We start from the raw sequence: 115,343 nt of genomic DNA, 5'->3' as shown, positions 1-115,343 counted from the left end.
TTGAAACCTAGCCGATATATCGGATCAGAATGGAATGTCATAAAAAAAGATTGGGATAAAACCGAAGTGCAGATGGTTTTTGCCTTTCCGGATGTGTACGAAGTGGGAATGTCCCATCTAGGAACCCGTATCCTTTACCACCTGGTCAATTCTTTCCCGGAATTTCTCTGTGAAAGAGTTTTTGCCCCTTGGGTGGATATGGAAAAGGAAATGCGCGCTCGGGAAATCCCCCTCTACGCCCTGGAGTCCTTTAAACCACTCAAAGCCTTTGATGTAGTCGGATTTACTCTTCAGTATGAAATGAGTTTTACCAATATCCTCAACATGCTGGACTTAGCCGGAATCCCCATGCGGACAGAGGAACGCGGACCAGAGGACCCTTGGATTATCGCCGGAGGTCCCTGCGCCTATAACCCTGAACCTCTGGTTGAATTTATTGACTTTTTCCTCATCGGAGAAAGTGAAGAGCAATTGCCGGAAGTGCTTCGCTTAGTGGCGGAGCAGAAGAAAAACCCTGTTTCCCGGCAGGACTTTTTACGGAAAGTCGCCCAGGTCCAAGGGGTTTACGTCCCCGGCTTCTACCAGGTAACCTATAAACCGGACGGCCGAATTGAAAGAATTGAGGCTGAAGCGGGTGTTCCGGCGGTAGTAGAGAAGGCCATCGTTGCAGACTTGGATCAAGCCTTTTACCCCACCCATCCGGTAGTCCCCTACTTAGAGATTGTCCATGACCGAATGATGCTGGAAGTCATGCGGGGCTGCTCGCGGGGTTGCCGTTTCTGCCAAGCGGGTATGATTTACCGGCCGGTTCGAGAACGTTCGCCGGAAACCCTTCTCAAGCAAACGGAGGAATTGGTGCGGTCTACAGGCTACGATCAAATAGCCCTCACCTCCCTGTCCACTGGAGATTACACCTGTATTCAGCCCGTGATTCATAACATCCTGGAAAAGCATAGCACTGAAGGAGTTGGAGTTTCCCTCCCGTCACTGCGAGTCGACTCCTTTGATGTGGATTTAGCCGAGACAGTGCAAAAGGCTCGTAAATCCGGCATAACCTTTGCTCCGGAAGCAGGAACCCAGCGCTTGCGTGACGTTATTAACAAAGGTGTCAATGAAGAAAATCTCTTAAATGCGGCAGAAGCAGCCTTCAAAAAGGGATGGTCGACCATTAAGCTCTACTTTATGGTTGGCTTGCCGACGGAGACTCAGGAAGACATCGATGGAATTGTTGATTTAGCCAAGAAAGTTGCTAATCTGGGAACCAAGCTGGGACGCCGAAATATCACAGTGACGATCTCGACCAGTGTTTTTGTTCCGAAAAGCCATACCCCCTTTCAATGGGAACCTCAGGAAGCAGGCTCTTCCGTGGAACTAAAGCAAAAATACTTGAGAGAGAAATTGAGAGATCGACGCTTAAAATATAACTATCACGATGTTACCACAAGTTATCTGGAAGCCGTCTTTGCCAAAGGGGACCGCAGGCTGGCCCCACTCCTGGAATGGGCGGTCAAACGCGGATGTCGTTTTGATGGATGGTCTGAGCAATTCCAATACGATGTGTGGATGGAAGGTTTCAAAGAACTGGGAATCGACCCTCGTTTTTACGCTAACCGAGCCATGGATTATGATGACATCTTACCTTGGGAGCATATAGGAAGCGGTGTGTCGAAACGGTTTTTAGTCGAAGAACACCATCGGGCGCTGCAGGAAGCAAAGACCATCGACTGTCGATATGAGGATTGTACCGGGTGCGGAGTTTGCCCGGGCAGAGGGGTTCAGATTGAGTTGAAAGGGTGAGTGCCATGCGGCTGAGAATCGCCTATACAAAAATTGAAGATGCCAGGTATATCGCACACCTTGACCTGACAAGGGTGTTTGAACGTGCGATCCGACGGGCTGGAATCCATATGAGTTATTCAGAAGGGTTTAACCCCCGTCCCAAAATTTCCTTCGGCTTTGCCCTAGCGGTCGGAACGGAAGGAGAACGGGAATACGTAGACGTCGATCTCCAACAAGAGATGGATCTGGGAGAAGTTCTGGCGCGGGTTCAGGAACAATTGCCTCCAGGAATCCGGCTCTTGCAAGGGCGTGCCTTGGATCAAGGCGCTAAATCTTTAATGGCAGTCCTCAATGCCGCCAGTTATCGGATACGCGTGCCCATGGCTTTGCCCATTCAAGCAGAACGGCTGCAGGAAGCAGTGAAGGCCTGGCTGGGCCGGGAACATGTCACCTATTCCCGCTATTCCAAAAAAGGGCCGACAGATAAGGATATCCGCCCGTGGATCAAGCAGTTGGAAGCTAAAATCCAAGGGGATGAGGTTATTTTCGAACTGGAAGTTGAAATGGGGAATTCCGGAAGCGTCCGGCCGGAGGAAGTCCTGGCCAGTCTCAGAGAACTTGAAAATTTGCCCATTGAGTTAGATGAGCTGCAGGTTATTCGGACGGGGGTTCATGTGAGCTATGAGGGCGGGAAGAAGTCGCCGCTTGGGGAGCTGTGAGGTGATTCGATTGAAAAATGAACGGGTGCGTAAAGAAATCGTTTTTCAAACCCAACCCCAAGGCCAAGGCCCCCAATCCGGATCCCAAACTATACGGGCGGCTGTCTTTGAGCATGGCGAACTTATGGAAGTGTTCGAGGAAGAGGGCGGGTCGTCCCATATGGTGGGGAATATTTATCGGGGACGGGTAGAGAATATCCTTCCCGGCATGCAGGCTGCTTTTGTGGATGTTGGTTTAGATAAGAACGCCTTTCTGTATGTGGGAGATGCTGTTCCGTCCCGCTTTGAAGAAGATGAAAAGGTTTCTCCAAGTGTTCACGAGCGGATCGAGAATGTCCTTAAGCCCCGCCAGGAGCTTTTAGTTCAAATTACGAAAGAACCCGTGGGGACAAAAGGGGCCCGGATTAGTGTTAATCTTACCCTTCCCGGGCGGTATGTTGTTTTGTTGCCCCAGGTGAGTTATATTGCGGTATCTCGTAAGCTTGTCGATAATACTGAACGGACGCGTCTGAGGGATCTGGCGGCTGCCTCCAAGCCTGAGGGGATGGGGGTCATCGTCCGAACTCTGGCTGAAGGGATTGATGGGGAGGAGATAGCGGAGGATATTGCCCGACTCGTGGCTTTCTGGCAAGCCTTACAACCAAAAATCCCCCATGTTTCCGTACCCGGTCTTGTACATAAAGATGTCGATCTTATTAGTCGTTTGATCCGTGACTGGGTTGATCATGATGTGGAAAAGATCACTGTCGACAACACTGAAGTCGCTAAAACACTGCGTAAAGCTTTGGCAGAAATTGAACATCCGGCCGCCAGGCAGATCTATGTTATCACCGGAGAGGATCTGTTTGCCAAGTATGGTGTTGATGATGAAATCCGTAAAACCTTACGGAGTAAGGTCTGGCTAAAAAGCGGAGGTTATCTGGTAATCCAACAGACGGAAGCCTTGATCGTCATCGATGTGAATACCGGAAAATATGTAGGGCAGCGTTCTTTAGAGGAAACTGTCGTCCATACGAACCTTGAAGCCGCCCATGAGATTGCCCGCCAATTACGGCTGAGAAATCTAGGTGGAATCATCATTATTGATTTTATTGATATGGCGACGGAAGAAGCACAGAAACAGGTCATTGAGGCGCTGGAGACTGCCTGTGCCCGGGATAAGACAAAGTCCCAGGTGTTGGGGCTGACTCAGCTCGGACTCGTAGAAATGACCCGGAAGAAAGTGGGTCAGACCTTGGCGGTTCGATATACCTCGCCTTGTCCGAACTGTGATGGAAGCGGAAGAGTATAAATACAATCCAACAGAAGCTGAAAAATCCTTCAAATCTTACTAAGATTTTGGAGGGTTTTTTTGTACTATCGGTTACCAAAGGCTAGGGCTTAATGGTAAATTTAAGCATTTGAGAGAAAAAATATAATAATTAAAAGGAACTATTGCAGGAATCTCAATTGCAATGGCGAATTAGAATACCCATGTTATCCATATCTGAACTTGAAGGTCATAATATTTACATATTCCCTAAGTTTAAGGGTAAAAGTTGAAGAGGAGGCCAAATCATGAAAAAGAAAAAGCAAAAACTGCTAAACAGTTGTTTGGCAGTGGCTGTCGCTTTGTCGGCAACCCTAGCTCCCGGTGTTGCAAACGCAGCGACGCCGGACGCAGTGACCAGGATTGGCGGGTATGACCAGTACGCCACAGCTGCCTTAATGGCACAAAAAGGTTGGACGGGAACCAGCGATAGTGTCGTTCTTTCAGCAGGAATGACCTACTCCCTTGTGGATGCTCTCGCAGCAGGACCGTTAGCCGCTAAATTAAAAGCGCCGATCCTTTTGACTGATAACGGGACAACCTTAAATGCATCGGCTAAAGCACAATTGCTTCGTCTTAAGCCCACTAAGGTTTATATCACAAGCGGTACAGCAGTCATTAGGCAATCCGTTCTTGATGAAATCCGCGCCATGGGCATCACTCCGGTTGAGCTCGGCGGGTATGATCAATATGAAACATCCGTCAACATTGCCAAGGAAATGGCAAATCAGGGGGTCAACATCTCTAAGGTAGTCGTTGCGGCCGGCTGGTTAAGTCCGGCAGATGCCCTTTCTATTGCCCCTATTGCTGCAGCCCAGGGAATGCCGATCTTAACCACGACCCAGGGACAACTTCCTGCTTCTGTGAAAACTTATCTTGACGGCATTGATGATAACGTCAAAAACTCCTATGTCGTTGGTGGAGCAGCAGTCGTTTCCGATGCGGTCAAGGGAGCATTGCCGGGTAAGGTCAGCCGGCATGCAGGCCAAACCAAGTATGACACGAACGTCGAAATTCTAAAGAGCTTTGCTAAACATTATAAAAATGACAAAGTATATGTCGCTAATGGGGAAACCTTAGTTGATGCCTTATCTGTTGTACCACTGGCTGCGGCAAGTGGATCCCCTGTTGTATTGGTCAATCAAGAATTGGGTAATGCGACCAGGGACTTTGTCAAGTTGAACATGTCAACTGACGATATGGTCGCAGTGGGCGGAGAGGTGGTTGTTCCTTCAGCAGGAATGAGCGCCTTGACCTCAGCTGTTGCCTATTCAATAGATAGCGAAACAGTCGGATCAACGGACAAGACCACTCCAATGGTACTTACGGATAATGTTCAGCTTACAGGAGACAACATAACACTGCAAAATGCTCAGGCCAATTACAGCGTTTATGTTAAGGGAGATAATATTACCCTGAATAACCTAACAGTCAAAGGGACTGTCTTTGTAGATCCCGGCGAGACAGGATCCGCCACCTTAGACGGTGTAACTGCTGCCAATATTGTGGTCCTCTCGGGTGCATCTGACAGTATCCACATCAAAAATACAACCGCAGGCGTCCTTACGGTTGACAGCAGCAGCAATGTTCGTGTTGAAGCAACAGGAACCACCTCAATCGGTGACACCGTGGTTCGAACCTTTGCAATTATCGACGCCAACGGCGGCTCTATGGGGACAGTGACTATTACAAGTACACCAGGACAGGATCCCGTGGTCGAGTTAAGAGGGACCTTTACTGAGCCGGTCGTGGTTGAAGGTCAGGTTTCTTTGCAAGCTGCGGCAGGCGCTGTTGTACCATCCGTTATTATTAAAACAGAGAATGCTGATCAAAAAGTAACCTTATCCGGAAGCTTTAAAGCGGTGGAAGTCCAATCTCAAGGGAAACTGGCTTTAGCAGACAATACTGTTGTTGAAACTATGAAAACCACTGCCAAAGTTGATATTACGATTCCGAGCGGTTCCAGTATCGGCAGCCTGGACTCGGGTTCCACAGGTACACTTGTTAGCGGCGGCGGAAAAGTTAACGGAAAGAATACAAGTTCAACCCCTAGTGCTCCTCCATCGACAGGAACTGGCGGCAGCAGTGGCGGCGGTAGTGGCGGTGGTAATAGTGGCGGCGGAGATACTCCAGCTGCAAAAGCTAAAGTGACTTCCCTCACAGGCGCTACCATCAGTGGAACTCAGATTTCAATTTCTCCTAGCGCTGACGTATTTAAACAACCAAACATAAAGGTTGATCAAAATGCTACTATGAAACTGAGTGTAGTAAGGTCTGGGTCGGAATATAATTTAGGTTCTTGGGCTTTAACTAATTCTTCTTCTGGTAATGACATTTTTTCAGTGAGTAATGCCAGTAACTTAAATGTCCTATCAACCCTAACTATTCTTAGGGATACTGGAATCCAAAGCTCGGAGATTTTCGATGCTATAGACTTTCATGCAGTATTGACAGCGGCGCAAGGGATGACTGAGGCTAATAAGAATAAAGTATACGATAGCATTGCCGCTATATTTAGCCAAGCAAGTGGTACTTCTTCAAGCACTGCATTTTACCAAGCTCTCAATCTACCGGGTATTTACGCTGCTGCCGATACATCTACAAAAAACGCCATTGAGGATATCGTTGATGCAGCCATACCCGCTGGGGTAACTGTATCTGCTAGTCATTTGTTAGGAAGTTCATCAGCGCAAGCAGTTGCGAATATAACTCAGGCTGGTAAGATGAATTTATTCGTTAGCGGTATTGACTTCCAAGAGCTATTTGATGAGTTATCCACTTCACCTCAAAAAGAGGCTATTTTCACTGCGATCAACTTCACTGCAATGTACAATGCGATTGAAGCATTACCATCCGGGAATAAACTTCAAGTGTATATTAACATGGCCAATATTTATCAAGCTGCTTTAACGGTCGATACAACCGATGGTATCAATTTTGGTGCCTTAATCCAGTTAATGATCACAGATCAAAATGTTGTCAAATTGACCTTGACTAACTCAAATGGAACCACGACTTATACAGTCGTTAAAGGTTCGTAATAACAACTAAGGGCGATTTTCATCGTTTCGGAACATGTTTAAGATCCTGTGTATTTTGAAAAGATGCATAGGGTCTTATGTTTTGAGGAATCACCCCTAATATGTCGAAATATTATCAGGTGCTTAAAACATTAGTTGGCGGTTAATTAAACATGTTTCAAAAGTAAGGATATTAAGTAAAACTTATGCAGAATTGGAGAGGAACTATGAGCAAAAACATAAAGCAAAAGCTATTTCAAGGCTGTCTCGCAGCCCTTGTGGCATTATCCACAACCCTAATCCCTATCGTCGCGAGCGCAGACACTACCACTGCCCCAAATACTTATACGAGGATCGGTGGTGCGGACCAGTATGCCACAGCTGCTCTGATGGCTCAAAAAGGTTGGCCTGAGACAGCAGATAATGTCGTACTCTCAGCCGGGATGAACTATGCCTTAGTGGATGCCTTGGCAGCGGGTCCGTTAGCTGCTAAACTCCAGGCTCCTATTCTCCTAACCGATGGTGGGGATAGCTTAAACTCCTTCGCTAAAGCGGAGCTGCAGCGCCTGAAACCCCAAAAGGTCTACATAACAAGTGGTACTGCCGTTATTAAGCCCCCGGTTATCAATGAACTCATCGCAATGAACATAACCCCGGTTCCGCTCGGTGGGTATGATCAATATGAAACTTCTGTTAATATTGCTAAAGAGCTAGCCGCTCAGGGAGCAGATATTTCCAGAGTCATCCTCGCGGCTGGCTGGTTAAGTCCGGCCGATGCCCTCTCGGTTGCTCCCATCGCCGCGGCCCAGGAAATGCCGATTTTGACCACGACTCAGGGTCAGCTCCCTGCTTCGGTGAAAACCTATCTGGAGAGTATCAAGGCCCAGGTCAGAGATTCCTATGTAGTCGGCGGCTCAGCTGTGGTGTCAGATACCGTCATGGGGCAATTGCCAGGTAAGGTCAGCCGCTGCTCAGGTCTTAACAAATATGATACAAACGTCCAGATACTAAAGAATTTTGCGCAAGACTATAGGAATGATCAGGTGTATGTAGCCAACGGAGAGACCTTGGTCGACGCCTTAGCAGGAGTACCTCTTGCTGCAGCCTCCGGAGCGCCCTTCGTACTCGTCAATCAACAGTTGGAAAATGCCACAAAGAACTTCGTGAAGTTGTCTTTATCGACGGCTAAAATGGTTGCCCTAGGCGGGGAGGCTGTTGTTCCTTCCGCCGGGATAAATACCTTGGCTTCTAATGTCTCATATTCCATGGATAACGCCAAAGTAGGCTCACCGGACGCAGCTAAGCCGCTTAAAATAATGAATACCGTGCAAATATCTGGTGATAACATTATCCTGGAAAACGCAGACCTGGAATACAGTGTTTATGTCAAAGGAAATAACGTCACGCTCAGTAATCTGAATGCCTTGGGAACCGTGTTTGTGGATCCCGGCGACAATGGATCGGCAACCTTAAACGGTGTAACCGCTGCCAAGATAGTGATTCTCTCTGGGGCAAAAGACAGTATCCACCTAAATAATACAATCGCAGATATTCTCACCATAGACAGTGGCAGCGAAGTACGGGTAGAGTCCACAGGGACGACATCCATTGGCAGCACAGTAGCACGTTCGTTCTCTATCATTGACGTAATAGGTGGCTCCGTGGGTGAAGTAACCATCTTGAGCGCGCCCGGCCGGAGCCCGATTGTCGAGCTGAGAGGGACCTTTACTCAGCCGGTTGTGCTAAACAACCATGCCCAAGTTCATTTAAGTGCATCGGCAGTAATCACAGATCTGATTGCCAATGGTAAAGCGTCTCTGACTGTCGATCTGGGAGCAAAAGTAACCAATTTTGATAATCAAGGAAATACTGTGGTGATTACCGGAAGCGGAAAAGAAGCAATTCCAGCCGGCAGCACTTCAGGTGGGTCGACCCAGACTCCGCCCGTTCAGTCGCCTACAACCCCGACTACTCCTACAACTCCTTCAGTACCGACTTCCGTAACCCTTAGCAAACTTCGAGTGATCACGGACCCCGCTAATTCCTTGGGGACGTTTAAAAATGGTGCAAAAATTGACATGTCTGGACTCCAGGATTCGGTTAATGTTCTTGGGTTTGCCATGACGGTAGATCAGGATTGCACTCTGCAATTTAAAGTGCTGAATGATACCCAGAATATCTCATTAAGGGCTGACCGGGAGAAAGTTGTAACCATAGGAGATTTAGTCATTGGGGCAGAAATCCCAGAAGGAATAAATATGGGGAATCTAAGATCAATCTACTCAACCAAAAAAGTGCAAGGGAAGCTGATCATCGATGGAAAGACCGTTGGAAATCTAACGGTTACCTTGGAGCTTTAACTAACTTCTCCTCAAATTCCTTTAACACCGCCTCAGCAAAAACCTCATATCCCTTATCGCTGGGATTCACACCATCGGCCAATAACCCGTTCAGTGGAGTGGGGTCGCTAATAAAGGCGGACCACTCGTCAATCACAGGAAGTTGGTGCTTTTGGCCTAAACCGAGAATGATCTGGCGATAAGGGAATGACTTATTATTCCGGTCAATGCTTTTGACGGGAGGCTCGGCTATTAAAAAGAGGTCGCCTTGAGGGCTTTGAGCTTTAAGGTCTATGATTAATTGTTCATACTTCTCTTGGAAATCATGAGTAGTATGAATCGTCCAATCGTTTCGGCCTAAGCAAAGGATTATAAGATCAGTGTTTGGTGCCACTTCCGGAACGTAGGTTAAAACATCCTGGATCGTGGCTTCTGGAGTAGTCTTAAATTGCCACTGGAGATTACCAGGGTACTTATCCTCTAATTTCTTGGAGATCAAAGCATGCCAGCTCAATTCATTCGCGTTGGAAGCCACTTGGCCTCCTGCCACTGCATCCCCGAAGACCAGAGCCTTGACAGTTGTCGGCTCAATTAGTTTAGCTAGTCCTTGCTGAGTAATGGTGTTTTGCGCCACAATAAGGGGATCTGGCGCTGCTGCTTCTGCGTCAGATACTATAGAATCTGTTGTACTGTCCATGCTTACCGTGTTTGGCGGCGAGGGCTGTTTTAAGGAATAAGAGGGAGTTTCTCCTCGATTAAAGACCCAAAATATGCCTATAACCAGAAGTGCTAAGCTAAAAGCAGCTAAAATGATGTATAATTCAAGTTTGGTTATTTTCATCATCCACTAGTTCCTCCCCAATATGTACTGGTGATTATTCCGCAGATAAACAAGATTCGACATTCGACCAGGCATTATCCTCCCTTTACAATAAAAATTATTAAATTTTTCTAACTCAAGGGATATTTCCCAAAAAAGTAAACTGATAAATCATTATTTAGCAAAGTATGAAGGAAATATGAAAACCATCGCGAATATTACAATGTCTAACGAGTTTTACCGACACTGGTTTGTAGGTACTCATGTTTGGAGGTACTCATGGAAGAAGAAATCGATTTACGACAGTATTGGGAAATGCTCCGAAAACGATGGATTATTGTGATAGTGCTGCCGCTCATCGCAGCTCTGACCAGCGGAGTTGTAAGTTTTTTTATCTTAAAACCGGTTTATCAAGCTTCGACGACCTTGATCGTAGGAAAAAAAGCGACAGAATCGGGACAGGCGGCAATGCAGATGCTGGACAACAGCGTGCTCCTGGCCAACCAGCAGCTGGCCAAAACCTATGCGGCCATTGCTCAAAGCCGTACCGTGGAACAGAATGTGATCAACAACTTGGACTTGCCTTTAACTGTCGCCGAGTTTGACAAGATGATTACCATTAATCCGGTGAAAACAACGGAAATCCTGGAAATTCAAGTTCTGAATAAAGACCCGGAATTGGCAGCCGACATTGCCAACTCCATGGCCAATGAATTCTCTAAAGCCGTGATCGAGATCAAAAAAGTTGATAGTGTCAGCATCGTGGATACGGCGGTGATTCCGGACCAGCCGGTGAAGCCGAATAAGAAGTTGAATGTCCTGATCGCTTTTGTCGTCGGTCTAATGGCCGCGATGGGTTTGGTCTTCCTCATCGAATTCATGGATAATACGGTGAAGACCTCAGAAGATGTGGAGAATATCTTAGGGATTCCGGTACTTGGGGTTATCCCTAATTATGAAATCGGAAAACAAGGGTAAGAGGGTGTGAAGCTAATTTGTCGCATTCATTAATTACGCATGAACAAACAAAATCCCCTATTTCGGAAGCTTACCGGACATTGCGTACCAATGTTCAGTTTACGAGTGTGGATTCTAAAACGAAAAAGATTATGATCACCAGTTCGGGACCCAGAGAAGGAAAATCCACCACTGCGGCTAATTTAGCCGTGAGTATTGCCCAGTCCGGTAAGTCGGTCTTACTCATCGATGCAGATATGCGCAACCCAACTCAGCATAAACTTTTTGGACTGAGTAATATGGAAGGTTTATCCGTTTCTCTGGTTCAGGATCAAGGCAGCCATGCCTTTATCAAGGAAACGGAAGTTCCGGGTGTCAGTGTTCTGCCCGGCGGACCTATTCCCCCAAACCCTGCGGAGCTGGTAGGGTCGAAACGGATGAAGCATTTGATTGAAGAGCTCAGTGGGCAGTTTGATGTAGTGATCATCGATACTCCACCGATCATTGCCGTGACAGATGCCGCCATCATTGCCCAGAAAGTGGATGGCGTTATCTTAGTGTTGGCCTCGGGAGAGGTCAACAAAGATTTTGCTCTGCGCGCTAAAGATCAGCTGGACAAAGTGGGTGCTAAGATTCTGGGGGCTGTTCTCAATAAAGCAGATATTAAAACCAGCGAATATTATTATTACTACTACTATCACGGTTCTGATGATCCCGGGAAGAAACGCAAAAGCCGCGGGAATCCCTAAAAGTAAAAGCAGTCTCTATCCGATTTTCGGGAGAACTGCTTTTTTGTTTTCACTTCTAAATATTAGAATTCAATCTGTAAGTTTTCCTCCGGGATAAATATTTTGTATAATTTAATAGAGTCTTCATGATTTTAGAACAAGTCTTAAGTGCTGCTACTTTGATTTTGAAATGATTACCAACTAAAGCCTATAATAATACTATGATCTTACTGAAAACTTGTATATAAAATTATGAAGGAAATATGAAGATAATTGACGAATGTATCATATAATTCATAATATTTGAGTTGTAGGAGCGTTTAAATGATAGATATACATAGTCACATTCTTCCTGACCTGGATGATGGATCCAAAAATATAGAAGACACGCTGGAAATTATAGGTCAGTTGAGAGGTGCCGGGTTTAAAACTCTGATCGCCACCCCTCATGTCCTGGAAGGCAGGGAGTACTTAAGTCCGGAGGAGATCCTGGCTGCTGTCGATCAAGTCCGGAAGCGTGTAACCGAAGCAAGTATCCCCATAGAGATTTTGCCAGGAGCCGAGAACTATATCTTTCCAGATATGGGCAAATGGGCGGGAGGGGGAAAACTGCTGACGTTAGGAAATACCGGCAAGTATCTCCTCTTAGAATTACCTATGCTCGAGATTCCCCAGTATACAGAGAAAGTCTTTTTTGATCTCCAGGTTGAGGGTCTGATTCCGGTTCTAGCTCATCCGGAACGGAACAAGGGCCTGATAGATCAGCCGGAGCTTCTGTTAGAGTGGGCTAAAAAGGGGATTTTCTTTCAGTTGAATCTGAGAAGCCTTAGGGGGCGGTATGGTCCTCAAGCTCAGGAACTGGCCGAAATCATGCTGAGTGGGAATTTAGTTCACTTTATAGGTTCGGATGCCCACCGACCTTCGCAAAAGGAATCTGTTTATCTGGAAACTCTGAAAAACCTCAAAGAGGTCGCAGGGGAGGAGAAGTTTCAAGAAGTGACTCTGAAAAATCCTCAAGCTATTTTGATAGGGGAAGAATTAGTGGCTGAAAAAGAATATACTCTTCATCGGAGAGTAAGGAATAAGAGAAAAAATGGGCTTCTAGGATTTTTACGAAGATAAATGCCTGAAGAAAAATGTCGGTTTTACCCAAAACATAGAGAAGATTTAAATAAATAGAGCAATAATGTAAAAATTCTTTGTGTTGTTGTATGGAGGACATTACTATTTTATGACGAATTCTATTAAGTGTGTTTGTCTCAGGACAAAAGTCCTGTTAACAAATTGGATAGGGATAAGAGGATTGTTAATGAATGTAATGTTAATGTGAAGCAATCATGGGTTTCTTCTTCACTTTTGATGGATGAATTTATGTTTAATCAACTGTCAGGAAGAGAAAAGATATTCACTTTAGGAGTTGTTCAAAATGAAAGGAATTATTCTAGCTGGGGGTTCAGGAACAAGATTATATCCGTTGACAACAGTTATAAGCAAACAGCTATTGCCAATCTATGACAAACCGATGATCTTTTACCCACTGTCAACGCTGATGCTTGCAGGAATTAAAGATATTCTTCTGATTTCAACAAAGGAAGATATACCCAATTTCAAGAAATTGCTGAGCGATGGTCATCAGTATGGAATACATATATCGTACAAAGAGCAACCCTCTCCGGACGGGATTACCCAAGCATTTATATTGGGGGAGGACTTTCTAGAGGGTGACTGCTGCTCTCTTATTCTAGGCGATAACATTTTTTATGGTACCCGGTTCAGCGACCTTTTGGGGAAAGCCGTCAGGGATGCGGAAAATGGAGTCGCCTCAATTTTCGGATATTATGTAAATGATCCGGAAAGATTTGGTGTTGTGGAATTTGACGAGAATCATAAAGTGATTTCTATTGAGGAAAAGCCAAAGAAACCGAAAAGCAATTACTGCGTTACGGGATTATATTTTTATGATAACCAGGTAGTGGAGTTTGCCAAACAGGTAAAACCTTCAGAAAGAGGGGAGGTTGAAATCACTGATTTGAACAATCTCTATCTGAAAGCGAATGCTTTGAATGTTCACCTACTGGGCAGAGGGTTTTCATGGATTGATATGGGAACGATGGACAGTCTTATAGAAGCATCGTCTTTTGTGCATATGATGCAGAAACGACAGAATGTGGAGATTTCGGCACCTGAGGAGATAGCATACCGGATGGGCTGGATTGATAGAAAGCAATTACTCCAATTGGCTGCACGTTTTGGAAAATCTTCTTACGGCCAGTATCTGAGCTCTATAGCAATGGGAGAGAGAGCATAGTGGACGTAAATAATGGACAGACGATTATTGTTACAGGCGGGGCAGGGTTTATCGGAAGTAATTTTATTAATCTGCAACTTGCTGAGTATCCGAATGACCGGATCATTTGTATGGATAAGCTGACCTATGCGGGAAATTTATCAACTTTGGAAGAAGCAATGAAAAGTCCTAATATTCACTTTGTGAAAGTAGATATTGCTGACAGAGATGCGGTTTATAGAGTATTTGAGGAAGAAAAACCGGACATCGTGGTTAACTTTGCGGCAGAAAGCCATGTGGATCGCAGTATTGAAGATCCGGAGGTTTTCCTACGGACAAATGTAATAGGCACAGGGGTGCTGTTGGATGCCTGTCGTAAATATGGTATTAGACGGTATCACCAGATTTCTACGGATGAAGTCTATGGAGATTTGCCGTTAGACCGGCCGGATTTGCTTTTCACAGAAGAGACGCCTTTGCATACATCTAGTCCTTATTCAGCTTCTAAAGCCTCGGCTGACTTACTAGTGCAGGCCTACCACAGAACATATGGGTTGCCGGTGAGCATTTCCCGATGTAGTAACAACTACGGACCGAACCATTTCCCAGAAAAGCTTATCCCGTTAACGATTATTCGGGCTTTGGCGGACCAACCCATTCCGGTCTACGGGAACGGGGTTAATGTACGAGATTGGATTTATGTGGAAGATCACTGCCGGGCAATCGATCTCGTGATGCGCAAGGGGCGCAAAGGGGAAGTCTACAATATTGGGGGGCATAACGAGTGCAGCAATCTTGAGGTTGTCAAAACCATTCTGCATGAGCTGGGGAAGCCGGAAAGTTTGATTATTTATGTAGAAGACCGGCCGGGTCATGATATGCGCTATGCCATCAATCCCTCAAAAATCTATGACGAACTGGGCTGGCTGCCGGAAACGAAGTTCGAGGACGGCATCCGGCGGACAATCAGCTGGTACCTGGAACATCGGAAGTGGTGGGAGGATATCCTGTCCGGTGACTACAGGAATTATTTTGAACAGTTGTATGAAAGCCGACTGAAGAAATACTGAGTGAGGCAGAAATTATGGGAAAACTGATCGTGATGGAGGGATTGGACGGAAGCGGGAAAGGGACACAGAGCAAATTACTGGCGCAGTTTCTAAAAATAATTGTCCAGTTTGTTGTTGACAATCCACTAAAGGAGAAATAGAAATGTATGAAGTTGAGAAAACAGAAATACCTGGGGTTTTGATTTTAGCGCCAAAGGTCTTTGAAGATCAGCGAGGTTTTTTTTATGAAGCCTACAGTGAGAAGGCTTTACATGAAGTAGGGATAGAATTCATAGCAAAACAGGAAAACCACATCAGGAATGAGTATGTAGGGGTGATCCGCGGTCTACATTTTCAAAATGCGCCATATGCACAGGCTAAAATTGTTCGCTGTACGAAAGGTCACGTGGCTGATGTAGCTGTGGATCTTCGGAAAGATTCCCCTACATACCTTAAATGGGTTATGGTGGAGCTTTCCGCACGAAACCGAAAGCAACTATATATACCCAAGGGATTTGCGCATGGTGTAATTTCACGTGAGCCATACAGTGAAATACAGTATTACGTTGATGAGACATATTGCCCGAGAGCTGATCGGACGGTTAGGTTTGATGACCCGTTGATAGGTGTCAAGTGGGACATTGAAACGCCTATATTGTCCGCTAAAGATCAGAGCGCACCTTTATATAAGGAAAGCGACTGTAATTTTTAATTACAAAAGGGTGAAAAATCATGAATGCACATAGAATTAATGTTACAAAATCATCCATGCCCGAGTTTGAGGAGTACATTCAGGCGTTGAAGCCTGTTTGGGATAGCAGATGGTTGTCTAACCGCGGGGCTGCATCAGTTGAGCTTGAAAATAAACTTAAGGAATATTTAGGGACGGAGCATCTTTATCTGTTTGCAAATGGTCATGTTGCACTTGAAGTTGCACTTAATGCACTATATCTCGAGGGCGAAGTCATTACGACTCCGTATACACATTGTTCTACTACTCACGCTATTGTTCGTAACGGATTGACACCAGTTTTCGTGGATGTGGAAGAGTATACCTACACAATTAATCCAGAACTGATTGAGCAGGCTATCACTGAAAAGACGGTTGCCATCGTGGCAACTCATGTTTATGGATTCGTATGCGATGTAGAGAAAATTGAAAGAATTGCAAGAAAACATAATATTAAGGTTATCTATGATGCTGCACATGCCTTTGGTGTTACTTATAAAGGTGTTGGGATTGCTAACTTTGGCGATGCAGCAATGTTCAGTACACATGCAACAAAGGCATTCCACACAATTGAGGGTGGAATTGTTGCTTACAAAGATTCAGTTTTATTTAAGGCAATGAGCTACTTGGTCAACTTTGGATTTACTAGTCATGAGGATATTGATTACATCGGCACGAATGCCAGGATGAACGAATTTGAGGCAGTGATGGGCATTTGCAACTTGCGACACTTCGATGAGGAAACTGCAAAACGCAAAGCCGCTGGTGATAGGTATATGGAACGACTGGATGGGGTTAAGGGCATTAAATTGATTAAGCCTGATGCAAATCTCAAGTGGAATTATGCATATTTTCCCGTCGTCTTCGATGGCTATAAAGAGACAAGAGATGAAATCAAAGCGAAATTGGAAGCGGACAATATTTTTGCGAGAAAATACTTTTACCCCATTGTTAATAAAGCCGCCTGCTATGCAGATACATATGGTGATGCTAATGTACTTGTAGCATCACATGCGGCGGAATGTGTACTGACACTTCCGATGTATGCGGATTTGGCTGTGGAAGACGTGGATAGAATCTGCGATATTATTTTACGGTGAAAAGGACTGTTGTAGATAATACAATTTTTCATTACATAATGCACTGATGATATTAGTTATCAAGGAGTTCATTGAAAATAAGTAACCTTATTGGGTCGGTGGTGAGAACTTTCCGTCAGGCGTTAATGTTACCTTGTGGGGTTTGATGAATTGCCACAGAGATGGAAAAATTAACCCCCTGTTTCAGTTGAGAAAAACTATTCGCTGGAATTATGCCGTTTGTACAACATGACAAATTCACTTTGTAGAATGGTTGATAAGCTATGCATTAATAGTAACTCATTGAATGTGGAACAGGTGGTGGATAAGAATGACCATCATCTCATTTAGGTTGGACAGAGAAATGGCGGTCACGATTCTGGATCTTGTCGGATATATATTTCAATTTTTATTTTAACATGAAAGGAAATAAGAGATGAAAAAAGTTCTAATGCTAGGCGGATCAAGATATGTAATTCCAGTTATTAAAGCTGCCCATGAATTGGGTTACTATGTCATAACGTGTGACTATCTGCCGGACAATATTGGACATCAGTATGCGGACGAATATCATTATGTCAGCATTATTGATAAAGAAGCTGTACTAGAATTGGCAAGAAATTTGCGAGTTAATGGCGTAATGTCTTTTGCCACCGACCCCGGTGTGGTTGTCGCTGCGTATGTTGCAGAACAGTTAGGATTACCGACAAGTCCATATAACTCAGTTTCCATCTTGCAGGATAAGTTCCTGTTTCGTTCTTTTTTACGAGACAATGGTTTTAACGTTCCCTTTTTTAAGGAGTATACAGATGTAGATGAGGCGTGTGTAGATAGTGAACTTTTTACCGGGCCAGTCATTGTCAAACCTGTTGATTCTGCAGGGAGTAAAGGAGTTACAAAGGTGGAGGATCGTGTAGATTTAAGAGAGAGTATTATGAATGCATTGAAATATTCGCATTCAGGTAGATTTATCATTGAGCAATTCATTAAACAGAGCGGCTATTCATCTGATTCCGATTGCTTTTCTGTTGAGGGAGAACTCGTATTTACTTCTTTTAATAGCCAGCGATTTGATGCAGATGCCAGCAATCCATATACCCCTGCTGCATATAGCTGGCCGTCATCAATGCCGATGGAGCATCAGGGAGAATTAACCTGTGAATTACAAAGGCTTACTAAATTGTTAAATATGGGTACAACCATCTATAACATAGAAACTAGAGTTGGTGAAGATGGTAAAGTATACATCATGGAAGTGTCACCTAGGGGTGGTGGCAATAGACTGGCAGAGATGATAAGGTTTTCTACAGGTATTGATTTGATAAAAAATGCGGTTAGAGCTGCTGTTGGTGAGCCTATCTCTGGCATAGCTCCAGCTGTATATAAAGGTTGTTGTGCTGAGTACATCTTACATAGTAATAAGGAGGGTGTTTTTGAAATAGTTGAGATTGAACCGGAATTTCGTAAGAAATTTGTAGTAGAATGTGATGTCTGGGTCAAAAAAGGTGAGAAGGTTAAGGCGTTCACTGGGGCAAACGAAACTATAGGTACCCTTGTTTTGAAGTTTGACACACAGGAACAAACAGAAGAGATGCTAAGCAATCCTGATAGCTGGTTAAAGGTCATTGTGCATTAAAATGGATGGAAATAGAGTAAATATGATGAAATATACAATCCAAAAGGACATGGCCCTATGACTCTATAAGTTCCGATAAAACCTCAGGTACTGTTAGATAAAACAGCATCGATCAGGAGTAATTACTATTAATCATTCATCAGAGAAGTTACTAAAAGTATAATATGAGAAGGAGTATGTGGTGCTAAGAATTTGCGCCACACAAAATAAGGTATGAAAAGTAATAGATTTTCTGGTAAGAAGTTGTTGATTTTAGGTTCTAACGTAGGTGCTACAGACATAGTAACATATGCCCGTGCGAATGGAGCCTACACTATCGTAGCGGATTATTATTCACCAGAGAATTCTGCCGCAAAGCGGGTGGCGGACGAGCATATTTTAATCAGCACCGGAGATTTGGGGGCACTGAGCACGCTGATTCAAGAACGTAAAGTGGATGGAGTTCTTGCAGGTATCAGTGAATTTAATCTTCTCAACGCTATGACACTTAGCGATAAATTCGGACTTTCTTTTTACTGCACAAAAGAACAATGGGATATGGTCGAGAGCAAAGATCAATTTCGTGCTTTATGCGATAGATGTGGGGTTCCAAGTCCACGCACCTATTATACTGGAGAGAGGATACCAGATGATATTTGGGCCAGGCTACATTATCCGGTGGTGATAAAGCCGGTAGATGGTAGTACATCGGCAGGTGTTTCTATTTGCCAGACCGAGAAAGAACTTCGCGATGCAGAGCCAGTAGCCATAAAGAACTCTATTGCTGGGAAATTGATTTTAGAGGAGTATATAAAAGGGCATGAGTTTACAGCTCATTATACTATTTGCAATGGCATACCATATTTGGCGTGTATCGACAATAGATATCCAGTAGCTATAAATAAAGGTTTGGTAACAACGATTCCTATTGCGAGAATTTATCCATCACTTTTTCTTGAAAAATATATGATACAGGTTAATGAGTCCATGCTTAACCTATGCAGAGAGATTGGTATCCAGAATGGAGTGTTGTTCATTCAGGGGTTGCACGGTAATGATGGATTCTCGATTTTTGAGGCAGGTTTGCGTTGCGCGGGAGAGGCCCCCTATCGTTTTATAGAGAAATTAAATGGTATTAATTTTATGGATATACTAGTTGATCAAGCGTTGTTGGGGAAAGTGGAATCCTATGACTCTGCGAAAGAAGATCCCTTACTTAAAGGAAAGTGCTGTGGTATAGTATCTTTTGCTACGAAAGGTGGCAAGGTTGGCGCAATTCGTGGACTAAAAGAAGCCGTGGTGAGCACGCCTAGTGTTATTGAATATGAGTGTCGTTATCCAGAGGGCGCAGACACCCCTTATGGCAATACTCTTAGACAACTACATATTCGCTTCGTTATGATTTGCGAAAGCCGAGAACAGATGGCGAAGGATGTGCAATATCTCAATGAAACAATTACGGTATTAAATGATAAGGGTGAAAATATGTGCCTGCGGTTTGAGCCGAATAGACTATTTGAAGTATTGTAGAAATTCTAACTAAAAAACGAAAAAAAAATGTTTTGAAACTGGAGATGTGAGATGATTGCGGAGGAATTAACAAAAGAAATGCGGTGGAAACTCGCAGATCAGTTGGCGGAAGAACGTCTAGAGGCTGTGAATATGCTTTGCGAGGAAGTAATACCCCATGAAAACATATATTCAAAATATGTGAAGCGAATTATAGATATTATTGTTTCCGGGTTAGCGCTGATTGTGACGTTACCTATTAACCTTGTAATAGGGATTGTTACATATTTTGATGTGGGGCGGCCCATCTTTTTTAAACAAGAGCGAGTTGGAAAAGAAGGAAAGATATTTGTGCTCATAAAATTTCGGAATATGCGAAACACAGTCGATGAGCGTGGAGAGTTATTGCCACCAGATCAAAGAGTTACGGAATTTGGTAAGTTCGTCAGAAAAACATCACTAGATGAGTTGTTGAACTTTTGGAGCATTTTTAAAGGTGATATGAGCCTATTAGGCCCAAGACCGCTAGTTCCTGAATATACACACAGGTATAACAAAAGGCATAAAATGCGCCTGGCTGTTAGACCGGGGTTAGAATGTCCTCCGAGAAAAGTTTCGGATCATCCGGTGACCTGGCAGGAGCAGTTTGAGAATGATGTATGGTATGTGGAGAATGTAGGAGCAAAGACAGATATTTATATGATGATTCAACTGGTAAAGTATGTATTCAACAGAAAAAATGCAAAGGTGCGTTCAATTGGAAGGGGCACTTTCATGGGGTACTCATGGGACGGAAGAGCCATAAATCTTGTTGAGTTGACTAAAGAAGGCATCAATTATGAAAAAATTACAAATAGAGCTTATGCGCTTGAAGCAATTGCAGCTGTGACAGTTGAATCGGTTGGAAGTATGAGGTTGTCAGGATAAGGATGTAAGGTCGGTTACTTTTGGTAGTAGTATTTATTTGAAAAATTGAATGAATTACTCATTTGAAGATAATAGTAACCGAGGTAGGTGGTTTCCACGGCAGAAAGTTTATGAAACTATCGAGTGCATGTATTGAAGGGAGTGTGGCATGATGGAAGGAAAGAAAACGATTCTAGTTACCGGTGCCAATGGTTTTTTGGCATGGGAATTACTGCACCAGCTTTGTAAGTGCGGAGAGTACAACATTATTGCTATGACTTCTGATTCGGCAAAAGCAAAAGAGAATTATGCTGACTTGGATGTTACTTGTGTTTCGAATGATGATGTATTCAATAAGACGGAATACTTAGAAGCAACTGATATCATAGTACATGCAGCTTTCTGCAGAAAATCAAGAGGAAACCACTTAGTGGAAAGTTTGTACTTCTCAAAAGAAATATTTGTATTAGCTCGAAAGCTTGGTGTAAAAGGTATCATTAATATTTCAACACAAGCTGTTTATGGGCAGGATGAAGGTGTACTGCCTGATGAAACAATTTCGATGAACCCGGGGTATTTATATGCCTTGGCAAAATCCGCGTCCGAAATTCTGTTAGAGACGATTATGGAATCTGAAGAAGACAGTCCCAGTATGATGTGTCGTTGCACTAATATCCGGTTGGCTTCTCTCATAGGACCTAGTAATACTATACCGGATAATGTATTGAAGAAATTCGTTGACAATGCACTAGAGGGTAAGAGTATCCGGATAGTGGGTGGTGAGCAAAAGTTTTCCTTCTTAGATGTGAGAGATGCTGCTTCTGCAATATGTCGCCTGATTGATGTGGATGTTTTTAGTTGGAAGAAAGAATATAATCTTGGCAACAATTATCAGATGAACATTGTAGATATGGCAAGGGAAATTAATAGCTGTATGGCTGCAATGAACAAGCCAGAAGTCGACATCATAATAGAACCTTCCGACATTCAACTCAATGCTGGGATGAACTGTGCGATGATTTATCAAGATTTAAACTGGAAGCCCGGACACTCATTCCGGAATACTATAGAAGATTGCATTAAGTATGAAATAAGTAGTGTAAAATAAGGATAATTTATCGTAAAACTGCCTTGAGAACAGCCAAATGGCCGAGCAAAAATAGAAGGAGATTGTTATGCCAAAGATTAGCGTTGTTGTACCTGTATATAATGTTGAGAAATATATCGCTGAATGCTTGGAAAGTCTGGTGAACCAGACTTTCAAGGACATTGAGATTATCATCGTTGATGATGGCTCTCCTGATAACAGTGCCAAAATTTATAAAGAGTATGCTGCCCTCGATAGCCGCGTCAAAGTAATCGAGAAGAAAAATGCTGGTGTTTCCGAAGCACGAAATACTGGAATCGATAATGCCATCGGCGACTTCCTCATGTTTGTTGATTCGGATGATTGGATGGAGCTGAATGGTTGTGAGATATTATACAATGAATATCTGAGAAGCGGCGCTGATATGATCGTGGCTGATGCCTACTCAATTACAAACGGAAATAAGAGAACAAATCGAATCTTCAAAGAGGATTTTGTTACTGAGGAAAGGAATTTTATCCAGCAATATCAGGCAGCGTGTATCGGCTACGGCTACAATCCGGCACCAGCCGTAAGATCAAATGTGTCAGGATTGGGCAGCCCGTGGAATAAGCTCTATAGCAGAAAGATTATCGTAGAGAATAACTTGCGGTACGATTCATATGTGAAGGGAATCTATGATGATAATCTTTTCACATTATACTATCTTGATAAAGTAAAGAAAATCAGTTATATTGCCAAGCCAGTTTATAATTACCGGATATTGGAGCAATCACTTACTCAGTCATATAAGTCTAACACGTTGGATATCAGCAGGAGGATTTTTGAACGCATTAGTGGTTTTATTGCTCAGCAGGACGACAAAAAGAAGTTTGAGAAGCCTTTTTATTTGTATGTTATTCGTAGATTGAGTGCGGAGTTAAGTGCTTATTACTTCTCAAAGAATAGTGATAAATCATTTAGGGAAAGTCTAAAAGAATTGAAAAAGATGATTCACACAGATCCGTACTGGTCTGCAATCAAAAATGTCGAAAGTAGCAAGCTAATGGCGCCTCATTTGCTTACATACTGGCCGGCAAGGCTTAACTGGCCGCTTGGAATATGGCTGACATTCAGGGTGAGAAGAATGGTCAAGAGTTTATTAAAACGTTAAATCATTAATATGGCTGTAGAGGGAAAACGGATGAGGACCATGCATTTTTTAAAAGGCTAATATTAGAGTCAAGCTTAGGCAAGGCTATAATTTTTTTAGCTTCTAGAGATGCATGCAGGAATAAGAAAGGGTAATATAAAAATATGTTAACAATACGCTTGAAAAAACGAACTACGGCTTTGGATTAATAGATTTTTTAGAATATCTGCTTCTTTTTTTGATTATCATCATGACTGGAAGTGTTTTTTGCTATGCCGGCAGCCAAAGGGCAAACCACAAGCGGGGAGTTCCGCGCTGGTATGACGGCATCAAAGGATTATGCGGCTAAGGAAGCGCTATAAGAGCAACCTACAATATCCACCGTGATGGATACAAGAACCATTCTTCATGATGTGAAGGGCTTGCTGTATGAAGCTAAAATTGTGATTGGGAACCAATTTGAGTTGGAGCTTTCCCATCATTATGGATTGCAGCATTTTCGCCATTACGGTGCGACCATCATTAATATAGCCAACAGAGAATATGCAAGAAGATAATTGTGATATTGCCCGGACAGGTGCACCCTATGCACTTCCATAAGGTCAAGGAGGAAACCTTCCAAGTGTTTACGGAAACCTTTCTCTCATAGCGGACAGAAAGGAAATCCAGCTAAAAGCCGGTGAGATATTCACGGTAGAGCGTGGAACCGCACATTCATTCAGAGCGGATGACGGCTGCATTTTCGAAGAAATCTCTACGACACATGTCAAGAACGATTCCTACTACGAGGACGAAAGAATTGCAGCATTAGATCTGATTGAGAGAAAAACCTTGATGGAGGATTGGTAATGCAAAGGGTTTTTGAAGTATCCGGATTTCCTTGGGTTAGCGTAATTGTGCCTATTTACAATGTTGAAAAGTATCTGCCGGAATGTCTGGATAGCATTGTCAACCAGACATTGAAAAACATGGAGATTATACTTGTAGATGATGGAACTCCTGACAAGTGCGGAATAATCTGCGATGAATATGCTGAAAGAGACAGCCGGATTATTGTTATACATCAGCCGAACAGCGGGGTGTCTGCCGCCAGGAACAAAGGACTTGTGAAAGCGAGGGGAGACTATGTAATCTTCTTTGATTCTGACGATATTGTGCCGAAGGAAGCGTGCGAAGCTTTATATAAGGAAGCTATACAAACATCCGCAGATGTGGTATTGGGGGATTGCACGTATATGTTTGCAGGTACGGAACATAGGCATAGAACTTTCAAATCGCCATTTGTAACGGAAGAGCGCCGCTTCATCGACGATATTGTGAGAATGATAATGTACCGTACATATAACCCCGCTAAACCTGATAATAGTACCCTAATAGGGCTTGGTGCGCCGTGGCAGAAATTAGTGGGCAGGGAGCTGTTGGTTAACCGCGCCATTTGTTTTGAATCCAGGGTAAAGGGTGTACGAGATGTCGATAGTCGTATGTTAACACCTTACCATCAGGCGATTTATTATGCCGGTAAAACGCAGTCCGCTTTTGTGGTGTGGGTGGTATTTGAAACGATAGCGGCAGTCAAAGCGATTCGTGCGAAGAAAAGACGAACACAATATTTTGAGTAATCTGGAAGTGGTTGGAGCTATGAATAGAAGCAAAGAAAAAATAAAGTTTGGTAATCCCAAAGGATTATTCAAAATAAGGAAATCCTCACTTAAGGAGTTGTTCTATGTACTTTTGCTTATAGTGCAGCTCAAGCCGGCTTTTTTTAATCAGGTGGAAACTTTAGATACGATTTTCAACGTCGCCAGAATCATATCTGGATTAGTAATCTTATTTTTGTATATAGGGCACGGTTCAAAACCAAAGTTTCCTTTAGTTGTTTTGGGTCTAAGCTTTACTATAATGATTTTTTCAACTTTATTGAATGGAATTGATATCAAAGCTCCAGTAATCAGTATGGCTTCGCTCTTTTGCATGTTATTATTGGTGGATTTTTTACTAGCAAAGAATCCGGATACCGGGATTAATGTGTTAGCAAAAACATTTGAAATACTGTTGATTGCAAACCTTGTTAGTATATTTTTGTTTCCATCTGGTATGTATGATACTGCTGTTGCTATGGTTGACGGTGTAAGAAAAAATTTTCTATTGGGGCACCAAAATTCTATTGTATATTATTTTCTTTCAGGGTTACCTTTTGTTTATATTCGTTATCAGCTTTCAAAAAGACTTGTTAACAAAGTAAAGTTGTTGTTGTATTGTTTCATCAGCATATTTCAAACTTTTTATTTATGGTCTGCCACTGGTTTGATTGTAAGTGTATTTGCACTGACAGTTATTCTAATTTATCCTTACATCCAACATAATTGGTTATACAAAATTGTTTGTGCAAAAACGGGAGTCATATTATTTTTCTTACTCTCATTTTCATTTGTTTTCTGGGAATTAAGTGAAAGGTTGAAGTGGCTAATTTCTGACATTTTAAATCGCGATGTTACGTTGTCAAATCGCACATTAATATGGTCGATTGTTTTCGAATACGTCGAGAAAAAACCGATTATGGGTTATGGCATGTGGAATTCCGAGGGGTTTTCGGACTTAATTGGCATCAAGGAAGCAATTCACGCACATAATCAGATGTTAGTGTACTTGTTTACTGGTGGAATGGTTTTGCTACTACTATTTTCAATATTAATGATTATTTTCGCGATTCGAGTTGACGCTGTCAAAGATTCTTATTCTGCCTGTTTGATTGCCATATTTATTGCACTAGCTGTGGCAAGCATAACTGAGCCACCTTTTACGGTTGTATTATCTACTAATATTATTTTTATCCTTGGATTTAGACTTGATGATATCCGGAATTATCGTTCGTCTTTTAAAAATTAGGCAATAAGCAAGGAAGGGTTATTTAACAATGTTAAATAAATACTTAAGCAAGTTAAGCAAATTGTTAAGAATGTCAAGGCGCATTCCTGCTTCCGAGTATCTCCGTGCGTTAATCGGCATACGGATTTATACTAGCTCCGATATAACGGGGAACATATGCAAAATTCTCCGTGCCTCCCGAATTTATATTAATCAAGATAGTAGGTTTGTTTACTCTATTGATCCATGGAAAATTGTATGGGCGCGAGGGAAAAAGACAGTAAGCAACAATACACCGGCCTATGAGAGAATTCTGAAATATGGGCTGGAAGAACTGCGTCCAAGCGATATCAACTCATCAGTAGAAAAACGCCGCCGGGTACTCGATGGGGTGATAGCTTACGCAACGAAACTGCAAAAAGCTGTTGAGCATAGTAACCACTCGGACAAAGAAATTATTGCTGCGCAATTGGCCAATATGCAAACAAAGCCGGCTTCGGATTTCCGTGAGGCTCTGCAACGGATTCTTTTTGCCAATAGCCTTATTTGGCAAGCTGGACACCGGCTTAACGGACTTGGTCATCTGGATAGTATACTTGAACCGTATTACACGGAGGGCGTTTCAGATGGGACACTGACTCGAGCGGCAGCAAAGGATTTGCTGCGGGATTTCCTTAAAGCGTTGCATGAATATTATTTGTACAAAAGCCAGGTGTTAATGGGGGATACAGGGCAGATTATCATTCTCGGAGGAGATGATGGTAAGGGCGGCTATGTCCATAATGATCTAACAGAGCTTTTCTTAGAACTTTCCAAAGAACTTGTGTTGCCTGACCCCAAAATTCTACTGCGGGTGAACAAAAATACGCCGCGGCGATTATATGAACTTTCGCTGGATAGCATAGCTACCGGTTGCGGCGCGCCACTTTTTACCAATGACGATGTGGTTATTCCCCAGCTTATTGCGTTTGGATACGACAAAGAAGACGCCTATAAATATGGGACAAGCGCTTGTTGGGAGCCGCTGATAGTTGGTAAAAGTTCTGATGCGAACAACGCGGCCTCACTGAATTTGCTTAAGCCACTACTTGTTGTTTTCGATAAGGAAAAACTGAGCGATATGACATCGTTTAATGATTTGTTTTCCGCCTATGCTAAAAGCTTAAGCAACGAAGTTCAGAATGTATTTGCGCTTTCTCAGGCCAAACCCTTTGTGGAAGCACCGCTGTTGTCATTGTTCATGGATTTAGACGATCCGTCCAAAGACATCTCTGAAGGGGGATGTAAGTACAACGGGATGGGTATTACGACTGTTGGTATGGCGAATGCGGTTAATTCATTGCAAAACATCAAAAATCTTGTGTTTGACAGTAAAGAATTAAGCTTGTCTGAATTAAATTCAAAAAGGGTAGAAGGCTTTTCTGCTGAATGGGCTAAGGGGTTAAAAGAAAATGCTATTTTCGGACATGATCTAGAAAGGGCAACTGAACTTACGGAAAAAATCAAAGCGGTTGTAAGTACTGAAATCACTGATTTTCACACGAACTTGGGTGGTAAAGTAAAATTTGGTCTTTCTTCGCCTTCTTATATTGATTCAGGAAAAACAACGGGCGCATCCTTCGACGGGCGAGATGTTGGAGAGCCGCTGGCTGTCCATATTTCCGGCGCATCGGGGTTGGCGCCTACTGAACTTGTTTCTTTCGCCTCCGGGCTGGATTACAGCGGTAATAAATTTAACGGCAATGTGGTAGACTTCTTTGTTTCTCCGGATTTCATAAAAAATAACTACGATAAATTTGTGGATTTTCTAATGCTCAGTCAAAAGCGAGGTTATTTCCAAATGCAAATGAATGTCGTATCAGCAAAGACACTTACTGAAGCCAGGAAGAATCCAAAAGCTTTCCCGGATTTGGTTGTCCGTGTATGGGGCTTTTCCGCATATTTCAAGGATTTGCCGGATAGCTATAAAGATGTCTTGATAGAACGTGCTCTTGCAGCGGAAAGCAGGTAAAGAATTTTGCCCTCCATAAAAAAAAATTATCTTTATAATCTGACATATCAGGTTGTTGCAATACTGGTTCCGCTTGTAACGACCCCATACGTATCCCGCGTCCTTGGAGCCGAAAGTGTTGGGGTTTATAGCTTTACCAACTCCATTGTCACCTATTTCGCATTATTTGCTGCATTTGGCACGGCCTTGTATGGCCAGCGTCAAATTGCATACGTGCGAGAAGATAAAACACAGCGAAGCCAGGTTTTCTTTGAAGTTCTGTTATTCCGGGTGATTTTTACATCAGTCTGTACAATAGTCTATTTTGGTTTTCTCATTATTTTTACCCCTCAAAATATGATGGTATATTGTATGCAAGGTATTTTGCTGATTGCCGTGGCGTTTGACATTTCGTGGTTCTTTATGGGATTGGAGCAGTTCAAGAGAACCGTCTTAAGAAATGTCGCCGTAAAGCTGGTGGGAATGGTACTCATTTTTATACTTGTAAAATCTCCGAGAGATATGGCTTTATACGCAGGAATACTAGCGGGGTCCCAGCTTGTCGGCAACATATCCTTGTTTCCATATCTGCGCGGATTAATTAGCTTTTCAGGAATAGGAAAGATCAACCCTTTTAGGGACACAAAGACAATCGCCACCTTGTTTTTCCCAACTATTGCCGTCAGCATTTATACCGTTCTTGACAAAACAATGATTGGTGTCTTTACTGAATCAGCAGTTCAAAATGGATATTACGAGCAGTCTGAAAAAATTGTAAAAACAGCGCTTACCTTAGTTACATCCCTTGGAGTGGTCTGTATCCCACGTATTGCGGCCGCTCATGCGGCAAAAGATATTGACACTATTAAAAGAATCATATTTCGAAGTTACCGCTTTGTTTGGCTGCTTGCGTTGCCTTTGATTGGTGGGATAATTGCGCTGGCGAGCCAGTTTTCCGGATGGTTTTATGGCCCGGGGTGGGACGAGATCCCGGTCTTGATATCCGTCTTTTCCTTTTTGCTGATTGGCATCGGAATCAACAATGTTACAGGCGTCCAGTATCTAATACCTGTGGGCTTGCAAAATGTTTTTACCGCCACAGTCATTGCGGGAGCCGTAATCAACGTTGTTTTGAACCTATTGCTGATTCCGCATATGGCTGCTTTGGGCGCGGCACTTGCCTCCGTGGTCGCTGAGATAGCGATTGCGGTTATACAATTGATTTATGTGAGAAAAACATTCCCCGTCAAGGATGTTGTTGCGCCTATGCCAAAGTACCTTGCTGGTGCTGTCTTGATGACGGCGCTGTTATGGTGGGCAAGGGGGTTTTTCTCATCGACAATATTGGCGACGGGTGTTCTCTTTGTCGCTGGAAGCGCAGTATACGCAGTAAGTCTTTTGATATTACGGGATTCATTCTTTTTAGAGATTTGTAAGCAAATGCTGCGAAAAGCGAGGAGACACACGTGAGTGATAGAGTATTGGTTACAGATATTCAGAGGTTCTGCCTTCATGACGGCCCCGGTATACGCACAACCGTATTTTTGAAAGGTTGTTCGTTGCATTGCCCCTGGTGTGCGAATCCTGAGACAATTTCGTCCGCGATTCAGGAAGCCACGGTTGACAATGGTAATATCATGGCTTTTGGGGAATATAAGGGACTTGGTGAAATTGAGAAGACAATCCTCAAAGATTCACCATATTATGAATGCGGAGGTGGCGTAACATATTCCGGCGGGGAGCCGCTTCTTCGCACTAAAGAAATTGAGCCATTATTATCAAGTTTGAAGGTTAAAGGTATTAATCAATGTGTGGAGACTTCTCTTTTCGTTCCCCCTGCATTGTTGGAAATCGCCATGAGATATGTCGACGAGTGGATGGTAGATTGCAAAATTATTTCTGATGCCGAAAAATGCAAGGCGGTTTTGGGTGGAAATCTGCAACGATATTTCGATAACTTGAAAACTCTTTTCACACAAATTGATCCAGCGCATGTCACAATACGCATTCCGTTCATTCCTGGGTTTACAGACGACGAAGACAATTTGGGTGAAATTACGTCATTGATGGCTATATACAAACCAGGCACAGTAGAGATATTAGAAGCACATAACCTAGGGAAAGCAAAGTACGAGAAATTGGGCCAACAACCTCCGGAATACAAAAAGCCCTTGGTGGAGACTATGGAGGCATTTGTTGGAAGTTTAAAAACGAATGGACTGAACGGAAAGGTACTCAAAATATAACAATTGTGATCTGAAAGGGTTGTGAAAATATGTATAACTTCTTAATCATTGGTGCTGGTCTGTACGGCGCGGTAATAGCGCATGAAGCAATAAAGCGCGGTAAGTCGGTCCTTGTCGTAGACAAGCGAGACCATATCGGCGGAAACATCTATACCCACGCTGTTGAAGGCATCAACGTCCACCAATATGGCGCACATATTTTCCACACCTCGGACAAATCCATCTGGGATTACATAAACAGCTTTGCCGAGTTCAACAACTATGTAAACAGCCCGATAGCCGATTACCATGGTGAGATTTACAATCTGCCGTTTAACATGAATACTTTCAGCAAAATGTGGGGGATAAAGACCCCGGACGAAGCGAAAGCAATAATAGAAAAGCAAAGGGCGGAAATCACCGGTGAGCCGCAAAATCTCGAAGAGCAGGCTATTTCACTTGTTGGTTGGGACATCTACGAGAAGCTGATTAAGGGCTATACAGAAAAACAATGGGGGCGTTCCTGCACAGAGCTCCCGGCCTTTATCATCCGTCGTTTGCCAGTACGGTTCACTTACGATAACAATTACTTTAATGATCGTTATCAGGGTATTCCCCTTGGAGGATATACCGCAATCATTGAGAGAATGCTTAAAGGCGCGGAAATCAGGCTTAATACCGACTATCTTGGGAAGAAAGTTGAGATAGATGCGTTAGCGGAAAAGGTGGTTTACACCGGACAGATCGATGCCTATTTTGGATATAAACTGGGTGAGCTGGAATACCGTAGTGTTCGCTTTGAAACGGAAGTGCTGGATACGGATAACTACCAGGGCAACGCTGTGGTCAATTACACGGACAGGGAAACACCCTTTACAAGGATTATTGAACACAAGCACTTTGAGTTTGGCACGCAGCCAAAGACGGTAATCAGCCGCGAATACAGTGCCTCTTGGAAGTGCGGTGACGAACCTTATTATCCGGTAAATGATGAGAAGAATAACGCTTTATATGAAGAGTATCGCAAGTTGGCGGCTCAAGTGTCAAAAGTATTTTTCGGCGGACGTCTTGGTGAGTATAAGTATTATGATATGGATGTTACTATTAAATCAGCCTTAGCCCTGGCTTCAAAAGTGTTACGATTAGGAGAATTTTAAACAGGGTTGTTTTACTGACTGGTGGGGCCGGATACATTGGTTCCCACACAGCGATGGAATTGCTTGCTCGGGTCGGAAAAGGCCGAAAAGGCCATCGAAGATCGTCTTCGAGGGTCAACTTTTCCTCCCAAAGGGGACTGGTACTTCTCAGAATTTGTCGAATGAATTTTTTAGGTAATTATCATGATGGTTATAGAGACCTGTACTGCTAACATAGTGGTTCTTTCGTAATTGTCAAAAAGTCTGCACATAGCAATAGCCAATGGGAACTAATGCTCGGGTCGGAAAAGGCCTTCGAAGATCGTCTTCGAGGGTCAACTTTTCCTCCCGAAGGGGACTGGTACTTCCCGGAATTTGTCGAACAACGAAAAGTGTACTGGAACCTTTCATTTTTCGAGTGATCATAACTCACATTATAGGACCCAACTCAATATCCGGGCTCGGGTTACTTATCGCAATTACAAAGAAATCCTTAATGATGACCTTTAATACAGGAATTCCATGGATGTTACTTGACTCTAGTAAGTTACATTCGTAGTCAAGAATTACAGTTCATTTGTCAAGGTAATAATGGTATAATAAGGCTAAAGTGCGTGTCTGTGTCTTATCGATGTTTTTGTCCCTTGAAATTAAAGAAAAAAGGTTGTTGTGTATGAGCTGGAAGCGTACATTAGACAGAGCGGCCATAATTGAAAAGTTGTTTATTGTAGACGCTTTACTGCTTGAAGTATTGAGCATAGGAGAACGGGTTGAATTAATTGTTTTTGGGTCCAGTGCCTTCTCTCTGAAAGGATTTATTACACGACACACTGCAGATATAGATACGTATACTATTAAAAATAATAGAGTAAGAATGATTCTTGAAAATTACGATTTTAATGATAGAGGTTCAAATATCGTCAATCTTTGTGAAGACTTTGAGGACCGCTTAGAACGATTGAATATTGATCTTAGCAGTTTGGATGTATATGTTCTTGGGAATTATGACTTGATCATATCAAAAATTGGAACAAACAGACCTCAAGACATTGAAGATATTAAAGAATCTGGGCTTATCAATGTAATTGACTTTGATTATTTGGAAATACTATTAGCAACAAAACTTAGTACACCTGTAAACGAAGAGAGAATTTGGAATGATTTTCGTTATATCAAAAGTCTAAGAGTAGAGAAGTAGGTGGTATTATGACTTTTCAAGAATTTGTCGAACGATATAAAAATGAATTAGGAGTTAATGTATCTTCTCTTGAAGAGTTGCTTGAATATGCTCAAAAAAGCCATCGTTTTAAGAACTTACTATTTCTATATATGTTGAAAGACAAGGGCACGTTTAATCGAATGGTAGAGTTAAGTCACCGTAATCGTTTTGCCAAAAAGATGGTTACAGACTCAAAACAGACGCTGAAGCGATTAAACAATGGTGAATTGTACGACAACCAAGATATGAAAAAGCTTGTGAGTTATTTAAATAAAACTGTGATAAGGAATTTACAACCTCTGGATGGGCATATGGAGGATTGGGAGTTTAATGGTTATTCAAAGATATTAAATAGCTATTTAGTTGAAGAAAGAAAAAGAAAGTTAGACGTAAATTTGAGGAATAATGTTCATGCTAAAATGAAATCAGTAGATTGGAATAATTTGTTTGTCAGTAAAAATTGAGGATCTCATTAAATGAGGTCCTTTATTTACGGGTCGGAAAAGGCCTTCGAAGATCGTCTTCGAGGGTCAACTTTTCCTCCCAAAGGGGACTGGTACTTCCCGGAATTTGTCGAACAACGAAAAGCAACGAAAAGTGTACTGGACCCTTTCATTTTTCGATTGATCATAACAATCATTATAGGACACAGATATCAATGGCTTACCAACTATTCTCCACTGATTAGTGACATTAAGTTGTTTACATTTGTATGGAAAGAATTCAGTTAGCCTGCCACGGTAATAATGGCATAATAGGGGAAAAGTTTGACTAAAGGGATCGTACCGTGCGCCGAGCTGGTTTCGTTACATGACAGTGAAGGTGGGGACAGGTGGATATACCTCCAACTGCTTGGTCAGGTTCTTCATCATCTCATAGGCCGCCTCGCGACGTTGTTCCTTTACCTCGGGGTCTTTGTCGTTTAATACTTTAAGGGCCATCAAGACATTTTCAAAAGCTCTGAGCAATTGATCCCGATAAAAGATGTATTTCGCTTCTGCGGTCATGATAGGGATTAGGCCTTCCGTTGTTTTAATCTGATTTTCCAGTTGGGTGATTTTTTCGGCATATTCACTGTTGTCACGATCTTCTTTGGGCATAACTTCTTTTTCGCGCAGGCTTTTCTGCTCATTGCCGGATTGAGGCCGGCAATCTTTTACCTGCTGATCCAGAGATTGGTTTACAGTGGTTAACCGGCTGAGTTCGCTGTCTTTTTCGTTCACCTGTTTTTTGAGATCTTTATGGTCCTGTGTAAGTTGCTCCAATTTTTGGGTAATGGGAAATTATGGAAATACGAGCCGGGTATTAAAGAAAGGTTTGCCTATGCAAATCGGATTCGTATCCGATTTTGCATAGGCAAACCAAGGGTGGAAGACTTTGAGGGAATAGAAATCGTTAACAGTGAGACTCTATTGCTTGAAGCACTGCATTAATCAACTAAAGTGGAAAAGAACCTATTTACCGCTTACGTATTTTAAGTGACCAAGCGAGAACAGCAGGCTGATCTCGCAGTAGAATGCAGGAGGAATTCATGCCTTGGTCTCAGAGCTTGCCTGACCACTGTCGCAACACTAGGACTGAAGCTTAATAATTGATGACACCCCAGAATGGTAATCATTCCGAGGTTTTTGCTTACCAGCGGCACCTGATTATTAAGCACTTACCTTGTATTAGCAATGCATAACTGATAAAATGTAACTACAATGTAGTTACTTGATAAGGATAAGGAGGGATTGTAATGGAAATGGACATTATTAAAATTGGTAATTCTAAAGGAATCCGGATTCCTCATGCAGTTTTAAGGCAATGTGGTATAGATTCAAAAGTGGAATTGGTAGTTGAAGACAATTTTATCATCATTAAACCGGTGAGAACACCCCGACAAGGTTGGGCAGAGGCATTGGAACTTATGCACAAAAATAACGATGACATTCTGTTGATTTCTGAGGAGATTGACAATGAAACGCTGGAGGTATGGGATGAACCAAACTATTGAGCAGTATTCCTTGTATTGGGTTGATCTGAATCCAACAAAAGGAGCAGAAATTAATAAAACCAGGCCATGTGTGGTTATTTCTCCTCCAGAAATGAATCAGCATTTGCGTACGGTTATGATTGCACCAGTTACCAGCAAGGGTAGGGAAGGATATCCTACCCGTATTAGGCTTACCGTTGGCGATGTGGATGGGTGGATTGTATTAGACCAGATTCGGACGGTTGACAAAGCAAGGCTTTGCGAAAAAATCGGAACTATGGATGCTGCTTCGATACTTGATGTGAAATGTACTATCAAGGAAATGTTGGTAGATTAAGAGCGTGTTGAGGTACGAGGACCTCAATCGTCTTCGGGGGTCAACTTTTCCTCCCAAAGGGGACTGGTATTTCCCGCAATTTGTCGAATGTCGAATAACTGATCGGCCCATAGAGATCCTACGCATACAACTGAATAGGGCGGGTGGGCGGCCGAACCCCGGAAAGGGGGGGAGGCTTATGAGTATGTACCAGGCATTGATGTTTGCCGTGGCGTTTGCGACTTTAGTCGTTCTAATAATTAACAGAAAGCAAAAGAGCAAGTAGCCCACCCCTTCCCCTAGGGAGCTTCTTGCTCTTTACCACTGGTAGCCGCTCACTGCGGCCAGTTGTACAACCGGGATGTCCAACTTTGTTCGTGTCTGAAAATCCTTATCTAAATTATTCTTTCCTTCGACAGATTACAAAGGACTATGCATGCTATGAATGTTAAACTTAGAGAAGTAGTGGAGGAGTGGATGATATACTGTGGCGAGGAAAGCAAGAATTTGGTTTCCGGGAGCTAGTTATCATATTATGTGTCGCGGGAATCATAGGCATGACATATATAGAGATGATGAGGATAGGCAAGTCTATTTAACAATTCTGAGAGAGACTAAGAGAGTTCATGGTTTCTACTTGCATTCATATTGCCTCATGTCGAACCACGTACATTTACAGATTGAGACGGTAGATATAGATATAAGCACAATCATGAAAAGAATCAGCTTGCTTTATACACAGTTTTTTAATAATAAGTATAACTTTGTAGGTCATTTATTCCAAGACCGATTTAAGTCTGAACTTATTGAGTCAGATCAGTATCACCTGGAGATCAGCAGATACATACATTTAAATCCTGTTCGGGCGAATATGACAGAGCTATCGATTGATTATGAATGGAGTAGTTTCCGTGATTATATGGGTATTCGAGTAAACTCAATTGTAAATAAGGAGAAAACCTTGGGCTATTTTTCTGAGCCAAGGGCTGAACGTTACCGGATGTTTGTAGAGGGGGGTAAGTAGAATGGCAACAGTTATCCGTTCCTTTGCCTTGTCGGGTGTTAATGCCTACTCGGTAACTGTCGAAACAGTAACCCTACATGGCCAACCCTCGGTGAATATCGTTGGAATGGGCGACACAGCAGTGAAGGAGGCAGCTCATCGTTTAGAGGCCTCTTTGACCTATGGTAGTTTCGAATTCCCAAAGCTCAAAGTAGTGATTAATTTAGCTCCTAGTGGAATTAAAAAGAGTGGTTCACACTTCGACCTAGCGATGGCGATTTCGTTATTACTTGAAGCAGGACAAGTTTTACTCGATAGGGAAGAACTTTCGGATTCTGCATTCATCGGAGAGCTTTCTCTGAATGCAGAATTGCGCTCCGTCAGTGGAGTGCTTCCCATGGTCATTGCAGCCAGAGAAAGTGGTATGAAGCGCATTTTTGTCCCTTTTGAAAATTATCGTGAGGCGAGCCTTGTTAAAGGGCTGGAGATCTATGCTTTTAAATCTCTTGGTGACGTCATCGGATTTTTGCAAGGAAAACAAGAGTACTGTCCTCCGAACTTTGAAGAAGGTGAGAAATTCCGTGATTCCCATGAAGACCTTGACTTTGCTGATGTTAGAGGACAGGATGTACTCATAGAATATATCGTCGCGGCAGTGGCCGGGGGGCATAATATCCTCATGATTGGTTCTCCGGGATGTGGGAAATCCATGATCGCGAAACGTATATCGACCATTATGCCGGAGCTCAGTGAGGAGGAAGCCCTTGAGATTACGAGAATTTATAGTATAACTGGTCATTTGCGTGAACGAAGGAGTTTAGTTACTGAACGCCCTTTCCGCTCGCCACATCATAATGCTTCGATGAATTCACTGGTTGGTGGTGGGAGCCCAGTTGTTCCTGGTGAAATTTCGTTGGCTCATAATGGAATCCTTTTTCTTGATGAGATTGCGGAATTTGATAAAAAGAGTCTGGATGCCCTTCGACAGCCAATGGAGGATAAAGTTGTTACGGTTTCAAGGGTGAAGAGCACCGGAGTTTTTCCTTCGAACTTTATGCTTGTTGCTGCGATGAATCCTTGTCCGTGTGGGTATTACGGGCAACCTCGCTGCCGCTGTACGGATTACGAGGTCCTTAAATACAGACAAAAGATATCCGGTCCCATATTGGATCGAATTGAAGTCCATAAATACGTTCAGCCTGTTAATTTCCTGAACCTATCAGCTCAGGTGAAAGGACGAAGTTCGAATGAACTTAAGGAACAGGTTCAAAAGGCAAGGCGTATCCAACAAGAACGGTTCAGTGGAATTCCTAGTGTTAATTCAAATGCCCAGATGACTGAAGCGATGATCAAAGAATTTTGTCGACTCGATTTAGAGAGTACTCAGCTGCTAAGTCTTGCCTTCGATAAGTTTCAATATAGTGCTAGAACCTACAACAAATTCCTTAAGACAGCAAGAACGTTTGCCGACCTTGAGGAATCGGACGTTATTCGTAAAAAAGATGTGAGTGCCGCCTTGATGAGTAGGGATTTAGATAAAGATCGAAGTGGGATGCTAGTGGTTTAAACTTCTTTAAGGAGGCTTTTGTGGTTACATATTGGCTATGGCTTAGTCATTTAAAAGGAATAGGGCCGGCAACTTTAAGGAAACTTGTGGACGGATTGGGTTCACCCATGGAGGTATATGAAGCGACGCGCGAAGATTTGCTCAGTGTTAAGGGGCTGAGGTCCGGGCTGATTGAGCTAATATTAAGTCAGCGTTCATTAGAAGCAGCTAAACAACTTGAAGATTACATGCAAAAATTTGAAATTAAACTTTTGACCTACGATGATTCGCGTTTTCCTTGTTATGTAAATAAGTTTCCAATCCTTCCAGCGATACTTTATTACCGCGGGAATTTACAAAAACTGACCTCGTGTGTTGGAATAGTTGGAAGCCGTCGCTGTACCTCCTATGGAAAAGGTGTTACTGCTGATGCTGCAGCTTTCCTAGCTCACGCAGGTATAACGGTAGTTAGCGGTATGGCGAAGGGAATCGATAGTTATGCTCACACAGCTTGCCTTAAGGCGGGGGGATATACCATAGCTTTTCTGGCTAATGGTGTGGATTTCTGCTATCCTCCGGAACATCAAACGCTAATGGAAGAAATAATTAAAAGAGGAGCGATTGTTTCGCCTTATCCTCCGGGGATACGACCTAGGCAAGAATACTTTCCAGATAGGAATAAGCTCTTGGCCGCTTGGGTGGAAAAGCTTTTGGTTGTGGAGGCAGCAAAAAGGAGCGGAGCATTAATTACTGCTGAATACGCTAAAAAATATAAACGAAAGGTGTTTGCAGTTCCAAATAACATTCATAGTCCTGAAAGTGCTGGAACGAATCATTTGATTTTGAATGGAGCGGAAATTTATCTTAGCCCCGATCAATTAATAAACAGTAATATAATGGAGATAAACGACTCCTTGACTAAAGTGCCGATAGAGGTTAAGAAGCAAAAGCAAATTAAGAGTTTCCCTGAGAATCTTCAGGAGAAGATGATTCTCAATCGATTAGACCAGGCTCAGAGTATAAACAGTCTTACCGACGTGTGTAGCGGAAATCTTAGTAGCTTAATAGAACTTCTTTGCAAGATGGAGCTTGAGGGTAAGGTTGTTGTAATAGGGCAGATGGTGAAGAGAGTACAATAATATTGACCTTCGAGCCGGTGCTCGGGTCGGAAAAGGCCTTCGAAGATCGTCTTCGAGGGTCAACTTTTCCTCCCGAAGGGGACTGGTACTTCCTGTAATTTGTCGAACAACGAAAAGCAACGAAAAGTGTACTGGAACCTTTCATTTTTCGAGTGATCATAATCTCCATTATAGGACACAGATATCAATGGCTTACCAACTATTCTCCACCGATTGTGACATTAAGCCGTTTACATTTATATAGAAAGAATTCAGTTAACCTGCTACGGTAATAATGGTATAATAGGGGAAAAGTTTGACTAAAGGCTTACTCTTAATATCTGTGACCTTTTGGGAGGGTATAATGTGTTACCAGAAGACAAATTGAGGGAAGAAGTTAGATACCTAACACAAAGTATGACTGCTAAGGAATTAGAGAAGGCAATAAAATATTTAAAATCACTTTTTGGACAAACAATGGAGGAAGCATTGAGTTACCCTTTATATGATGAAGAAGATTTGACAGAAGAAGATGAGATTTCCATTGTCCAGGGTGAAGAAGATGTGATAGCGGGTAGGATCCATAGCCTAGACGAAATTAAAAAACAGCTGGGTGACTTATGAATATAGTCATTACTACTCGTGCAAAAAAAGATCTGGAGAAACTAGATAAAGCTACTCGAAACCGTGTATATTTAGCTCTAGAACATTTTGTTGCTGGTCAACGTGTTGATATAAAAAAGCTAAGAGGATCCGAAAATTACAGAATTAGGGTTGGGGAGTGTAGAGTTATTATAGATATTTCGAAACAAACTGTAACAGTATATACCTTTAGAGTTCTTCACAGTAAGGAAGCCTATGATAAGTAAGGGTGAAAAAGACCTCAGCTAGAGGGAAGCCCCTTGCTCGGGAACTGCTTCCCGTTGGTCAGCGTTCCGGACAGGTTCCTGGAACCTTTCTTTTCTTCGAAAAAATATCCTCATCTGCTAATAAGGAGATTTTACCCTTATCTCCAAAGTTCGCCCCTTCTATAGTTAAAGACTCTAAAGCAAAAAACCTCGTACCGGTCTCTGAAAATGAAAAAAGTTTATCTATACTTCGCATGGCATGTTGTAATAAGAAATGCTCGTACAAAATAGTTGGATGGTTTTGAATCCATTTCCTTTCCGAATCATGAGCATATATTACATTCTCAACTACACTTAAAGCACTCTTATGGAAACCTAAAAGGCTTAAACCATCCTTTTTAATAATCCGGATACCATTTAAGATCCTTTCATAATCAATGGAAACACTTTGAAATCCTGTTGTTTGTGAGTCTCTAATTATGTAATCCAGCCTGTCAACATCAATTATTGGGGAATTCAGCAGTTCGATAAAACAATTCAAAACATCATAATTCTTTTTGTCTGTATTACGGAATTTAAATCCGGTTATACAGCGAGAAAAGAAGTCGCGTTCGTCAGGCGTTTGAAAATGCTCTTTAAAAGTTACTAAGGAAACAATACAACTCATCATTTCATGGGGCGCGGCAGCTTTTCCATTTTTATAATAGTGTTCGACATCAGCAGTAAAGGTAGCATCTTCCACTAAGGAGATTAATTTCGTATATATGGCCGGAGGATTCGATGAATCCGCTAAAAAAAGCAACTCTCCCGTATGTGAAAAGGGTGCATGTCCTACATCATGAAGTAAACAGGCTAATTCAAAAAGGCGTTTAATGTTGCCTAATTCATCTTCTTCGAATGTTTTATCATCATCTTGAAGTGATTTATAAGCTACGTTAAACGCCTTTTTTCCTAAATAATAAACGCCGATAGAATGCAAGAATCTATTGTGAAATGAGGCAGGGTACAAGGGGGCATAACTTGTTTGCCTAATATTTCTAAGTCTTTGAAAACAAGCAGTATCAATAATACTACTTACAAGTTTGGAATCAATTTCTACATATCCATATATCGGATCCTTAAAAAGCTTGAAACTCAAACTGCGACCCCCAATTCAGCGAGAGATTTAGTATCTGTAAAGGCCAACAAGCTATCAATAGTCAAGAAAGCCCTAAAACGATTGCGCAAATCATCAACAGTTTTTTCTGCTTTTAAAACTATAGCATCATTGTTTAGCTCACTCTGATCAATCTCAAAGAAATCTGAATAATTTCGGATTAATTCATTGGTATGTTCTTTAGAAATCAAAATAACCGCTTCACTACCATTTTCACGCAAAACACTCATAACAACAGTTCCATATTTAACAAGTGTTTCAAAACTTACTCTTCGGCAAGCACCTTTTTCTAAAAGCTCTATCAAGGCATTTGCCACCAAGTCCTCAATTCCAATAAATCTGCACATAAAAAACCAACCTCATTCCCAATAAAATAGAATAGACCTCCAAAACCGCGAACACTTTGCCAGATGATTACGGTAATTGTAATGTCTATTGTCTTGAAAAATTATGTACCGTTATACACTAATATAGTATGTTAGGCAGCTTGTACTATGTCAATGATCCGCGTGTTTATGATGTTTTTATTATAACTTAAGCGCCTAAAACTGGCAAATGTTTGGGGTAGGCAAAGTCCGTCAAGATTCATCTTTAGGGGGGATTTTTCACCCAAGGGGATGATGCTAGCTCGCTCTACTCGCCGGAACCTTTCTTGTGCGCCCGGCATGGGCGCAATCCACTGGTACTTCCCGAAATTTGTCGAACAACGAAAAGTGTACTGGAACCGTTCATTTTTCGAGTGATCATAAACTCATTATAGGACTCGGATATGAGCTAAATTTAAAGCTAGCTTTTACTCTTACGAAAAGCTGAGCATTACAGTTGACAAAATAAGTAAATTCGTCTAATATAAAATTATATTTTACTTTAGACGAGGTGTTTGCTTGTGTATATACAAAGAGCGCTAGAAGATACTGTCCGAAAAGCATCAGCATCATTTCCCGTGATGCTTGTAACCGGCCCGCGCCAGGTAGGAAAATCAACGATGCTAGAAAGATTAGCAGAGCCTAACCGCAAAATTGTGACCTTGGACGATCCGGATATCCGATATTTAGCAAAGAGTGATCCTGCATTATTTTTGCAAAGATACACACCGCCTGTTTTGATTGATGAAATCCAATATGCTGCTGCCGAATTATTTCCGCATATCAAAATGGCGGTTGATAAATCAAAGCGTAATGGGGATTTTTGGATCACCGGATCACAGGCATTTGTCATGATGCAGAATGTCAGCGAATCTCTTGCAGGTCGCGTCGGGATTATTAACTTATTGGGTTTATCGACTAATGAAATTAATGCAGTCTCATCCGAAGTATTTACGACAGACTCGGATAGGTTGATGAAACGCATCGAAAAGGTTAAGAAGTTTGATCTTAATAGCCTGTATTTCCGCATCTTTAAAGGCTCCATGCCGAAGCTCTATGCAGATAATAATGTAGACATTGAAATGTATTATCGCTCCTATATCGATAGTTACCTTAAACGTGACATAAAGGATTTGACACAGGTTGCAGATGAAATGGCTTTCTACAATTTCATGACTGTCGTTGCGGCAAGAACAGCAAAGCCTGTTGTTTATGACGAAATTGCCCGCGAATGTGGCATATCATCTCCTACAGCAAAAAAGTGGCTTTCCATCCTCATGTCATCCCATATCATTGCACTAGTCCAGCCGTATTACAACAACCTCTTAAAGCGAGTCACAAAGACGCCGATGCTTCACTTCCTTGATACAGGGCTTTGCGCCCATCTGTTGAAATGGGGTAATCCCGAAGCTCTGGAAAGAGGGGCTATGTCTGGAGCATTTTTCGAGAGTTATGTTTTTTCGGAGATTTACAAGAGTTACCTGAACGCAGGAAAGGAACCACCCATATATTATTACCGTGACAAGGATAAGAAGGAAATTGATCTGATAATCTACGAGAACGGAGCGCTTTATCCTATCGAAATTAAAAAATCAGCTTCCCCTGGCAAGGATGCCATTAAGCATTTTGGTGTGTTAGAATCCGTTACAGAGCCAGAAAAGTTCGGTGAACTTTCTCAGACGAAACTGAAAATCGGGAACGGCGCAGTCGTCTGCATGGCAAATGATCTGCTTCCCATCAATGCAAAGAACTGGTATGTTCCTGTATGGATGATCTAATTTGAGGTTCCCGTGCTCGGGTCGGAAAAGGCCTTCGAAGATCGTCTTCGAGGGTCAACTTTTCCTCCCAAAGGGGACTGGTACTTCCCGGAATTTGTCGAACAACGAAAAGCAACGAAAAGTGTACTGGAACCTTTCATTTTTCGATTGATCATAACTCACATTATAGGACACAGATATCAATGGCTTACCAGCTATTCTCCACCGATTAGTGACATTAAGCCGTTTACATTTGTATAGAAAGAATTCAGTTAACCTGCTACGGTAATAATGGTATAATAGGGCAAAAGTTTGACTAAAGACTTACTCTTAATATCTGTGACCTTTTGGAAGGGTGTAATGTGTTACCATCCACTTGTCCAGCCCTTTCCGTTGCTTTAGTCACAGAATATGTGGACATACTCATTATTTCAGGGCAACTCATCAAGCAGCTCAAGTTTTCGATTATAAAGGAGTGTCCAAAGCCAGATAGCTTGGAACACTCCTTTATAATCTCCTTTTAAAGGACTTTGACGAAGAAGCTGACGGCTAGAATAGCGGCGAGGGCAAGTATCAGTGTGCCGCCGATGATAATCCAATTTTGTTTTTTGTAGCTTAATTTATGCCAGAGCAAAAGTAATCCCCCCATCAAACATTGACAAGTATTATTCTAACAAAACAAATAAGCTTTATCTATGTATCACTGTGTTTAAAATGGATAGGAAAAACGTCCTGTGTTTTCATAAAAATGATTTAAGATATGTCGTTTGGTATCCTTAATATTGTCAAATTCACGTCTTCGGGGTCAACTTTTCCGCCCAAAGAGGACTGGCACTTCTCTGTGTTAATACTTAAAGGAACGCAAAAGAGCAAGTAGTCCATTCCGCCGGGCACCTTGCTCTTTCATCATCGCCGCTCACTACGGTCAGTTGTATAACCGGGATGTTGACGCATCCCGGTTTTAATCTATACTATTTCTTAGCTAATTATACCTTAATAAAGGTAATGACATCAAGTTAGGGAAGATACGGCTAAAGAAAAAGGATTTAATCGCGGAAGGGTAAAATAGTATTTATTCATCTGAGAGTTTTGGGACAAAATGAGGGTAGGGCCAAAGGGATCGCACCGTGCGCCAAGCTGGTTTTATTACATGACAGTGAAGGTGGGGACAGGCGGATATACCTCCAACTGCTTGGTCAGGTTCTTCATCATCTCATAGGCCGCCTCGCGATGCTGTTCCTTTACCTCGGGGTCTTTGTCGTTTAATACTTTAAGGGCTATCAAGACATTTTCAAAAGCTCTGAGCAATTGATCCCGATAAAAGACGTATTTCGCTTCTGCGGTCATGATAGGGATTAGGCCTTCCGTTGTCTTGATCTGATTTTCCAGTTGAGTGATTTTTTCGGCATATTCACTGTTGTCACGATCTTCTTTGAGCCTAACTTCTTTTTCGCGCAGGCTTTTCTGTTCATTGCCGGAGTGAGGCCGGCAATCTTTTACCTGCTGATCCAGAGATTGGTTCACAGTGGTTAACCGGCTGAGTTCGCTGTCTTTTTCGTTCACCTGTTTTTTCAGATCTTTATGGTCATGTGTAAGTTGCTCTAATTTTTGAGTAGTCTGCCGGCCTGCTTCAACGGCCTGATCTCGTTCTTCTCTAGCTTGGTCCCTTTCCTGTAAGGCTGCTTTCTTTTCTTCTACGGCTTTTTTCAGTTCCAGAGTCGTCAGGCCTTCAATATCCAGTTCGGTGACAAACTCGGCCCGTTCTTCTTCAGGGATGCCTAAGAGGAGGAGGGCCTGGGAGTAGGTCAGATTGGAAAGAGTTTGTGTCCGGGTGCCGGTGCCAAGAGACGCCGAATCCTCGGAGCCGTAAGTTGTGGCGATGCGCATCAGTTTTTCGGCTCGGCTTTGTGAGAAGCTGACGGATTCCTTCAGCCATGTGCTCCATTCTCCATGAGGGACTTTGGTTTTAGCTTCTTTCAGGCGTCGTCCGATCTCAATGAGACTGTAAAGCAGGATTCTCCCGGCCTGATATTTGATGGTGTTGATTTCTGCGGCGATGACTTGAGGTGTTCTCTCCTTTGCGGCGGATTCTGTCATAGCGATGGCTCCTGTCTTTCATACTTCAATCATAAGATATGTGGAAGAGTATGGAAATGTGAGCCGAGTATTAAAGAAAGTTTGCCCATGCAAAATCGGATTCGTGTCCGATTTTGCATGGACAAACTAAGGGTGGAAGACTTTGAGGGAATAGAAATCATTAACAGTGAGCTACTGGGAGAGTTTGCAGAGGATAAAAGAGTATCCTGAGAATTGTAAAGGGGAATTTACAACATGCGTAAAAAATGGCCGCGGTTATTCTACATAAGCTTGGCTATTGGACTGGCATGCCTTTTAGGCTTAGCAGTACAAATTTTCTCTGCCAAGACGTCGGTTCCAACTCCGCCTATTAAGGTCCTTCAGATTCAAGTGCTAACGGTTCCTTCTTACAACTTAAGTGAGATGAGTAATGACTCAACCTTTGACCTCAGTGGTGCTCCGGATACGACTCAAGTGACTGGATTTAGTATCACCGTTGACGAGTCATGTGACTTAAAATTGAATATGACCGATAAAACAATTCCTCTGTCAGGAGGACAGCCCACCTGGGTAAACCTCGATGACTTAATACCGGGAACCCAAGGCGGAGATGGAATTAGCTTAAGAACCTTTAGAAGGTTTTACAGCAAGAGTGTTGAAATTCAAGGGAAATTTCTAAAAGATGGTAGTGTCTTTGGAAGTCTATCCACGACCATAAAGCTCTAGGCAGAGGTTGTCGCAGAACCTGTAGGAACCACCGGGTTCCTTTTTTATTTGCCTGTAGTTTATACGGATGTAAAAAGACCGGAGCAATTCTATAATGAATTTTGAAACAATGTTTGGGGTTTTGCGGGACTGATTTAGGAGGTTGACATGGAAGAGAAAGTAGATTTAAGGCAGTATTGGGGTGTGCTGCGAAAACGATGGATCATCGTGGTGGCTTTGCCACTCATCGCGGCACTCACCAGTGGAGTGATTAGCTTTTTTGTCATAAAACCGGTTTACCAAGCTTCAACCACCTTGATTGTGGGAAAGAAAGCTGCAGAGTCCGGCCAAGAGGCAGTCAAAATGCTCGATAATAATGTACTTCAAGCGAACCAACAACTTGCCAAAACCTATGCCCTGATCGCCCAAAGTCGTACCGTCGAAGAAAAAGTGATCGAAGAACTGGATTTAGAGCTGACGGTTGAAGGACTCGATCGTCTGATCTCCATAAATCAGGTGAAGACGACAGAAATCCTGGAAATCCAGGTGAGCAATACAAACTCTGAGCTGGCAGCCTCGATAGCCAACACAATGGCGCAAGAGTTTTCTAAGGCTGTCATTGAAATTAAAAAAGTTGACAGTGTAAGTATTGTGGATACTGCAGTGATTCCGGATAAGCCCATTAAGCCTAATAAATTGCTGAACATATTGATTGCCTTTATTGCCGGCCTTATGGTTTCCCTTGGCTTGGTCTTCTTGTTGGAATATATGGATAACACGGTAAAGACTTCGAGTGATGTTGAGAAGCTTTTAGGGATTCCAGTACTGGGAATCATTCCAGACTATGAAATGGGAAAATAAGAGCGAGGGGGGACGATTTCATTGGTCTATTCGTTAATCACCTTTGAGCAAACAAAATCTCCAATCTCAGAGGCCTATCGGTCGCTTAGAACAAATGTTCAGTTTACGAGTGTGGATTCAGACACTCAGAAAATAGTCGTCACAAGCTCAGGCCCTAGGGAGGGGAAATCTCATACCGTCGCTAATCTCGCGGTTAGTATAGCTCAATCCGGAAAATCTGTGCTGATTATTGACGCTGATTTACGTAATCCCACTCAACATAAACTATTCGGGTTAGATAATAGAGCAGGGTTATCGGTTTACCTGGTTGAGGATCAGGACTATCGAAAGTATATCTGGGAAACAGTTGTGCCTGGTGTCCGGGTTCTCCCGGCAGGTCCCGTTCCTCCAAATCCTGCAGAGCTCGTCGGGTCCAAACGGATGAAATGCTTGATCGAGGAAGTCAGTGGGGAATTTGACATGGTGCTCATGGATACTCCTCCTGTTATTGCAGTTACAGATGCCGCGATTCTTGCCCTGGAAGTTGATGGTGTCATCTTAGTCTTAGCCTCAGGGGAAGTGGACAAGGGGCATGCGCAAAAAGCCAAGGGTCTGCTGGATAAGTTGGGGATAAAGATCCTCGGCGCGGTTCTCAATAAAGTGGCCATGAATACCAAAGGATATTATTGTTATAACTATTATAACGCTGCAGACGATACGAAGAAGAAGCAAAGCAAGATGGCTTATCTGTAGATATGGAGTGGAGCAGAAGGCATCAAATGTGAAGATTTTCGTAATATTTCCCGAAATAGGAGGGATTTAGGAAAAGATGTCAAACCTATCTCAATAGGAAGGGAGGTAATTTAATGAACTTTGACAAGATTGCTGAATTAGTTCACGAATTAGCTAAAAACCCAAATCGCAGCTCTGTAGAAATACCGCTGTTAAAATCTAACCGCGAAATGAGTAACTGCGAATTGAACGCCATAGCAAAGGTGTTCTCGCAAGAAAAAATATCGGCTAATTCTTTAGCGGCTGTAATGAAACCGACTCTTTATTGGGTATAAAGGGGCCAAGTTATACATGAATATGGACGGAATTATTGCCAATGAAATAGAGCTGCTTATGACTGAATCCGGGCTTAGCAAGGGTGTAGTAAACATCATTAATCGTTGGCTCGATTCCAGCTTTGAAATCAAGGGAAGGTATGGATGGGCCCAATTAACCCTTATAACTTGCGATAGCACTGGGGGAGTTTTAGATGAAGGTCTTCAAGGAGCCATCGCTATGGAACTCTATGCCCTGGCGGCTGATATTTTGGACGATATTCAAGACCAAGATAACAACGATCTCCCTTGGCGTAAAGTCCCTCCTGCCCAAGGGATTAATTTAGCTACCTGTATTCTGGTTCTTAGCTACAAAGCGCTTTCGAGGTTAGCTAATTCCAGGCATTTCGAGAAAGTAAGTGAGATTCTTAACCAGATGGGGTTACAAGCGTGTGACGGACAATTTCAGGAGCTTATGAATGACAGTAAAGATAGAATTACGCTTGAAGAATATTTTGAGATTATTAAGAAAAAATCCGGTGGATTGACCGCCGGCGCTTGTAAAATTGGGGCGATCTTAGGAGGTGCCGATCAAACACTTGCCGGCCGGTTCGAACAATTCGGAATGTGCTTAGGTATGATGAGTCAAATCAAAAATGATCTCGATGACTTCCTGAATTTGGAGACGAAAAGTGATTTGATTAAAGGAAGGAAAACACTACCGTTTGTTTATCTTCTGAATGTTCTTAATGAGATAGAAGCTGAAAAGTTAAAGTACCTGAGTACTTTGGCTAGCCAAGGATTAGCTGAATTCGGGATAACTGAAAAAGGACAGTTAAGAGAATTGGTTGTAAACGAGGGCACTATTCATTATTGTTCAGTAATTCACGAGATGTATAAGCAATGTGCGCTGGGGATTTTAAACGGTATTTTAATTTCGGAAAAAAGTAAAGAGAAGTTGATTCAGCTTGTTGGATAAAATGTTTAGGCGGCTAGCACTTCGAACTGCTAATGCCGTCTTTATTTTAGTTTGTCTTGTATATTTTACTATTCTGTTCAATCAACCCTACGTAGGGCTGAGCCTTAAAAATATTGAAGGAAACTGGAACGTAACGTTTAGTGACCCTCATGGCGAGGGCTATCGATCGGGAATTCGCATAGGGGATATGGTTATAAAAATTAATAACGGCGACCCGGGGACGTATCCGTCGACTAAAAAGTGGGGGGAGGCAGAAGGAGCCTCCACGATTACCGTAAAGAGTCCTGAAGCGCCGCTGAGAGTTGTCCAAATTGAGAATCCGCCTTTTGCTTATACTTTGTTAAGTGAACTCCCGGTGGCCGCTTTAGGAGTTATCTTCTGGTTAGTTGGTCTTGTTACAGTATTTAAGCGACCCTTCCTTGTCAAAGCTCATGCTCTGTTCTGGTTTAATTGGCTGGTCGGATTGGTCATAATCTTAGCCCCGGTTTCCAGTCGTGGATTGATCTTGGCGAGAGAAATAGAGGCCATTGGTTTCTCCCTCGTACCAGTCCTCTTAGTGAATTTTATTTCAGTTTTTAATAACAAGGTTAATCGTTTAAATCAACTCATCATTTGGATTTTAGGCATTATTTCAGCCCTTTTAGTTATGATCTTTGTTTTAAACGGGTTAGGGGCTGCAATCGAGGTTGTGGAAATTAGAAAACTCCCCCTCATTAATGGGGTGATCGGGACTGTTACAGTTTTATGGAATTTAGTCTGGCTGATTAGATTGCCCGCTGAGCAGCCCGCGAAAAACCAGGCAGCCATTGTGCTTTGGAGTCTGGCGATAGGCTTGCTGCCCTTTGTAATACTTACAGCGGTTCCTATCCTTCTGGATGTTGAACTTATCGCTAATCCGAAGGTTAGTGCTCTTTTCATTGTGATTGTTCCGCTTACCCTTAGTTATGTTGTCCTAAATAAGAGTTTGCCAAATGGCCGTATGTTTCTCGAGTCCCTTATTATATCTATGGTTTCTGGCATTTTAACTTGCCTGGCTTGTGCTTATTTTTTATTTCTAATAGGAATGATTAATGATTTGAAGCTCGAGACATATCTACTATGGTTGTCTTTAACTGCTATGGCACTTGTCATCTTTAACCTCTTTAAAGCTTTAGTACATTATGCCGCTGATAAGTATATCTTTACTCATAGAAATCGTGGAATTGGAACTAAAATCGTTGAATTACACAGGAATTCGTCCTCAATGAATGAAGTCTTGATTGTTGAAGAGTTAATAAACCAACTCGGGTTGGAAGGTGCCTTTGTTATAGTAGACGGTCAGGAAGAGCGGTACACTAAAACTGCAGTAGGACGATATCTTGGCAATGCAAAAGAGCAAGCAATTATGGAGGATTATTATCGAATAGCTAAAAATACAAGGCATACCATCCAATATTTTACCGGCAATTTTCCTGCGGAATTGTACATACCTGTTGTTTCCGAAGAGTTTGCATGCGGAATTTTCCTGAGCCATCGCCGTTCTTATATCAAATTTAAATCAAATGAAGTACTGATACTCACTAAAGTGTGTGATCAATTAGGTCAACGTCTCAAGTTGATCCGTGACATGAAGCAATTGTCCAGGGAAATAAATGCTATAGAGAAAAAATCTTGGGAAACACAACGAAGAAGCCAGGGGCTGGAAGTAATCAATCGATTGTTATTTAGTAACCTAGAGGAAGAAAAGAAAGTTCTGGCGCGGGAAATACATGACGGAGTATTACAGATAGGCTTAGATCTAAATCGGAGAATGAAAGAATTAATTACTAATTTTTCGACTGAAAGTAATTGTATTCAAGCGATCTTGGAAATGCAGGACATGATGGAGGATTTGAATTATGAACTTCGTTCAATTTGCAGTAATTTGCGCCCATCTTCTTTGAGGGATTTGGGTCTTATTCCTGCTGTCGAGGTCATGTTTCAGCAAATTATGCAAAAAGAGCTTTTGGTTATAGTGCTGGAAGTAAGAGGAGTGACTAGAGAGGCTCGGTTTAATGAGGATATTGAACTGGTAGCGTTTCGATTTTTGCAGGAAGGCATTAATAACGTTATAAAGCATTCTGGTTCCTCCGGAGTAAATGTCACCATTACCTTGGTCAATAAGAAAATTGAAATGATCATGAAGGATTCCGGTAAAGGGTTTGACCCCCGGGAGATAGCTGATTGGTCGTTAACGGGCAATCATTTCGGAATCATTGGCATGAAAGAACGGATAGAAAGCTTGGGTGGAGAGTTTTCTATCACTGCAAAGATTGGTCAGGGTGCGACCCTTAAGGCGTCTATTCCGATTTAGAGCTTACCAATTACCAGATAACTAAGGATTATTGAAGGAGGTGGAAGTGTGATGGTCCCTGGTTTGGAGAAGACCATAAGAGTTGTAGTAGTAGATGATCATACACTCTTTGCGGAAGGGACGGTATCATTGCTATCCTCTGAGAGCTATATCTCCGTTGTGGGAACGGCTAAGAATGGAAGAGATTGTTTAAAACTAGTGAAGACGGAACATCCGGACGTGGTATTACTCGATATTAATCTTCCTGATTTCAGCGGAACTGATTTGATAGAAAAAATAAAAGTGCTGGCTTCAAATGTTAAAATTATTATGCTGACCGGACAAAGCCCAGAGGGGTATGTTGATGCCTCCTTAAATAAAGGTGCCAATGGTTTTCTTCTTAAAGATTGTTCAAAAAGTGAAATGACAGCGGCAATATTGCAGGTCTCAAGTAGTAGCGGTCAGTACTATTTTTCCCAAAACATGGCCCCGTATCTTAGATCTGTAATTGTTGGCGAAGAGACCGGAACGAATACCAGTGAGTCAAAAAGATTCTCACTGACTCCAAAGGAACTAGAAATAATAGAATTAATCGCCCAAGGCTTGCGCAATAGAGAAATCGCTGCCGCCTTGGAGATTAAAAACCGCACTGTGGATTTCCATGTCGGCAATATCTTGTCAAAGTTAGGCGCAAAATCCCGTTTAGAGGCTGTATTGATTTATACAAAGGATAATGGCCTAGGGGATAAGATTAGTTAAAGAATGAGGTAATCTTTTATAAGCAGTTATAGAGTCTAACAGCGAAAAAATACGCTTGAACGTCTTTTTAAGACGGGTCAAAGCGTATTTTTTTGTATTTTTCATCATCAGATGGTGCCGCGCCGGCGGCATGGGGGTCTACCCTGACAAAAAGACCCTAAAGACATGCCAAAGAATCCCCAGACCCGCAAGCAGGGTAGCTTCGTCCACAGAAGCGAACCCATTGCATGGAGAGGCGGTAAAGGCCCACAAGACGGTGCGGGGAGACGGAGCCACGGGTTCACATCAGGTATTACCCGGAGGTTTGGCACGAAAGTGTCCGGTGGACAGTTTCGCCGAAGCGGCTATCTCCAAAGAAGACTTATCCGCTGAAGGTAGCTCCCGCACCGGCGAGTGGGCGACCCTCGGAATGCTGAGGGACATGAAGGCACTGTCTTTGCACGAATTAACTAATCTTGCACGAATGTGGACGAAGCAGCCCGACCTGAGTGCACCTGTAGAAACTACCTGAAAAGTTTATTTGTTTTTCCCGTAGCTTCTACGGATGTACAAATATTGGAAGCCACTTATAATGAACTCAAACATAAAGTTTGAAGAATTATCTGGCCGTCTTTCTCAATAATATCAATACAAAGTTGCAGGAAGCAGAAAGGTTTGGGTAAAGAGGCGATAATTCCGTATTTGTACTACTGTAAAGGAGCCCATTCATGAAATTTAACCGAAAATCCTTAACATTAATATTAATTGATGTAGTACTAGTCAATTTAGCTGCCTTCGGAAGTTTTTACCTCCGTTTTGAAGGAAATATTCCTCAGGAATATTTCTTAACTTATTATCATACAGCTTGGGCCGGAACGCTGATTTACTTAATCATCTTCTCAATATTTGGCCTATATAACCGGCTTTGGCAGTATGCCAGTATCAGTGAACTTCTTTCGATTGTTTATGCGGTTACGGTTGGAACGAGTAGTGTAGTACTCGTCATTTATTTTTTGGCCCCGATGCGCTATCCAAACACGGTGGCCGTGTTATTATGGCTGACCACCACGTTTTTGATCGGAGGCTCTCGTTTCCTGGGACGGATATTACAAGACAGTGTTTTCAACCTGCATTTCTCCGGAATCCCGAAGCGAGTCCTGATCATTGGGGCAGGAGATGCCGGGGCCTTAGCGGTTCGTGAACTGAAAAATTCCAATTATCGTGATGGTTACCCGGTGGGGATCATCGATGACGCTCCGCAAAAGCAAAAACTTAAATTGATGGGAATTCCCGTCTTAGGAACCAGGAAGGATATCCCGCGAGTTGTCAGATCCCACAAAGTTGAAGAGGTTATTATTGCCATGCCTTCAGCCTCAGGGGATGTGATTCGGGATATGACTGAGATTTGCGAAAAAAGCGGGCTTGTCATTAAGATTATTCCCGGTATTTATAACTATTTCAGTGGACAAGTGGATAGCTTAAACGTCCGCGAAGTACAGATCGAAGATTTACTGGGAAGGGATCAGGTGGATCTCGATATTGAGGAGGTAGCGGGTTACTTAGCGGGAGAAACCGTCTTAATTACAGGTGCTGGGGGGTCAATCGGCTCGGAACTCTGTCGGCAAATATGTAGATTTAACCCGCAAAAACTTATCCTGGTTGGACGTGGTGAGAACAGTATTTTTGATATCGAGCAAGAACTGCGTACAGAATGTCCCGGGATTAACGTTATTGCAGAAATCCTGGACGTCAAAGACCGGGAAAAAGTGGAATTGGTTTTTAGCAGGTACAAACCGGGAGTTGTCTTTCATGCCGCTGCTCATAAGCACGTTCCACTCATGGAGCGAAATCCTGAAGAAGCTTTGAAGAACAATATCTTAGGAACTTATAATGTGGCAGAGATCTCGGATATTACCCAAGTAAAAACCTTTGTCCTTATTTCCACAGATAAGGCTATAAATCCGACGAGTATTATGGGGGCCACAAAACGAGTGGCTGAGATGATCATTCAAAATCTCGATCGACAATCCCAGACGCGGTTCGTCACCGTTCGCTTTGGCAATGTCCTGGGGAGCCGGGGAAGTGTGATTCCGACGTTCAAGAAACAGATTGCTAAGGGTGGTCCCGTGACAGTGACTCATCCTGAGATGGTACGTTACTTTATGACCATTCCGGAAGCGGCCCAACTTGTGATTCAAGCGGGTGCCATGGCCCAAGGTGGGGAGGTTTTCATTCTGGATATGGGAAAACCGGTCAAAATTGTTGATTTGGCAGGGGATTTGATTCGGCTCTCAGGCCTTAAAGTGGATGTGGATATTAAGATTGAATATACAGGCATACGTCCCGGGGAGAAACTGTATGAGGAGTTGCTCACAGCAGATGAGGGGACTGCGAGTACGAAGCATCAGAGAATTTTTGTGGCAAAGCCAAATGGAATAAATGCTGAAGGGATTGAGAGTTTGGTGCAGATGATTAGGGAGCGAGGTTCTTACTTGACGAGGGAACAGATCGTAACTGTGTTGGGTGGGGTTGTGCCGGGGTTTAAACAATTTTCGGTGAAGAAAGAGATGAGGAGGGCTATATAGATGATTCCGTTAGCAAGGCCAGATATCACAGAGAAAGAAAAACAAGCCGTACTAGAGGTCTTGGATTCCAATATCCTAAGCTTAGGGCCCAAATTGAATGAGTTTGAGAAAAAAATGGCAGATTACGCCGGAACACAGTTTGCAATAGCCTGTAATAGTGGAACCAGTGGTTTGCATATGATTATCGCTGCTTTAGGAATAAAAGATGGTGATGAAGTAATTACTACGCCCTTTAGTTTTATTTCCTCCAGTAACTGTATGTTATTTGAGCGTGCCAAACCTGTGTTTGTGGATATTGATGAGAAGACCTATAACTTGGATACAACACAAATTGAAGAGAAGATTACCGAAAGAACCAAAGCAATTTTACCGGTTCATGTTTTCGGGCAGCCTGCCAACATGAATGACATCAGACGTATTGCTCTTAAGCATGGCTTAGCGATTATTGAAGACTCTTGCGAGGCGATTGGGGCAGAGTGGAATGGTAAGAAAGCCGGAGCGATGTCTAATGCCGGGGTTTTCGCCTTTTATCCGAATAAGCAAATGACAACGGGTGAGGGTGGGGTTGTTGTTACGAACAATGAAAACCTTGCTAAGTTATGTTATAGCCTCCGGAATCAAGGACGTGGAATTGATACTCAGTGGCTCAATCATGTTCGGTTAGGTTACAACTATCGGATGAGTGACATTAGTTGCGCACTTGGTATTGCCCAATTGGAACGTATTGATGAGATCCTCGCTAAACGCCAGCGAGTTGCTGATTTCTATATGCAAAAACTTAAGGATGTGGATGGAGTTATTCTTCCGACCATAGACCAGAGAGCGAAAATGAGTTGGTTTGTTTTTGTAATAAGGTTTGAAGCATGGATCGATCGAAATCTTGTTATGCAACTACTTTTAGAACGGGGGGTTGGATGCAGGCCATACTTTACTGCGATTCACCTTCAGCCTTTCTATCGAGAGATATTTGGGTATAAGGAAGGGGATTTTCCGGTGACAGAACATGTCGCGAGTGGTACTTTGGCTATTCCATTTTTTAATAATCTCACCGAGGAGCAAATCGATAACGTCGTGGCTGAGATTAGGAGAGCTATTCGGTATGCCTCTCTGCCTGATTCCGGAGCACGACTGAAAGAGACGATATGAACTAGGAGTGTAGAGTGATCATGCTATCTTACGTTAAGGTTAAGAGAGTCATGGATTTATTATTTTCTATTATTTTGTTGATTGCAGTATCCCCGATTATGCTTTGTGCAGCCCTTGCCATCAAGTTAGGGTCCCGGGGGCCCGTGCTCTTTAAACAAGAGCGGCCAGGTAAAGATGGAGTAATATTTACGATTTATAAGTTTCGTACAATGCGCCTGGAGAGGGAGAAAGATGGTCATTCCTTATCCGATATGGAACGGATGACTCGTGTCGGTGGGATTATACGAAAGCTTAGTGTCGACGAGTTGCCTCAGCTTTTTAATATATTAAAAGGGGAGATGAGTTTCATTGGTCCCCGTCCTTTGATGGTTCAGTATTTGGAGCGATATACGCCTGAACAAATGCGGCGGCATGATGTGACGCCGGGAATATCCGGATGGGCACAGATCCATGGGCGTAATCAGGTAGGCTGGGAGACAAGATTTAAATATGATGTGTGGTATGTAGATCATATTTCCTTTGGCCTGGATTTAAGGATTTTCTTTAAGACTTTGGGGATTGTGTTTTTAAGGCGCGGGGTTAATCAGTCGAAGAATCAGACGATGGAAGAGTTTGGTGCGGCTGAGAGGACAATGTCATGCAAATAAAGCGGTATTGGCTTATGGTGAGAATGGCATTTATCAGAAGCGGATTTCGACGAGCGGAATTTGCAAGAAGGAAAGGAATCTATAACGCTATCGGTGAGAATGTTATGATTCAATCCAGAAAAATTCCGCTCTATTCACGCTTAATTCGTTTCCATAACAATATTATGGTTGCCTCGAATGTGACGTTTCTAACCCATGATGTAACACACAATATGCTTAATAAAGCATTTCCTGATAACAAGTTTACAGAAAAAATCGGCTGTATTGAGATCATGGACAATGTCTTTATAGGGGCCAACTCAACGATCTTATATAATATTCGGATTGGCCCCGATGCAATTGTAGCGGCAGGGAGTGTTGTCACAAAAGATGTCCCGGAAAATACTGTTGTTGGGGGGAACCCAGCCAGGGTTATAGGGACGTTTGACGACTACGTGAAAAAAAGATTATCAGACTTAAATACCTATCCGGAAGACTTAAAACCAAAAGGTAAAAGAATCAAACCGGAATTGGCTGTGCATGAGTGGGAGAAGTTCGATGCTAAAAACTAAACCATAAATGAGGTTATGCTGTGAAAGATCTAATTATTGTTGGTGCCGGAGGGCACGGGCGCGAAGTTCTGGAGTGGGTGAGGGACATCAATGAAGATAATCCAACCTGGAACGTGCTGGGTTTTATTGATGACAATTTAAATCAATTGGCTGATAAAAAATGCAGCTATAAAATAATCGGAAGAATAGCGGACTGGAAGATTGAGAAAAATCAATGCTTTGCTTTGGGCATTGCTTCTCCGGTAATTAAAGAAAAGGTAACGAAGCTGCTTAGGGATCGTGGTGCAGAATTTGCTTCAGTTATTCATCCCACCGCCAGAATTGCCGAAAGCGCAACCTATGGTCTTGGATTTGTTGCCTACCCCAATTCGGGGATAGGGCCCGACGCCTATGTGGGCGATTTTGTCACATTATTGTCTTCGAAAATTGGTCATGATGCTTGGGTTGGCGATTACACGACAATATCTTCGCACTGTGGGGTTAATGGAGACGTCAGATTGGGCAAGAGAGTTTTTCTAGGTAGTCATGCAGCGATTGTGCCGAAGAAAAGAATTGGGGATGACGTATATGTGGGACTGGGTAGTGTTGTGATTAATGATGTAGAGAGCAATATGAAGGTTTTTGGGAATCCGGCAAGAGGACTACGTTAAAAACATGATTAAGCATAAAGGAGATGAGAGATATGAGTAACCTGCAGAAATACAATGAGGTTTTTACAACCTTATTTAATATAGATGACAATCAGTTAAACAAAGACTTTACCTTTAAAAATGTCGAGGATTGGGATTCGATTCTTCACTTGTCGTTGATAACAGAGCTTGAAGATACCTTTGATGTAATGTTTGAAACCGAAGATATACTCTCTTTTGGTTCCTACGAGAACGGTATGAAGATACTGGAAAAGTATGAGGTTTCTTTTAATGATGTTTAGGAGGTTCGAATGACAGGCTTATTAAGAGATAAAGTATGTATTGTTACCGGTGCGGGAAGGGGCATCGGTCGTGCAATAGTGGAAAGCTTTGCTGCTGAAGGTGCTTTTGTGTATGCAAATGACGCAAGAGAAGGTTCTGTAGATTCCTGGCTTACTGAAAGTAAACTACGCAATCAAATTAGGCCGCTTTATTTTAACATAACGGATTCGGCAGGGGTTAAGAATGCTTTAACACACCTAAAAAAGGAAAGACAACAGCTTGATGTCCTTGTGAATAATGCAGGGGTTGAATATAACGAGCTTATTGGTATGATATCCCGGGAAAACCTGGAAAGAATGTTTTCGATTAATGTCTTTGGAACCATTGAAATGCTGCAAATGGCAAGTCGCCTGATGTCAAGACAAGATAGTGGCGGCAGCATTATTAATATATCGTCGCTGGTCGGAATCAGAGGCAACCCTGGGCAACTTGTATATTCGGCAACAAAGGGTGCGGTCATAGCCTTGACAAAATCTGCCGCTAAAGAACTTGCCTCGAAAAATATAAGGGTTAATTCGATTGCTCCGGGTCTCACAAAAACAGAGATGATGGAAGCCGCAGATATTGAGAAGTTAAAAGGCAGGATCGCCAACATTAGTGTAGGGCGCATTGCGGAACCTTCAGATATAGCACGGGCTTGCGTTTTTTTTGCTTCGGATTTATCAGGGTATGTTTCGGGACAAGTTCTTGCGGTCGATGGCTGTACGATAATGTGAGGAGGATATTATATGCATTTAGGAATTGATAGGCACAGCCGAGAAATCATTGCCGCCATTGATGATACAGGCCTGGAATTAAGCTATGGCGGATTGTGTGATTTTGCCCAAGTGTTCGGAGCCATGATGCCACGACGGTCTATGGTTTTTTGTCTGTGTGAGAATACAATTGGTGCCCTGTCCGGCTACATTGGCTGTTTATCCAATCGGATTGTTCCTCTTTTGATTGGTGCTGCTATAGACCGCAAGTTGCTAGCCCGGTTGATTGAGGTATATACCCCGGCTTACCTGTGGATGCCCGAGCGGCTGGTATCCGAATTTAACTTGCCCATATTATATAAAGGGTATGGATTTGTCCTTGTTCGTACGGAACATGAACTTTATCCGATCAATGACGACTTGGCGATGCTGCTCACAACCTCCGGCTCAACAGGCAGCCCGAAATTGGTGCGTCATAAATACATCAATCTTGAAGCAAACGCCAAAAATGTGGCCGCTTTTTTTGGCTGGACAAAGGACGATCGTGCTATTGCCGATTTGCCAATGCAATATACCATGGGACTTAATGTGATTAACAGTCATCTGTACGCAGGAGCATCGGTGTTGCTTACGGCGCATAATCTGATGAGTCCTGATTTCTGGCGTAATATTAAGGATCAGCGTGCCACTAATTTCACAGGAGTTCCTTTCAGTTATGAGGTTTTATTTAAACTTCGTTTTACCCGAATGGATTTGCCATATTTGACCACACTTGCCGAAGGAGGAGGAAAGCTGACTACTGGCATGTTTGCTGATCTTGCAGACTACGCCGGCCGTACCGGAAAGAGATTTTTCGCTACCTTTGGCACTACCGAGACATCAGCCCGGCTGGCGTTTTTACCTCCGGAGCTTGCTAAAGCCAAGATTGGAAGTATAGGTCGAGCGATACCTGGGGGTGAATTGTTTTTACTGGATGAAAACGGTAAAGAAATAAAGCAAATGGAAGCTGAGGGTGAGATGGGATATAGAGGGCCAAATGTGACTATGGGGTATGCTTTTTGTCGTAATGATTTGCTGCTGGGTGATGAATGGCAGGGAGAATATCTTACGGGAGATATTGCTAAACGAGATAGTGACGGATGCTATTATATCATCGGCAGAAAAAGTAGGTTTTTAAAGCTTTATGGACTACGCGTCAGCCTCGATCGATGTGAAAGGTTAATAAAGGATGAGTTCAAGATAGATTGTGTGTGTACAGGTACAGATAAACGAATGGATATTTATATCACAGGGGATAGCTGCAAAGATGGAGTACAGCGGTTTATTAGTAAAAAAACTGGGATAGTTATGTCTGCTTATGCTGTGTTTATTGTTGAGAGTATACCGCGCAATGAGTCAGGTAAGGTTCAGTATGAGGCATTAGTTAGAAAGCGGACCTTGCGGGTGATTTGAATCAGGGGTGTTTTGATGAGCTAGATAAAACGGAGGGTGTGTATGGAACTACAGCTGGAGCCGAAGCAAAATGTAACTGCCGTTAAATTTGCGATATCAAAACAAATCCTTGCTAATATGTGTTTTGTGATGTTTTTTGCCTCAGATACGATTTCATTTTGTACGACCCGGCTTTTCGGATTTTATGGCTTGGCGGACTATGCCTGGATTTTGACGTCGATTATTATCTACTTTCCTCTGCTGTTGATGCCATTTGTAAGCGGAGAAAGAAGACGTACACGTGATTTCTTGCTTCTTTGGGTGACTGTATTATTAGCATTTATAGTTACAATTATGGTCCATCCCGAATATGAAACTTGGTTTAAACATCCGCTTTATGGTGTCTGGGATTACATCTTTAGACCGGATCGTGCTTTGTATGCTTATTTTATGGTGCGAATTATTAATGATCCGAAGCAAATACTGAAAAATTTAAAATTTGTCTCCTACATTTTTCTGATTTATGGATTCTATAAATTTACGAATGCAATGCAGGTTGGTAGTTGGCTGACATTGACGGCAAATGGATATGAAGAACTGCCCTATAGTATGAGCTTTGGCTATGACATGATGTTACCTTCAATGGTATTTCTGTATTATGCAATGAGAGATAAGAAAACCTTACACTTGGCACTTAGCATTATGTGTATATTTATGATTTTAGTGGCTGGTTCTCGAGCACCTTTGTTGTGGATTATAGTATTTTTTACTGTGATGCTGATAAAAGGTTTTATAACTAGTAAGGTTAAGGTAATTTGGGGATTGACTGTACCTGTCTTTTTGTTGATATATCTGAAACTTGAAGACTTAACTGGGTTTCTTGTGTTTTTCTTGCAAGCTCGAGGTATATCAGCCAGAAGTATAGACATGCTGTTATCTGGCTCCATAAGTGATGATAACGGCAGAGCAGCAATCTATGATATGTCAATCGAGATGATCAAGAACATGGGCTTTTTTGGTTATGGGCTGTACGGGGATCGTTATGTAATCGGGAATTATTATTTTTGGGGGTATCCCCATAATATTTTCCTGGAGATTTTGATAACCTTTGGTGTCCTATGCGGGGGATTGTTAATCTTCTTTCTGTTATACCATGGTGTCTGGACACTGCTAAAATGCCATGACGATGATTGGCTGGATTTGTTTTTAATCTTTTTGGCTTGCTCTTTAAAGCTGCTGCTCTCTGATTCCTATTGGTATGTGCCTGAGTTTTGGGCTGGGATTGCGGTGGTCTACAGTTGGAACAGACAGCAAAAAATTAGCAAAAAGGAAAGGATGAAACAGATTAATGGGTGATGAAATTCAAGATACTAATGAAATTATTGTTAGTATCAGCTGCTTGACCTATAAACATGAAAAGTACTTAAGGCAAGCTCTTGATTCCATGTTGATGCAAAAGACAACCTTTGCCTATGAAATCATTGTGCATGATGATGCCTCAACGGACAATACAGCCGCTATTATCAGGGAATACGCTGAGAAGTACCCTAATATCATTAAACCAATACTCCAAAGGGAGAATCAATATTCTAAGCATGTATCTATTACCCATAAGTTTATTCTCCCCGCAGCCAGGGGTAAATATATAGCCTATTGTGAAGGAGATGATTATTGGACTGATCCGTATAAATTACAAAAGCAAGTGGATTTTCTGGAAGAGCATCCTGAATATATTGCGACCACCCATGAATGCTGGGAAGTTGATGAAAATGGAAAAATGTTGTCAAGCCGGTACTTTTATGGATACAGAAAAAGTGGTGTTTACACGCTGGAAACTCATCAAAAAAAGAGATTATTATACGGACAAACTGCTACTCTTTTGCATAGGAGAGAAGCCATCGAGCTCAATAATCCTGAGGTGGTCGATAAATATGGGAAGCTAAAAGCAACGGGGGATGTCAAGAAAGCAATGCTCATCTCTATACGAGGGGATACTCATTGTTTCGAGGAAGTCATGAGTCATCATAGGCGTATCTATGCGGGCGGTGATAGTTGGAGTGCACAGCTCTCTAAAATCAATGTCAATAGATTTGTTTTCGATGAATGCCTTGCTATGCAGGACTTTGCCGGAGAAGTGCTGGGGGTTAAGCTGAATTACTCAAAGCTTCTGATTTTATATACTACGATTGCCCTGGGCAAGACGATATTGAAGCCTAATAAAGACAAGTGGGATAGCTTCTTATATATGTGCAGTGTGTTTCCCAGTAAACCATATATTACCGTCAAAATTATGCTGACATTGATTAAGTATCCTTTCCTTGTCTTAACGACAAGAGTCAGCGGTTTGCGTCATAGGCTATTGTATGGTAAAGCCTGAATCTATGCCGCAAGACACAAAAAAGATGGTTGTTTCAGCCTTGTTTTGGAAGTTGCTTGAGAGCTTGGGAGTTCAGGGAATCCAATTAATAATTCAGCTTGTTCTGGCGCGCTTACTCATGCCTAAGGATTTTGGCACCATTGCTTTGATTACTATTTTTGTAAATTTGTCTAATATACTTCTCCAAAGGGGATTTACTTCGGCGCTTATACAGAACAAGGATGTTGATGAGACAGATTTTTCTACTGTATTTTTCATAAGTGTCGCCGGTTCCTGCCTATTGTATTTGTTGCTTTTTTTCGCGGCCCCTTATATCGCCGGCTTTTACAATATCATGGAGCTTTCCATTGTCTTGCGAGTTTTGGCGGTTTCCCTTCCCTTTAGTGCCGCAAATTCTGTGCAAATAGCCTTTGTATCCCGAAATATGCAGTTCAAAAAGCTGTTTTTCAGCAGCATGGGTGCCATAGTTTGTTCCGGAACCATAGGCATTGTGATGGCTCTTGGGGATTTTGCCGTATGGGCACTGGTTTCACAACAGATATCCTATGTAATATTGAACTGTTTCTTTATGGCAAAGGTTGTGAAATGGCGGCCTAAAATGCTGTTTTCCACTCAAAAAGCCGCAGGCCTTTTTTCCTTTGGATGGAAAATGCTGCTTACCTCTTTGATAGATGCAATATATATAGATATTTACACGATTGTCATCGGAAAACTATTTAGTCCCCAGATGCTTGGTTATTTCAACAGAGGGAAACAATTTCCGGGAATAATTGTAACAAGTCTTAACGGATCTATCCAAGCGGTTATGTTTCCGGCTTTTTCCCGGGTTCAAGATGACAAATTGAAGCTTAAGAATATGATGCGGCGCTCAATAGTCACAAGTTCATTTATTGTGTTTCCGATAATGGCAGGACTCGCCGCAGCGGCGAATCCTATGGTGAAGTTAATTTTAACGGACAAATGGCTTTATTGTGTTCCCTTCCTTCAGATCTATTGCGCCTATTTTGCACTTTATCCGATCCACACAGCAAACCTTCAGGCGATTAGTGCAATTGGTCGAAGTGACATTAATTTGAAATTAGAAATCATCAAAAAGTCCGTAGGTATCATCATACTCCTAATAACCATACCCCAGGGAATAGTTTCGATAGCTATAGGCGGAGTTGTCACTGGTTTGATCAGCTTAGTGATCAATTCCTACCCAAACATAAAGTTACTTGGTTACCCAATCCATGAACAGATTGCTGACATCCTGCCTTCCTTTTTTCTTTCCTTGGCGATGGGAATGGTTGTTGACTCAATCATGCTTCTCGAGCTGCCGGTGGGAATAACCCTTACCCTGCAAGTGCTCGTGGGTACTGTGGTTTATTTTGGCGTAGCGGCATTATTAAAGTTTGAATGTTTGAGCTATGTTTTAAAAATGTCAGGATATCCTTTCCGAAATCCTTTAAAAAAACAAAAGGAGCTATGATATGAAAGATCTGGTTATTGTAGGAGCTTCCAATGCAGCTAGGGATGTACTGCAGGTCGTGAAAGAAATAAATAAGATTGAGATGACATGGAATATCAAAGGATTTATTGCCGATAGTGGCTTAGATATTCCTAAACTCACAAATGGAGAATTCGATATTGTTGGTACGATCGCCGAATGGACTCCGAAACCGGCGGAAGACTATGTATGTGCCATAGCTGATCCTGATTCCAAGAGAATCGTGACACAACGATTAAGGGCTAAGGGCGCCAAATTTGCTAATATCATTCACCCGAATGTTGAGATAAATGACTACTGCTCACTGGGAGAAGGAATCATTCTTTACAGAGACGCAGTTATAGGGCCGAATGCCGTTATAGGGGATCATGTTCATATAAACACAAAAATTGCCCATGATTGTCAGATAGGAGATTATTCTACGGTAAGTATTTTATCGGCAATTCTGGGTTATGTAAGGATTGGCAGCGGTGTTTTTGTCAGCGCAGGTTCCACAGTTATTCCGCATATTTCTATTGGTGACAATGCCTATATTGGTGCGGGCAGTGTGGTCATAAAGAATGTTGAAGACAATACGAAAGTATTCGGTAATCCTGCAAGAGAAACAAGGTGAAGGTTAAAGGATATTTGAAGATGACCAAACTGTATTTCTTAAAGAAAGAAAATGCTGCTACTTACTCAGAATTATTTGCCAGAAACGTTTTAGGTAAATGGTTAGAGGTGGATGGAAGTAGTTTATCTATAAGTATTAATGAGTTTGGCAAACCCTATTTAAGAGACTATCCAAATATACACTATAATATTTCTCACAAAAAAGGGGCTATCGTTTGCGCTGTGTCAGACGAACCGGTGGGGGTGGATATTGAAAGAATAACAAACTTTAATAAACGTATTGCCGAGCGGTTTTTTACTCAAAATGAGCAAACTTATATTTTTGCTGATAAGAGAAATCAAGATCAGAGATTTGCCAAAGTATGGACAAGGAAAGAGGCTTATGTTAAATGGATAGGCAAAGGGATGATGATACCCTTTACGTCATTTGATGTTCTCCAATTAGATCATAATAATGTGTTTATTAATACGGAGTTTGTTGGTGGGTATGTTATATCGGTTTGTCATTACAGCATTTAACTTATAGGGAGAAATTAGTTTGAATAATCTATTTTATGATTTAATGAACTCATGGCTCACTAAGGAAGGTGTTAATTCAACCGAAGCCTTACTCCAATGGATCCATGAACAAAACAGGAAACTAGAAGTTAAAATCGAGAGAATATCTTTAGAGGATAGCGATTTTTGGTTCTTTGATAAGCATTCCGGTTTGATCAGGAATAAAAGCAATAGCTTTTTCTCTATATCCGGAATTCAACAATATCAAAAGGATGATCTGCTGATCGAACAACCCGTTATTATCCAGAATGAAATAGGATTCTTAGGAATTATCTTCCAAAGGATCAATGGAGTACTGCACTTCTTAATGCAAGCCAAAATAGAGCCGGGCAACATCAATAAAGTACAGATTTCGCCCACCATCCAAGCAACAAAGAGTAATTTTACGCAAAAACATGGTGGAAAGAGACCTGCTTTTCTTGACTATTTTATAGAAGCAAAACCCAATCAAACCCTTGTTGATCAGATTCAATCTGAACAGTCTTCTCGTTTTTTTAAAAAAAGAAATAGAAATGTTATTTTGAATTTGGACAAGCATATTACGGTACCGCCTACTCATCAATGGATGACATTAGGTCAAATTAAAGAATTAATGGGTTATGATAACTTGGTTAATATGGATACACGCACAGTACTTTCCTGCCTTCCTTTTTCACTGCTGGAAAGAGAAAAAAGAGGATTAGAAGAAATTGAAAATAGATGTAAGGATAAAACCTTGTTACGTTCCATTAGTGGTGCTGCAAGCCAGCCTTTATTGACAGATATTTACCATACTTTTAACAATTATAAAATGTTTAGCGAGATATATACAAGATTGGTGGGACTGGATTGTTTAAAGAACTGGCATATGGAGAACAACAGATTCGTTTGCGGGGATCCTTTTCCCTTTTGTTTGATTTTTTGTGACATATCGATTGAAGGACGTGAAGTGGTTAAATGGACACAACCTCTTTTTGAGGCTCAAGGAATTGCTACTTTTGGACTCTTAAGTTGTGAAGATAATGGCATAAAGAAATTTCTTGTCAAGGCTAAGCCTGAAATCGGGTGCCTTGATGGAATAGAACTAGGACCATCTGTTCAACATGAACCTGCTCAGGAAAGAGATGAGGATAAGATTACTCGTTTATTTTATGAAAAACTTTCTTCCGGTAAGGATGTCAGGGTTAATGTATTGCTTTCTGAAGAAGGCGGACGCTTTTATCATGAACAAAACCGCAATGTCATTATTGAAATTCAGAAAAATGAAATCCCCTCAGATTTGCCGCGAGGTTATTTTTGGAGTGATTATAAAACCCTAAACACTCTTACCCAGGTTAATAACTGCTTAAATATCCAACTGCGAAATCTACTCTCATTGTTGGAGGTGTGAAATGCATAAATTAAGAATTGGGATATTAGGCCCTTCAGAGATTGCTCTTCGCCGGTTTTTGCCAGCCCTTAAAAAAAGCGCACACTTTGAATATGCAGGAGTGGCTGTTGCCAAACCGGATGAGCGAAATCAATCCTGTCATGACCATGAACTAAAAGCCATGTTCAGAAAATCCATGGCGAAGGCTGAGGATTTTATAAGCAAATATGAAGGTGCTATTTTTACCGGCTATGGACAACTGTTGTCTTCCAGCATTGATGCGATATATATTCCATTGCCTCCGGCTTTACACTTTATATGGGCAAAAAAGGCATTGGAATATGGGAAGCATGTGTTGCTGGAAAAACCTTTTACAACGAATTTGGCCGATACCAAGAAGTTGCTTAAAATAGCAAAGCAAAAGAGATTGGCAGTCCACGAAAACTATGCCTTTTGTTATCATGAGCAAATCGGTAAAATTCGCCAGTTGATTAAGGATAGAGAGATCGGAGAAGTAAGGCAGATAAGGACCGCTTTTGGTTTTCCTTACCGGGGAGCTGCTGATTTTAGATATGACAGAGAACTAGGTGGAGGAGCTTTGTTGGATAGTGGGGGTTATCCTATTAAATTGTCAACCTTGTTTCTTGGTAAAACAGCCCAAATAATGACAGCCGCATTACATACTGCCAAAGAGCACAATGTGGATGTATTTGGAAGTGCCACTTTAGAAAATGATGTTGGCATTACCGCTCAGGTTTCCTTTGGGATGGATAATTCCTATAAATGTGAGCTGGAAATATGGGGAAGTGAAGGGTGTATTTATGCTCCAAGAATTTTTACGGCACCTGCAGATTTGACAGCTACAGTAGTACTGAATAAGCAGGAAGGGAAAGTCTATGAGATTGCCAAGAACGATCAGTTCCTGGGATCTATTGATCATTTCTATCATTGTATTCTAGATACCGCAGTACGTCTGAAAACATACGGTGAAATAGAGACCCAAAGCAGACAGATTGATGACATTTTAAATCTAACTAAAAAAGCAGGGGGCAACTATGAATCATCTAAAATCCATACCGGTTGTTAGACCATCCATGCCACCTTATGAGGAGTATATCGGTGAGATCAAAGAGATCTGGAATAGCCGGTGGCTCACTCATTCCGGGCCAAAACACCAAGCTTTAGAGAAGAAACTCTGTGAATATCTGGACGTGGATAATATCTCCTTGTTTGCTAATGGGCATCTGGCCCTTGAACTCGCCATTGATGCCCTTGGTTTGTCTGGTGAAATAATAACGACCCCATTTACTTTCGCATCTACCACCCAGGCTATCGTGCGTAATCGATTAACTCCGGTGTTCTGCGACATAAATGAGGATGATTATACGATTGATGTGAGTAAGATTGAGGCGCTGATAACTGAAAAAACCTCCGCAATTATGCCGGTTCATGTGTATGGCAATGTTTGTGATGTTGATAGGATTGATGCGCTAGCAAAAAAATATAATCTCAAGGTTATCTACGATGCAGCCCATGCTTTTGGTGTGAAGATAAAGGATAAGGCTGTTGGAAATTTCGGGGACATGTCAATGTTTAGTTTCCATGCTACGAAGGTTTTCCATACTGTTGAAGGCGGTGGTTTGACATATAGTAATTCGAAGTACTCGCAAGTACTTTCAAGGCTTCGTCAGTTTGGAATGGTTGGGCAAGAATCAGTACCAACCATCGGAACCAATGCCAAAATGACTGAAATTCATGCCGCAATGGGTCTGTGTAACCTTCGGTATATCAACGAGAATATTGCCAAGAGAGGTCTGGCAGTGAACAGATACCGTGAATTGCTATCGCGAGTCAAAGGATTGACGTTATGCGATCTACAGAAGGATATTAGTCCTAATTATAGTTATTTTCCTGTGCTATTTAATAAGAAGGAATTTGGCATGAACAGGGATGAGGCTGCTGCTCTGCTTGAGAAAAATAATATCCTTGCCAGAAAATATTTTTATCCACTTACAAATGATTTTGGGGCATACCAGGGGTTGTTTAAACTTCAGCAAACACCTGTGGCAAAGAGGATAGCTGATAATGTACTAACCCTTCCATTATATGCTGACTTGACAGTTGAAGACGTGGATATGATCTGTAAGATCATTTTGCAGTAATGGCTAAGCAGGTTGTCTTAACTTTAGAATTGGAGGGAAAGAGATGAAAGGTATAATTCTTGCAGGAGGCAAGGGAACCCGATTGTATCCTATGACCCGGGCAGTATCAAAACAATTATTGCCTATATACGATAAACCGATGATCTATTATCCTCTTTCAGTCTTAATGATGGCAGGTATTCGGGAGATACTTATCATATCAACACCAGAGGATACACCGATCTATGAAAAGCTTTTTGAAGATGGTTCCAGGTTAGGACTTAAACTTTCTTATAAGGTACAAGAAACTCCCAGAGGGCTTGCCGATGCATTTATTCTTGGTAAAGAGTTTATTGCCGAGGATAGAGTTTGTTTAATTTTAGGCGACAATATTTTCTATGGACAAGACTTTGTGCGACTTCTTCATAATGCCAGTGAATTAAAAGAGGGTGCCTACATCTTTGGATATCCTGTGAAAGATGCGCGATCGTTTGGAGTTGTTGAGTTTGATGAAAATAGAAAAGTGGTTTCTATTGAAGAAAAACCAAGCAAGCCAAAATCAAATTACGCTGTTCCGGGGTTATATTTTTACGATAACCAGGTTGTAGAGATAGCTCAAAGTGTTAAGCCTTCGGAACGGGGGGAAATTGAAATTACTGCTGTTAATAATGCTTATCTTGAGCAAGGGGAGCTTAATGTTATTTTGCTTGGCCGCGGTATGGCTTGGCTGGATACTGGTACCCCTGATGGCATGCAAAAAGCTGCTGAGTATGTTGAGGCGGTCCAGTCCAGGCAAGGATTCTATATAGCATGTTTAGAGGAAATTGCCTGGCGGAGAGGATTCATTGATGATCAGGAATTAAACGTTATTGGCGAAAGCTTGAAGATGACGGATTACGGACAGTACATTTTATCTTTATTAAATGAATAATTAAAGTTAGAGCTGAAGTAAGAATTAAAATAGGAATTAAAGTCAGTGTTAAAGGGGAAGGTTTTGACAATGAAATTTATTTTAGTCACAGGAGGCGCTGGCTTCATTGGCAGCAACTTTGTAAAAACAATGTTGTACAAGCACCCTAACTATAAAATTATTAATGTTGATGCATTGACCTACGCAGGAAATCCGGAGAACTTACAAGCTATATCTGATAACCATAACTATTCATTTATCAAAGCAGATATTAGGGACAGACAAAGGATGGATGAACTATTTTTGACCTGCAATATCGATACAGTTGTAAACTTTGCTGCAGAATCACATGTTGATAGAAGTATCGAAGAACCGGAAGTTTTTCTAACGACTAATGTTATTGGGACACAAGTTTTGCTTGATGCAGCAAAGAAGCATTGGAAAATGAATCCTAGTGATAAGTATAGTAAGGAATACAAACCTGGAGTAAAATTCATCCAAGTATCAACAGATGAAGTGTACGGAGCTTTAGGTGAGACAGGTATGTTTGTTGAGACGATGCCGCTAATGCCAAATAGCCCATATTCGGCATCCAAAGCAAGTGCGGATTTGATTGTAAGAGCTTATCATGAAACCTTTGGAATACCAGTCAATATAACAAGGTGTAGTAATAATTATGGGCCATATCAGTTCCCCGAAAAACTGATTCCTCTTATGATCAATAACTGTCTTAAAGAAAAGGAACTTCCTGTTTATGGCGATGGCATGCAAGTAAGAGACTGGCTTCATGTATCAGATCACTGCACTGCAATTGATGCAGTTCTTCATAAAGGCAAAGACGGAGAGGTCTATAATATTGGTGGAAATAATGAAAAAACCAATATAGAAATTGTAAAATTAATTGTTAATACTCTGGGGAAGTCTGAAGACTTAATTAAAAACGTTAAAGATCGTCCTGGACACGATAGAAGATATGCTATCGATAATACAAAAATTACAACTCAACTAGGCTGGGAACCAGCTTATACATTTGAACAAGGGATAAAAGAGACGATTGCTTGGTATATAGAGAATACTGAGTGGCTGGAAAGCATTGCCTCGGGTGATTATGCAAGGGAGGGCTAACATTGTTGTGCTGTTACCTTTAAAAATTGCGTGGCGATTTCTGCTTGATAAAAAGTTACAAACAGTCTTAGTTATTTTCGGCATAGCCATAGGAGTCTCTGTTCAGATTTTTATCGGCCTGGTCAGTCAAGGACTTGAAAAGACATTAGTCAGTAAGATTTTAGCTTATAGCCCCCATATTACCATGTACTCCAAAAGTGGAGGATTTGGTGACTGGCAGAAGGAAGCGGACAGGATCAGAAGTGATTTCCCTGAAGTTGAAGCCGTAGCTCCTAATGTCAATAGTCAGGCGTGGATAAAACTGGGGAAAATGACGATTCCTATACTTGTACGGGGGTTCAATATCACAGATACTGAGCGTCTATATAACATTACAGCGGCAATTTACGAAGGAAGTCCACCGGTTAATGATAATGAGATTTTACTCGGCAAAGAATTAGCTGAGCGATTAGGTGTCAAGGTTGGGGATGAGGTCAGTAGCTTAACCCTTGGCAGACAAACGGTGACTATGAAAATTGTTGGCCTATATGATTTCGGAGTTACTAAGATTAATAAAGCTTGGGTGATTACGAATTTGACTACCGTGCAAAACTTCATCGGTTTTGGGGATAAAGTGACTGAGATTGAATTAGCGATTACCGACCCGTTTCAAGCAGATGTTGTCAGTGACCAAATTAGCAGCGCCCTGTCAGGGGAAGAGTTAGTCCTTTCTAATTGGAAAGACGAGAATCAGTTAATGGTCAGTGCTATCGTAGGCCAAAAAATAGTGACTCTTGTAATCGAATTCTTCATTATGCTGGCGACCATTATAAGTATTGTCAATATATTGACAATCAACGTCTTTCAAAAATCTAAACAAATTGGTATTTTAAAGGCTATGGGGCTTACGAATTTTTCGGCGAGCCTTGTTTTCTTCTATCAAGCGTTATTCCTTAGCCTTTCAGGAATTGCGCTTAGTCTTAGCTTCCTGGTCTTCTTTGTTAGGGGATTTAATAAGTATATTGTGACTGCTCAAGGATCACCTGTGGTTAATATTACCGTGGATTATAAGTTTATCGGGCTTTCTATCCTTATTTTTCTGGTAGTTTCACTGACAACTGCTATTTTCCCTGCGCTTAAGTGCAGAAAATTAAACCCAATTGAGGTAATTAAAAATGCTTAATATCATTGAATTGACAGATGTCAACAAGAGCTATGGGACTCGGGTAAAATCCCAGATTCTTCACGATATTAATTTAGAAATTGAGGAACACAGCATTAACTCGGTTGTTGGTGCTTCCGGAAGTGGTAAAACAACGCTTTTGAATATTATGGGTATTCTCGATAGACCCACCAGTGGAGAAGTCATCATCGATGGCTTTAATACTAAAATTATGTCTCAGGGCCAGTTGGCTAAATTACGGAATCAGACGATGGGGTTTATTTTTCAATTTCATTTTTTATTACAGGAATTCAATGTTTTGGACAATGTCCTGATACCTAGCAAAATACTGGGAAATAACCGATCCGAGGTGAAGGAACGGGCGAATCGTTTACTAGATAGGTTAGGATTATATAAGTATCGCCTATACAATGTCCTTGATCTGTCAGGAGGTCAACAGCAAAGAGTAGCGATTGCCCGGTCGCTGATTAATAACCCTAAGATTGTTTTGGCTGATGAACCGACGGGAAACCTGGACTTACAGAGTTCAGAAGAAGTATATAATATTTTTAAACAAGTGAATAAAGAGTATGGTGTTGCTTTTGTCATTGTTACTCACGACAAACACTTAGCCGGCCGCATCATTAAAATTCAAGATGGGAAAATGGGATGTTAACGGGATGGCCAAGCCATACCAAATTAGGCAGCTATTGAAGCTCGTGGAAATGTACAGCCTTAAGCCAACGTGCTCGACACAATTCCTCCTCTTAAAATGGGGTAATCCCGAAGCTCTGGAAAGAGGGGCTATGTCCAGGGTATTCTTTGAGAGAACCGCTTAAGCAAAAGCAGGTCTAAAGATAAGACCTGCTTTTACGGGGCAATATGGAGCAACATAGTATATCTTAGGATCAGATACTGTGATGGGGAGGGGCCGAATTATTTATCTCAGGTAAGGATTCGCCGGTCGATCGACGGCATAAGCGTGGACTAAGGCGTAGGCGGCGTCGGCTCTGGTTACTGTTTGGTTTGGCTGCAGGTTGTCTCCGTCAACATGCAGGATGCCCAGTCCCCAGGCTAAGGCGATATAGCCCAGTGCGTCGGGTTGAATCGTGCTTAAGTCTTTAAAAGGTACGGTATAGATGTTTTTGGCTTTGGCCGAGGCATCCATACCCAGATAGCGAATCATGATTTTGCTCAGGTCTGTGCGGCTTAACTCTGACCCCGGATTCATATCTTCCTGCAGCCAGCCGCGTTCCTTGGCAGTTTTTAAAACAATCTCATCACTTAAAACAAGATTGAGATTGGTTCCTTCCGCAGTAAGCATGGCCTGCAGAAATGATCCGACGGTAATTTTTTCAGCTGGATGGAAGGATTCTCCGTATTCTCCGAAAGCACCGGTCAAACCAATGATGCCGATTTCTTTTTCCGCATAATTGCCCTGGATATCCGTAAAAGTACGGGGACCAGCCCACTGGGACTGGGTCTTGCCGAAGACATCCATAGGATTGCCGGTTTGGGCATCGAGCATGGAAGGGAGATAGGGGATGGAATTTGTCTTGGGCTGATAGGCCAGGTGTACTTCAGGCTGTTCTTCGCCGGGCGGGTAAATTAAGGTGTAATTTAAAGTTAAAGGACGTAATTGCAAGAATTTTTCGGTGGCCTTGTCAATAGGAATTACTTCTGAAGAATTAGGGAATTGGGAGTTGGTCCAGGCCAAATCATAATCGAATACTTCTTTGGATAGGGCGTTAATTGCTATTCTTATTCCATCGCTGGCAACCGGGATGCCGTTTACGTGCCGGACATAATAAAACATTTGCAGATTGTCGGGCATCTTGCCTGCATAGCTTTCTTGACGCAAGCTGACAAGCTGAAAGCGCTCAGGCTGGATGCGCTTGAGGAAATCTTCGGCTATTTTTTGGGCATCCTTGCGGGAGATTGGTTTAGAATTCCCCGTTAGATTTCCTTCCAAGGACTGATTGAGGCCGATTAAATCGCCTGTCCGGGCATTGACCCGTGCGCTGAAGTAAAGATGTTCGTTCGTCTTTGCCGGATCTGTGTTCCATTGTATGTTCCAGACTTGTTCGCCGGGGTTTCGCCAGTCCGGACTGTGATTGCTGCTCTGGAGAACGAGACTGCTGGGAATTTTAATGGCCTTTTTGATGATGTTAATGGCTTCTGCTTGGCTGATTTGTCCGGAATTTTGGGTAGTATCCTGATCGGAGGCAGGCTGTACTGTTGAAGAAGCAGATGCTTTCGCCGGCTGTGTTGCCGCAGTTGAGGAAGATCGCTCAGCAACCTCCTGTCCGCCAAGGGTTACAGGTTTTCCGGTAAGAGCATCAATGGCACCTCCGTAGAAGTCATTGGAGGGCTGGTAAACGAGCAGGACCTGTTGTGGTTCCGAAGTTTGAGGATCCATAATAGGGGGGACATAATACTGTAATTCAAGCATTGGAGTGTCGGTAAATACTTGCTTTGCCTGCTCAGGGGATATGATATCTGTCGCTTGGGGAAAGTCCAGATCTTTGCTCCAAGTATAGCTGTAGTTGATAATTTGTCCATCCGCGCCGCTAATGGCCACAGTCACCCCGTTACCGGGAAACGGAATGTCGTTTACCATACGGTTCCAGCGGAAATTATAAGTAAAGGGTTGGCTGCTGCTTAAGGAAAGAATTTGTTGCTCATCTTTAACCAGCTGCAATTCCGCCTGATGTTGCTTGGCTAATTTAGAAACCAGGTTGGCGGCTGTTTTTTCTGCTTCAGCGGCGGATAAGAGAGGCAGTTTTAAAGAAGGCTGAGTCTTTCCCTGCCATTGGCCCATGTTTAAAATGTCTCCATTCGTGGCGTCGACCTCCGCATAAAAGCTGCCGCCCGGCGGCTGGTCGGAGTTCCAATTTAAAGAATAGGTGGCCCGCTTGTTGTACTCATTATAGCTGGTATGCATGCGTGAATATTCCGCGGGGATAGTGAAGTTGTCTTTGACAATCCTGACAGCTTCTTCAACGGTTATGTTAGCTTTTTCACTTCCTAAGGCACTGGCAGGATAAATCGTCACCTGCAAAAGAAGCATCAGGGCAATCATAATGTTTAAGGGGCGAATTTTTTTAACCAACAATTTCCCTCAATCCTTTCCGGTCTGTTTCATAAGGCGTTTCTTTAGCCCTTTAAGTTAGCCTCCTTTCCTATAATGGTATATTTATACAATACAGCAAATGAACAGGTTATTATTTACAAACATCTTAACAATAGTTACAAAATAGTTACAGAGGCAGTTTTGGGGCGTACGACCGGCTATCAATTTAGACTCATTAGTGTGCAAACTCCTTATAATTTGCTATAGAAAGGCAAGATCTTCAGAGCAGCTCACAAGCGGCTTAAAGTTTTCTGCTAAGTAGGAAAACGCCAAATCACAGCGAATACTCAAGGGAATGGTTAAATTTTCGGGAAGGTGATTGCAGTTGGCTGGAAATCACTTTTTAGCGTTCTCAGGTCCCTATAGACCGGAGAACAAGCTTACTCTTGCGGCGTATGTAGTTAGTGGTCCTTTCTTAGATTTTAAGGGTACCTTATGTTTTGTTGTTCTTAATGATGATCTGCAAAGGATGAGAATCGAAAGAAATTATCAGTCCTTATTTGACCTTGTTATGAATTATGTCTCTCAAACTTATCAATCCTGGTTCGGGATACCTCTCTATGTCTGTAATCTGCAACCCGGGGAAAATGGCAATGCCCAGCTGGAGATCCATCCTTCGTCAATTGATGAAGATAAGGCTGAGATCATTGCAGCCCTGGTCTTAGAGGACACGGTGATTGAAAGCTCAGAAATAGTGAACCGGCAGGACTATAGAATAACCGAATTTGGAAATGTTACAGAAACGGACTTTTTTGAATATACCCTTAAAAATTCAGGCCAAGCATTGAGTACGTCTGTGCTGGCAAAAAGTCCCTCAGATTTAGGGCTTATGGTCCAGCTTATAGACAAGTTAGAGACTTTCTCGGCAGAGAGATATGGCGAAGAAGTAATTTTATACATTGAACAGCAATCTCCCCTGGAAGCCTTTCGGTCTTTTGTCCGTTACGCTCAATTATTTGATCAGGATGAAAATCCGGATGTCGTCGCAGCAATAAACCTTGGCTTAGAGATTACGAGATTTTTAGTAGGGAAAATGTTCTACGATTACGCTGATTGGGCTGGGGCGTGGGCGACTTCCCTGGCGTGTCTGCATAGAGAGTCTGAATTAGCTTTAGTCGGGTACCGGTGGTTGGGAATTGTCAATGAAGCCATGGGAAGGATTGAGGCATCGCAGGCGGCCTATGAGAAAGGCAGGCTGTTATTTAATGATGTAAGTGATCTGCGGAAGAAAGCCCGGTTTTTAATGAGCTGCGGTATATCCTTGATTGCTCTCTCTTCCCATCTGGATTTTGAAGATTTAGATGAGGAGGCCCGTGAGGGCATTGAGGAGCAAATTCTTACACCTGCTCAGAATTATTTTACTGAAGCTCTCAAGTTGTTTGATCAATTGCCGGATTACAACACAGGCTTTGCTCGCTGTGCAATCCACTTTGATTTGGCCCGGCTTGACGACCTGCGCGGTGACCATCTGCAGTGTTTAAAGAAACTCGAAGATTTTGCTAATGAGGACTATGATCTTAATGAGAGCCCAAAGCTTATGATCTCGGCAGTGATCTATAGCCTTACAGCTTTAAGAAACCTTTCGTTCAAAGATCCCCAGTGGCGCATACAATACCTCCTGTCTTTGAACGAAGCCGCGGAAATACTTCCTAATATATTCTCTGCTTTGCCTGATAAAGCTTGTTTGTTGAGTGTTATAATGGGGGATGCCTTATTAACTTTAGATAATCCTCAAGATGCAATAGCCTATTTTTCAGCAGCCTATGAACGGCAGCAATTATTGCTGCAAAATGTAGTCCTTGCTTCTGGTCCCGGTTCTCCATGGGGAGGGATTGCGGCGCTGGATATTGCCGGAAAGCTTCAACATACCCTGATCGTACAACATGATTCTTCTGAAAACGACGCTCTGATTTGGCGGGCCTTAGATACTGGCGAGGGTCAGAAAGGACGTTTCTTCAGAAGAGACTTGTTTTTTTACAGCCAAGCCGCGGACCAGAAACTTTCCTCCTATTTAAAAAGCAAATACCGGTTTCTGCGTAAATCCCTGAGCAAGCATAATATCGACCCCCGGCTCTTAATGGCCGACTATCATGGTTTTTTAAAATGGGATGTCGATGCAGACAGCCGGTCTGTATTGGAGAATTATGATTATTCTTTTACCAGGCCTTTAGATTCTCAACGGATACAATCAATTCTTTCTCAGCAAAGTTATCGCACGGCGGCAGTCATGTTTTATGCTGCCGGCGGAGAAACTTTCGTTTATATTCTTAAAGCCCCTTTTAAAACGCCGGTAATTGTTCGTTTAAATATAAGCGGCAGTGATTTGCGAAAAGTATCTGAAAGCTTACATACCGGCATTAACGGAAACGAATATACTTATTCCAAGCAGGTAATTTATAACGAGCCGGAAAAACATAAGCTCTTTTTCGCTCCGTTTTTAGCTATGGCCGATATATTAAAGCCTCTTATTGGTTATCTCGATGATGTGGATCTTGTTTATATCTCTCCTCATGGTACATGGCATTCTCTGCCCATCCATGTTCTTCTGCTTCCTTTGTTTTGGCAAGAGGGCAGGGTGCCGGGCCTGGTTTACATTCCCAGTATTCACCTCTTAGAAATCTTAAAGCATAGACATTTAAATAATCGCCAGCTTTATAAGTATTACGGTTTGGCAACGGTCCATGCTGCAGGTGAAAGTGAAAAATCTTATCTTAAGGCTCATCAGAACCTTTTAACACTGCTGCAAGGGACAGAAGCCATTATTCGAGATGCTTTCGGGATTCAGGCCACAAGTGACAAGGTTATGGAGGATCTTAATCAAGTAAGTCTATATCATGTTCTGGCCCATGGCTGCTTTCTTGAAGGCCGGCAGGCAATGGACTCAGGCTTGCTGCTGGCCGAGCCCTCCGGATTGCCGGACAAAGAGACTTCTTCGAGAACGACGGGCACGATGCTCATGCTCAATGGTACTTCCGCGTCTCATGTTTCCCTGCAAGCCTGTTCTTTGGGTAAACGGTTGGCGGATCAGGGCAATGAATTTTGGGGTTTTTGCCGTGCCGTAATTTCTGCCGGTGCCAATAGTGTAGCGGCCCCCCTGTGGGATGCGGATTTATTTTCTTCGACGAGATTTTTTGAACTGTTTTACCATAATTGGCTTATCGACCATCAGCCGAAGTGGCAAGCCTGGGCTAATGCCCAGCACCAACTGGCATCCGGGTCAGAGTCTCCCCTGTGGTCCCATTTTATCCACTGGGCAGCTTTTCAGTTGATCGGCCTCGGTTATTGAGTTTAAGCCAACGGGAAAGAAAGGAGGATATATTGCGATGTCAGCTCAATCATTAGACGATAAAATCTCACAATTAAACTTCCTGCAGCTTAAGGATGTTTATGTCAATCTGTTTGAGGTGCTGGAACCTGAAAGGGAGCCTCTTATTACTCCGAAGGAAATCAAACGCAAACTGGAAAATGATCGCGCTTTGTTGGAAGCTTACTGTTTAGAGAGTAAAGCTGAAGGCAAAAACTATGGGGAATTCACAGACATAAAGGAACTTGCCGCTGATTTTCTAATAAGCATTGCTGACAGTTGTCCTGAGCATCGAGGGAAAATGGAAGCTTCAGTTGTGGAAGCTTCTGCTAAGGGCTTTGCCGGGGATACACTGCTCCTGGACATTCCGGCAACGGTTCAGCTTATCCCCATAATTTATGCTGTTGCTGTGGCTATACTTCAGCCCCATATAAAAGTTGATTGTAAAAAAACCTATGAAAAAAACTCCAGTACTTCGGAGTTTCATGTCGAGTTCAAGCTGGGGACAGATAAGATTGTTGAGGTTCTTAAGGGTTTATTATCCTGTACTAAAAATGGGGATTGAGGGACTGCACAATTCACTTTTCTCTATTATTGAGGTATCTGCTCTATGAGGCGCGGTATGCCAAGAAACACCATAAAAGCGTCATTAACCCTTTGGCTCGTATTGAGGGGGCATAGAATAATCCCCACCTTGACAACTTCAAGGTGGGGATTGCTGTCCTTGTTGCAGTGATAATATCGGTCCCGGCCAGGCTCGAATCATGGAGGAGGTGACTCCCAAATGATCAGAGCGCGACATCAAGCCGATTATAATAGATAACAACGAACCAAGTAAATCTCTTGAATCCGACATAATATTACAAATGCTTCACAATGGCTATGGTAATATCATTATAGTAGATTTATGCCTAATATAAAACAACATTTGTTAACGGAATTAAGGTGTTTTTATTTCAAATGGCAAAGGTGGATTATGAGCAATTTTAAACATGTTTCGGGCTGTATTCCCGCTCACGGCGGATTGCAGGTTTGTATTGCGGACAGCAATACTCCAAATAGGCAACGCTCAATTCTCTCATTTCTTCCATAAATATCCTCTCTCCTTATATGATGCTGAAGATATTATGGCTGAAAGAGCCGCTTATGTCGAATGGTTGAGAAGAAAGGCTTAAGGATACGTATTATTGAGAATAATGGTTCAAAATGTCTGGCTTATCATAATGTTTATCCCTCATACAACTTTCCAACATTGTGGCAGGATGTAATTGATATGGTTACATTCTGTATTTTTATGGTAAACTATAATTGATACATATTGATACTAATAAATATCAAGTATACGAGGAGTGTGAAACAGGAATATGGAATTGAAAATCTTTACTGAGATGCTCAGGGATAAAAATTCATTAAATTTTAATAAACTAAAGTATAAATTTGGGGAGGAAAACCTAGCTGGATATCTAGAGACACTAAGTGAGAGTTTTTATTATAAGCTCCCATTGAATGACTTTAAGGGTAAATCAGCAGTACTGCTTCCTGTAAAAATCAATCTAACAACGCAGCTTTCAAAGTTGATAACGGCTTCCTATTCAGGTGAAAAATATGGCATTCAGGCAATGGAGGATGAAATCATTTCAACGCTGTCCATTGAGCAAATTGATTCGTCAAGGGAGAGTGTAAGAAAAATCTTAAATGGTGGGGCACCCGAAACAAGTAATGAAAACAAAGCGTATGGTATTAAGCGAGGCTTGGATTTTATATCAGAGCCTTCAAATAAAATCACAGAGGAAAATTTATATCAGCTATACAAGCTTGCAGTCGGTGATTTTCTGGACGATGAAGATAGGCTGATGCCAGAGCAAAAATATCGTCATGACGCAGTGTATATAGTGGGACAGGATATTGAGCATCAGGGGCTTAAATATCAGCTGCTTCCAGAGTATATAGCCAATATGATTGACTATGTACAGAAAGATGATGGGTTGGACCACATCATTAAATCTATCGTAATTCACTACTATTTTGCATATTTGCATCCCTATTTTGATGGAAATGGAAGAATGTCAAGGCTGCTGCAACTTTGGTATTTGGTACAAAAGGGTTATACATCCACGCTCTTTGTTCCTTTTTCTGTCTATATTAATGAAAGCAAGGGTATGTATTATAAGGCGTTTATTTCCATAACGGATAATTTTAGGGTTTCGCAAGTTTTGGACATAACGCCGTTTGTTAACTATTTTATAGATCAAGTAATTACCAAGCTTCAGAAAAGGGCTGAACCAGCGGATACGCTTCAGAGATTTAATGATCTGCTTCAAGGTGGAGAGGTTACAGCCAAAGAAAGAGATTTATTTCATTATGTACTATCAGCTTATGGTGCTCATGAATTTTCGACCAAGCAGCTTGAAAAGGACTACAAAAACGCAGCCTATGCAACGATCAGAAACTTTGTCCTTAAACTTGAGAACAAAGGGCTGTTATCTTCACAGCGATATGGAAGTAGAGTTCGTTATAGGTTGAAATAATTCTCCGCCGGTGACCGGAGCAAACTCATAATATCTGGGTCTAATCAAAATGTTTGTTGTCTATAATAAATGAGCTGGAGGATTCCGAGCCTTTTGGTCGAATTAAGATACCAGGAAAATCTTTTATAAGAAGAGGTAGTTGAACCTATGAAAAAGATTCTTAAAATTACGGGAATTCTAGCACTTATTATCGCCATAGCAGGTTTTTGGGGATATGACAAGTTTTTCAGGCCTGATCCGGTAATCCAGCAGCAGCTTAGAGAGCAGTTCGGAGAGGATTTTTTCTCTTTTGAGGATATTGAGTTGAGCGGCGACACCGGCTCAAATAATAGTGCTGCGGTCGGGGAAAATGACAAGGGTGAAAAAGGGAATTCTTCGCCTCAAAATACTCCTAACCAGGTAAATGCCGGTGTAAATAAGGCCAATGAGGAGAATAAGGATTCTGCACCGGTGAAGGAGGAGAGGGAGAAAATCCCTACACCGGAGCAAGTCGGCGATAAGTATCACGCTAAATTTATGCATCTGCAGGATTTAGCCTTAAGCCGTTTGGACATTTTGTTCGCGGCAGCTCTCCAGGAGTATAAAGAAGGTAAAGTGAATGAATCTCAGCTTGCTCAAAAGTATATTCAGGCCAGTACTACTCTGGAGGCTAATGTGGACAGCCAGTTCTATAGTGTATTAACGAAGCTGGAGGAGGAACTGAAGGAGAATAAACTGGCCACCGATATAGTAAAGGTCTATCGTGAGCAATATGAAAATGCTAAGTCGGCTAAACGCTCTCAGTTATTAGCGCAAGTGAGACGATAATCCATGATCGCTTCGCGGTCCCCGCTCGGTCGGGGACCTTTTTGACGAAGAGGACAGGCTAATGCCTGAGGGCTTTTTCTGTATTACCTTTCGAACCATGCACTTTTTCGCCATATTTTGCAGTCAATTAGGATTATAGTTGTAGTAAGGACAAATCCAGTTAGGTAGCTTGATATTCAAATGAGAAAGAGTGGTTTAGGGGGAATTAATATGGAACAGAATCGATCTATCGTAAAGCTCACTATGGTTATTGTCATGATAACATCCTTTATGGCCCCATTTATGGGCAATGCCATTAATCTGGGTATTCCACAGATGGCTCTGGAATTCGGAGTTGGTCAATCATTGCTTAACTGGGTTGTCACCAGTTATCTTTTGGCGACGGCTGCTTTTTTGCTTCCCTTCGGACGTTTAGCGGATATTATGGGCCGGAAAAAAGTTTTTATCTTTGGAATGTTCCTTTTTGCTTTAACGGCTTTAGGCTGCGGATTCGCCTTCTCGTTTCCTATGCTAATAATCTTCAGAGTTTTGCAGGGAATCGCCAGCGCCATGATTTTTGGGACTTCTATGGCGATACTAACGTCCGTTGTCCCGCCAAAAGAACGGGGAAAAGCCATGGGACTTAGCGCTGCAACCACCTATATCGGTCTGTCACTGGGGCCTGTCTTAGGAGGTATGATATGCAGTACCATAGGTTGGCGAGGAATCTTTTATTTTACCTTCATACTTTCCTTAGTCGTCCTTAGTTTAACATTGGCTAAGCTCTCTGGTGAATGGTTGGGGGCAGTGGACAAATTTGATACGTGGGGCGGGATTCTCTGGACCTTTGGTATAGTGCTCTTTCTCTATGGACTAACTGATATAACAGCAGGTTTTCAGTATATGGTTACCTTTATTCTCGGTCTGGCCCTTATAATCGCGTTTGTTGTCTATGAAACTAAAATCTCTAATCCCTTGTTGCCTATACGCATGTTTATGAATAATCGTTCCTTTACCTTTTCAAATTTAGCCGCACTCATTAACTACAGTGCTACCTTTGCCTTAACCTTCCTGATGTCTTTATACTTACAAAATGTGCAAAATATCGGAATCTCTCAATCAGGCTTGATTCTATTGTCTCAGCCCATACTCATGGCCGCACTTTCTCCTTTAGCTGGACGTTTATCGGATCGAATCAATTCTCAAATACTTGCTTCATTAGGGATGGCAATTACTACTTTGGGACTCTTCCTTTTTATCTTTCTGGATGAAAAGACGTCAATTTTACTTGTAATAATTAATTTGGCGTTTATTGGTCTGGGTTTCGCCTTTTTTTCGTCTCCCAATTCAAATGCGGTAATGAGTTCAGTTGATCGAACTCTTTACGGAGTAGCGTCTTCTACCCTTGGAACCATGAGACTGCTCGGACAGACGCTGAGTATGACGATTGTAGCCCTCATTACTTCTTTAGGTATGAAAGATCTAACCCTTGATTCACCGGATTATGTTACGAGTTTTCTGCAAAGTTCGAAAACTAGTTTCATTGTTTTTACGGTCCTCTGTTGTATTGGGATTTTCGCTTCTCTGGCAAGGGGAAAAAAGATGGAGGCCTGACCCAATGTCATCAAGCTAGAAATACGCTTAATATAAGTGCTAAAACCAGTAGAGTGTTTGTTTAAAGGAGAAGGAAAAGCGATGCGAAAAATTCGAAAAGCAATAATCCCGGCGGCAGGACTGGGGACCCGTTTTTTGCCGGCAACTAAGGCCCAGCCTAAAGAGATGTTGCCTATCGTGGATAAGCCGACGATTCAATATATTGTGGAAGAAGCTATAGAAGCTGGAATTGAAGATATCATTATAGTAACAGGGCGGAATAAGCGTGCCATAGAAGATCACTTTGATCGTTCTATGGAGCTTGAGGGTTTTTTGGAGAAAAAATCAAAAGGGGAACTCTTAGATTTAGTGCAGGATGTCGCTCGAATGGCGGATATTTATTATGTTCGGCAAAAAGAAGCGTTAGGCTTGGGACATGCCATCTATAGTGCCCGTAAGTTTATTGGGAATGAACCCTTCGCAGTCCTTTTAGGGGATGATGTTATTTATTCTGAAGTACCTGCTCTTCGTCAAATGATTGAACAATATGAGCGCTATGGTGCAAGCATGGTAGGGGTTCAAGAAGTTCCACTACAGGATACATCCAAATACGGGATCGTGGATGGTGAGAAGTTTGCGGATCGGCTTTATCGGGCCAAGAATATGGTGGAGAAACCTCGTCCGGAAGAAGCTCCTGAAACTCATTTAGCCATCATGGGACGGTATATTTTGAATCCGGAGATTTTCGATATCTTGAGTGGTCTTCCGGCAGGTAAAGGTGGGGAGATTCAGCTCACGGATGGGATTAAGGAGCTTGGACGGTATCAGGATATCCATGCATATGAATTCGAAGGTCGCAGGTATGACGTTGGGGACAAGTTAGGCTTTGTGAAAGCAACGATTGAATATGCCTTGCGTCGGGATGATCTTTCAGAAGATCTTATGATATACTTGCGAGAATTGGTTAAATAGAATCAGATATTGGAGTATGTTAAGAGGTGAAATAATGCCTACGATTTTAGTTTCAGGTGGCGCGGGGTATATTGGCAGTCATACTGTTCAGGCATTAATTGAACGCGCATTTAAGGTCGTCGTTTTAGATAGTTTAATTACGGGTCATCGAGGAGCAGTACCTTCTCAAGCCATTTTTTATGAGGGGGATATAAGTGACGCAGAGCTTATCGGTCGGATTGTTAAAGACCATCAAGTAGAAGCGGTGATACATTTTGCTGCACGAAGTCTTGTTGGAGAGTCTATGCTTAAGCCAGATCTGTACTTCTATGAGAATACAGCTAAAAGTAATGGATTTATTTCAACATTGCTTCGGCAGGGGGTCAACAAAATTGTTTTTTCATCCACAGCGGCGACTTACGGTGTTCCTGAAGAGATGCCCATTTCAGAATCTGCTAAGACGGAGCCGATCAATCCCTATGGCGCGTCAAAACGGATGATTGAGCAATCGTTTTATTGGTTGGAACAAGCTTATGGCCTAAAATGGATTGCTTTACGGTATTTCAATGCTGCGGGGGCATCTTTAGATGGTTCTATAGGAGAAGATCATACTTCGGAAACTCATTTAATTCCGTTGGTACTTAAAACTGCCTTAGGACAAAGAGAGGCTATATCGGTATTTGGGACAGATTATAGCACGCCTGACGGAACCTGTATCCGGGATTATATACACGTGGTGGATTTAGCTGAAGCCCATATTCTTGCTTTGGAAGCTCTAGAGAAGGATTTGGAAAGTGGAGCCTACAATGTGGGAACAGGAAAGGGGTACTCGGTTCGTGAAGTGATTGATATGGCTAAGAAAGTCACTGGCTTAGAAATTCCAGTCCTTGATGCTTCAAGACGAGTAGGGGACCCGGATATACTGGTTGCAAAAGTAGAAAAGATCGAAAAATCATTAGGGTGGAAAGCTCAGCACAGTGATCTTAAGACGATTATCTCGACGGCTTGGCAGTGGCATAAGTGTCACCCGTTAGGATATGAATAATCCTCGTTCATCTCAGACCAGACATTGGCGCCTGAAGAAGTACTATGTCTGATTTCACGTTAGGACAAGGGAACAGGAACCTTGTCCTATTTTGTTTTCATAGAAAACCGTCTTAAAGCAAATTTTCCTGAAATATCCAGATCTAACAAACGTCATTTTTTAGACTGTGCCGCATGTCACACTGTATCTCATCAATATAGAAGTATAATATACAAGAGGTGGAATATGAAAATCGGAATTTTAGTAAGAGAAGAAACTTCGATGGTTTGTACAGGAAAGGGCTGTCTTAATGCCCTTTTTCAAAGAAAAGATTCTTTTGCCGGATATACCGAAGAGATAGAATTGTTAACATTCACTCACGTTGGCGGCGATTTAGAGCGAAAGATTAAAAACATGATTAGAGCCGGGATAGAATGCGTACACCTTTCTTCCTGCTTAAGAGCCAGATCACCAGATTATGCTTCCTTGATGGAACGTCTCTCTAAGGATTTTAAGGTTGTGGGCTATACACATGGTCCAGAGGTAAGGATGAAAAAAGTGGAGTCTGCCCCCCAAACAATAAGAAATAATTCTGGCAATTGCGCCAAAAAAGGCCTAGGTAATTGATACCTAGGCTAAAATTTTATAGTCCTTAATAAGGGCAGGGGCCTGGTTCGGGACAGAGGCAATCCAGTTCTCGAATAATACTACATAGTTGAAATATGATGGTTAACAATAAAATGATAATAATGGCCAGCGCTGTTAGAAGCATATTTTTCACTCCTCTAGTTTAGATTTCTAAGACGGGGAGGGTTCTTTACGATAGTCTATTCAGCATGTCCCTTGGATGTTCTTGGAAACTTGCTGTAAATTTTGGGATTGGCCCCCCAGACAATGGGGGACAATGATGTGCAACAGATCTCATAAAGATCATCTGTCTAACAAAAATTGCTTGTTTTTTTGACAATTTTTTTTAAAAGGTGGAAGGTATTCCATAAAAAATGACGAATAGTAAAATCTATTATAAAACACAAAGAAATAAGGAAGGTGTAATTACAACAATGAAAAAAAGGCTAATCAAATGGATTACTGGTATGACCATTGGAGCGCTGCTGCTGACGACGGCAGGATGTGGAGGTGGAGGGACTGCTCCCGCTGCAAATTCGGGTTCACAAGGCGGAACGGCTAAGATCGGGGTAATCGCCTATATGACGGGTGGCGGAGCAGCCTATGGTGAAGCCATTAAAGAAGGTCTGGATCTCGCGAAAGATGAGATCAATGCTCAAGGCAAAGTCCAGATTGAGCTGGTTTATGCCGATTCCCGCGGGGAAAAGACAGAAGCAATCAATGGTGCTAATAAATTGATCAACAAAGATAATGTTGTGGGGATTATTGGACCTACTTTAAGTGGAGAAATGTTTGCTGCCGGTCCGATTGCTAATCAAGCGGGCATTCCTATCATGGGAACCTCAACGACAGCTGAAGGAATCCCTGCCTTGGGCGATTTTGTTTTCCGGAACGCTTTGCCCGAGTTTTTAGCGGTTCCCCAGGCTGTAGAGAAGGCAATCTCAACCTATAGCTTGAAAAAAGTTGCAGTTATGTATTCTAACAATAATGACTGGGCAGTGTCCGGTTATAAGACCATTGAGAGCACTCTCAAGAAAAATGGCGTAGAAATCATTGCTACGGAAACCTTTGCGGATAAAGATACGGATTATTCTGCTCAGTTGACAAAAATTGCTTCCTTAAAGCCGGATGCTGTCATGGTCTCCAGCCTTTATCAGGAAGCGGCCCTTATTTTGAAGAAAGCAAGAGAAATCGGAATTGCCGTTCCTTTTGTCGGAACAAATGGCTTTAACTCCCCTGAGCTGATCAAGATTGCCGGATCGGCGGCTGATGGCGCGGTTGTGGCAAGTCCTTGGTTCCCTGGTAAAGACAATGAGAAGGTACAAAAGTTCATTGCCGACTATAAAGCAAAGTACAATAATAAAGTCCCTGATCAGTTTGCAGCCCAATCCTATGATGCCCTCTATATCTATGCTAATGCTTTGGAGCAAGCCGGAACGACCACGGATCGCCAAAAACTGCGCGATGCTATAGCGAGTATTAAGGACTTCGAGGGCGTGACCGGCAAATTTGCCTTCGATGAAAACCGTGAACCTGTGATGGATGCAACGGTTTTGATTGTTAAGGATGGTCAGTTTACGGAATTGAAATAAGGATTAGGAGTGAACGGTTTGTTCTGGCAACAATTGGTCAATGGCTTGACCCTGGGAAGTACGTATTCTCTGGTCGCTTTAGGTTATACCTTGATTATGGGAGTTCTCAACATCATCAATATGGCTCACGGAGAGATATTTATGATCGGGGCTTTTGTCGGGTTGTACCTGGTGACTTATTTTAAAGTAAATATCTTCGTGGCCATGGCTGGAGCCATGTTGGTCAGTGCGTTGCTAGGTTGTTTAATGGAAATGCTCGCCTTGCGTCCCTTGAGACGCAAGGCTGTTTCCCACCTGGCGCCTTTGATTAGTACCATCGGGGTATCAATCTTTTTGGAAAGTCTGGCTTTAAATCTCTTTGGGCCTCAGTCCCAAGCTTTTCCAACCGAGTTAGCCGCAGTGCAAATGCAGGTTGGGCCTATTCGGATTTCCCTGGTGCAGATTCTGATTCTTGGCATATCCTTTGGCTTGATGTTTGTCCTGCGTTTTTGGCTTTCTAAAACCCGGGTGGGCAAAGCGATCCGGACAACGGCCGAGAACATTGAAACAGCTAACCTTCTGGGTATCAATACGAACAAAATCATCTTTTTAACCGTTGCTCTCGCCTCTGGTTTAGGGGGAATTGCCGGCGTTTTAGTGGGTCTTTCCTTTAATGCGGTTGAGCCGACGATGGGACTGTCAATGGGCCTGAAAGGGTTGGCCGTTCTGATCCTTGGTGGTATGGGAAATATCACAGGTGCGATGCTGGGCGGACTGATTCTGGGGATCGCGGAAGTATTCACAGTTGCCTATGGTGCCTCGTCCTACCGGGATGCGGTTGCCTTTGGAATGATTATTCTCATTCTGTTTATTCGTCCTCAAGGACTTTTTGGAAAACGGCAAGGAGGACGTTTCTAAATGGATATTATTTTTAACCAATATTATCTTCAGATTGCCGTCTTTGTTATGGTCAATGCCATCCTTGGGGTGAGTATTTATCTGACTTTATCGACCGGTCAATTATCCTTAGGAAATGCCGGATTCATGAGTATTGGAGCTTACACCTGTGCGATCCTGACGGTCAAAGCAGGCTTCCCTGTTTATTTGGCTATCCCAATCGGTGGTATCGCTGCTAGTTTGATGTCGATCATCATTGGTTTTCCTGCCTTGCGATTGACGGGGATTTATCTGGCGATTGCCACGCTGGGCTTTGGTGAAGTGGTTCGAGTTATTGTTCTGAACTTGAAAATTACAAATGGTGCCTTAGGAATCTCTGGAATTCCAACCTTAGGCACAAAGATCAGCAAAACTCTGTCGTCCTTTGGTCTGCCCCAGAGTTTTGGGGGTTTGAGTGTTCAACAGACCAGCACTTTGCTGGTATTAGTGCTGCTGATTCTCATTCTTGGTTTTCTGGTCTTTTTCTGTGCAAGACTGAACCGCTCCAGAGTGGGTCGGGCGTTTGCCGCTATTAAAGCCGACGAGTCGGCAGCTGAAGCAATGGGGATTAATACAACTTACTACAAACTGCTGGCCTTTGCTTTGGGGGCTTTAATCGCCGGGATTGCCGGCGGGCTATCCGCTCATTTGACCTTTTTTATCGGACCGAAGGATTTTGCTTATCACCGTACGGTTGAAATCCTGCTTTATGCGGTCTTAGGAGGAAGCGACTTGGTTTTTGGCCCGATCGTCGGGGCTTTACTCCTTACCTTGTTACCCGAACTGCTGCGCTCGGCTTCCAATTATCGTTTGATGATTTACGGAGCGTTGTTGGTGACGATGATGGCGTTTCGGCCTCAAGGGCTTATTAGTGAGGATACGGTTCGTTATTGGAAGGGTAAGCTTGGAAGGGGGAATAAGCAATGACGTTAGTCCTTGACCAAGTAAGTAAAAACTTCGGCGGGTTGGCTGCGTTAAGTGACGTCAGCCTTAAGGTAAATAAGGGAGAAATTGTCGGAATTATCGGCCCTAATGGCGCAGGCAAAACAACTCTCTTTAATCTCATCACAGGGATCTTTCCTCCTACTGAAGGAAGGATTACCTATCAAGGCAAGAGTTTGTTAGGGTTACGACCTTATAAGGTAACAGAGCTGGGCTTAGCCCGGACCTTTCAAAATATTCGTCTCTTTGGGCATTTAAGCCCTTTGGACAATGTCATGGTTGGTGCGCATTGCCGAATGAAATCCGGGGTTTGGAAAGGGTTATGGCGCACGCCTGCCCAACGCAAGGAAGAGAAGGCGACCAGAGAACGTGCTCAGACTTTGCTTAAGCTAGTCGGAGTCGAAGAGGCTGCGGACACTCCGGCCAGTTCACTTCCCTACGGGCAGCAACGACGCCTGGAGATTGCCAGAGCGCTCGCCACGGAGCCGGAAATAATTCTCCTGGATGAACCGGCGGCGGGGATGAATGAGAGCGAAACTGAAGATTTACGGCTTTTGATTAAAAAGATTCAAACTATGGGCAAGACAGTTATCTTAATTGAACATGATATGAACCTTGTCATGAATGTTTGTGAGCGTTTGATGGTGATCAATTTCGGACAAAAGATTGCCGAAGGGACTCCGGCGGAGATTCAGCAGAACCCATTGGTCATTGAGGCGTATTTGGGCCGGGAGGAGGCGTAGAGAATGCTGAACATTAAAGGTTTGTCAACGAGTTATGGCAGTATCCAAGCGATTAAAGGGATTGATATCGACGTTCCGGAAGGCTCGATTGTTTCCCTCATCGGAGCGAATGGAGCAGGAAAAACGACGACGATGAAATCCCTGGTTGGGCTTCTCAAGCCTCAGGCCGGACAAATTATCTTCCAGGGGCAGGAGATCCGCGGGTTAGCTCCTCACAAAATTGTTAACTTAGGTATGTCTTTGGTCCCGGAGGGCCGGAATATTTTAGCCGGAATGACGGTGCTTGAAAACTTAGAAATGGGAGCTTATCAAAGAAAGGACAAAGAGGTTCAGGCAGATTTTGAGAAGGTGTTTAAGCGTTTTCCAATCTTAGAAGAACGCAAACAACAATTGGGAGGCACACTTTCCGGCGGGCAGCAGCAAATGCTGGCGATCGGCCGTGCTCTCATGGCCAAACCTAAGCTACTCCTGTTGGATGAACCTTCCATGGGATTAGCTCCTCTGGTTGTATCCGATATTTTTAAGGTTATTCAAGAAATCAATCAGGAAGGGACGACGATTCTTCTCGTGGAGCAAAATGTCCGTCAAGCTTTGAAGATTGCTCACTATGCTTATGTGCTGGAAACCGGCAAGATCGTCCTGCATGGGAAAGCGGATGAGGTCGCCAGTAATCCTCGTGTTATGGAAGCCTACCTGGGTGGAGCGAAGGCGATGACCTGATACTTGAGATCGAATAGCAGAGTCTTGATGGAAGAGATTCAATTAATCCCCCGCTTTTCTCTGCAAGAGTAGGAGTGGGGATTATCTATTGGCAGTTATTAATTGCGGATTGATGGTCCAACCTGTAAACCGAAGAGAGGAGACGTTTCACCATGGGAAATCAAACCCATAAAATCGTCAAAGGTAAAGTCAATGAAGGGCTCCATGATATGGAGTCACGGAAGGGAAGATTTCGAGCGTTTGATGCGATTCGACCTGCTATGATTAGGATGGTTCCTAATTTTCCCGAGCTTTCAAATCGTTTGCGTAAGATCAAAGAGTACAGTATCGATCATTTAGATGAAGTTGTAGCCCGGGCAAAACGGTCGTTGGAAGAAAAAGGCTGCAAAGTCTATCTTGCCGAAACTGCGGAGGATGCTCAGAAGTATATTGCCAGCCTCATTCCGGATCAAGGCTTGGTCGTTAAGTCTAAATCAAATGCCGGCAAAGAAATCAACATATCCCATTATCTCGAAGATCGGGGCGTGAAGGTTGTCGAGACAGATTTAGGAGATCGCATTAATCAGCTGGCTAAGTGTGACGCAAGTCACTCGCTGGCACCGGCGATCCATATTCCGATCGAGACAGTCACTGAGCTTTTTTCTAAAGAAGAGGGGGCCCCGTTAGAATGTACGGCCGAAGCGTTAGTCGTATCTGCGCGTAAAGGGCTTCGTGACTTTTTGGTCAAAGCAGATGTGGGAATCTCGGGAGCGAATGCCATTGCCGCCGATACGGGGAGTGTTTTCGTCACTGAAAATGAGGGGAATATTCGTGCGGTTTCGATGATGCCCAAAGTTCATATTGTCATCGCAGGTTTAGAGAAAATTGTTCCCACTTTGGAAGACGCTATGCAAGTAGTGCGGGCGGCAGCGGTCTATGGGGTGGGTCAGGATATCGGCACCTATGTTTCAGTAGTCTCAGGGGTGAGCGAATCACTTGATCCTGAGCTGGAGGCAGATGCTCACGGTCAGGGTCCTAAAGAAGTGCATATTGTTTTATTAAAAAATGGACGTAAAAGAGCCATCGATGCAGGTTTTAAAGAGTCTCTGTACTGTATCAATTGCGGAAGCTGTTTGAACTTTTGCCCAGTCTATCAAGAAGTTGGCGGCAGGTATGGATATAAGTATCTTGGGGGGCGGGGCTTAGTCTTTGCAGCCTTTCATGGCGACTTGGAAAAGTCTGAAGAAAATGGCTTATCTCTTTGTATCGGATGTCAAAAGTGTCAAACGGCTTGTCCCGTACAGATGGCGACGCCCAATATGCTATGGAAGCTGCGCCAAAATGCTGTGACCAAAGAAGGGGTTGGCTGGAAGAAGGATATGGTCTTCTCCATGTTAACTAAACCCCAAACCTTACCCATGGTCAGTAAACTAGCGACGACCTTCGGAAAGCTGGCCTTAAAAGAGTCAGCCACGGGGACAGGGATGACCTCTCGTTTGGCGTTCAGTTCATTTGGCCTGCCGCGGGAGCGTGTCATTCCACGTTTCTCGAAGAAATCCTTTGCAGAAATCGCCAAGCCTAAAACGACGGTTAAGCCGGTCAAAAAAGTAGGTTTTTATCCTGGTTGTGTTGTGAATTACACGGAGACGGATCTCGGCGAAGCGCTGCTTCATGTCTTAGGGGAAAATAATGTTGAAGTTAAGCTTGCCAAAGAGGATGTTTGTTGTGGGATTCCCAGTATTGTGAGTGGAGATCTGGCTCATGCCAAAGCCATGGCTTTGAAAAACATCGAAACGTATAGTTCGTTTGACATAGATGCTTTAGTTTTCGTTTGCCCGAGTTGTGCGGTCGCCTTCAAAGAAGAGTACCCTAAATTGTTCGCCGATGCTTCCCCCGGGATTCAGGAAAAAGTGAAAAAACTTGCTCAAAAGGCAAAGGATATTAATGAGTTTCTGATCCAGGATATTGTCTTAAAGCAGCCAAAACAAATAGTCACAGAAACGGTGACCTATCATGATCCTTGTCATCTCGCTCGTAGTATGGGTGTAAAAAAGGAACCACGGGAACTTATCCAAAGGATCCCGGGGTTAAACTATGTGGAAATGCAGGATGCCGATACATGCTGCGGGTTTGGCGGGTCGTTTAGCTTGAGCTTTTATGAACTCTCGCAACGGATTAACGAAGGAAAATTGAAGAATGTTTCAGATACTCAGGCTACCACTCTGGCAACGAGTTGCCCTGGATGCATGGTTCATTTCCGGGATGGGATTGCCCAGCACAAAATGAAGCAAACGGTATCACACGTGGTTCAGATTCTGAGCCGAGCCTATGGGAGGAGATCATAATGAGCAGCACGAATAGTTCAAGTAATATGGGCAAAACAAAAGCTGAAAGGATTTTAAAGGGAATTGCTTCTCGCCGGGACGCACTTCTTAAGGAGTATCCAAATTTAGCAAGCCAAGTGCAGGGTATCAAAAGCACAATAGCGAATAATCTCAAGGAGTCCGTCGAAAAGGCGGTTGCTTCCTTAAAAGGTAAAGGGTGTCATGTGATTTTCGCTAAGGATGCGGCCCAGGCTCAAGAGCAAATTCTGAAAATCTTAGCGGGCAATCAGCATGTAGCCCTCAGTAAAAACCCTGTTTTTACCGAGATAGCGCTGCGGGATTTTCTGGCATCTAATAAGGTAGAGGTTTTAGATACGGATCTGGGGGAACGAGTTGCCGGACGGTCGGTTGATGTGCATCCTTGGATTGCCAGCATCAATACCACAATTCCAAATAAAGAATGGGTCGCTCAGGTCAAGGATGAGATTAAGCACCAGGTGGCTCACATGCAGTATGGTATTACAGGGACAGAGGCTATCGTTGAACAAAATGGAACCATTGTCTTGTTAGAAAGTGAGGGCAATGTACGGTTCACTTCGAATCTGCCCTATAACCATATTGTGGTGGCAGGAATCGATAAAATTGTTCCCTCTCTGGAAGATGCTTTAGCTGTTTGCCGGGCGATCAGTGTGTATGGGTTAGGAAAAGACATGCTTAGATATATTTCCTTTATTAGTGGTCCAAGCAGAACGGCTGATATCGAGTTTAGAATGGTCCAAGGGATGCATGGCCCTAAAGAGGTATATGTGATTTTGCTTGATAATGGACGTTTGGCAGCGGCTGAAAATCGGCAGTGGGATTTGCTTAAATGCCTGCACTGCGGAGGATGCCTCGTTAATTGCCCGAATTATTTGGCTGAAGGATTAGAGCGGGGCTATTATTACACCGGAAAACGGGCCAAGGTTTTAGCTGCTTTTTTAGAGGGATCTAAACAAGCCGATGTTGCGGATTGTGGGGAATGCTCATTATGTAATAAAAACTGCCCCACGGGTATTACAGTTTAGGTCCGCGCACTTTATGGGAGGAAACAATGCAGTTTGAGAAAATTACGAAACCTCATCGAACCTATCAAGAGGTTTTAAAACAGATTAATAACTTGATTATCGATGGAAAGCTTTGCCCCGGTGATCGATTAATGGGTGAACGAGAGATGGCGGTTGAGTTGGGGGTTAGCAGAACAACCTTACGTGAGGCCTTAAGAACTATGGAGTTCTTAGGATGGGTTGAAATTAAGCCCGGAGACGGTACATTCATACGTGATGCTCAATTAAATGAGGTCATCAGCCCTTTAGCTTTAGCCCTATCCGCCGAGTCCACGCGCATGGAAGAACTTTGGGAAACTCGGATTACCCTTGAGGTCGAGTGTGCAGGCTTAGCGGCCTTACGGGCCTCTGAGAAAGACTTGGAGCAAATCTCCCGGGCCATTTGTGAAATGGAATCTCAATTAAAGAATCTGGATGCTTATGCTAAAGCAGATATGCAGTTTCACTTTCTAGTGACTCATGCTTCTCAGAACTCAATGATGAGCCGCCTGCTGCAAACCTTCGTCGTTCATATCGTAGAACTCATCAAGAAAGCCGGTCCGCTCCGCTTTAGTCACGATATCGGAGGTCTGCGCACAATCCAGGAGCATATCTCCATCTACGATGCTATAGCAACCCATGACGCAGAACAAGCAAGAACTCTAATGAGGAGACACCTCGAAGACTCGAGAAACGAGGGCACCGAGGGGTTCAGACCCGCGAACGAGGGGAAACTGTTCTGAAAAAGACCCTAAAGACAATCTGAAGAATCCCTAGACCCGCAAGCAGGGCAGCTTCGTCCACAGAAGCGAACCCATTGCATGGAGAGGCGATAAAAACCCACAAGACGGTGCGGGGAGACGGAGCCACAGGTTCACATCAGGTATTACCCGGAGGTTTGGCACGAAAGTGTCCGGTGGACAGTTTCGCCGAAGCGGCTATCTCTAAAGAATACTTATCCGCTGAAGGTAGCTCCCGCACCGGCGAGTGGGCGAGCCTCGGAATGCTGCGGTACGAAGACACTGTCTTCGCACGAATTAACTAATCTTGCACGGATGTGGCGAAGCTGCCCGACCAGAGCGCCCCCACTTTCATCCTCTGTTGGTGCCACGTCAGCAGCATGGACGGCTACTCCGACAATTCACAACAGCTTTGCGCTCCCATGGCAGGATTTCTACCCCATGGGAGCGATTTTTTTGGGGGAGCAGAAGTCTTTCCTATGGATTGCTTTTATAGATACTAAAGCTCAGGCTATTGCCCTTAACGAGGCTGCGGATAAGTAGAAAGCCTCCGGTATCATTTCTAAACTTAAAATCTAACGTAGGATAGGCCACGGTTGCATCCTGACCGGATGGGACATAAGTAACGGGTAAGCTATGGCGCCAACGTTCGATTACACTTAGAGATGAGGATACTAATCGTACGGCATTATAAAGGGTGCTGGAAACTTGACAGACTCCTCCCCCCAGACCGGGTACGAAGGTATTTCCTTCAATAATCATAGCCTCCTGATACCCTGCCAGAGCAGTTCTGGGGCCTACAGTACGGTTAAAAGAGAACACATCTCCCGGTTTTAACACTGTTGCGTCGATGGCTTTGGCTGCGAGCATAATGTTGAAAGTTCGTTCTTTCTGATTCGGATCAAAGTAGGTAGTGTAGTCGCTCAAGAGGTCGCTCAGCTTCACATTCTCAAGGTCTTTTTCCGTAAGAGTTGGCGTGATTTCTTTAAACGGAATCTGGATCTCTTGGACATCATTGGGAAACTGCTTCTTTATACTTTCTGCTAGGGACTCAATATCTACTTGTTTTCCGGGTTTTTCCGGGACAATTTCTAAGTAGTTATCTGAGTTAACGGAAAAGTGAGCGTCCTCTGCAGGAATATTCAAGGTTGAGAGATGTTTGGTCAGAGTTTCTACAAGGGCGGGATCATCCCAATGATAGTCAGGTTCAAAGGTGATTCCCCAGCTTGCTTTATACTTGCTGACCGCCTTGTCAATGAGGTTTCCCTCCCGCCCGATGAGACAGGCTTTCTGAAGCGGTTCATCATAGGTATAGGTGAGACCAAGTTCCTGCGAGCTTAGTTGATAACTTTTCTCGCCCGAGACGAGATGAATAGGACGTTTATGTATGCTATTGCTCAATTGTTCCAGTTTGAATTCAGCTTCTTCAATAGAGAGCTGTTCTAAGGAAATTTCCAATACGACGCCTTTGGCGATCGTCCCTCTGTCCCAAGTATATAGAACCAGTGAAAGGGTAAGAACTCCAAAAAGCGTCAATATTGCACCAAGAATGATTAATAAGATTTTACGCCGTTGCGGCTTATTTAGGGTTCTGGATTGTTCTGAAGAGCCGGCATCCTCGTTCACTTAAAACTCTCCCTTCACGGATAGTAACGTTTAACTATATGCGGGAAGGAAGAAAAATTACATTTAGAAATTCAATAGCCCAAATTTTCCTCAGTAAAACTGATAAATTCATAGTTTAAATGCAAAACTATCCCATCTCCTCTGAGGGCAAGGTGGTTTGCCCTCAGAGGAGATGGGATAGTTTGAACTTTAGATTACTTTGGAAATACTGTACAGAATTGAGCCAGAGCCTGGTTAAAGAGGTGAATATGGACCTTTTCATCCAGAATAATGCGATGGAGTATAGCTTTGATATAAGGATCGGCGATAGAATGGATATGTTTTTGATATTCTTCTATCGCTTTATATTCAGCGTTAATATCAGCTCTCAGCTGTTCGCAAAGATTGCTGCCGTAATAAATATAACTGCCTACCCAAAAGTTCCCCGAGGTACTGTATGAGCCTCGAATGACTGGCTTCCCGCCAAGCTTCTTAATGAGTTCCGCTAAAATTTCCATATGCAGCATTTCTGAAATGGAGATGTTCTCAAGAAGTTCTCCTAGTTTTTTATCATAATCTTTAAAGAAAAAATAATGATAAAGGTATTGATTGATGGCCGTAAATTCACTGACAATACCGGCATAATCGTCCATTAACAATTCGGCATAGTGAAGGTTGGGCCCTTGAACTTTGATTTCAGGATAGGGAGAGGGATCAGAATACCCCTCTCTTTTATGAATTTCATAATTGGCTCCGCTCATTTAAAATACCTCCCTCAAAATAATGGGGTTTATACTTATATATTGAGCAAAAGGTATTTAAATGTGGGGAGAATTGTGTGGAGGTCTGACCCCCGCACAATGGGAAGCGATTCTGACAATTAAGTTACCTTGAATCCCCAGAAGAGAACCAGCAGAAGCACGATTCCGTAAAACACCATCTGAAATATGGTCAGTGGTAGATTTTTCCTGTATTTGTAATATTGCGTCATGGTTATTCTCCTTTGTTTGTGTCCTCGACGTATGTTTCGTTTTTACGATCGTGTCGTTCTAACTCTAAGGGATGATCTTCTTTCATTTCTTCCCGGGTGATGGTACCTTTGTACCAAACGTGATTCATTGGAAAGAACCGAGGGCTGAAGTGGGAGTTGAAAAAGTGCCAAATGAAAATTGCGCTGATGGCTAAGATGGCTTCGTCAGTGTGGGCATATCTGGATGAGTCAATGATCCAGCGAGGCATATACTGGGTGAAAAACTGAGGAAACCACATCATTAAGCCGGATCCGCCCATGATGGCCATACCCCAGAATACGGCCCAGTAGTCGAATTTTTCTTTATAGGAATAACGATCAAATTTGGGGGGATCTTTTCTCAGTCCCAATAAATATTGTATGTCTTGAACGACATCAACAAAGTCTTTTCCATTTGGCAAGATTGCCAGAGATAGTTTTTTGTTTACTAAGGGATCAATTACCAGGTAGATTAAGTGATAAGCGGAAGCTAACAGCATGACTGCCGCTGCCGCCAGATGAACGGCAAACATGGTATCAAAACCACCAAACAACGAGACAACCCTTTGGGATATACCACTTTGCTCAAACTTGATAGGTAATCCTGTGATTGTCAGAACGATAAAGCTGGTAAACATCATGATATGTTGAATACGTTGGTGGAGATCAAAACGTTGAAAAACTTGCTCTTTCGCCACTGCTTACTCCCCCCTTTTCCGTTCTCTGAGAATTGTACGCAGGTTATGGTATAGTTGCAGTTCGATATGGATTACCAAGGCAGTAATCACGATAAGGGTTAGCCAGGTAAAAAACTTGGCGGTATAGTACATAGGTGCGCCCGGACCGGAAGGTGCAAACTTGAAATGCTCAGACCCCTCGGCAAAGCCAGGTGAGGCCTGCTCGTGACAGGCGGCGCAGGTTTGGGGGACATTGGCTTTAGCGACTTTGGAATTGGGGTAATCCGATCCCAAAATGTCGTGAGCACCGTGGCAGTCTGCGCAAGTTGCTGACTTTTCGCTGCCAAGGTGAACTGCTTTACCATGAAAACTCGATCCATAACTATCGGCTATCTGACCTTTGTGGCAATTCGAACAGGTTGCAACGCTCTCTTTTTTGTCCAGGGAGGCCCCCTTAGGATGTGGATACCCTTTTATGTCTGTATGGCAGCTTGTGCAGCTTAGAAAGCTGTGCTCGGAACGCTCAATTTTTTGACCGACATCACCATGGCATTGGAGACAAGTTTCCTGAGCTTTTGCTTCAGTTGCAAAGATAGCCACGGACAAGAGCAATAGCATTAAAATGCTCAATACCTTCCAAAACTGAAACCGCCATTGTGCGGGTTTGTACATTTGCCACACCTCTTTAAACTAACAGATTTTGCCTTTTGGCTTCAAAGTACATCCCATTCTACTAGTAGGGTGCTATACTCAGTGACCGAAATTATTATGCCCAAACAAGCCTCTGGCATACACTGCAGGCTTTCAGCCGGGGAGCCTGGCCATTCCTTTTGGTGTGATGTTTGATATTTGTCTACGATTTGAGACTAGTCTCTAAATGTGTACATATGTGAAGAAGGTGATTTTTACCCGTGTGAGGGGGCTTTTATGGGAAAGAGAGCAGAAAAGTGTCTGGATTAGTGTACAAATAGCTTGATTTTCCGAATTGAGATATTTGTAGTTTCTAAAAATTATATAAAGTAAAATGTCGTATTATCAAACAACTATAGACTGCGGGGCTAAAATTGAAGAAATATTTAGACAATTGGTACGATTATTGCATTTCTGAAGTTAGATAAGGAATCACTTAAACAACAATTTCTTATTTATTTTAAAAGAAAGGAGCAATGTAAATGGACGAAATGAAGCAATTTATTCAGTTTAAAATGGGGTTGAACGATTATGCTGTGGAAATGAGTTGTGTTCGCGAAATTATCAAGCCTGTAAAAGTCATAGACCTTTTAGGTGCACCTGAATTTGTACAGGGAATTGCTAAAGTTCGTGAAGGAGTTGTCACCATAATTGATTTAAGAAAAAAGTTTTTAATTAAACCCACAGATGAAGGTGAACCAAGAATCATGATTTTCGAGTCGGATAAAGAGACAGAAAAAGTGGGTTTGTGGGTAGATGATGTCGTTGAAATTCTGGAAGTTGAAGGCAACTCCCTGGAAAGAATCCCGGATATCGTACATCAAGGTACAATCAAAGAAATCATCAAAACAGAGGATAACATCATTCCGGTAATAGATGTGGAACAGCTCTTTTCAAACGAAGTTTTAACCTGGCTGGGCTCTTCTGACCCTGAATTGATAGATAAAGCAAAGACGGTCCAAGGAAGTTAATTGTTAGGAGGAATTGCCGTGATCGAGGACTACATTCAAATAGTTGATGTGATTTATGACACTGACTTTGGGAAAACATCCGTTTTCTTATTTGATCTTGAGAAATTTATTTATATTAGAATGGGTTCAATAATAGTTCTCCCTCTTAAAGCCGGTGACATATTAGCCCCCACGACTACGTCGTATCAATGTCTTCAAACAGGTGAAAAGGTTCAAAGACATGTTGGGGCGGAATCCTTAGGTGTAGCTTATACTGGAGTAGCCTATCCAATTCGGGAAAATGGTGTCATCATCGGTGGAATCGCCACTACAGGTTCAAACGAGAGAGAATATGCACTGGAAAAATTACCAGACTTGGCCAAGGAACTTTCAGATTCTTTGGAGCAAGTTTCCGCTGCTATTGAAAATATTGCAGCTTCGGCTCAATCCCTTGCAGATGGTGGTCAAGCCCTCACAGTACAGGCTCAAGAAGTGAATGAAAAAGCACTGCAAATGGAGGAAGTTGTCGAATACATAAATTCTGTAGCTAGTGATACAAAGGTTCTGGGACTTAATGCCTCAATTGAAGCTTCCCGGGCTGGTGATGTAGGAAGAGGCTTCGCCGTGGTAGCCTCAGAAATTCGGGCGATGGCTATTTCTAGTGCTACTTCCGCAAAGGATATTCGCAAAATTATCGGTGGCATTCAAGGGCTTGTCGGCAATATGACCGCGGAGTTGGAAAAAGTGGGGGGGAACACACAAGAGGTTTCGGCAGCCGTTGAGGAAATTGGAGCGACGGTTGAATCACTTTCGGATTCTGCAAAGGCATTGTCAGATTTAGCCAGCAACCTTTAGCTAATATTCTCTTCGAATGATGGGGATCGAGGTAAAGAGGCTGATTTATTCTCCTAAGCGGGGGTGAATCAGCCTTTGTATGTTAAATGGCCCTGTGTCTACGATTGGAGATAGATCTACGAATGTAGACATTGATGAAGGCGGGGGCTATTCCTCATATAAGTCACATTGGACGAGTAAAAAATAGATAAGTGTATTATTTAGTAGACATATTGATCTTGATAAAATACTCTGGAAATACCATAATGTTAAATAATTTTGAATACTTAGACAATGGCTATACTTAGGCTTTAGAGACCACGTCATATTTAATCATGCCAATATTAAGAATATTGGCATGATTCTTGCTTTTATATTAAGAGTAACTAGATATTAAGGTGAGGTGAATAAGTCAAATAACTCACTAAGGGCTTACTCGCACTAATAGTTTGAGGACTTTAAGGAATAAGGAGGATTTCTAAGATATGTCTAAAGTAACTCAGAAGCTTGAACTGACAAGAAAAACCTATTACAAGGGTGCCAAGATTGCCGCTTATGGCGAAAGAAAGCCTGATTACTCAACCATGGGCAGGAAAATCGGCAACACATACGCTAAACAACGGGAGGTCGTTTGCGTAGAGGCCTGCAGAACTCCCTATGGTAAATCTCTTGGCGCGTTAGTAGAGTATGATGCTGCTCAATTAGGAGCTTTAGCTATTAAGGAAGTTATTCGCAGAACGGAAGGGAAAGTAGCTCCTGGCGATGTCGACTATGTCATCATGGGGCACGTAGTACAAGCCGGCAGTGGTCAAGTGCCGAGCCGTCAGGCTACTCTCCTGGCAGGGCTTCCTGAACATGTACCTTCCATTACAGTCAATAAGGTTTGCTCCTCCGGGGTTAAAACGATTGATCTGGGTGCACAGATGATCGCCTTGGGGAGAGCAGAGATCGTGATTGCCGGCGGTCAAGAGAGCATGAGCAATATCCCCTTTGCCCTTCCGGATATGAGACGCGGAAAGAAAATGGGTTTCCTCAATGCCAACTGTGAGGACTTGATGGTGAAAGATGGGCTTTGGGATGCTATCTATAATCGTCATATGGCCATTCATGGGTCTGAAGTCGCGGATGAGTTCGGTTATAGCCGCGAAGAACAGGATGAATGGGCACTACACTCCCAGCTTGCAGCCTCAGAGGCTATGGCTGCGGGGAAACTTGATGATGAAATCTTTCCGATAGCTATTAAAAAAGGCAAAGAAGTCATGGAAAAGGATGAAGGACCGAGGGCTAATTCCACGATGGAAGGTCTGGCCAAGCTTGGTCCGGTATTCGACCATGTTAGTGCTGTCACCGGAAAACCCGGCAGTGTTACCGCCGGTAATGCACCCGGTACCAATGACGGCGGTGATGTTTGTTTACTTATGAGTCGTGCTAAGGCAGATGAACTGGGGATAAAACCTCTTTTCACGATTGTGGACTATGCGGAAGTATCCCAACCTACGAAGGATATTGCGACAGTTCCCGGTCTTTCTATTAAGAAAGTACTGGAACAGAACAATCTGACGTTGGATGATATCAAGCTCATTGAGATTAACGAAGCGTTTGCAGCTGTTGCCCTTGTAAGTGCTCGCAGCATTCTAGGTATGACTAAAGAGCAGATGTTTGAAAGGGTCAATGTCAATGGCGGCGCTGTTGCTTATGGTCATCCCATCGGGGCAAGCGGAGCGAGAATTGTGATGACTCTGGCGTATGAATTAAAACGCCGTGGCGGCGGTTATGGTGTCTGCGGAATTTGTGCCGGCCATGCTCAGGGCGATGCGATGCTTATTCGTGTCGATGCCGACTAACCCAAAACCGACCACGAAATCATATATGCGTTTTTCAATAAAAACAATAGGAGTGAGTATATTGGATTTTCAATTAAGTAACGAAACCTTGATGGTTAGAGATATGGTCAGGAAATTTGCTAAAAATCAAGTGGCACCTTTAGCAGAAAAACTGGATAAAAGCCATGAGTTTCCTGTGGATACCTGGAATAAGATGAGAGAACTTGGCCTGACCGGGTATCCTGTTCCGGAAGAATGGGGCGGTGGAGGCGGCACTTACCTGGACTTTGCGATTATCATTGAGGAGTTGGCAAAAGCCTGTGCCTCGACAGCTGTTGTTACGAGTGTTCATACGGGATTAGGCTGCATGAGTATTTACCTTTATGGCAGTCAGTATTTGAAAGATAAATATCTTAAGAGATTGTCCATTGGTGAGATTATTGGTGCCTATGCCTTGACCGAGCCAAACGCCGGATCTGACGCTGCTGCCCTGAAATGCAAAGCCGAAGATATGGGAGACCATTTCCTGGTGAACGGCAGCAAAATATTTATTACCAACGGCGGACACGCAACTACCTATTGCACCTTTGTTAAGACAGATTCGACTCAGCCTAAAGGGAAAGGGATTACCTGTTTAATCATTGAAAAGGACACCCCTGGGTTCACGATCAGCAAACCTGTCGAAAAAATGGGTATGCACGCCGACCCGACTTGTGAGCTTTATTTTGAAAATGTTAAAGTTCCCAAAGAAAATGTCTTAGGAGAAATAAACAATGGTTTTGCCGTTGCGATGGGGCTGCTGGCTGGCGGTCGGATCACAATTGGTGCTCAGGGGCTGGGAATTGCGGAAGGTGCTTTGGAGTATACCACTAATTACATTAAAGAAAGAAAGCAATTCGATAAACCTTTGGCAGCCAATCAAGGGGTTCAGTTTATGATCGCAGAGATGGCCACCAAGATAGAAGCCGCCCAGATGCTGATTTATAGAGCCGCCTGGCTTAAAGATAACAAAATGCCCCATAACAAAGAAGCCTCAATGGCCAAGTACTTCGCTACGGATGTTGCCATGGAAGTCACGACCAATTGCGTACAGTTGATGGGCGGATATGGTTACTGCTCGGAATACCCAGTTGAACGTATGATGAGAGATGCTAAAATCACCCAAATCTACGAAGGTTCGAATCAAATTCAGCGCATGATCATTGGTCGTGAAGTCATTGGTCGTTTCTAGTCAACCCGTTCAGTCTTAGCCGAACATCTAAACTGTGGTTACAAAAGCCTCCAGTAGAGGATTTTTTGTAAAAAGCCAATCCCTTAATTACCGACTTCAGGCGAAGGGAGATCCCCCCTTCGCCACCCAAATGTTCCAATTGGCAAAGGTGTTTAATTATGAATGAGGGAGGTTTGTACAATGGCCAGGCCAAAAAAAGTTAGTCTCACGGAAGCGATAGGGCAGATCAAGGATGGCGATATGTTGACATTCGGAGGTTTTACCGTTTGGCGTCGTCCTATGGCAGCGATTTATGAGCTGATTCGGCAGAAAAAACGTAATCTCCATCTTGTCGAGGTGAATGGCGGAACCCATGATGATATGCTCGTGGGTGCCGGCTGCGTAGGAATCTGGGAATCCAGCTGGTGTGGACACGAACTTTACGGCAAGCTTGGCGGTAACTTGGCCCGCCGGATTGAAAAGGGCGAAATCCTGTATGAGGACTGGTCACATATCCAAGTCTTAAATCGCTTTGTGGCCGGTTCCAAGGGGCTGCCTTTTATGCCGACTTATTCCGCTATGGGAAGCGATGTACTGAATCCGGATAACGATATGCTGGGTAAAGCCGGTCTCCGCGACGGATCCAACCCCCATATCGGTAAGCATAAGCATATTGCCTACAAAGAACCTTTCACGGATTCCGAGATTATCTTAATTCCGGCGGCTAATCCGGACTGGTGTATCACTCATGTGCAAACGGTGGGCACAGAAGGAACGGTAAGAGTCGAGGGTTTAAGATTCAGTGATCAGGAAGTCATTAAGGCTTCTAAGCATAATATTATCATTGCGGAAAAGATTGTTTCCGAGGACTCGCTGCGTGAGCATCCGACTCGCAATATGCTGGGTGGTTACTTAGTGGATTATATCGTCGAGTTACCTTGGGGTGCTCATCCCACAGGCTTGTACGGGGTGCATGAACCAGACGGGGAATTTATCGCCAATTTCTTCAAATCTACCCGTACTCAGGAAGGGTTCGATCAGTGGGCCGATGAATGGATTTACGGAGTTAAAGACTACCAGGAGTATCTCGATAAATTAGGAAAAGAGCGCTTGCAAACTCTGGTTGCTGATCCTGCTTTAGGCTATTCAAAAACAATGAAAAGGGGGTCAAGATAATGGATAGCAAAAAAGGACATTCCAAACCCGGTGAATTTAAGCCAATGGACCTCTTGGCTTGTGCCGCTGCCCGGGAAGTGAAAGACGGCGAAGTTGTCTTCGCCGGAACGGGTTTACCGATGTTGGCGATTATGGTTGCTCAGAAAACCCAAGCTCCCACGGCTGTCTGTATTTATGAAGCGGGCTCCATTGACGGGCGCCCCATCGACCTGCCGACTTCCGTAGCGGATGCCCGCTGCAGTTATCAAGCGGCGGTGGCGGATGGTCTGAACGATGTGTTCGGCCAACTGCAATCCGGCATTGTTGACCTGGCTTATTTGGGGGGGGCCGAAGTTGATCTTTATGGGAACGTAAACACCACTTTTATGGGCGGTCCCACGGGTAAACGACTCACTGGCAGCGGCGGCAACAACGATATCCACTCCCTGGCTAAAAGAAGTGTTTTGATCATGCCGCAATTAGGGCAAAAACGCCGTTTTGTGGAACAGGTCAGCTATATAACCTCACCCGGCTGGAGATTCCCCTATGGTCCGAACAGAGAATGGCGTTCTAAACAGGAAGTCTACGGACCAGCTTTCAATGGCGGACCCGCTGCCGTTATTTCCGATATGGGGGTCTATCGTTTTGATGAAAACGGGGAAATGTATCTTGATACGGTTCACCCGGGCTTTACGGCAGAAGATTGCCGGGAAAACTGCAGTTTTAAACTGAATATTTCAAAGTGTCAAGGTGAAACTTTGACTCCTACCTATGAGGAGTTGGATCTGCTCTATAATGTTATTGATCCGGAAGGAATTATCATGAAGTAGTGTGCGGTGACAAGAATGGCGGATCTTTGCACCACTAACATGATGAACGGTCTGCAAAGGACGGTTCTCGGCCTGCCAAGGTACCGGGAACCGTCCTTGCGTTATCCTGAACAAAACTATTTCAAAGATAGCTCACTATGGTAAAATTTACATAGGAAGGAGTGAAGTTATGAGTTTACCGTTAGAAGGTCTTAAAGTCCTTGATCTATCGAGATATTTACCCGGTCCTCTGGCAACACAGATACTGGGGGATTTTGGGGCGGAGGTTATTAAGATCGAGGATCGTAAGGGTGAATTAGGGCGATATTTAGAACCTATGATCAAGGACACCAGTGCTCTTTTCTATACCGTAAATCGCAATAAGAGAAGCATGGGGCTGGATTTAAAAAAACCGGAAGGTAAAGAGATTTTCAAGAAGCTGGTTGCTGATGCTGACATCGTGGTTGATCAGTTCCGACCCGATGTCATGAACAAACTTGGCCTGGGATATGAAGTCTTAAAAGAGATTAATCCGAGAATCATTTATTGCATCATCACGGGTTACGGTTTGACTGGACCGATGCGTGATGCGGCCGGTCACGATCTTAACTATCTTAATATTGCTGGTGTGACTGAATTAATGGGGACCAAAGACGGCCCCCCTGCTATGAGCGGTGTCCAGATTGCAGATACTGCCGGAGGCAGCATGTATTCCGTGATCGCTATTTTGCTTGCCCTGGCTGCACGTGAAAAAACGGGTGAAGGCCAGCTTTGTGATGTGGCTATGATGGATGGAGCTCTTAGTCTGCTTTCTTATACCATTGGCGAATGGTCTGGGGGAGATGGCACCCTGCCCAAACGCGGTGGTGAAATGTTAACGGGTGGTTACGCTGCATACAATATTTACGAGTGCAAAGATGGCAGGCATGTCAGTTTGGCTGCTGTAGAGGATAAATTCTGGGCCAGCTTTTGTAGGAAGCTGGGAGTGGATGAGTATATTCCTCTCCATATAGATATACCTCATCAGGAATATCTCCAAGATTCCATCAGAAAGATTATGCTTTCCAAGACCCGAGATGAATGGGTTGAGTTTTTCTCGGATTCAGACCTATGCTTTACACCGGTTCTTTCGCTCGATGAAATGGTCAAACATCCACAGGTTTTGGCTCGGGATATGGTTCATACTTTGACGAATTTCCAGGGATCAGGGAAAGACCTGGTTTGCACCGGAGTTCCCATCAAGCTTTCTGAGACCCCGGGTGAAGCTAAAATGGTGTTTGCCGGAATTGGAGAGAATACGGATGAGATATTAGCGAGTATTGGGTATAGTACAGCGCAAATTGAGCAACTGCATAAGGATGGCATAGTGTAAAGACAATGGTTTTTTAGAACCTGAAAAAGCACTTAATGACTTCTGATAGTAATCATATTTGGCAATTAGAAACGGTAGCGCTAAATGTCCATAAAATGGTATAATAGTATACAGCTTGAATACGATGGGGAAAATCTGTTTAGAGGAGGGGGGGAATATGCCCTTACAGCATAAAAATAAAAAGTATACTTTCTCCGATTATTTAACCTGGCCGGAAAACGAACACTGGGAGATTATCGATGGAGTGCCTATTATGCAGGCTGCACCAACCTGGCAACATCAAGCGATATCAAGGGAGCTTTTGACCCAGTTCAATAATTATCTTAACGATAACCCTTGTCAGGTGTTTGCTTCCCCCTTCGATCTAAGACTGCCGGAAACCAACGAAAGGGATGAAGAAACCACATTTGTTGTTCAGCCTGATATTATAGTTATTTGTGATAAAACAGGACTAAAAGGAACAGGGTACTATGGTACTCCCATGCTAGTGATAGAAATTTCTGCTCCTTCGACAGCAAGAAGTGACAAAGTTTGGAAATTTAATAGATACGAAAAAGTTGGAGTTAAAGAGTACTGGATTGTTGAACCGGAAGGTAAGTTTATTAGTGTCTTCACCTTACTGCCAAATAATAGATATGGAAGACCGGAAGTTTACACTGAAACAGATAAGGTGGAAGTGTCTGTTATCCCTGGTTTTATGGTAGATTTAAAGCCGGTCTTTGATAAGATCTAAAAAGACCAAAAAGATCCCCGCCACATATGTGACTGGGATCTTTTTTAGAGATAGGAATTTACAAAGGGGAACCAAGGTCGTGTAGTATTTAGTTTACACTGTTCGAACTGAGCTTGCATATTATCGGAAGGTTTTGCAGTGAGAATGCTGACTATAAACTGAAATCTCTATTGCGCCGGTCAATGTTTTTATAATAGGATCGGATTGGACTATAATCGGGAGTATAATTCTCGTCATAGGGGTCGGGTTCGTTATCATCCAAATAAAGTGTGGTTAAATTGGTGAGGTTTTTTAAGGGCGTAAAGTTCGTAATGTAATTATCGGAAATATCAAGATAGGTAAGCGATGTTAAATCTTTGATGGCACTAATATCCTTAAGACCATTATTATTAATTTTTAGGGTCTTTAAGTTTTTTAGTTTGCTTAGTGCAGTGATCCTCGTGAGTTCATTATTGCCGACATCAAGGGTTTTCAAATTCACAAAATACTCCAAGCCGGTTAAATCAGTGATGTTATCGTTTCGTACATTCAAGGTAGTGATATTTATAACATCACTTTTATAAATTGACTCGCTCCTGCTTTTGCGCAATCTACGTCTCACTGCATCTTTAAACTCAGGATCAGTGAAAGTGATTTTAGCATCTTCTGAAACTTTGAGGGTTAAACTAACTTTTTGTGACAAGTCTTCAATGGTTCCTTGAAAGGTGTAACTGCCTGCCTTATTCAAGGGGACGATATTACTGCTCCAAGTTACAGGGAATGTTTCTGTCGTATTATCACTCATAGTTACTGATATCTTGTCGGGAAAACTATAGGAATCCCCAAGAATGATTTCGGCGGAAATAGTCTCTACTTTCAAGACTTTTGGATGGATTGTTAATTTTAAATAAACGGGGTTACTATAATTATTTACGGTACCTTCAAATCTATAGGTTCCGGACTTTAGAGTTTGAACTGAGGACAGACTCCAGGTCACAGGCACTTCCTCTTTTATTCCGTCTGTTCTTGTCGCTGTTACGGCTTTGGGAGGTTCGTATTTCTGCTGTTCCTGAACACTGTCAGAAACATCGTCAATTGACTTGATTTCGGCCGGAAGTCCGGCGAGTGTCGATTCAGTCGAACTGCTGATAACCGCTGTGCCGCCGAGAATGTTGAGCTTCGAAATAAGCTTAGACTGGATGAACGAATGGCTTGAATAGGGGATTGTATTACCATCGAGCAAGATAATAGCGTTTTGTTTCTTCTGGGCTAAAGCAGAGGCGGCAAGTGCATCTGGAAAAGACCTGCCTGTTGCAATGTAAACAGTATCCAGGTTTAGACTATCTGCAAATCGTTTAATCAGTTTAATATTGCGATCATAAGGGTCAGCACCGTAAATCAGTTCGTGACCAGGAAACTGGCTGATTACGTTCTCACTCAGATCATAATATCCTGAGACAATGACACTGGAAGGGATTTTAGTCTTGTCTAAAAAGGTCTTTTGTGCAGGAGTTAGATCATCTGGAGGGACTAGTACGATCGGCATCTTTAGAGATGCTGCAATGGGACCTATGGACAAGGCGTCCGCAAAATTCAAACCGTTGGTTACGAAAACTCCTTGATTCACGCCGACTTCCTGAGCTACTTTTAATGATGTTTCATAACGATCCTGTCCGGCTATTCGAATAGCGGAGATCTTCATCAAGGAAAGTTGACGTTCTACACTGTTAGAGACAACCGCATTCCCGCCAATTATGTAAACTTTTTTTACGTTCAGGCGTTTCAACTCAGCGGCCGTGTTAGTATCTAACATATAAGGATTGGTCAACAATATCGGGGCATTGAATTTTTGAGCTAATGGTCCAGCGCTTAAAGCATCCGGAAAGTCGTCTCCGTTGGCAAGAATTGCTGAATCTGCTCCATCAGGCCAGCCCCTTTGACTAATAGTAACGGCAGTTTCATAGCGGTCGTAGCCTGCAATTCGTCCGGTCGATGTAGAAGCTGCAGCTATAGGTGTGTAGGCTAAGACTATAAGCGTAATAAGCAAAAGGGCTAACAAGAAATCTTTAAACTGCTCTTTCATTTTTATGGTCAAAATCATGGACCTCCTTTCTGGTTTTACTTTCTCGAATTATCGATTAAAATCCTGCTTTTCTTCTTAAAAATAACTAAGGTTATAAAATGACCTGATGTCCAATAAATGGTATAATGAGAAAAATGACCTAATTAGCGTAGGCAGGAGACTCAATGTCGTGACTGGCACGACGCAGTGATTGTTGTTATGTAGCTTGGAGGAAAATGATATTGATTAGTGTGTTGAAATATATAACTCAGATTATCAACTATTTCCACGATAACTTAATCTTGCTGACAAAGTTAATGGGGCTGAACTTGAATGATAAACAGCTCCATTTCCTGGTTATAGGGTTTATAGGAATTCTCCTTTTCATCGTTGTACACAAATTATTTAAGTTTCTGGCTCGCCATAGCCTTACGGCGATTTCCTTTATCTACACGTTTACGGTTCTGGTTGTTTTTGTTTTCGCTATTGAAATTGGACAAAAAGTAACAGGGCGCGGCAATATGGAATTCCAAGATATTGTGGAAGGTCTTTGGGGTTTCCTGGTCGCATTTGCAATTTACATGGCAATTGTTTTAAGTATTTATGGGTTGAAAAACTGGTTAAGGCGTTTAAAACGTATAAGGTAACCATGTAAAAGGTAAAGATGAAAATAAACTAATAAAAATAAACTCAAAATAAATTAATAGAAATAAACTAACAGGTTGACAGCTTAAGCACATAAATGCTAAAATACTTAAATGTGGTGACTTCTCACCGCAACCGCTCGAATCAGGTATTAACCGGTTTTTCGTTTGGGAAGCCGACCTGCAATGGCGAGTCTAGGGCATGGGAGGTGTAATAATAATGTACGCAGTTATTGAAACCGGTGGTAAGCAGTTTCGCGTTCAAGAAGGCGACGAAATATACGTTGAGAAATTGGATGCTAATGTAGGAGATGCCGTAACGATTGATCAAGTTCTTCTCGTGGAAAAAGACGGTTCTGTAAAAGTTGGAACCCCAGTTGTGGCAGGTGCTACAGCAGTGCTGAAAGTCGTGGAGCACGGTAAAGGGGAGAAGATTGTTGTCTTCAAATACAAATCCAAAAAGAACTATCGACGCAAACAAGGACATCGTCAACCTTACACAAAAGTTCTCGTCGAGGCACTCCAAGCGTAAGCGCCAAAGCGGTATTCGTTTCATTATATGGGCGGATGACCGAGGGCAAATTCGTGAATTCGAGATGTCTGGACATGCAGGGTTTGCAGAAGAAGGCCAGGATATTGTTTGTGCGGGGGTTTCTGCGCTGAGTATCGCGGCTGTCAATGGGTTGGAGCACTTCTTGTCGGTGGCCCCTAAGGTTCGGGAGGCAGATGGACACATCACCTGTCAGCTTGTAGAGGTTTCTGAGCAGGAATTAGAGAAGGCCCAATGGATTTTGCAGACAATGGCGTTAGGTATCGAAAAAATACAGGCGGCTTATGGCCAAGACTATATATTTATCGATCGAAGGAGGTGGACTCCATGCTAAAAATGAATCTTCAATTGTTCGCCCATAAAAAAGGGGTAGGTAGCTCACGTAACGGCCGGGATAGTAATGCGCAACGCCTTGGTTTAAAACGTGGTGATGGCCAATTCGTGACAGCTGGTACGATTATCGTACGTCAACGCGGTACGAAGTTTCATCCCGCTAAAAACTGTGGTTTGGGTAAAGATGACACCTTGTTTGCTTTAATCGACGGTTATGTCAAGTTTGAGCATAAAGATCGGACACATAAACAAGTAAGTGTTTATGCTGAGCGCCCAAAAACACCGGTGGCTATTGCCCAATAAGCTGTTTTCTCAATCACCCCTGGGTCTTCCCAGGGGTTTTTCGTGTATTAGTCAGAAGGCCATAAGTCAAGTGGGGCTTCTGTGCTTGCTGCTTGGCACCGGCAAGTTTCTGACGAGCCGGAACGATATACATATATTCGTGGTTTTTGGGACAATAACAGTGATGGATGAGAGGGTAAAATTATGACAAAGATAGAACGGGTTCTTTTGTCAGAGTTGTTACAGTGGTATCGCTTGCAAAGGCATGATTATATGAATCACTGGCAGGTGATTATGGGCAATTTACAGCTTAATCGGCCTGAAGAGGCCCTAAGGTACATGCGGGAGACGAGCGTTGCTTCGCTCGAAGAACAAAAAATAGCGCAGATTTCCGAACCTTTTTTGGGAGCGATTCTATTAGGTTTCTTGATTCGTTTGAGTCATGAAGGAGTTATTGCTACCTTGGATTTTCCGGAAGAGATGAAGCAGGCGGACTTTTGGAAAGATCATTGGCGGGAAGAATATGTGGATGGGTTATACGGGTACACTACGGAATGGATGGAAGTAGTTTCAAACTTTAGAGACTCTAAAGATTTAAATGCTGAAGTTTATTTATTCGATGAGCCGGGGGGCATGACTTGTCAGTTTATCTTATCTGATGAGGCGTCAGTCCTCTGGGATAAATTAGTGACGTTTAACAGTTAAGGAGAATCATATATGTTTTACGATCAGGCGAAGATTTATGTTAAAGGCGGGGACGGCGGAGCGGGAGCCGTAGCATTCCGTCGAGAGAAATATGTCCCTGAAGGAGGCCCCAGCGGCGGAGATGGCGGGCGCGGAGGGAATGTTGTGTTTATGGGAGATGAAGGGCTAAGAACCCTCGTTGATTTTCGCTATAAACGACATTATAAAGGGGATCGGGGGGAACATGGACAGTCGAAAAATATGAGCGGTCGGGGAGGGGCAGATATTGTTCTGCGTATCCCGGTGGGTACCGTGGTTTTCGATGATGGAACCGGGGAAACCATAGCTGATATTACAGAGCATGGTCAGCGGGTGGTCGTGGCAGCAGGCGGACGGGGAGGCAGGGGTAATGCCCGTTTTATGAGCAATACGAATAAAGCTCCCACCATAGCGGAAAATGGAGAACCGGGCGTGGAACGCTGGCTGCGTTTGGAGTTAAAGCTCTTGGCGGATGTCGGGTTGGTCGGGTTCCCGAATGTGGGAAAATCCACGATTATTTCCAAGGTGTCTGCTGCGAAGCCGAAGATTGCGGATTATCATTTTACCACTTTAGTTCCGAATTTGGGTGTGGTAGATATTGAAGATGGGGAAAGTTTTGTGATGGCGGATATTCCGGGACTGATTGAGGGGGCTCATACAGGGGCTGGATTAGGGCACGAATTCTTACGCCATACGGAACGGACACGCTTGATTCTGCACGTGTTAGATATTTCCGGCTCGGAAGAACGAGATCCCCTTGAGGATTTACGAATTATTCAGGACGAACTGAGCCTCTATAGTCCGGCCCTTGCTGAGCGCCCCGTGATTATTGTCGCTAATAAAATTGATATTCCGGGTGCAGAAGAACATTTGCAGCGTCTGAAAAATGAGGTTGGAGATCGTCACGAAATCTTTGCGGTATCAGCTGCAACCGGGGAAGGTTTAGAAACCTTAATTTATCATATCGCTCAAGTCTTGCCGGATATCCCGGCACCGAAGATTGTCAGCCTGCCGGCCGAGCACCGGGTGACAAAGGCAGAGACAGGCAAGCGGTTTGAAATCCGCAAAGAAGAGGGTCTCTTTATCATTGAAGGTGCTGAAATCGAAAAACATGTTAAGATGACGTTCTTTGATCAAGAGGATAGCATTTATCGTTTCCAAAATATCTTAAAGGTGATGGGGGTTGATGATGCTCTCCGTGAAGAAGGAATCAAAGAAGGAGATCAAGTGGAGATTGCGGGAGTCAGGTTTGATTGGGTATAGGGTTCGAGTTAGTAAGTAGTTTGCTTGATTTGGGGGTAACATTGTGACGAAACGTCTCTGGTGGATAGCCGGGGCAATGCTCTCTGTTCTTGCGTTAGCCTTGGGTGTATGGTGGTTTTGGGGAAGGCCTCAGGGTCCACTGAAGGTCAAAGCCGGGGTGGTGGCTCCGGTTTCGATGCAGGAAGATGTCTATGCGACGGGAAGTGTTGTTCCGGTGTCACGCCAGGAAGTGCGCGTTTTGACTCCCGGGCAGGTAGCGAAGGTGGAGGTCAAGGTTGGGGATACAGTTAAAGTGGGGCAGGCCCTCGTTTCGCTGGATACGACGCTTGTTGATGCCCAAGTGGCTCAGGCAAGGGTGAGTGTCGAGGCGGCACAGGCAGCGGTCAATACGGCTCAGGCTAATTTAGATGAGCTGAAGAAAGCTCAAAGTGCTGCGAATTTAAGCGGTTTAGGGGCGGAAAGCGGCGCTGTTAGTGCCAGCTCTTTGCTTCCGGATTTTCTGAGCGACGGTAAGAATTTGCTCCAGGAAAACCCGATTTCACCTGCGGTTATTAACCAGGCGGAGGGTGCTTTGGCACAAAGTAAAGCGGCTTTAAAACAGGCTCAGGAAATGTTGAAAGTTGCTCAGGTGCAACAGGGGCAATTGATCCATAAAGCCGGAATCGCCGGAACGGTTCTGGAAGTTAATGCTCAAGAAGGCAGTCTTGCATCCGCGCAGCTGCCGTTAGTTGTGGTCGCTGATCTGACCCAAATGAATGTTGAGGCTCAGTTGAATGAAGTAGATGCGGGAAAGGTTCGAGTTGGCGGAAAAGCGATTATCTCCAGTAAGATGTTGGGAGAAACCACAGTTCAAGGAACGATTGTTGAAATATCTCCGACGGCGGTCGCCAAACCAAGCGTTCAGGGGAACGCGTCCCCGACCGTCGGGGTAAAAATCCGTTTGGATAAAGCACCGCTGGAGCTTAAGCCCGGTTTTACGGTGACGATTGAAATTGTTATTGCGACTAAAGAAGGGATCATAGCTGTCCCGCAGGAAGCTCTTTTCCAAGAAGGAAATAAGAACTATGTTTACCGAATCCAGGCGGGTCGCCTGGAGAAAACAGAGGTGACCCTTGGAATCGGCAATGATACTCACCAAGAGATTACCTCCGGTTTAAAGGCCGGGGATCAGGTAGTTTTAAATCCTTCGACTGATTTCTCGGAAGGCATGCTCGTCGCCCCTGAGGTGGGAAGTGGAGGCTCATGAGTCTCTTAGAGGGATTACGAGGGGCGCTTTTTAGCCTGAGGACCAATAAGCTGCGCTCGGGGTTGACGATGCTGGGAATTATTATTGGGATTGCCGCAGTGATCGCCGTTGTCACAGTCGGTCTGGGAGGCAAGGCGGCTATTATGCAGGAAATGGAGAAAAGCGGAGTTAACTTGTTTGTCCTGTACGCCAAGTCTGTTGGGACTAGTGGGCAGGCTGAGGGAAGTCGCCTGACTCTGCAGGATGGGGAAAGCTTAAAACGGGCCCACCCCCAAATTAAGCTATTGCTGCCGGCGAGTATTGAGTATACGGCTTTAGAGGTCAACCAAAAGCGTTCTTCAGCCATGGTTGTGGGAACCACCCCGGAGTTTGCAGACTTGCGCAATCGGGATATTGCCAGGGGACGTTTTTTTTCTGAGGAGGAGTTTGCCGCGGACCGCCGGGTGGTGGTGATCGACCAAACCTTAGGGGAGAATCTATTTGGGGCCGGAAATCCATTAGGGCAGCAGGTTATCGTTCAGAGTGTTCCTTGTCGGGTGATTGGGGTTTTGGCCAAGGATAAATCTGCCTTTTCTCAATTTAACGTAGGGCCCCAGAATGCCTATGCTTATATGCCTTGGGGAACCTGGTCGGATGTGTTTCAGTCTCGGCGGGTGGACCAATTGGAAGGGGCGACCTACCGGGAGGCGGATTTAGCCGCTACGATTGACAGTGCCAAGCGCATTTTAAACGTGCGCCATGGGACGAACGATGAGTACGAGGCCTTTAATGTCCAGCAATTAGTGCAATCAGCGAAGACGATTATGCAGATTCTGACGAGTTTTATTGGTTTAGTTGCCGGAATATCTCTCTTAGTGGGAGGGATTGGGATTATGAATATTATGTTGGTGTCTGTGACAGAACGCACCCGGGAGATCGGATTGCGCAAAGCTGTGGGGGCTAAAGAACGGGACATTTTACTGCAATTTCTATTAGAAGCGATTGTTTTATCTCTGATCGGGGGAATTATGGGGATCGCTTTGGGGGTAGGGAGTGCGCTGATAGCGTCGAACCTTTTAAACTGGCCGCCGCTTTTGTCCGGATGGGCAATTATATTTGCCGTATCCTTTTCGATTGGAGTGGGACTTTTCTTCGGCTTTTATCCCGCCTTAAAAGCGGCTAAGCTGGAACCGATGGCGGCCTTGAGATATGAGTAGTGAAGATTTAGGGGGAAGATTCTGTGTTAACAGGTAAACAAAAACGTTTTTTACGGGCCATGGGGAATGAAATGGATCCTATCCTTCAGGTGGGTAAGGGCGGAATTACGGAAAATGTCGTAACTCAAACGAGCGAGACCATAGAAGCCCGGGAGTTGATCAAGGGCCGAGTCTTGCAAAACTGCCTGGAGGAGCCGAAAACCGTGGCT

Annotated in this window: 107 protein-coding genes and 1 other annotated feature (2 of these 108 only partly in view); of the genes, 96 read left to right on the top strand and 11 right to left on the bottom strand. The window is 43.1% G+C overall.

From position 1 onward, the window contains the following. The 5 genes from DESYODRAFT_RS23895 to DESYODRAFT_RS23875 form a co-directional block, all read left to right on the top strand. Positions 1-1,797, top strand: partial view of a TIGR03960 family B12-binding radical SAM protein gene (locus tag DESYODRAFT_RS23895; RefSeq protein WP_007787022.1) — the 3' portion only. The gene continues 60 nt to the left of window position 1, outside the view; only the last 1,797 of its 1,857 coding nucleotides appear in the window; its start codon lies off the left edge, out of view; its stop codon occupies positions 1,795-1,797. A gap of 5 nt (positions 1,798-1,802) precedes the next feature. Further along, entirely contained in the window at positions 1,803-2,498 is a 696-nt protein-coding gene (locus tag DESYODRAFT_RS23890) for a TIGR03936 family radical SAM-associated protein (protein WP_042339078.1), read from the top strand. Between the two features lies 1 nt (position 2,499). Beyond that, the gene (locus DESYODRAFT_RS23885) at positions 2,500-3,789 is read left to right on the top strand and encodes an Rne/Rng family ribonuclease (RefSeq protein WP_007787019.1); all 1,290 of its coding nucleotides are present in this window, start codon (positions 2,500-2,502) and stop codon (positions 3,787-3,789) included. Between the two features lie 266 nt (positions 3,790-4,055). Beyond that, the gene (locus DESYODRAFT_RS23880) at positions 4,056-6,848 is read left to right on the top strand and encodes a cell wall-binding repeat-containing protein (RefSeq protein ID WP_007787017.1); all 2,793 of its coding nucleotides are present in this window, start codon (positions 4,056-4,058) and stop codon (positions 6,846-6,848) included. Between the two features lie 206 nt (positions 6,849-7,054). After that, positions 7,055-9,187 (top strand): cell wall-binding repeat-containing protein, encoded by a 2,133-nt coding sequence (locus DESYODRAFT_RS23875; protein WP_007787016.1) that lies wholly within the window; start codon positions 7,055-7,057, stop codon positions 9,185-9,187. Here DESYODRAFT_RS23875 and DESYODRAFT_RS23870 read toward each other — a convergent pair. Then, positions 9,171-10,010, bottom strand: a complete 840-nt coding sequence (locus DESYODRAFT_RS23870) for an SGNH/GDSL hydrolase family protein (protein ID WP_007787014.1) — start codon at positions 10,008-10,010, stop codon at positions 9,171-9,173. The genes DESYODRAFT_RS23875 and DESYODRAFT_RS23870 overlap by 17 nt on opposite strands. A 255-nt stretch (positions 10,011-10,265) precedes the next feature. On the opposite strand from DESYODRAFT_RS23870, the gene DESYODRAFT_RS23865 reads away from it, so the two are divergent. From DESYODRAFT_RS23865 to DESYODRAFT_RS23765, 21 genes are all read left to right on the top strand, one after another. Continuing rightward, positions 10,266-10,964 carry a YveK family protein gene (locus DESYODRAFT_RS23865; protein WP_007787013.1) on the top strand — a complete coding sequence of 233 codons (699 nt, stop codon included), beginning with the start codon at positions 10,266-10,268 and terminating at the stop codon, positions 10,962-10,964. Between the two features lie 17 nt (positions 10,965-10,981). Then, entirely contained in the window at positions 10,982-11,692 is a 711-nt protein-coding gene (locus DESYODRAFT_RS23860) for a CpsD/CapB family tyrosine-protein kinase (protein ID WP_007787011.1), read from the top strand. Between the two features lie 303 nt (positions 11,693-11,995). Then, positions 11,996-12,793 (top strand): tyrosine-protein phosphatase, encoded by a 798-nt coding sequence (locus DESYODRAFT_RS23855; protein ID WP_007787009.1) that lies wholly within the window; start codon positions 11,996-11,998, stop codon positions 12,791-12,793. 304 nt (positions 12,794-13,097) lie between these two features. After that, complete coding sequence (rfbA, locus tag DESYODRAFT_RS23850) at positions 13,098-13,979, top strand: glucose-1-phosphate thymidylyltransferase RfbA (protein WP_007787008.1); 882 nt, start codon at positions 13,098-13,100, stop codon at positions 13,977-13,979. Next, a complete protein-coding gene (gene rfbB, locus DESYODRAFT_RS23845; RefSeq protein WP_007787006.1) occupies positions 13,979-15,028 on the top strand; it encodes a dTDP-glucose 4,6-dehydratase in 1,050 nt (349 codons plus the stop codon). The genes rfbA (DESYODRAFT_RS23850) and rfbB (DESYODRAFT_RS23845) overlap by 1 nt, the downstream gene beginning before the upstream one ends. A 14-nt stretch (positions 15,029-15,042) precedes the next feature. Continuing rightward, positions 15,043-15,168 carry a hypothetical protein gene (locus DESYODRAFT_RS29660; protein ID WP_007787005.1) on the top strand — a complete coding sequence of 42 codons (126 nt, stop codon included), beginning with the start codon at positions 15,043-15,045 and terminating at the stop codon, positions 15,166-15,168. 2 nt (positions 15,169-15,170) lie between these two features. Continuing rightward, positions 15,171-15,719, top strand: a complete 549-nt coding sequence (gene rfbC / locus DESYODRAFT_RS23840; RefSeq protein ID WP_007787003.1) for a dTDP-4-dehydrorhamnose 3,5-epimerase — start codon at positions 15,171-15,173, stop codon at positions 15,717-15,719. Positions 15,720-15,739: 20 nt separating this feature from the next. Beyond that, the gene (locus tag DESYODRAFT_RS23835) at positions 15,740-16,837 is read left to right on the top strand and encodes a DegT/DnrJ/EryC1/StrS family aminotransferase (protein ID WP_007787001.1); all 1,098 of its coding nucleotides are present in this window, start codon (positions 15,740-15,742) and stop codon (positions 16,835-16,837) included. 415 nt (positions 16,838-17,252) lie between these two features. Further along, positions 17,253-18,452 carry an ATP-grasp domain-containing protein gene (locus DESYODRAFT_RS23830; RefSeq protein WP_007786999.1) on the top strand — a complete coding sequence of 400 codons (1,200 nt, stop codon included), beginning with the start codon at positions 17,253-17,255 and terminating at the stop codon, positions 18,450-18,452. 213 nt (positions 18,453-18,665) lie between these two features. After that, entirely contained in the window at positions 18,666-19,961 is a 1,296-nt protein-coding gene (locus DESYODRAFT_RS23825) for an ATP-grasp domain-containing protein (protein WP_007786997.1), read from the top strand. 51 nt (positions 19,962-20,012) lie between these two features. Then, the gene (locus DESYODRAFT_RS23820) at positions 20,013-20,867 is read left to right on the top strand and encodes a sugar transferase (protein WP_007786996.1); all 855 of its coding nucleotides are present in this window, start codon (positions 20,013-20,015) and stop codon (positions 20,865-20,867) included. A 148-nt stretch (positions 20,868-21,015) separates the two neighbouring features. Continuing rightward, a complete protein-coding gene (locus DESYODRAFT_RS23815) occupies positions 21,016-21,954 on the top strand; it encodes an NAD-dependent epimerase/dehydratase family protein (RefSeq protein WP_242833510.1) in 939 nt (312 codons plus the stop codon). A gap of 67 nt (positions 21,955-22,021) precedes the next feature. Continuing rightward, the gene (locus tag DESYODRAFT_RS23810) at positions 22,022-23,086 is read left to right on the top strand and encodes a glycosyltransferase family 2 protein (protein ID WP_007786992.1); all 1,065 of its coding nucleotides are present in this window, start codon (positions 22,022-22,024) and stop codon (positions 23,084-23,086) included. An 827-nt stretch (positions 23,087-23,913) separates the two neighbouring features. Then, on the top strand, positions 23,914-24,684 hold the full coding sequence (locus tag DESYODRAFT_RS26775; protein ID WP_007786990.1) for a glycosyltransferase family 2 protein: 771 nt from the start codon (positions 23,914-23,916) through the stop codon (positions 24,682-24,684). Between the two features lie 19 nt (positions 24,685-24,703). Further along, positions 24,704-25,951, top strand: a complete 1,248-nt coding sequence (locus DESYODRAFT_RS23795) for an O-antigen ligase family protein (RefSeq protein ID WP_042339075.1) — start codon at positions 24,704-24,706, stop codon at positions 25,949-25,951. A 28-nt stretch (positions 25,952-25,979) separates the two neighbouring features. Next, positions 25,980-27,941 carry a pyruvate formate lyase family protein gene (locus tag DESYODRAFT_RS23790; protein WP_007786986.1) on the top strand — a complete coding sequence of 654 codons (1,962 nt, stop codon included), beginning with the start codon at positions 25,980-25,982 and terminating at the stop codon, positions 27,939-27,941. 6 nt (positions 27,942-27,947) lie between these two features. Beyond that, the gene (locus DESYODRAFT_RS23785; RefSeq protein WP_007786984.1) at positions 27,948-29,390 is read left to right on the top strand and encodes a flippase; all 1,443 of its coding nucleotides are present in this window, start codon (positions 27,948-27,950) and stop codon (positions 29,388-29,390) included. Beyond that, complete coding sequence (locus DESYODRAFT_RS23780; RefSeq protein ID WP_007786983.1) at positions 29,387-30,166, top strand: radical SAM protein; 780 nt, start codon at positions 29,387-29,389, stop codon at positions 30,164-30,166. The genes DESYODRAFT_RS23785 and DESYODRAFT_RS23780 overlap by 4 nt, the downstream gene beginning before the upstream one ends. 29 nt (positions 30,167-30,195) lie before the next feature. Then, a complete protein-coding gene (glf, locus tag DESYODRAFT_RS23775) occupies positions 30,196-31,302 on the top strand; it encodes a UDP-galactopyranose mutase (RefSeq protein WP_007786981.1) in 1,107 nt (368 codons plus the stop codon). A gap of 652 nt (positions 31,303-31,954) precedes the next feature. Continuing rightward, positions 31,955-32,479: a DUF6036 family nucleotidyltransferase gene (locus tag DESYODRAFT_RS23770; RefSeq protein WP_042339071.1), complete on the top strand. Its 525-nt coding sequence runs from the start codon at positions 31,955-31,957 to the stop codon at positions 32,477-32,479. Between the two features lie 8 nt (positions 32,480-32,487). Continuing rightward, a complete protein-coding gene (locus DESYODRAFT_RS23765; protein WP_007786979.1) occupies positions 32,488-32,964 on the top strand; it encodes a hypothetical protein in 477 nt (158 codons plus the stop codon). Between the two features lie 342 nt (positions 32,965-33,306). Here DESYODRAFT_RS23765 and DESYODRAFT_RS23755 read toward each other — a convergent pair whose 3' ends face one another. Next, positions 33,307-33,723, bottom strand: a complete 417-nt coding sequence (locus tag DESYODRAFT_RS23755) for a hypothetical protein (RefSeq protein WP_207636354.1) — start codon at positions 33,721-33,723, stop codon at positions 33,307-33,309. Between the two features lie 515 nt (positions 33,724-34,238). Between DESYODRAFT_RS23755 and DESYODRAFT_RS23750 the strand changes: the two genes are divergently transcribed. The 7 genes from DESYODRAFT_RS23750 to DESYODRAFT_RS23720 all read left to right on the top strand — a co-directional run bounded on the left by DESYODRAFT_RS23750 (position 34,239) and on the right by DESYODRAFT_RS23720 (position 39,327). Next, positions 34,239-34,496 (top strand): AbrB/MazE/SpoVT family DNA-binding domain-containing protein, encoded by a 258-nt coding sequence (locus DESYODRAFT_RS23750; RefSeq protein ID WP_007786975.1) that lies wholly within the window; start codon positions 34,239-34,241, stop codon positions 34,494-34,496. Next, the gene (locus tag DESYODRAFT_RS23745; protein WP_007786973.1) at positions 34,480-34,812 is read left to right on the top strand and encodes a type II toxin-antitoxin system PemK/MazF family toxin; all 333 of its coding nucleotides are present in this window, start codon (positions 34,480-34,482) and stop codon (positions 34,810-34,812) included. Before DESYODRAFT_RS23750 ends, DESYODRAFT_RS23745 begins: the two co-directional genes overlap by 17 nt. 466 nt (positions 34,813-35,278) lie before the next feature. Continuing rightward, on the top strand, positions 35,279-35,815 hold the full coding sequence (locus tag DESYODRAFT_RS23740) for a transposase (RefSeq protein ID WP_007786971.1): 537 nt from the start codon (positions 35,279-35,281) through the stop codon (positions 35,813-35,815). A gap of 1 nt (position 35,816) precedes the next feature. Continuing rightward, complete coding sequence (locus tag DESYODRAFT_RS23735; RefSeq protein WP_007786970.1) at positions 35,817-37,361, top strand: YifB family Mg chelatase-like AAA ATPase; 1,545 nt, start codon at positions 35,817-35,819, stop codon at positions 37,359-37,361. Positions 37,362-37,381: 20 nt separating this feature from the next. Beyond that, on the top strand, positions 37,382-38,479 hold the full coding sequence (dprA, locus tag DESYODRAFT_RS23730; protein ID WP_007786968.1) for a DNA-processing protein DprA: 1,098 nt from the start codon (positions 37,382-37,384) through the stop codon (positions 38,477-38,479). 345 nt (positions 38,480-38,824) lie between these two features. Then, positions 38,825-39,082 (top strand): hypothetical protein, encoded by a 258-nt coding sequence (locus tag DESYODRAFT_RS23725; RefSeq protein WP_007786967.1) that lies wholly within the window; start codon positions 38,825-38,827, stop codon positions 39,080-39,082. After that, a complete protein-coding gene (locus DESYODRAFT_RS23720) occupies positions 39,079-39,327 on the top strand; it encodes a type II toxin-antitoxin system RelE family toxin (protein ID WP_007786965.1) in 249 nt (82 codons plus the stop codon). The genes DESYODRAFT_RS23725 and DESYODRAFT_RS23720 overlap by 4 nt, the downstream gene beginning before the upstream one ends. A gap of 58 nt (positions 39,328-39,385) precedes the next feature. On the opposite strand, the gene DESYODRAFT_RS23715 is transcribed toward DESYODRAFT_RS23720, so the two are convergent. Both DESYODRAFT_RS23715 and DESYODRAFT_RS23710 read right to left on the bottom strand, forming a co-directional pair. Then, a complete protein-coding gene (locus DESYODRAFT_RS23715) occupies positions 39,386-40,444 on the bottom strand; it encodes an HD domain-containing protein (protein ID WP_007786963.1) in 1,059 nt (352 codons plus the stop codon). Continuing rightward, positions 40,441-40,809 (bottom strand): hypothetical protein, encoded by a 369-nt coding sequence (locus DESYODRAFT_RS23710; RefSeq protein ID WP_042339070.1) that lies wholly within the window; start codon positions 40,807-40,809, stop codon positions 40,441-40,443. Before DESYODRAFT_RS23710 ends, DESYODRAFT_RS23715 begins: the two co-directional genes overlap by 4 nt. A 539-nt stretch (positions 40,810-41,348) precedes the next feature. On the opposite strand from DESYODRAFT_RS23710, the gene DESYODRAFT_RS23705 reads away from it, so the two are divergent. Further along, a complete protein-coding gene (locus DESYODRAFT_RS23705) occupies positions 41,349-42,605 on the top strand; it encodes an ATP-binding protein (protein ID WP_007786961.1) in 1,257 nt (418 codons plus the stop codon). A 1,125-nt stretch (positions 42,606-43,730) separates the two neighbouring features. On the opposite strand, the gene DESYODRAFT_RS23700 is transcribed toward DESYODRAFT_RS23705, so the two are convergent. Then, the gene (locus DESYODRAFT_RS23700; protein WP_007786959.1) at positions 43,731-44,681 is read right to left on the bottom strand and encodes a DUF3102 domain-containing protein; all 951 of its coding nucleotides are present in this window, start codon (positions 44,679-44,681) and stop codon (positions 43,731-43,733) included. A gap of 234 nt (positions 44,682-44,915) precedes the next feature. Here DESYODRAFT_RS23700 and DESYODRAFT_RS23695 point away from each other — a divergent pair, with 234 nt between their 5' ends. The 28 genes from DESYODRAFT_RS23695 (at position 44,916) to DESYODRAFT_RS23560 (ending at position 71,682) form a co-directional block, all read left to right on the top strand. Continuing rightward, a complete protein-coding gene (locus DESYODRAFT_RS23695; protein ID WP_007786957.1) occupies positions 44,916-45,386 on the top strand; it encodes a hypothetical protein in 471 nt (156 codons plus the stop codon). A gap of 147 nt (positions 45,387-45,533) precedes the next feature. Continuing rightward, positions 45,534-46,226, top strand: a complete 693-nt coding sequence (locus DESYODRAFT_RS23690) for a YveK family protein (protein ID WP_007786955.1) — start codon at positions 45,534-45,536, stop codon at positions 46,224-46,226. Positions 46,227-46,247: 21 nt separating this feature from the next. Continuing rightward, complete coding sequence (locus DESYODRAFT_RS23685; protein ID WP_007786954.1) at positions 46,248-46,958, top strand: CpsD/CapB family tyrosine-protein kinase; 711 nt, start codon at positions 46,248-46,250, stop codon at positions 46,956-46,958. Positions 46,959-47,071: 113 nt separating this feature from the next. After that, a complete protein-coding gene (locus DESYODRAFT_RS23680; protein WP_007786953.1) occupies positions 47,072-47,272 on the top strand; it encodes a hypothetical protein in 201 nt (66 codons plus the stop codon). A gap of 16 nt (positions 47,273-47,288) precedes the next feature. Further along, entirely contained in the window at positions 47,289-48,230 is a 942-nt protein-coding gene (locus tag DESYODRAFT_RS23675) for a polyprenyl synthetase family protein (protein WP_007786950.1), read from the top strand. Next, on the top strand, positions 48,220-50,562 hold the full coding sequence (locus DESYODRAFT_RS23670) for a sensor histidine kinase (RefSeq protein ID WP_242833509.1): 2,343 nt from the start codon (positions 48,220-48,222) through the stop codon (positions 50,560-50,562). Before DESYODRAFT_RS23675 ends, DESYODRAFT_RS23670 begins: the two co-directional genes overlap by 11 nt. Before the next feature lie 51 nt (positions 50,563-50,613). Next, positions 50,614-51,300 (top strand): response regulator, encoded by a 687-nt coding sequence (locus DESYODRAFT_RS23665; RefSeq protein WP_007786947.1) that lies wholly within the window; start codon positions 50,614-50,616, stop codon positions 51,298-51,300. Between the two features lie 223 nt (positions 51,301-51,523). Continuing rightward, positions 51,524-51,811, top strand: coding sequence for a hypothetical protein (locus tag DESYODRAFT_RS23660; RefSeq protein ID WP_157137240.1), 288 nt, complete (start codon positions 51,524-51,526; stop codon positions 51,809-51,811). Between the two features lie 196 nt (positions 51,812-52,007). Further along, positions 52,008-53,864, top strand: coding sequence for a polysaccharide biosynthesis protein (locus tag DESYODRAFT_RS23655; protein WP_007786944.1), 1,857 nt, complete (start codon positions 52,008-52,010; stop codon positions 53,862-53,864). Continuing rightward, positions 53,865-55,010: a DegT/DnrJ/EryC1/StrS family aminotransferase gene (locus tag DESYODRAFT_RS23650; protein WP_007786943.1), complete on the top strand. Its 1,146-nt coding sequence runs from the start codon at positions 53,865-53,867 to the stop codon at positions 55,008-55,010. 20 nt (positions 55,011-55,030) lie between these two features. Beyond that, positions 55,031-55,657: a sugar transferase gene (locus tag DESYODRAFT_RS23645; protein WP_007786941.1), complete on the top strand. Its 627-nt coding sequence runs from the start codon at positions 55,031-55,033 to the stop codon at positions 55,655-55,657. Further along, positions 55,648-56,208 (top strand): acyltransferase, encoded by a 561-nt coding sequence (locus tag DESYODRAFT_RS23640; protein ID WP_007786939.1) that lies wholly within the window; start codon positions 55,648-55,650, stop codon positions 56,206-56,208. The genes DESYODRAFT_RS23645 and DESYODRAFT_RS23640 overlap by 10 nt, the downstream gene beginning before the upstream one ends. A gap of 20 nt (positions 56,209-56,228) precedes the next feature. Then, positions 56,229-56,858 carry an acetyltransferase gene (locus DESYODRAFT_RS23635; RefSeq protein WP_007786936.1) on the top strand — a complete coding sequence of 210 codons (630 nt, stop codon included), beginning with the start codon at positions 56,229-56,231 and terminating at the stop codon, positions 56,856-56,858. A 32-nt stretch (positions 56,859-56,890) separates the two neighbouring features. Continuing rightward, positions 56,891-57,139: an acyl carrier protein gene (locus DESYODRAFT_RS23630; protein WP_007786935.1), complete on the top strand. Its 249-nt coding sequence runs from the start codon at positions 56,891-56,893 to the stop codon at positions 57,137-57,139. Between the two features lie 9 nt (positions 57,140-57,148). Next, positions 57,149-57,895: an SDR family NAD(P)-dependent oxidoreductase gene (locus DESYODRAFT_RS23625; RefSeq protein WP_007786933.1), complete on the top strand. Its 747-nt coding sequence runs from the start codon at positions 57,149-57,151 to the stop codon at positions 57,893-57,895. A 12-nt stretch (positions 57,896-57,907) separates the two neighbouring features. Further along, on the top strand, positions 57,908-59,326 hold the full coding sequence (locus tag DESYODRAFT_RS23620; protein ID WP_007786932.1) for an AMP-binding protein: 1,419 nt from the start codon (positions 57,908-57,910) through the stop codon (positions 59,324-59,326). Between the two features lie 42 nt (positions 59,327-59,368). Beyond that, positions 59,369-60,661, top strand: coding sequence for an O-antigen ligase family protein (locus DESYODRAFT_RS23615; RefSeq protein ID WP_007786930.1), 1,293 nt, complete (start codon positions 59,369-59,371; stop codon positions 60,659-60,661). Continuing rightward, the gene (locus DESYODRAFT_RS23610) at positions 60,654-61,682 is read left to right on the top strand and encodes a glycosyltransferase (protein WP_007786928.1); all 1,029 of its coding nucleotides are present in this window, start codon (positions 60,654-60,656) and stop codon (positions 61,680-61,682) included. Before DESYODRAFT_RS23615 ends, DESYODRAFT_RS23610 begins: the two co-directional genes overlap by 8 nt. Positions 61,683-61,686: 4 nt before the next feature. After that, complete coding sequence (locus tag DESYODRAFT_RS23605) at positions 61,687-63,153, top strand: lipopolysaccharide biosynthesis protein (protein ID WP_242833508.1); 1,467 nt, start codon at positions 61,687-61,689, stop codon at positions 63,151-63,153. 1 nt (position 63,154) lies between these two features. Then, entirely contained in the window at positions 63,155-63,784 is a 630-nt protein-coding gene (locus DESYODRAFT_RS23600) for an acetyltransferase (RefSeq protein ID WP_007786925.1), read from the top strand. After that, positions 63,781-64,302: a 4'-phosphopantetheinyl transferase family protein gene (locus DESYODRAFT_RS23595; RefSeq protein ID WP_242833507.1), complete on the top strand. Its 522-nt coding sequence runs from the start codon at positions 63,781-63,783 to the stop codon at positions 64,300-64,302. The genes DESYODRAFT_RS23600 and DESYODRAFT_RS23595 overlap by 4 nt, the downstream gene beginning before the upstream one ends. A gap of 19 nt (positions 64,303-64,321) precedes the next feature. Beyond that, positions 64,322-65,710 carry an NDP-hexose 2,3-dehydratase family protein gene (locus DESYODRAFT_RS23590; RefSeq protein ID WP_007786921.1) on the top strand — a complete coding sequence of 463 codons (1,389 nt, stop codon included), beginning with the start codon at positions 64,322-64,324 and terminating at the stop codon, positions 65,708-65,710. Position 65,711: 1 nt separating this feature from the next. Further along, a complete protein-coding gene (locus DESYODRAFT_RS23585; protein WP_007786919.1) occupies positions 65,712-66,776 on the top strand; it encodes a Gfo/Idh/MocA family protein in 1,065 nt (354 codons plus the stop codon). Continuing rightward, entirely contained in the window at positions 66,745-67,851 is a 1,107-nt protein-coding gene (locus DESYODRAFT_RS23580; RefSeq protein WP_007786917.1) for a DegT/DnrJ/EryC1/StrS family aminotransferase, read from the top strand. The genes DESYODRAFT_RS23585 and DESYODRAFT_RS23580 overlap by 32 nt, the downstream gene beginning before the upstream one ends. Before the next feature lie 43 nt (positions 67,852-67,894). Then, the gene (gene rfbA / locus DESYODRAFT_RS23575) at positions 67,895-68,761 is read left to right on the top strand and encodes a glucose-1-phosphate thymidylyltransferase RfbA (RefSeq protein ID WP_007786915.1); all 867 of its coding nucleotides are present in this window, start codon (positions 67,895-67,897) and stop codon (positions 68,759-68,761) included. A gap of 69 nt (positions 68,762-68,830) precedes the next feature. Continuing rightward, positions 68,831-69,865: a dTDP-glucose 4,6-dehydratase gene (gene rfbB / locus DESYODRAFT_RS23570; RefSeq protein ID WP_042339066.1), complete on the top strand. Its 1,035-nt coding sequence runs from the start codon at positions 68,831-68,833 to the stop codon at positions 69,863-69,865. A 7-nt stretch (positions 69,866-69,872) separates the two neighbouring features. Beyond that, positions 69,873-71,027, top strand: coding sequence for an ABC transporter permease (locus tag DESYODRAFT_RS23565; RefSeq protein ID WP_007786910.1), 1,155 nt, complete (start codon positions 69,873-69,875; stop codon positions 71,025-71,027). Beyond that, the gene (locus tag DESYODRAFT_RS23560; protein WP_007786909.1) at positions 71,020-71,682 is read left to right on the top strand and encodes an ABC transporter ATP-binding protein; all 663 of its coding nucleotides are present in this window, start codon (positions 71,020-71,022) and stop codon (positions 71,680-71,682) included. Before DESYODRAFT_RS23565 ends, DESYODRAFT_RS23560 begins: the two co-directional genes overlap by 8 nt. A gap of 264 nt (positions 71,683-71,946) precedes the next feature. Here DESYODRAFT_RS23560 and DESYODRAFT_RS23555 read toward each other — a convergent pair whose 3' ends face one another. Next, positions 71,947-74,118, bottom strand: a complete 2,172-nt coding sequence (locus tag DESYODRAFT_RS23555; protein WP_007786908.1) for an S-layer homology domain-containing protein — start codon at positions 74,116-74,118, stop codon at positions 71,947-71,949. Between the two features lie 346 nt (positions 74,119-74,464). Between DESYODRAFT_RS23555 and DESYODRAFT_RS23550 the strand changes: the two genes are divergently transcribed. From DESYODRAFT_RS23550 to DESYODRAFT_RS23470, 17 genes are all read left to right on the top strand, one after another. After that, entirely contained in the window at positions 74,465-77,425 is a 2,961-nt protein-coding gene (locus DESYODRAFT_RS23550; protein ID WP_007786906.1) for a CHAT domain-containing protein, read from the top strand. A gap of 37 nt (positions 77,426-77,462) precedes the next feature. Beyond that, complete coding sequence (locus tag DESYODRAFT_RS23545) at positions 77,463-78,008, top strand: hypothetical protein (protein ID WP_007786905.1); 546 nt, start codon at positions 77,463-77,465, stop codon at positions 78,006-78,008. Positions 78,009-78,807: 799 nt separating this feature from the next. Next, a complete protein-coding gene (locus DESYODRAFT_RS23540; protein ID WP_007786902.1) occupies positions 78,808-79,971 on the top strand; it encodes a Fic family protein in 1,164 nt (387 codons plus the stop codon). Between the two features lie 147 nt (positions 79,972-80,118). Further along, the gene (locus tag DESYODRAFT_RS23535; protein WP_007786900.1) at positions 80,119-80,778 is read left to right on the top strand and encodes a hypothetical protein; all 660 of its coding nucleotides are present in this window, start codon (positions 80,119-80,121) and stop codon (positions 80,776-80,778) included. A 210-nt stretch (positions 80,779-80,988) separates the two neighbouring features. Further along, positions 80,989-82,371, top strand: a complete 1,383-nt coding sequence (locus DESYODRAFT_RS23530; RefSeq protein WP_007786899.1) for an MFS transporter — start codon at positions 80,989-80,991, stop codon at positions 82,369-82,371. 81 nt (positions 82,372-82,452) lie between these two features. Further along, complete coding sequence (galU, locus tag DESYODRAFT_RS23525; protein ID WP_007786898.1) at positions 82,453-83,322, top strand: UTP--glucose-1-phosphate uridylyltransferase GalU; 870 nt, start codon at positions 82,453-82,455, stop codon at positions 83,320-83,322. Between the two features lie 34 nt (positions 83,323-83,356). Further along, positions 83,357-84,346, top strand: coding sequence for a UDP-glucose 4-epimerase GalE (gene galE / locus DESYODRAFT_RS23520; RefSeq protein ID WP_007786897.1), 990 nt, complete (start codon positions 83,357-83,359; stop codon positions 84,344-84,346). Positions 84,347-84,571: 225 nt separating this feature from the next. Beyond that, entirely contained in the window at positions 84,572-84,952 is a 381-nt protein-coding gene (locus tag DESYODRAFT_RS23515) for a CGGC domain-containing protein (RefSeq protein ID WP_007786895.1), read from the top strand. 434 nt (positions 84,953-85,386) lie between these two features. After that, positions 85,387-86,544 carry an ABC transporter substrate-binding protein gene (locus DESYODRAFT_RS23510; protein ID WP_042340058.1) on the top strand — a complete coding sequence of 386 codons (1,158 nt, stop codon included), beginning with the start codon at positions 85,387-85,389 and terminating at the stop codon, positions 86,542-86,544. Between the two features lie 18 nt (positions 86,545-86,562). Next, a complete protein-coding gene (locus DESYODRAFT_RS23505; protein ID WP_007786892.1) occupies positions 86,563-87,441 on the top strand; it encodes a branched-chain amino acid ABC transporter permease in 879 nt (292 codons plus the stop codon). Then, positions 87,442-88,386 carry a branched-chain amino acid ABC transporter permease gene (locus DESYODRAFT_RS23500; protein WP_007786890.1) on the top strand — a complete coding sequence of 315 codons (945 nt, stop codon included), beginning with the start codon at positions 87,442-87,444 and terminating at the stop codon, positions 88,384-88,386. Then, the gene (locus DESYODRAFT_RS23495; RefSeq protein ID WP_007786888.1) at positions 88,383-89,144 is read left to right on the top strand and encodes an ABC transporter ATP-binding protein; all 762 of its coding nucleotides are present in this window, start codon (positions 88,383-88,385) and stop codon (positions 89,142-89,144) included. Before DESYODRAFT_RS23500 ends, DESYODRAFT_RS23495 begins: the two co-directional genes overlap by 4 nt. Positions 89,145-89,147: 3 nt before the next feature. After that, positions 89,148-89,864, top strand: coding sequence for an ABC transporter ATP-binding protein (locus tag DESYODRAFT_RS23490; RefSeq protein WP_007786886.1), 717 nt, complete (start codon positions 89,148-89,150; stop codon positions 89,862-89,864). Between the two features lie 152 nt (positions 89,865-90,016). Beyond that, positions 90,017-92,188, top strand: a complete 2,172-nt coding sequence (locus DESYODRAFT_RS23485) for an LUD domain-containing protein (protein ID WP_007786884.1) — start codon at positions 90,017-90,019, stop codon at positions 92,186-92,188. Continuing rightward, positions 92,188-93,231, top strand: a complete 1,044-nt coding sequence (locus DESYODRAFT_RS23480) for an LUD domain-containing protein (RefSeq protein ID WP_007786883.1) — start codon at positions 92,188-92,190, stop codon at positions 93,229-93,231. Before DESYODRAFT_RS23485 ends, DESYODRAFT_RS23480 begins: the two co-directional genes overlap by 1 nt. Positions 93,232-93,257: 26 nt before the next feature. Next, positions 93,258-93,992, top strand: coding sequence for a FadR/GntR family transcriptional regulator (locus DESYODRAFT_RS23475; RefSeq protein ID WP_007786882.1), 735 nt, complete (start codon positions 93,258-93,260; stop codon positions 93,990-93,992). 74 nt (positions 93,993-94,066) lie between these two features. Further along, positions 94,067-94,294 (top strand): hypothetical protein, encoded by a 228-nt coding sequence (locus tag DESYODRAFT_RS23470; protein ID WP_042339059.1) that lies wholly within the window; start codon positions 94,067-94,069, stop codon positions 94,292-94,294. A 172-nt stretch (positions 94,295-94,466) separates the two neighbouring features. On the opposite strand, the gene DESYODRAFT_RS23465 is transcribed toward DESYODRAFT_RS23470, so the two are convergent. The 4 genes from DESYODRAFT_RS23465 to DESYODRAFT_RS23450 all read right to left on the bottom strand — a co-directional run bounded on the left by DESYODRAFT_RS23465 (position 94,467) and on the right by DESYODRAFT_RS23450 (position 97,952). Beyond that, positions 94,467-95,615 carry a VanW family protein gene (locus DESYODRAFT_RS23465; RefSeq protein WP_007786881.1) on the bottom strand — a complete coding sequence of 383 codons (1,149 nt, stop codon included), beginning with the start codon at positions 95,613-95,615 and terminating at the stop codon, positions 94,467-94,469. A gap of 194 nt (positions 95,616-95,809) precedes the next feature. After that, complete coding sequence (locus tag DESYODRAFT_RS23460) at positions 95,810-96,355, bottom strand: ferritin-like domain-containing protein (protein WP_007786879.1); 546 nt, start codon at positions 96,353-96,355, stop codon at positions 95,810-95,812. 232 nt (positions 96,356-96,587) lie between these two features. Beyond that, positions 96,588-97,301 carry a formate dehydrogenase subunit gamma gene (locus DESYODRAFT_RS23455; RefSeq protein WP_085938782.1) on the bottom strand — a complete coding sequence of 238 codons (714 nt, stop codon included), beginning with the start codon at positions 97,299-97,301 and terminating at the stop codon, positions 96,588-96,590. A 3-nt stretch (positions 97,302-97,304) separates the two neighbouring features. Then, positions 97,305-97,952 (bottom strand): cytochrome c3 family protein, encoded by a 648-nt coding sequence (locus tag DESYODRAFT_RS23450; RefSeq protein WP_007786876.1) that lies wholly within the window; start codon positions 97,950-97,952, stop codon positions 97,305-97,307. 500 nt (positions 97,953-98,452) lie between these two features. Between DESYODRAFT_RS23450 and DESYODRAFT_RS23445 the strand changes: the two genes are divergently transcribed. The 8 genes from DESYODRAFT_RS23445 (at position 98,453) to DESYODRAFT_RS23410 (ending at position 106,856) form a co-directional block, all read left to right on the top strand. Beyond that, the gene (locus DESYODRAFT_RS23445) at positions 98,453-98,941 is read left to right on the top strand and encodes a chemotaxis protein CheW (protein WP_007786874.1); all 489 of its coding nucleotides are present in this window, start codon (positions 98,453-98,455) and stop codon (positions 98,939-98,941) included. Between the two features lie 18 nt (positions 98,942-98,959). After that, positions 98,960-99,775 (top strand): methyl-accepting chemotaxis protein, encoded by an 816-nt coding sequence (locus tag DESYODRAFT_RS23440; RefSeq protein WP_007786873.1) that lies wholly within the window; start codon positions 98,960-98,962, stop codon positions 99,773-99,775. Positions 99,776-100,239: 464 nt separating this feature from the next. Beyond that, positions 100,240-101,598 carry a thiolase family protein gene (locus tag DESYODRAFT_RS23435; protein WP_007786871.1) on the top strand — a complete coding sequence of 453 codons (1,359 nt, stop codon included), beginning with the start codon at positions 100,240-100,242 and terminating at the stop codon, positions 101,596-101,598. A 61-nt stretch (positions 101,599-101,659) separates the two neighbouring features. Then, positions 101,660-102,808, top strand: coding sequence for an acyl-CoA dehydrogenase family protein (locus DESYODRAFT_RS23430; RefSeq protein WP_007786869.1), 1,149 nt, complete (start codon positions 101,660-101,662; stop codon positions 102,806-102,808). A 180-nt stretch (positions 102,809-102,988) separates the two neighbouring features. Continuing rightward, a complete protein-coding gene (locus tag DESYODRAFT_RS23425) occupies positions 102,989-103,963 on the top strand; it encodes a CoA transferase subunit A (RefSeq protein WP_007786866.1) in 975 nt (324 codons plus the stop codon). Then, a complete protein-coding gene (locus DESYODRAFT_RS23420) occupies positions 103,963-104,772 on the top strand; it encodes a CoA-transferase subunit beta (protein ID WP_007786865.1) in 810 nt (269 codons plus the stop codon). The genes DESYODRAFT_RS23425 and DESYODRAFT_RS23420 overlap by 1 nt, the downstream gene beginning before the upstream one ends. 169 nt (positions 104,773-104,941) lie before the next feature. Beyond that, positions 104,942-106,123, top strand: a complete 1,182-nt coding sequence (locus DESYODRAFT_RS23415; protein WP_007786863.1) for a CaiB/BaiF CoA transferase family protein — start codon at positions 104,942-104,944, stop codon at positions 106,121-106,123. Between the two features lie 157 nt (positions 106,124-106,280). Continuing rightward, positions 106,281-106,856 carry a Uma2 family endonuclease gene (locus DESYODRAFT_RS23410; RefSeq protein ID WP_007786861.1) on the top strand — a complete coding sequence of 192 codons (576 nt, stop codon included), beginning with the start codon at positions 106,281-106,283 and terminating at the stop codon, positions 106,854-106,856. A gap of 151 nt (positions 106,857-107,007) precedes the next feature. Here the strand turns inward: DESYODRAFT_RS23410 and DESYODRAFT_RS23405 are convergent, their stop codons facing one another. Further along, entirely contained in the window at positions 107,008-108,936 is a 1,929-nt protein-coding gene (locus tag DESYODRAFT_RS23405) for a cell wall-binding repeat-containing protein (protein ID WP_427854302.1), read from the bottom strand. Positions 108,937-109,148: 212 nt separating this feature from the next. Here DESYODRAFT_RS23405 and DESYODRAFT_RS23400 point away from each other — a divergent pair, with 212 nt between their 5' ends. The 9 genes from DESYODRAFT_RS23400 to yhbY form a co-directional block, all read left to right on the top strand. Continuing rightward, the gene (locus tag DESYODRAFT_RS23400; protein ID WP_242833721.1) at positions 109,149-109,544 is read left to right on the top strand and encodes a hypothetical protein; all 396 of its coding nucleotides are present in this window, start codon (positions 109,149-109,151) and stop codon (positions 109,542-109,544) included. A 121-nt stretch (positions 109,545-109,665) separates the two neighbouring features. Continuing rightward, positions 109,666-109,748: a sequence feature (ribosomal protein L21 leader region), on the top strand. Positions 109,749-109,761: 13 nt separating this feature from the next. After that, entirely contained in the window at positions 109,762-110,073 is a 312-nt protein-coding gene (gene rplU / locus DESYODRAFT_RS23395; RefSeq protein WP_007786857.1) for a 50S ribosomal protein L21, read from the top strand. A 13-nt stretch (positions 110,074-110,086) separates the two neighbouring features. After that, the gene (locus tag DESYODRAFT_RS23390) at positions 110,087-110,425 is read left to right on the top strand and encodes a ribosomal-processing cysteine protease Prp (protein ID WP_007786856.1); all 339 of its coding nucleotides are present in this window, start codon (positions 110,087-110,089) and stop codon (positions 110,423-110,425) included. Continuing rightward, positions 110,419-110,727: a 50S ribosomal protein L27 gene (gene rpmA, locus DESYODRAFT_RS23385; protein ID WP_007786854.1), complete on the top strand. Its 309-nt coding sequence runs from the start codon at positions 110,419-110,421 to the stop codon at positions 110,725-110,727. The genes DESYODRAFT_RS23390 and rpmA overlap by 7 nt, the downstream gene beginning before the upstream one ends. Positions 110,728-110,910: 183 nt before the next feature. After that, positions 110,911-111,411: a Spo0B domain-containing protein gene (locus tag DESYODRAFT_RS23380; protein ID WP_007786852.1), complete on the top strand. Its 501-nt coding sequence runs from the start codon at positions 110,911-110,913 to the stop codon at positions 111,409-111,411. 12 nt (positions 111,412-111,423) lie between these two features. Then, the gene (obgE, locus tag DESYODRAFT_RS23375; RefSeq protein ID WP_007786851.1) at positions 111,424-112,692 is read left to right on the top strand and encodes a GTPase ObgE; all 1,269 of its coding nucleotides are present in this window, start codon (positions 111,424-111,426) and stop codon (positions 112,690-112,692) included. Between the two features lie 43 nt (positions 112,693-112,735). After that, positions 112,736-113,938 (top strand): efflux RND transporter periplasmic adaptor subunit, encoded by a 1,203-nt coding sequence (locus tag DESYODRAFT_RS23370; RefSeq protein ID WP_007786850.1) that lies wholly within the window; start codon positions 112,736-112,738, stop codon positions 113,936-113,938. Next, on the top strand, positions 113,935-115,134 hold the full coding sequence (locus DESYODRAFT_RS23365; protein WP_007786848.1) for an ABC transporter permease: 1,200 nt from the start codon (positions 113,935-113,937) through the stop codon (positions 115,132-115,134). Before DESYODRAFT_RS23370 ends, DESYODRAFT_RS23365 begins: the two co-directional genes overlap by 4 nt. 23 nt (positions 115,135-115,157) lie before the next feature. After that, a protein-coding gene (gene yhbY, locus DESYODRAFT_RS23360) for a ribosome assembly RNA-binding protein YhbY (RefSeq protein WP_007786847.1) crosses the window boundary here: on the top strand, positions 115,158-115,343 show its 5' portion. Its footprint extends 108 nt past the window's final position; only the first 186 of its 294 coding nucleotides appear in the window; the start codon lies at positions 115,158-115,160; the stop codon falls past the right edge of the window.

The organism is Desulfosporosinus youngiae DSM 17734 (genome assembly GCF_000244895.1).
GTDB lineage: Bacteria > Bacillota > Desulfitobacteriia > Desulfitobacteriales > Desulfitobacteriaceae > Desulfosporosinus > Desulfosporosinus youngiae.
Note: the sequence above shows the minus strand (reverse complement) of the source record. Positions and strands in the feature narration are given on the sequence as shown.

Coding starts and splice junctions, on each gene's coding strand:
- DESYODRAFT_RS23615 (WP_007786930.1), top strand. CDS start 59,369: ATGGAACTACAGCTGGAGCCGAAGCAAAATGTAACTGCCGTTAAATTT.
- DESYODRAFT_RS23720 (WP_007786965.1), top strand. CDS start 39,079: ATGAATATAGTCATTACTACTCGTGCAAAAAAAGATCTGGAGAAACTA.
- DESYODRAFT_RS23890 (WP_042339078.1), top strand. CDS start 1,803: ATGCGGCTGAGAATCGCCTATACAAAAATTGAAGATGCCAGGTATATC.
- DESYODRAFT_RS23480 (WP_007786883.1), top strand. CDS start 92,188: ATGAGCAGCACGAATAGTTCAAGTAATATGGGCAAAACAAAAGCTGAA.
- DESYODRAFT_RS23625 (WP_007786933.1), top strand. CDS start 57,149: ATGACAGGCTTATTAAGAGATAAAGTATGTATTGTTACCGGTGCGGGA.
- DESYODRAFT_RS23600 (WP_007786925.1), top strand. CDS start 63,155: ATGAAAGATCTGGTTATTGTAGGAGCTTCCAATGCAGCTAGGGATGTA.
- DESYODRAFT_RS23535 (WP_007786900.1), top strand. CDS start 80,119: ATGAAAAAGATTCTTAAAATTACGGGAATTCTAGCACTTATTATCGCC.
- DESYODRAFT_RS23750 (WP_007786975.1), top strand. CDS start 34,239: ATGGAAATGGACATTATTAAAATTGGTAATTCTAAAGGAATCCGGATT.
- rfbC (WP_007787003.1), top strand. CDS start 15,171: ATGTATGAAGTTGAGAAAACAGAAATACCTGGGGTTTTGATTTTAGCG.
- DESYODRAFT_RS23675 (WP_007786950.1), top strand. CDS start 47,289: ATGAATATGGACGGAATTATTGCCAATGAAATAGAGCTGCTTATGACT.
- DESYODRAFT_RS23560 (WP_007786909.1), top strand. CDS start 71,020: ATGCTTAATATCATTGAATTGACAGATGTCAACAAGAGCTATGGGACT.
- DESYODRAFT_RS23500 (WP_007786890.1), top strand. CDS start 87,442: ATGGATATTATTTTTAACCAATATTATCTTCAGATTGCCGTCTTTGTT.
- glf (WP_007786981.1), top strand. CDS start 30,196: ATGTATAACTTCTTAATCATTGGTGCTGGTCTGTACGGCGCGGTAATA.
- DESYODRAFT_RS23540 (WP_007786902.1), top strand. CDS start 78,808: ATGGAATTGAAAATCTTTACTGAGATGCTCAGGGATAAAAATTCATTA.
- DESYODRAFT_RS23495 (WP_007786888.1), top strand. CDS start 88,383: ATGACGTTAGTCCTTGACCAAGTAAGTAAAAACTTCGGCGGGTTGGCT.
- DESYODRAFT_RS23700 (WP_007786959.1), bottom strand. CDS start 44,681: ATGACAGAATCCGCCGCAAAGGAGAGAACACCTCAAGTCATCGCCGCA.
- DESYODRAFT_RS23450 (WP_007786876.1), bottom strand. CDS start 97,952: ATGTACAAACCCGCACAATGGCGGTTTCAGTTTTGGAAGGTATTGAGC.
- rpmA (WP_007786854.1), top strand. CDS start 110,419: ATGCTAAAAATGAATCTTCAATTGTTCGCCCATAAAAAAGGGGTAGGT.
- DESYODRAFT_RS23475 (WP_007786882.1), top strand. CDS start 93,258: ATGCAGTTTGAGAAAATTACGAAACCTCATCGAACCTATCAAGAGGTT.
- DESYODRAFT_RS23745 (WP_007786973.1), top strand. CDS start 34,480: ATGAACCAAACTATTGAGCAGTATTCCTTGTATTGGGTTGATCTGAAT.
- DESYODRAFT_RS23880 (WP_007787017.1), top strand. CDS start 4,056: ATGAAAAAGAAAAAGCAAAAACTGCTAAACAGTTGTTTGGCAGTGGCT.
- DESYODRAFT_RS23815 (WP_242833510.1), top strand. CDS start 21,016: ATGATGGAAGGAAAGAAAACGATTCTAGTTACCGGTGCCAATGGTTTT.
- DESYODRAFT_RS23650 (WP_007786943.1), top strand. CDS start 53,865: ATGATTCCGTTAGCAAGGCCAGATATCACAGAGAAAGAAAAACAAGCC.
- DESYODRAFT_RS26775 (WP_007786990.1), top strand. CDS start 23,914: ATGCAAAGGGTTTTTGAAGTATCCGGATTTCCTTGGGTTAGCGTAATT.
- rfbB (WP_042339066.1), top strand. CDS start 68,831: ATGAAATTTATTTTAGTCACAGGAGGCGCTGGCTTCATTGGCAGCAAC.
- DESYODRAFT_RS23865 (WP_007787013.1), top strand. CDS start 10,266: ATGGAAGAAGAAATCGATTTACGACAGTATTGGGAAATGCTCCGAAAA.
- DESYODRAFT_RS23490 (WP_007786886.1), top strand. CDS start 89,148: ATGCTGAACATTAAAGGTTTGTCAACGAGTTATGGCAGTATCCAAGCG.
- DESYODRAFT_RS23735 (WP_007786970.1), top strand. CDS start 35,817: ATGGCAACAGTTATCCGTTCCTTTGCCTTGTCGGGTGTTAATGCCTAC.
- obgE (WP_007786851.1), top strand. CDS start 111,424: ATGTTTTACGATCAGGCGAAGATTTATGTTAAAGGCGGGGACGGCGGA.
- DESYODRAFT_RS23530 (WP_007786899.1), top strand. CDS start 80,989: ATGGAACAGAATCGATCTATCGTAAAGCTCACTATGGTTATTGTCATG.
- DESYODRAFT_RS23810 (WP_007786992.1), top strand. CDS start 22,022: ATGCCAAAGATTAGCGTTGTTGTACCTGTATATAATGTTGAGAAATAT.
- DESYODRAFT_RS23415 (WP_007786863.1), top strand. CDS start 104,942: ATGAGTTTACCGTTAGAAGGTCTTAAAGTCCTTGATCTATCGAGATAT.
- DESYODRAFT_RS23795 (WP_042339075.1), top strand. CDS start 24,704: ATGAATAGAAGCAAAGAAAAAATAAAGTTTGGTAATCCCAAAGGATTA.
- DESYODRAFT_RS23445 (WP_007786874.1), top strand. CDS start 98,453: ATGGACGAAATGAAGCAATTTATTCAGTTTAAAATGGGGTTGAACGAT.
- DESYODRAFT_RS23620 (WP_007786932.1), top strand. CDS start 57,908: ATGCATTTAGGAATTGATAGGCACAGCCGAGAAATCATTGCCGCCATT.
- DESYODRAFT_RS23515 (WP_007786895.1), top strand. CDS start 84,572: ATGAAAATCGGAATTTTAGTAAGAGAAGAAACTTCGATGGTTTGTACA.
- rplU (WP_007786857.1), top strand. CDS start 109,762: ATGTACGCAGTTATTGAAACCGGTGGTAAGCAGTTTCGCGTTCAAGAA.
- DESYODRAFT_RS23420 (WP_007786865.1), top strand. CDS start 103,963: ATGGATAGCAAAAAAGGACATTCCAAACCCGGTGAATTTAAGCCAATG.
- DESYODRAFT_RS23835 (WP_007787001.1), top strand. CDS start 15,740: ATGAATGCACATAGAATTAATGTTACAAAATCATCCATGCCCGAGTTT.
- DESYODRAFT_RS23695 (WP_007786957.1), top strand. CDS start 44,916: ATGCGTAAAAAATGGCCGCGGTTATTCTACATAAGCTTGGCTATTGGA.
- DESYODRAFT_RS23855 (WP_007787009.1), top strand. CDS start 11,996: ATGATAGATATACATAGTCACATTCTTCCTGACCTGGATGATGGATCC.
- DESYODRAFT_RS23680 (WP_007786953.1), top strand. CDS start 47,072: ATGAACTTTGACAAGATTGCTGAATTAGTTCACGAATTAGCTAAAAAC.
- DESYODRAFT_RS23485 (WP_007786884.1), top strand. CDS start 90,017: ATGGGAAATCAAACCCATAAAATCGTCAAAGGTAAAGTCAATGAAGGG.
- DESYODRAFT_RS23580 (WP_007786917.1), top strand. CDS start 66,745: ATGAATCATCTAAAATCCATACCGGTTGTTAGACCATCCATGCCACCT.
- DESYODRAFT_RS23770 (WP_042339071.1), top strand. CDS start 31,955: ATGAGCTGGAAGCGTACATTAGACAGAGCGGCCATAATTGAAAAGTTG.
- DESYODRAFT_RS23665 (WP_007786947.1), top strand. CDS start 50,614: ATGGTCCCTGGTTTGGAGAAGACCATAAGAGTTGTAGTAGTAGATGAT.
- DESYODRAFT_RS23820 (WP_007786996.1), top strand. CDS start 20,013: ATGATTGCGGAGGAATTAACAAAAGAAATGCGGTGGAAACTCGCAGAT.
- DESYODRAFT_RS23765 (WP_007786979.1), top strand. CDS start 32,488: ATGACTTTTCAAGAATTTGTCGAACGATATAAAAATGAATTAGGAGTT.
- DESYODRAFT_RS23690 (WP_007786955.1), top strand. CDS start 45,534: ATGGAAGAGAAAGTAGATTTAAGGCAGTATTGGGGTGTGCTGCGAAAA.
- DESYODRAFT_RS23640 (WP_007786939.1), top strand. CDS start 55,648: ATGCAAATAAAGCGGTATTGGCTTATGGTGAGAATGGCATTTATCAGA.
- DESYODRAFT_RS23365 (WP_007786848.1), top strand. CDS start 113,935: ATGAGTCTCTTAGAGGGATTACGAGGGGCGCTTTTTAGCCTGAGGACC.
- DESYODRAFT_RS23610 (WP_007786928.1), top strand. CDS start 60,654: ATGGGTGATGAAATTCAAGATACTAATGAAATTATTGTTAGTATCAGC.
- DESYODRAFT_RS23655 (WP_007786944.1), top strand. CDS start 52,008: ATGAAATTTAACCGAAAATCCTTAACATTAATATTAATTGATGTAGTA.
- DESYODRAFT_RS23870 (WP_007787014.1), bottom strand. CDS start 10,010: ATGATGAAAATAACCAAACTTGAATTATACATCATTTTAGCTGCTTTT.
- DESYODRAFT_RS29660 (WP_007787005.1), top strand. CDS start 15,043: ATGGGAAAACTGATCGTGATGGAGGGATTGGACGGAAGCGGGAAAGGG.
- galE (WP_007786897.1), top strand. CDS start 83,357: ATGCCTACGATTTTAGTTTCAGGTGGCGCGGGGTATATTGGCAGTCAT.
- DESYODRAFT_RS23710 (WP_042339070.1), bottom strand. CDS start 40,809: ATGTGCAGATTTATTGGAATTGAGGACTTGGTGGCAAATGCCTTGATA.
- DESYODRAFT_RS23645 (WP_007786941.1), top strand. CDS start 55,031: ATGCTATCTTACGTTAAGGTTAAGAGAGTCATGGATTTATTATTTTCT.
- DESYODRAFT_RS23585 (WP_007786919.1), top strand. CDS start 65,712: ATGCATAAATTAAGAATTGGGATATTAGGCCCTTCAGAGATTGCTCTT.
- DESYODRAFT_RS23425 (WP_007786866.1), top strand. CDS start 102,989: ATGGCCAGGCCAAAAAAAGTTAGTCTCACGGAAGCGATAGGGCAGATC.
- DESYODRAFT_RS23825 (WP_007786997.1), top strand. CDS start 18,666: ATGAAAAGTAATAGATTTTCTGGTAAGAAGTTGTTGATTTTAGGTTCT.
- DESYODRAFT_RS23830 (WP_007786999.1), top strand. CDS start 17,253: ATGAAAAAAGTTCTAATGCTAGGCGGATCAAGATATGTAATTCCAGTT.
- DESYODRAFT_RS23410 (WP_007786861.1), top strand. CDS start 106,281: ATGCCCTTACAGCATAAAAATAAAAAGTATACTTTCTCCGATTATTTA.
- DESYODRAFT_RS23605 (WP_242833508.1), top strand. CDS start 61,687: ATGCCGCAAGACACAAAAAAGATGGTTGTTTCAGCCTTGTTTTGGAAG.
- DESYODRAFT_RS23380 (WP_007786852.1), top strand. CDS start 110,911: ATGACAAAGATAGAACGGGTTCTTTTGTCAGAGTTGTTACAGTGGTAT.
- DESYODRAFT_RS23545 (WP_007786905.1), top strand. CDS start 77,463: ATGTCAGCTCAATCATTAGACGATAAAATCTCACAATTAAACTTCCTG.
- DESYODRAFT_RS23435 (WP_007786871.1), top strand. CDS start 100,240: ATGTCTAAAGTAACTCAGAAGCTTGAACTGACAAGAAAAACCTATTAC.
- galU (WP_007786898.1), top strand. CDS start 82,453: ATGCGAAAAATTCGAAAAGCAATAATCCCGGCGGCAGGACTGGGGACC.
- DESYODRAFT_RS23790 (WP_007786986.1), top strand. CDS start 25,980: ATGTTAAATAAATACTTAAGCAAGTTAAGCAAATTGTTAAGAATGTCA.
- DESYODRAFT_RS23510 (WP_042340058.1), top strand. CDS start 85,387: ATGAAAAAAAGGCTAATCAAATGGATTACTGGTATGACCATTGGAGCG.
- DESYODRAFT_RS23460 (WP_007786879.1), bottom strand. CDS start 96,355: ATGAGCGGAGCCAATTATGAAATTCATAAAAGAGAGGGGTATTCTGAT.
- DESYODRAFT_RS23630 (WP_007786935.1), top strand. CDS start 56,891: ATGAGTAACCTGCAGAAATACAATGAGGTTTTTACAACCTTATTTAAT.
- DESYODRAFT_RS23405 (WP_427854302.1), bottom strand. CDS start 108,936: ATGATTTTGACCATAAAAATGAAAGAGCAGTTTAAAGATTTCTTGTTA.
- DESYODRAFT_RS23875 (WP_007787016.1), top strand. CDS start 7,055: ATGAGCAAAAACATAAAGCAAAAGCTATTTCAAGGCTGTCTCGCAGCC.
- rfbA (WP_007787008.1), top strand. CDS start 13,098: ATGAAAGGAATTATTCTAGCTGGGGGTTCAGGAACAAGATTATATCCG.
- rfbA (WP_007786915.1), top strand. CDS start 67,895: ATGAAAGGTATAATTCTTGCAGGAGGCAAGGGAACCCGATTGTATCCT.